Below are 115,343 nucleotides of genomic sequence, written 5' to 3'. Positions count from 1 at the left end.
ATTCCACCAGGCTCAACCTCAACGAGCGCTGCTGCGATTGTTTTGGAAATAGGGAAATTCGTAGAATCTACAATTCGAACGCTACCACCAGGTGTCTTAATCGGTTTTTGTTTTAACAGTTCATGTTTAAACGTTAAAGGAACTTCTCCTTCTGGCGACTGAACTTCCTGGCTCTCAAGCGAACCCGGCACCTCTCCTTGATAAATATAAACTTGATCTGAAGGAATGGAGTTAAAAGCACTCTCTGGTACTCCGAAGTTAGCCGATAAAACTTCTTTTGGAGTATGTGCAAACCAGTCGGAAATAGCTAAGGTAGATAAATCAGAAAAGTGTCCATTATCGAATGCGAGTAGAAATTCACAATGTTCCAATCCTTGAATGGAATGCGGAATTCCAGGTGGAAAATACCAAAGATCCCCCGGACCAACATCAGCAATAAAATTCCGTCCATTTTGATCAACTGCAGTTATTCGTGCCCGTCCTAAAAGCATATACGCCCATTCTGCCTCTTTATGCCAATGAAGTTCACGTACTCCCCCAGCCGTTAAGCTCATATTTACCCCAGCAATCGTAGTCGAAACCGGAAGTTCCCGAACAGTAATCTCCCGAGACCACCCACCTTGTTTTAAGATCATAGAAGTGTCTGAGAACGAAAATTTCAAGTTAGGAACTAATCCCGCATCCGTAATAGGCGGCACGAGCATATTCGGATTTTGAATATCCCGCATAACATTACGTGGCCCAGAATCAATCGCACCTGCTCCATCACTACGGATTGGTTGTGGTATACTCCCTCCCACTTCATTAACAGTACGTTTTTTCATCGTAACGCTCCTTTTTCATCCGATTATGAAGTAAAAAGCCTCCATCATAGTGTATGAGTTGGGCTTTGGATGGTTACTGTGACTATTGAGTTGAATCGGGAAAAGGCCTGTTTCTCCTTGTCTTTTTGCGCCAATAAATTGATATTCCATGTCGAATCGTTGATATATTTCCGGAAATAAAAAAGTGGATAACAAGATGTTATCCACTCTCCCATAATTATAATAATACCGAATCTTTATCGCTATCCTGATTACGTTTCTCTCGTTCTTCTTCTAAGCGCTTCATATATACTTCGCCTTCTTTTTCGATAAAATCGTTATCCATCTCTTGCTCTTTTTTCGAAGTATATAAAACCATGTAGCCACTCAATACAATCCCAATGATTACAAGATAAATCCACCATGGTAAAATTTCCACTTTCGTTCATCCCTTTCCTTAGACAAGCCTTATTAGTTTCACTCTATGAGGAAAGAAGTGGATTTATGCTTAAATTTTTCATTGTGGATTCTTCGCGAAGAACGCTTGTACATATTCCATAAACTCGATTGGCTCTTGACGGAACGGCGCGTGGTATCCTTTTTCAATAATATGAAACGTACTATTTGCAAATAACTGATGATACAGCTCACCATTTTTCCAAGAAACGCTCTTATCGTGCCTACCCCAAATAATTAAAGTGGGCACCTTAATTTTATCGGCTTCCATCGCAATGCGGCGCTCTCTCATTTTCGTAAGCTGATCATAATGCTCTTTATCATCACGACTATTTTTTACTTCATTTTTATTATAATCCGTAATCTCTGTTACAGTTTGTAAGTCCGTCGATAGTGGCGTCACTTCATAACTTTCTTTTTGCTGGAAAGATTCAATCCCTGTAGAATCCGCTAAAACAAGATGGGTAACCGCGTCTGGATATAGGTACGCTAAATTAAGGGACATCTCTCCCCCCATCGAATGACCAAGTACCGCAAATTGATCATATCCAAGTTTCTTCATTAACTTATAATATAAATTCACTTGCGCAGGAAACGAATACTGAAAATCAACCGGCTTAGAAGAACGCCCAAACCCTAAAATATCAACAGCGATAATCGTATGATCCTTTACGAGTTCCGGATAAATATCACTAAACCCATCTGAAGAACCACCAAATCCGTGAAGCATAAGTAAAGGCGGTTTCCCCTCACCAAGTTGCTTAAAATAAATCGTCTGCCCATCGATCTGCGCCATCTTCTCTTTCGTATTTATCTTCATCATAACAGTATCTTTCACTTCTTCAACCTTCGCAATCGGCTTATCAACGAAGTTACATACTATTAATAAAACAAGCACAATACCGCTAATCATATAAAACTTAAACCGTTTCAAAATTCCCGTCTCCTTTCTCATGTTGCTATTTAAAGTTTTTACATTTTTTGGTTGTTTTATGTTCTTTTTTAATTGTAACCATTATAGTTACAATTATATCAAAAAAATATTACTCACCGCTATTACCGATGGTTGTTATGTAACCATTATAGTTACACATTAAAAGTAAGTCAATTATTTTACTGATAAAAAAGCAAGCAATTCCAGCTATTCGCTAAAACTACTTGCTCTTCTACTTATTATCTCTATTTTTACTCTTTAATAAATTCCTTAGTACTTCTCACTGTATCAATCGGACGAACTAATTTTTCGATTTCTTCACGCTTTGGCTCTAAGAACGGAGGTAAAGATAATTTCTCTCCAAGCGTTTCATATGGCTCATCTCCCATAAAACCAGGGCCATCTGTTGCAAACTCGAATAAAATTTGCGGCGCAACTCTTGCGTATAATGACTCAAAGAAGTGACGATTTACATAACCAGATGAAGGGAGTCCAACTCGACTTAGTCGCTCAATCCACTCTTCTAATACAGCTCGATCCTCTACGCGGAATGCAGCATGGTGCACTGTACCAAAACCTTGTTGTGCTTCAGGAAGAACCGTATTATGTTCTACAATGACAGAGGCACCATTTCCACCTTCGTTTACTTCAAACAAGTAGAATTCTCCTTCTTGAGCAATCTCTTTAAATAATAGAACTTTTTCTAGTACTTCTTTGAAATAACTAAAGTTCGCGATACGAATAAATACAGGTCCTACTCCAGTAATTGCATATTCTAATGGAACTGGACCGTTTTGCCACGGTGTACCTGATTCTATCCCTTTATCCAATTCGTCAGAGATTAATTGATAGTGTTGATCATCAAAGTCAACGAAAGAAAGAGTTTTCTTACCAAATTGCTCTTTAATTCCTGTATGCTCCACTTCAAGGCGGTCAAAACGTTTCACCCAATATGCTAATGCCGCATCACTTGGAACTCGGAATGAAGTCTTTGAAATTTCATTTGTCCCGTGTACACCTTTCGGAACGCCCGGGAAGTCAAAGAATGTCATATCTGTTCCTGCACTACCTTTATCATCTGCAAAGAATAAATGGTACGTTTGAATATCATCTTGGTTTACTGTTTTTTTAACGAGACGCATTCCTAAAACATGAGTGAAAAATTCATAGTTCTTTTCTGCACTACTTGTAATCGCTGTAACGTGGTGTATTCCTTTTAATTGGTTCATTTTATATTCCTCCAATAGTTTTCATTTATATGTTAAAGTTGTATTTTTTCTTCTATTACTTCTCTTCAATCGGAGCTAAATTCGCTTCAATTTCTTCTCGCTTATCTTCTAAGAACGGCGGTAAATCAAGTTTTTCTCCTAGATGCTCCACATCTCCATCAACTGTAAATCCTGGTCCATCTGTCGCAATTTCAAAAAGGATTCCGTTTGATTCACGGAAATATAAGCTTTTAAAATAGAAACGGTCGATAATTCCTGAAGAATGGAAACCTCTTTGTTTCACCTGTTCTTCCCAATAGGCAAGCTCTGCACTGTTTTTCACACGAATTGCTAAATGGTGAATACTACCGCGGCCCGGTTTTTCAGAAGGACCGTCCAAATATTTCACAACTATTTCTCCAAAGGCCTCTCCTTTGATAGACTGAAAAATTGCTTCTTCGTCATCTCGGCTAACCTCTGTATAACCAAACATCTCTGTAAGTGTACTCGCCATTTTATCAAGTCTACGCACTGTCATTTCCACAGAACCCATTCCTTGAATTTGATGTTCAGCAGGAACTTCCGATTTCTCCCACGTTTCCCAATGCGTAACTTTTTCCCCATTTGAAACGAGTAGCACGAAACGAAGACCTTCAGCATCCTCAAATTTCAAAGCAGGACGATTTGCATATGTTGTCATTTCACTATGTTTCACATCAAATTCCTCAAATCGTGCTTTCCAGTAATGCAAACTGTCCTCTGAAGGAACGAGTAATCCAATTCGAGTAATTGCATTTGTACCACGATATGTTTTTCCTACTAAAGGAATTTCAAAAAATGATAATTCCGTACCTGGGCTTCCTGTTTTATCTCCGTAAAATAAGTGATACATTGAAGGATCATCTTGATTTACCGTCATTTTCACACGACGTAAACCAAGCACGTTTTTATAAAAGTGATTATTTTCATTTGCATTTTTCGTAACCATTGAAATGTGATGATGCCCTTTAATTTCATACATCGGTGATTCCTCCATTTCATTTTACTAGTCAAGTGATAACTAAAAAAATAATATACTTCTTAGCTTTTCAATTTATTCTCATTATGTTTTTATAGCTTAGTCATAGTTTTTTACTAAATAAGCTGCATTGATAGAATTCATTCATAAATTATTTTACTGTGTAAGACGAAAACAACTGAGTGTATGTTTTTCATATGACTCATTTGCTTTCGTTACCATCACTTTACATCTCAAGTGATTAAAAAGCAAGTATAAAATCTCAAATTCGAGATATTTTTTTAGTTAAATAACATTTAGGGTGTAAAATCATTAATTTTTATATGGGATAGCGTCACATCACTATCAAGCTAAAGACTCAAAGCTCCCCATGCCCCAAAACAAAAATTTTATCTCACCACAGTTGTTTGTTTATGAGAATTCAGTGTACTTTTGTCGTTTTGGAGAATAATGAAATTCTTAACCTGATGGCGATGAGGAGTTATATTCTTTTTCTTCCTACCACAAATGAGAGATAATAACTCAGAGAAGACCTTCTGGTGCAGAGCCCACTCGTTTTAAAATGTTTACAATTCTATCATCCAGTTTCATTTTTTGAAAGAATCTGACCTTCAACAAACGTTCCCTTAAAAATCTCTTCATTATTTACTGCGCTTTCTGACATTCCTGTGTCTTTCAAAAGATAGCTCCATACAGGTAAATTCGGAAGTTTACCAGGAGTAGGCATACTATTAACCGAAGAGTGATCTAACATACAGCGGCCAGCTGATAAAAAATACAGTTTTTTTATCAGTCATTATATATCCACCTTCTCCCCTCCGTTTGGATGACACAATATCGTAATACTTCCGCTAGTAACAAACTTTTTCCTTCTATCTCTTTTTTCATTATAAACTTTTCTTTACATTTTCATGTATCCATTTCCGCATCATCTGTAACTCCTCATTTGAAGCAGTTTCTTCTCCATATCTAACTTTCTCATAAATTGGAATAATATTACTGTTCTTATGAATACGTGAAAACCATTGTTGAACCGTCTCTTGTAGCCTTCTCTTTTCAAACTTTGATAATGTTAGCTCCCATTTTATTAGCATTGCTCTTACTTCTTCCGCTGGCAGTATTAAGCTATCTCGGTCTTCTTGTTCTGCATCTTCCCCAATTTTTCGTACTTCTTTTTGTTTCAAATGTATATGATGAATTGTCTGCTTCTTATTCCGCATACGGCGAAAGATAAAAAATACGATTACCATCACTACGAATAGGATGCCAATTTGTATAAATATATTTTCAGTGCTCCCCCCTATAAACCCTGCATCGTCATTTTGTCCCTTTGTATCTCGGGAAAATCTTTCAACCTCTGCCTTCTTAAAATATCCCTCTTTATCAGAATCAGGCGGATTATCAATTTCACCTAATGCCCCTCCTAAATCATCCCCTGGCTCCCGAGCTTCTTCCCTTTCGCTTCCTTCTAGGCCTCCCTTGCTTTTCCGTATCGTCTCTTCACTAAATACACCAACTTCTCCCTCCTGATAAAAAAAATCTAACACCTTCTCTTTTGCAAAAAATGCACCTTTCGTTATCCCAATTGCTAATACAAGACAAGCGCTAATGGCTAGAAAACAAAATATAACACGCAATCCCCATTTCAATTTATTCACCATTCCTCCCTTTACTTCACAATTTGTATCCACCCTTTTTGTTTTTCCGGTGGATATCCAATAATTAATGGAATACCCCCTGCTTCTTGTCTGCGAAATCCTGTTTGATAAAAGAAATGTGCATTCAATGGTATATCTTTTTCTGTTAACGAAGATAACAAATCCATTGCTTTATAAAGTTGTTTTCGGTGCTTTCCACCTTTTAAGTGAATGACGCCTTGTTCCCGTACGCCATTTATCCATAGTTCGAACGAGCAGTCTTGCGAGATTAATTCCCGACATACTCCAGCAGCGACTTGAATTAAATATTCCATATCTGTACGAAGCGTATATCCCGTTTTCCCTAATACATTTACATAAAGCGCATATCGATCACCTTGTGTATGTTCATATTTTTTCGCACTAATAACCCCAGTTTTCGCAGTCGCCCCCCAATGAATAGAGCGGAATGATTCCCCTTCATATTCTTTCACACCTACTATTTTCGTTTCATCATATAACGGAGAAACAGCCGCACTGCGAAATCCATGCTTCCATGTTTTTATTTCAGGTATCATTACTTTCAACATTTGCGGAAGAATATGAAATTCAGGGAGTTCCTTGTGTTCAATAGGCAAGTAATACGTTAAAAGGCCAAATGGATCTGATATTATAAGTTCTGCGGCTTGCCACCCTTGACTCCCTCTTTCATTTGCACTCCCCTCTATCATAATTGTTATCCTATCTCTTCCGTCTAATTGGAGAGGAATTTGATAAGAGTGATGCGAACGCTGCATCTTCTGATCCGTTTCCCACTCTATTTGTGCATCCGAACGAAACTGTAGAGTTGCTTTAAAGATTGGAAAACGTGCTTCATTTATAATTTGCACTACACACTCTCCTCTTTCATTCATAAATAATCTCTTTTGATTTTGGGAGATATCCCATTTCACTCTCATGACTACTTTCATATACAAATGTAAAAATCCAGCTAACAACAAATAAAACAAAAAGAGGATCACAATAAGAAATTGATTTGTAAAAACAAAGAGAATAAGACAAATAACGCCGATTCCACCTATAAAGAGAGGTTCCAACAACGGATTTTTCCTTTTTATAATCTCATTCATACACTTTCTACCGGCACTGCAATTTTTTCTAAAATTCCTTGCAGTACATCTACTTTAGTTGTTTTCATATCCCCTTCAATCGTTAACGTTAATCGATGAGCACAAACCGGAGTTGCCAAAGCTTTCAAATCATCAGGAGTTACATATTCCCGCTCCTTTAATAATGCCCTTGCTTGCGCCGCTCTCATAAAAGCTAAAGACCCACGCGGACTAACCCCGATTTCTATCAAATCATGATTTCGCGTTGCTTCTACAATATCAAGCAAGTATTCTTCCACCTCATCGTGTATATGGATTCTTTTAGATTGCTCTTGCAACTCTAATATGTCAGAAAGAGTTACAACACTTTGTAAATCGTTAAATGGATTATTTTCTTTAAATCGTTTTAGCATTTCTTTTTCATATGTACGATCTGGATACCCTTGCCGAATGGTTAATAGAAAGCGATCTAGCTGCGCATCTGGAAGTGTAAAAGTTCCTGCCGATTCTAATGGATTTTGTGTTGCTAATACAATAAATGGATTTGGTAATACATGCGTTACGCCCGCAATTGTTACGGTACGCTCCTCCATTACCTCTAACAACGCTGATTGTGTTCGCGGGACAGCCCTGTTAATTTCATCTACTAAAACTAAATTTGCAAAAATAGGTCCTTTTCTCGTTTTAAAATCACTTTCTTTCATATCAAAGTATTCTAATCCTACTACATCACCCGGCAACGTATCCGATGTGAATTGAACACGCTGAAAAGCCCCATCAATACTTTTCGCAAGAGTTTTGGCTAATGTTGTTTTCCCTGTTCCTGGTACGTCTTCTAATAAAACATGTCCATTTGCAACTAATGCAATCATCGCTAAATCAATTACTCCTTCCTTTCCTACAATAACCTTTGAAACGTTTTCTTTAATTTTTTCTAATATGTTCATATTCCTTATCCCCTTTATGTTATTTGATTTTTCTGATATTTTATCACAATAAACATTTTCTATAAACTGGAAAATACAGATTTTATTAGTGCTACCCCTTATTTAGAAAGAGCTGTTCTTTTAAGATTAAATAACTAACGTTCTTAAACTAAAACACGTGAAATTCTCGGTTTGGGGAATAACCAATTTCTTAGCTTGATGGGCATGGGATCCCACCAACATTTTAACGAAAATATACTCTAAACAAATTCCAACATAAAATTAGGCTCTTATTTTTAGACCAGTTGTAAAGGCTGAAGGGATTCTAACTTTGATATCTGTCATATTAAATCGGTACTCACCTAAAAAGTTAATCTGCTCCCATTCTAGTGGTGAGATATGTTTTAATCGTTCTTCGTTAAACCTATGCGTACTTCTTAACTATTTCATTTAATTTTTAATACAAAAACAGCCTCACTAAGCTTTTAACACTTAATGAGGCCCTTCTATTTACAATCTTAATTATGGAACGTCGGTTTATAGAACGAACGATTATCAAGAGCAAAGACACGTTCTGTGTATTCGCCTGGTTTTGTACGTCCTAATGCGCGGTCCATCATGTTCATTTTTGCATCTAAGTTATCGATGTAGTGCAGAATTTCTGCTTCTTTTACTAATGGTGGTTTTGGGCTACCCCATTCTGCTTTTCCGTGATGGGAAAGGACGATGTGCTGAAGGATTAATACTTCTTCTGCATCGATTTGTAGTTCCTCTGCTGCTTTACCAATTTCGTTCACCATGATAGAGATGTGGCCAAGTAAATTTCCTTCTAACGTATACGTCGTAGAAATCGGGCCAGATAGCTCAAATACTTTACCAAGATCGTGTAAAATAACGCCCGCATATAGTAAGTCTTTATCTAACGATGGGTATAGAGCCGAGATAGCTTTCGCTAAATCTAACATCGATACTACGTGATAAGCTAGTCCAGATACGAACTCGTGATGATTTTTCGTCGCTGCTGGATATTCTAAAAATTCGTTTTGGTGCTTATTTAACAAATGTCTTGTTAGACGCTGAATGTTCGGGTTTCTCATTTCAAATATGTATTGCGTAATTTTCTCGACCATATCTTCTTTTTTTATTGGAGCTTTTTCTACAAAGTCTGAAATGTCCGTTACTTCATTCTCATTCGCAACACGGATTTGTTTCACACGTAATTGAATACGTCCTTTATAGTTTAAAATATCTCCAGCTACTTTAACGATCGTTTCCGCTACATATTGCTTCTCAACTTCTGGTGATACATCCCATAGCTTCGCTTCAATATCTCCACTTGGATCTTGTAAGATTACTGTTAAAAACGGCTTACCATTACTTGCGAGACCTTTTGTCGCTGTTTTAATTAACAAGAAAACATCGACTTGTTCACCAACTTCATATTCTACAATTTTCTTTTTCATTCGAATTCCTCCACCAAATCAGTTACTTTTAGTATAGCATACTACAACTCATTTTCTTTACGCTTACGCGTTAATTTTATAATCTCATTTTCTGTAAAATACGTGAGTAGATGCGCATGGCACGTAAAGAAGATTACTTGTCTATCTTTCGCAATTTCCTTTATTAGTTCAATCGTTCGATTCGTCCTTACCGCGTCAAAATGCACGAAACTATCGTCAATAATAAATGGATAATCATGCTCAAACGTTTTCGCTAGTGCAAATCTTAACGATAAATATAACTGCTCCGCTGTCGCTTGGCTTAGTTCATGGCTGTAAAAACGCATACCATCGTTACGTTCGACAATGAACGGTTCCGCCTCTGACGGTGAGAATATTTTACTATATCGTCCGCCCGTTAAATACACGAAATACTCTTCAGATTTTTGTAAAATGCGCGGAAGATGCACTTCATGATAATATTGCTTCGTTTTCGTTAACACCGTCTTTGCGGCCGCATATGCAGCCCACTTCTTCACTTGTTCACGCACTTGTGATTTTTTCATTTCCCACTCATGTAGTAAATCACCATACGTACTGCCTTCTTCTAAATTCGCAATTTCTATTCGATGCTTCGCAATACGCTCTGTCAGTTCTTTCTCCCCTGCAAGACAGTTTTGCGCGGCTGTAATTTCTTGCTTTAATTTTTCATCATAACCGTCAGCCTCATAATGCTCAGCTAATGACAAACTCGTTAAGCGCTGTTCTAACAGATCAATTTGAGGTAATAAACGCCCCACTTGCTTATCCGCATCTTCACGTTTCTCTGCCAGTTTACCTGCTTCTAAAAACATCTCTTCATCTGTAGATTCTGCAATATGCCATAACCCATCTCGCTCTACTAGCAGTTGTTTTAATTGCTCTTGCATGAACTCATATTCTTCTTGCCATTCCGCCAGCTTCTCTTTCAGCTGCTTACAAGTTTGGCGCTTTTCTTTCTCATTTTGCATACGACTTTTCGCCTCATGCAAATTACTATACTCTTTACTACCGATAACAGTTTCTAGTTTATGCTCAAAGTGCGAAATCATTTCATACAATGAAGATTTCCGCGCACTTTGCTTCTCTAAATCACGATATAATTGCTGCATTTTTTCAATACGCTCAAACGCCGGCAATATGTGCGCATACGTATAAAATTCTGGGAACATATAGCGCGTTTTATACGCATCTACTTGTTCTCTCATACGGAAAGTTTCCCTCTCCCATTCTTCATACGATGAAACGACTTTATCATAAGCACGTTCCATTTGCTGTAACTTATACGCCTCGCGTTCAAATAGCTTACTAAGCTCTTCATCTTTTTCTAACTGATAGCGCACGGACATCGCTTCTTCACTTTGGCGCCCACCAGCACTTTGCTGAAGAGTAAGGAGCTCTTCTTGTAATCCACTTGACGAATCTTTATATAAAACGAGAGCAAGGACAATCCCTACAAAAACAATCACACTAATAAATAACAGCACGCGGTTATCTATAAATAGACTCGTGAATAAAACAAGCGTGTTAATAAGAAGTAACAGAAGACAAATTCTTTGCCACTGTTTTTTCTTTTGCATAGCCGCTCCTGCTTTTTCCTCATACTTGCGCTTCATTCTTTCTGCGCCCATACCTAAAAATGCAGCATCCTGAAATGATTTTTCTTTCTCAACTAACGTATTTCGTTCTTCATCAGCTAACATTTGTTTCTTAATCTGTCTTATATTTTCTTCTTGCTCTTCTAATTGCTCTTGAGCCGTTTTAAAACGATCATCTAGTTGTGCTTTTTGCGTTTCTAATTCGCGCGCCTTTTGCACAGTTTGCGTAATTAATTCTTTCGTCGCTAAACTTATATCAAATGAAAGAACAGTCTCTTGTTCAAAAGTAGCACCAATTTGTTGCTGTAGTTCTGCGATTTCTTCTTTTATATTCGCAATACTTCCTGTCATATCACGCATTTCTTGACGTGCATTTTCATACGACATATGCTGCATACGAAGTTCTTCTACATAACTTTCTTTTTGTAAAAATGCTTCATCTATTTTTGTGGAATCAATTTCTGATTGCACTGTTTCTATCTTTTTTTGAAGTGAATCTACTTGTACTTGCAGCGGTTCTATCTTTGCCTTTACCGCCTCATAGCGTGCCATCCCGTTTACAGGAAACTGCCCGTTTTCGTTTTCTAACACTTTCTCGTGCGCACTCTTTTCAATAACGAGAGGCTCCAGCGCTGCTAATATTTCATAGTCTTGCTTTCGTCTTTCGGCTGACTCTTTTTCCGCACGAACAGAAGCAAGTTTCTCTTCACTTTCTTTTAACTGCTCGACCTGTTTTTCATACGTGCCAATCTTCCCTTGCCACTCTTTCATCTTTTCCTCAATTTTCTTCATCTCTTGCAGTGACACGTTAATTTCAGGATTACGACCACTCGGCTTAAAACGCTGATTCATTTCTTTTTCTAACTTTTTATCTAACTGCAATAACGCATCACTTCCGACTGCGCTGGCCGAAAATAAATAATTACCGATATCCGCTTCGCCGAGCTGATGAATATTTTGAAGACCATGCATATCAAATGAAAAAACAGAATCAAATAAACTTTCATTCACACCGCTTAATATATCGTTTAAAATATCTTCGCCGCCAGTTTTCCCGTCTTCAAAATAAACGGTCACTTCACCAGATGCCGTCTTTGGCAATCGTTCAATTTTCAAACGGCCGTACTTCTCTGTTTGAACAGTCATCGCTCCGCCGTACTTCCCGCCTTCTTTCGGCTCATAACGGCGCTGTCCTCTCGTCGGAAAACCAAATAATATACTTTTCATAAACGAGCGAATTGTCGATTTCCCCGCTTCATTTTCACCGTACAACACCGTCAGCAATGAAAGATCCATTTCCACATTTTCTAGTTTTCCATACCCATAAATATGGAGTTTTTCAATTCTCATTTTTTATCCCTCTCTTGCTGGAACAATTGCTCTAAAATAATATTTTCCGCTTCCTTTTGAATCTCTCTCATCTCTTCTTCTGTAAAAGATTCAATACTATTACGCGCTACAGGAGATGTCCAAATACTGCGCAACACGCCGTCCATATTGGTGAAAGCTTCTAACTCTTTTAGCACACTACCGACGAAATGATTTTCTTCTTTCAAACGTTCAATTTCCGCAAAAGAAACCGTCTCATTTTTCCACTTCATCGCATATACGAAGTCTTTTCGCTCTTCGCCAGCTGCTAAAATATGAAAAATCTCTTCCACGCGCTTGTCTTCACGCAAATAAGGCGAAAGTGGCCCCTGCCCTGTAAATACGACAGTTAAAAGCGTGCCTTCCTCTTCTCTTCGGCATTCATTCATCGCACCTAACGCGCTCGTCATAAGATCATCAACAGTTTCAAGTCCATCGATACTCACTTCTATCTCATCCCATACAACATCCGCCGTATGGAAAAACGAACATTGCGATCCTTGTTTCGTGAGTTCAATAAGATATGCACCTTTCTCGCCGGTCTCCTTACGATGGCGTCCTTGTATATTACCTGGATAAATAATGCATGGCTCTTCTGATAGAATTTCACGTTTATGTATATGGCCAAGAGCCCAATAATCAAACTGCTTTTCTTTCAGCTCACGAATTTGAAACGGTGCATAGCGATTATGCTCTGCATCCCCTTCCACACTCCCGTGAAGCATCCCAATATGAAAAGGCGCATCACTCATTTTCGTATACTGCGCTGTCATATTATCCGTTACTGCTTGCTGCAAATAACTAAACCCGTAAATAGAAGCTAACAGTTCACCATTTTTATAAAATGATTTCTCTTCTACATAAGGCTCCGTAAACACATGAATATTTTCCGGAAACTCAATTGCTGCCCAGCTTCCCCCTAAATGATCGTGGTTACCGTGAATAATAAAAACGGGAATATCGTACTGCGAAAGTCTCTTCATTTGCTCGCGCACAAACACTTGCGCTCTCAAACTTCTCGTCTCCGCATCATACAAATCCCCAGCTAGTAATACGAAATCAACGCGCTCTTGAATCGCTTTATCAACAATACGCTCGAACGATTCAAACGTACTTTGCTTCATTCTTTCCCAAACAGACTGCGCAACATTCATTTCCATCCCTTTAAACGGACTATCCAAATGCAAATCAGCCGCATGTATAAACTTCACTTGTTTCACAAATAACGATCCTTTCTATAGTTCAAAAGTTTCATTTTATCAATATTAAAATAGCTAAAAACTAATAATTAGCGGAGTGAAAAGACTTCCCACTAATTAAAGTTTCACTTTATTTTACCACGCAATGTCATATATTTCTTTGCATATTCTAGTGATTTATGACAAAATAGTTATAAGATTCTGATTTTAATTATTGGAGGGAATTTTCATGGGAGTATACGTTCTAACAGTCTTTGAAAAAGATGGTTCAAAAGCATTAGATGAATCATTCGAGGCAGCAACTGAAAAAGAAGCGAAAGCAAAAGGCGAATCTATTTTACAAGAAAAAGGATTGCATGAAAAAACACATCGCTGCACATCTTCTGCAGGTAAGCTCGTTTTATTCCAGCGCTAAAAAAAGAAGCGTCATCCGCTTCTTTTTCACTCTACTATATCTTCGTCACACCACGTAAACGCCACATCTAGAATACGATTACCGATACGTATGCGCTTATTCCATTTTCCTGTTTGGATCTGATGTTGCAATTCCGCTTTCATCTTTTCCGTCCAGTCGTGAATCGTGTCACTACGGTCGTACGGATATACGCTCGGAAACTCTTCCTGCAGAAGATGAAGGCTCTCTGCATCAAAATGAAAATGGAAGAAGTAGTTTGCTGTAAGCGATGGTTCTTGCAATTGTAAAAAGTAATCGTCAACTTGCTTTCTATTTCTATAGAAAGTAAAGATATTCACTTTACCGCTCGTAATTTGGTCAATTTGAATTTCGTGCTTTTCTATAATCACGTCTTGCCCACCTCGTTATATACTACCCTTAGTATATATGTCTTTTGCAACAAAGTTAACCATTTTCGCGCGAAATTCATTTCCTTCATTATATTACCCGTACCTCCAAGTACAATCAGGACAAATAAACAAAGTTGAAGGGGAGCGATCAAATGTATTTCGGAAGCAAAGGTTGGTATGTAAAAGAACTTAAAAAATTAGGTATTCGTACTTACGAAGGTAAAAAACTAGAATCTTATCGTACGCATATTTTATCTAGTTTACTTGAGAGAATGAAGAAGGCTTCGGCTTAATAGGTAAATAGTTTATATCCTTTGTTAAAACATAACTAAAAACTATAATATATTACATGAAAGAAGCTGTATCATTTTTTTGATACAGCTTCTTTTTATTTATACAGAAGGGTCCTTCTTTTCACAATTCTAATTCTGCTTATCTTCCTTATCGATCGGCTTAATGTGATAATTAACGGGCTTTATAACCTCTAAATCCCAACGTCGATTAGATATATATAAAGTTGAATTATTTTCTATGTAATAATTTCCAACTAAAATTTTTTCTTTTCCTTTTCTTTCCCCTAGGGATCAATGTTAGCAATTCGAACAAATTGGTCATGCTCAATTATGACCGTAAGTTTTCAAAGTCTTTTTCAAGGTCTACGCCTTTAACTCGAATATATCTTCCCATAACATAGGAAACAGACTTCACTTTTAGATAGTAATCGTAGCCTTCATCAAAATAACAAAGATATACTATGATTTGATTTCATCATAAAAGAAATCATTTCCATTTATTAGAGGCGAAATTTTACATAGTTTCACCATTTTCCCAAAAGAAAACAAACACCCTCTTTTTTTGTTTTTATTCGACAAAATACGACATAACATAGACAGGTCATCTGATATGATAATCTCGGAAATCTTGCATTTTATCATTTGAAATGAGGTAATGAATTTGAAATCTAAAGGTGTTGCGTATTTACTACATATTTTCTTCGGATTCTTAGGAGCCGGACGTTTTTATGTTGGGGATATTGGAATGGGTATCTTAAATCTTCTAACTATGGGCGGATTTGGTGTTTTATGGATTGTTGACTTGTTCCTATTAAGTGGACGTGTTGATTATAGAAATGCTCTATTCGCTGCTCGTACTGCTGGGACTAATAACTTAAATACGGTAAATAACGTTAATACAGTTCAAGTTAATATTGATCCTAACATGCTTAAAAACATTCAAGCTGAATCAGCTGCTACAACACAAAAAAGTAATACTGATAATGTGGACTTATCTAAGAATTAATTACAAGAGCACTCGAAAGGGTGCTCTTATTTTTGTTAATCGCATCTAGAAAAAACAACAAGAATTGAGGACAAAAACGATCAAGTTACAGTAAGGATTCTACATGTAATATATCCCTCTATAAAAATCACATACATTAATACCATTTATTTTGATTATTAATAAATAACGACTTTCTGTTCCCTTCTATCTAGTACTAATGAAATAACCACCCAAACCAAAAATGCTATAATTAACCCAATCACACTAAGGGGGACCATTTATTTTGCGCGGAACATGCATTCAATTTCATGAGTTTGGCAATCCGAAAGATGTGTTACAGGTTGAATATAAAAATATAGAACCATTAAAAGATAATGAAGTTTTCGTTCGTATGCTAGTCAGACCGATTAATCCATCTGACTTAATTCCAGTAAGTGGAGCATACTCACATAGAATCCCTTTACCTAACGTACCTGGTTATGAAGGTGTTGGTATTGTAGAAGATGTAGGTGCCGGCGTTTCTAGAGACCTTATCGGTAAACGTGTTTTACCTTTACGCGGAGAAGGTACTTGGCAAGAATATGTGAAAACATCAGCTGACTTTGTAGTACCTATTCCTGATTCCATTGATGATTTCACAGCGGCACAAATGTATATTAATCCCCTTACAGCGTGGGTTACGTGTACAGAAACGCTAAACTTAAAACAGAATGATGTTTTATTAGTGAACGCTTGTGGATCCGCTATTGGACACCTTTTTGTTCAATTATCACAAATTTTAAACTTCCGATTAATTGCAGTAACTAGAAATAGTAAACATACAGAAGAATTACTTCAGCTTGGTGCCCATCATGTAATAGATACTTCCACTACCCCGCTTTATGAAACAGTTATGGAGTTAACAAATGGGCTAGGTGCAGATGCTGCGATTGATTCTATTGGAGGATCCGATGGAAATGAATTAGCTTTTTCTTTACGTCCAAACGGGCACTTTTTAACTATAGGCCTTCTATCAGGAATACAAGTAAACTGGGCAGAGATTGTCACTAAAGCAAAAGTGAAGGCGAATATATTTCATTTACGACATTGGAATAAAGACGTATCACCATATAAATGGCAGGAGACATTTCGTCATTTAATTCGCTTAGTAGAAAATAAGCAATTACGTTTTATGAAGGTACATTCTATGTATGACTTAGCAGATGTAAAAACTGCGGTTGATATCGTTCAATCTGCCAAGAAAACAAAAGGAAAAGTGTTTTTGACTAGTTATTAAAAAACCCCCTCAAAGCATAAGCTTCGAGGGGTGAGCCTGTTTTTTTATTTAATTATATACGTACAGCTGTACCACTTACAGCAACCATTAACATTCCATCACGAACAACTTCATAATCTACGTCAATACCAACGATAGCGTTCGCACCTTTTTGTTTTGCAAGTTCTTTCATTTCTCCCATTGCAATATCACGAGCTTCTTTTAACTTGCTTTCATAAGCACCAGCACGACCACCGACAACATCACGAACTGAAGCGAATAAATCGCGGACAATATTTGCACCCATAATAGCTTCACCATTTACAATATCAATATACTCTATAATTTCTTTACCTTGAATTCCAGATGTTGTTGTTACAATCATGACTGACACTCTCCTAATAAATTGTAGTTTTAATTAGCTTTCTTATGTCTTTATTATGACATGGAAAAAGTAACGAATCTATTGAATTACCTTACATGAATGTGACAATTTTGTAAGGATGAAATATTATTTTACCTTCCTTTTACAATAACTACCTAAACTAACAGAATATTATTATAATTAAATTGGAGGAGGGGATAAAATGAAAAAAATCACTTATATATGTGCTCTAAGTGTTCTATCTTTTACTTTAATTGGTTGTACAAGCACCTCGGCTACAGATAAGACGTCACAAGCTAAGCAGGAACATACACAAAATACATTTCAATTAAACTCCGCAAATATCACAGACATCGAGATATTTAGAACAACAAATAACACTACTTCCAAATCTCAAACAGACAATGAGGAAATGATAAAATCTATCATTTCGGCAGTTCAAAATGGAACACCTAAAACAATCACTTTAGATCAAAAAAAGAGAGCATCTGCACATTCTACTATAACCGTTACATATAAAGATGACTCAAAAGAAGAATTTCTTGTGTGGGTTGATAATAAGGAGCAAATTACGATCGCTAAAGATGAAAAGAAAGATAAAGTAGAAGGTGTGACATTGAACATTGAAGGCGCTAAAATGATGAAGGATTTCTTTAAAAGCTAAAAAAGATCCCCTTCAGCTTGATAGGTATGTGGCGAGACCCCCTATCATTAAACTTGAGATGGTTCAAATCGGAGAAAGACACCTTAAAAGGTGTCTTTTCTTTATTTTCAAAAGGACCTGCTCAATTCATGCGTAAATACATAAAGTAAATTGAATCCGTTAAAATACATGAGTGACCTCTTGTTTTCTCCTCTTATCTAAAGGAGGAACTGTTATGGGCTTTGGTGGTAGTTGTAGTAGTTGTGGCGGCGGCTTTGCTTTATTAGTTGTATTATTTATTTTATTAATCATAGTTGGAGCTTCTTGCTTCTGCTAAAAAACTATCGGAAAAGACACTCTTATATGAGTGTCTTTTCTTTATGAGGTAGCACGCACATTTTAACATTTTTTATGTCGAATTATGCTTAGCGTATATTTTCTTTAAAATATTGGCGAAACCCCGTATAAAGCATATCCTTATTGGTCGACTTAATCTCCATAAAAAGTCCCTCCAATAAATTTCTTAATAGAGGGATTCATCTAAGATAGTTAATTTCACCGGTGGTTAGCTCAACTTAATGACGACAGGACCTGTCCCCACCTAGTGATGAAACCCATTATCACATTTCGTATCATGTGGCATAGGCCCGTCCAGGGAATCCAGAAAGGCAACGGTCTGTTTGAGGTTCCTCAAAAATAAATGCGCGAGATCCATGGAAAATCCATTTCGAACCACAACGCGCATAATCGTCACCGCTTCCATATCTGGAGGCAATGGATAGGCGGGTACTTGCCAGCCGAACACACGCAATTGTCGAGATAAATCATAAAGATTCCAGTTTAATGTGTAACCATCTTTCAGTCGCCAAGCGAAAACCGGAATATCCGAACCATCGGACAAAAGTTCGAACGGTTCCATCTTCTGAATCGCCTCGCTAAGAAAAAGAGCGACTTTCTGAGAAGCCCTTTGGACATCATAGTACCCACTTTTCCCCAAACGCAGGTAATTGTAATATTGCAGGAGCACTTGTGCGCCAGGACGAGAGAAATTCAGGGCAAAAGTCGGCATGTTCCCGCCCAAATAGGAGACGCGGAAGATTAGATCCTCAGGGAGATCTTCAGCTTCCCGCCAAATTATCCAACCCAACCCAGGATAGACTAATCCATATTTATGTCCGGATACATTGATGGACTTCACCCTCGGTAATTGAAAATCCCAGACTAAATCTGGTTGAAGGAACGGTGCTATAAATCCCCCCGAAGCCGCATCCACATGCATGGGAATGTCGAGGCCCGTCCTCTCCTGTAAATCGTCCAACGCTTTCGCAATGGCGGACACCGGTTCGTAAAGCCCGGTATAAGTCTCACCGAGAATCGGTACTACACCAATCGTATTTTCATCCACGACAGCGAGGACCCCCTGAGGATCCAATCGGGGATGCTCTGGGCTAACCTTCACATAGCGTGGTTCAACCTCCCAATAGTTCGCGAATTTTTCCCAAACGACTTGAACAGCAGAACTAAACACAATATTGGGCCGATCCACCGGCTTCCCTTCGCTTTTGCGTGCATTTTGCCAGCGTCTCTTTAACGCAAGCCCCCCGAGCATACATGCTTCCGACGATCCAGTTGTTGAAACGCCCATAGTCGTAAGAGGGGTGGGCGAATGCCAGAGGTTGGCTAAAATGCGGACACACCGCTCCTCAATTTCGGCTGTCTGTGGATATTCATCCTTGTCAATCATGTTCTTGTCGAATGATTTGGCATATAAGTGCTCTGCGGCAGGCTCCATCCATGTGCTAACGAATGTTGCAAGATTCAAGCGGGCATTGCCATCAAGAGCAATTTCATCATGGACGATTTGATACGCTGTTTCTGGTAACATGCTTTCATCAGGCATGTGAAAGCGCGGAACGACTGATTCTCCTTCGCGGGCAAACAGAGGATTTACAGAAAATTCGTGAGGCAGCTCCATTTGCACGTGACGCGGTAGATATTGTGGATTATCTGGCATGATCTCTTTTCCTTCGTATGCATCGTTTTGAACTTCTGCTTTTCGATCCTGTGGCATACAAGTCCCCCTTAATTAATTTTTTAACAAACATATTATTTACAAAAAAGCAGTTGTTAAACCAAGGGGACAATTCTAATAAAAGGTGCTGCCACCATTCGAATTAAAGGAGAAGCCATGAATGGACTTGCAAGAACTATTTTCTTCGGTAAACAAGGTGAGCTTAGGGAACGAACCATACGACATCAATTGCAAAGGGCCAGTGCCTTAAACATAATTATCAATGCCATCAGTATCTGGAATACTTTACATCTAACAAAAGCAGTTAAATATCAAAAACGGATAGGTAGTTTTAATGAGAACTTATTGCATCATATATCACCTTTAGGTTGGGAACATATCAATTTACTAGGAGAATACCATTTTAATTCAGAGAAAGTGGTTCAAGTCAGAGGAAGGCACCTTAGGGTCTCTTTTCTTTATTTTCAAAAGGACCTGCTCAATTCATGCGTAAATACATAAAGTAAATTGAATCCGTTAAAATACATGAGTGAACTCTTGTTTTCTCCTCTTATCTAAAGGAGGAACTGTTATGGGCTTTGGTGGTAGTTGTAGTAGTTGTGGCGGTGGCTTTGCTTTATTAGTTGTATTATTTATTTTATTAATCATAGTTGGAGCTTCTTGCTTCTGCTAAAAAACTATCGGAAAAGACACTCATGTGAGTGTCTTTTCTTCATGAAAAAATCCCCGTGCTAAACAAAAAATAAAATAAGCTGCCCATATGGACAGCTTATTTACATAATTATCGTTATTGGAAGTTATAAGCACAATTTGTATTATGTTTAGGTAAATCTCATTCTTCATCAAGCATATAAAGTTAATGAAATAAATCAAGTATGATATCAGCTATGTAAGTTTCTAAGAATGCAGCAATGATCATTATAGGTAAAGTTAAAACAACATAAATTTTTATTACTTCTAAAATCTTCTTACTAAGAGACACTCTTTCTTTATCTTTTTTGAATATATTTTTTAATTTGATTCTAATAGATTGATTTAATTCAAAAAGAATAGCCGCAAATAAACAAAAAGCGAAAATTTCAAAAAAGTAATGAGGGATGGAAGAAATTATTATCCCAAAACCTTTTTGAAAATCAACTTGTAATCCAACTCCAAAAAGAATCCCAGGAAGTGAAACGGTTAAAATTATACTTATAACATATAGAAATTGTATTGGAACCAAGGCTAATATAAACATTTGTAAAGGTACTATAAAAGCATTATTAATAATAAATGACCATACCTTTTCTATACCTGTTGATTCCTTTATTTGATCTGGTAGTCTATTTCCTACCCCTTCCATTATTTCTTTTAGATTGGGATTGATTACAAAGGTTATTATGGTTGCAATAACTGTTAGTGCTACTCCTAATATGAAAAAGTTAGTAGCTCTTTTAAATACAACCTTATTAATTACATTCGAAATAATTTCCACCTCTTTTTTCTAAATTTTACCATCTTAATAATACGGTAGTAAAGAAATTTTTCTTGTATATTATATACATAAGAAGTTAACATAACGTCCTATTATCGGTAGCAAGAATAAGGAGGAACCCTAATCTCACAAGTAAATCTCCTTTTTTGTTCTATGGATCTATGCATTTTTTTATACATTCCTATCCTGGCGCGGTTTTAGGGTCCTCGTTTGTTATTGGATTAGCCGAAAAACTGTATAAAATCTTGCATGCTCTTAGCGGGGTACCGGCAACAAAACGCGATTTCGTACGCTAAGAAAACAGCCTTGCTACATAGGTAATGTAGCAAAGCTGTTTTAAGTTGTTTAATTCTCGCTCCACTATCGGCTTTGTTAACTAACACTTTAATTATTTTAACAGCCTTTTGTTTAATTCCCACAAAGCCGTTTTGTTACTATCCCATTTTAAAAGCGTTACGGCTTCCTCAAAGCACAGCCATTTATAATTGAAGTGTTCTTTAGATAATTTAATATTTTTTGTAGGAACTTTAACTCCAAAAGAAAATTCTTTTATTACATAAACATCTTCCCCCCAAAGAAATTCACCAACTACATCCTCTACTGGTAGTGAAGACACAGAATCTAGTTTTATATATGGACTTTCTCTTGTAATACCAGCCTCTTCAAACGCTTCCCGTTTTGCTGATTCAATAGGAGTCTCACCATCTTCTCCACCACCAGCTATTCCTTGCCAATAACCATAATCACTTCGATTAAAAATAGCATATTGAATGGAATCGTCAGTTTTTATATAAGGAAATATCAATACTTGATACGGTGCTCTCATTGCTTAACCTCCTTCCGAAAAAATATGAACAATTTATTCACTAACTTGCTATTTTAGTAAATAAAGTATTTGTATTTAAACTTTATAAAACTCAAATGTATTTTTTTCTAAACATATTGTTTCATTGGAATTTTTGATAATAATATTAAAACGTTGACTATACGGATGCATAAACACTTCATACTGAATCCGACGTTCTTCATGAGACTTCCTTAAGTAATTAATATCGGCTCCTCTTTCAATAATATCACGGCTAGACCTTCTCATTAATTCTGTGTCTCCATCTGTATAGAAGTAAATTTTCAAATCAAATAAATTTGGATTAATAAATGCGACACTCATTCCTTCTACAATCGTCACCTTATTTTTCGAAGAAATTAACTCACTTTTTATATAATGTGTATCCATTGTATAAAAATCTAAACCAGCTCTTACCATTTGAACATCTCTTTCTAACGCAGACAAATGATGGGCTGATGGATGACAAGCTGTCATTTTATCATAATGATTTTCATTCTGATATGTATAGTGGATATTTGTATACTTTCGTACATTTGAACTAACAATGTATGGATCTGTATTAATATAATTCACTTTATTTTGATTTAATTGGTTTATGAGCTTATTGGCGAACGTTGTTTTTCCGGCAGCACCGTGTCCTGAAATGCCAATAACAATCTGTTCATCGGTCATACTGATCCAATTTATAATTTCTTGTAATAACTTTTTCATTATTCTCCCCCTGTTACTAATATACCCCTTATTTACATTATCTAAATATAAAGGTATCCTACTGTAAAATCATAAATGAAGTGAAAAAATGGTATGATTATCCATCATATCATCTCTATTTTTAAAAAACTATATTAATTTTCGAAGGATTTTATTGTTATTTAGGGTAGTACCACATGCCCATCAAGCTAAACAAGTACACCATTTACAAATTCAAAAAAATCCCCTCAAAGCATCAGCTTTAAGGGGATTTCTCCTATCATTTTCTCTCTTCATACAATCGATTTGCTTTATATGAGAAAAAGAAAAACATACCAATCGCAGCTGGGATAAACAACCATGAAATGCCCCTCATTAATGCAAATGGTGTTTCAAATAAGAATGACCCTAAAAATGCTGTGCCTTGCTTATCCCATAGCCCTGGTGTAAAGTATAGTTCTTTCGGATTTACAAGTGCTCCTAAATTAATTGTACTATTAGACATAAATAGGATTAATATCGGCAAATAACATATTGCTAATTCTAAAAATGTCTTAGATAAACGTTTATACTTCCCTGCTCGTGACATTTGATCTGAAAAAATGTCGTCTTCACTTTCCTCATCTATCTTTTTAAAATATTGCGTGCCTGCCCACCATTTACCGGCTATATGCTTCCAGCCACTATCTTCAAATAACGTACAATAATTAATAAAGTCACTCCGTCTATTAAATACTCTATGGTCTATTTTAATTTTCGCATCTTCCGGTTCTGCGATTTTAAATCTATAACCGAATGTATTACTTTTTAGTTGATAGCCTTTCCAAGCCATCTCTTCTAACCATTTCTCCTCTTTCTCAAAGTCTAAAAAGAATTTCAATCTCCACATCATCGCTTCCCCCTAACTATACATTTAATAAGCTTTTTGTAACTCCAACAATGTGCTGCATTCTCATAAAGTCTAAATGTAATACTTCTTTCCCTCGTTCCGTAATGACATACACTTTTCTTCGTTTATCTTCACTTTTTACCGACTCTATTAATTGTTGCTTTAATAAATTTTCAACCGCCCCATACAATGTACCCGCTGCGATTTTCACTTGATGATCACTAAGTTCCTCCACCTTTTGCATAATTAAATATCCATGAGCTGGCTCTAATAAAGCTAAAAGAACGTAATACGTTGTTTCCGTTAATGGTAAATTTTTATCCCTATTCATAAAGACCTCCAATATAACGATTAATATATAGTCAAACTATACAGTTAAACTATATAGTTTCATTTTATACAGTCTAACTGTATATGTCAAATTAAGGTATAAAAAAACAACCTAGACCCCTTATATGGATCTAGGCTGTTTTTAATACGTAAACGTAATCGTCACTAAAGAGTATCCTTCTTTCGCATTATAAGACTCCGCTCTATACGAAACTCGATTTGCCCCTTGCGGATAATCGATTTCCCCAATTGCCTTTTTCACATCTTGCAGTGCACCATTCATTGATTGCTTATAAAGCACTTCAATTTTCTCTGGCTTTGCGCTATAGCGCTGCTGCATTTTATTTTTTAACTCAGCATAGTTATTCGCAACGTACTCGTTTGCTAAATAATTTAGTTTTGTATCTTTTAATATTTGCTCGTATGCAGTTGTTTTAGAGCTACCCGCTGCAATTTTATTTGTAAGTGTATCATAATAATTTGTTGTAGCCTGCGGATAGTCCCCGCGGTTCCACTCGTGATTTCTTGCAATTTGTTCATCTGATAAGTTGAAATAAGAATATGTTACTCGCCCTTGTTTATCAGGTATTGGATCATCGAATGTTGTATCAAGATGGTACCATTTGTTATCGATTTTAACTAAATTCCACGCATGAGGCTGACCGCCTCCAGTTCCTACTACAAAATGATTCTCAATTCCAGCTTCTTTTAATAATTGATAGGTTAATAGGGTGTAACCTTGGCAAACGGCAGAACGATTCGCGAGTGCCTCATATGCTGTATACGCTTTATAAGACGTATCGTAAGAAACATGTTTTACTACGTAATCATGAACCGCCTTCACTTTTTCATGATCATCCATACCGACTTGAATAATAGAAGAAACGATCGCTTTCGCTTCTTTCATCACATACTCGGTTTGTTCTTTCGTTTCGCGATATGTAATATGTAGCGTAAACGTATAATTCCCGGGCGATCCAGATAGTGAGTATGAAACATTCGATCTATTATAATTTGTATACTCATTTTTATTTGCGACTTCTTTATATGCGTTAAAAAGTGTATTCATAACTTCTTCTTTATTACTATTTCTCGTGTAATATGGAAGTGTAATATTCGTTTCGTATGTATTAATACGCTTTTGTACTTCATTTTTGAATGCTGTTAATAATGCCGCATCTCCTGTATCCTTTACATCAGTATTTTTATATTTCAAAGTTTTATATAAAAACTGTACATACTGTTCACGTGTTACTGTGGCATATGGTTCAAATTCCCCGTTGCCTGTACCATCTGCGATTCCGTTTGATTGCACCGCACTAATCGCATTTTCTGCCCAAAATGGACTTGGAACATCATTAAATGTATGTTTTTGTTTAGCAGCAAGATGAAAAGCATTTGTAAGAATTTGTGCCATTTCCGCACGACTCACAGAAGCTTTAGGTCTAAATCGGCCATTTTCATCACCTTTAAAAACCCCTAAATTCGTTAAAGTTAATACCTCTTCTGGAAACATTGTAGAATCTCGATTAATATCACCGTAAGGATTTTTAAACGTAGAGCCATCTTTTAATACGTAACGAGTTCCATCATTACTAAACGAACCGCCTTGCTTATTCGGCACTAGCACTCGATAAATTAAAGCTGCAACTTGCTCCCTCGTCGCAACATCTCCAAAACCAAATATCCCATTTCCATAACCTGAAATAATATTTTTGCCCGCTAAATCTTTAATCGCCGGATACGACCAATGCGATGTAGGTACATCAGAAAAAACGCCTGCTTCAGCAGCTTTCACATCACTGCCATTTGTATATAATAAAGCACCACCTATTAGTGATAATGATGTAATTGATTTTAATAGTTTTGTGTACATAATGCCTTCTCCCAATACGTCTTCTATTTTTTTTTATTTTTTGTCGAAAAATCTAAAAGAATATGACAAAACACATTATACAATCAAAAGTTTTCAGAGGATATACTGAATTTAAAAATATGCAAAAATTCATATTACTATAGGGATTCATACTGATATTATGCTATTTTACTTGCGAATATATAAAGTGAAACTTTAATCAGTGGGGGTTTTGTTCATCCCCCACTGATTATTAGCCCTCATCAATCGGGCTTTTACGGGCAGTTGATCCCCCACCTAACTTCTTTGTTCCAGCCGCATTTTAAGGTGGGAGTTTTACTGCCCGTTAATGCGGGATAAATAAAAAGAAAAACACGAATGTAACATTGTTAATATACATATCGCTTTTTGAGCTTTTATTTCGCCAAAATGTAGCCTAAAAAACAATACTATCTCCATTAAAATCGCAATATAATCCTGAGAACATACCTTTTAACATAATTCATTGTATGATTGCCAATTTCATATCCTTTATTTAAAACAGTTTTACAAATTGTAATTATTGGAATCCACTTCATACCTCCATGCAATATTCTTTGGAACTTTTGGATACATTAAATATGCATAGCATTGTAGTTTACATATATTTCACTTTTGTATTTTTGAACCAAGTATTAGGAGGGTATTTATGATGAAAAGCTGTACAGCATTCCTTATTATTGATGTACAGGTAGGTTCATTTGAGGAGAGAAAAGTCCTATATAATAGAACGGAATTATTAAGAGTTATTCAATTATTGATTTCTAAAGCACGTTCTGCTTCAGCCCCTATTTTTTATATGAAGTTTAACGGGAAGTCTGGTTCCTCGCTTAGACAAGGGACACCTGGATGGGAAATTCATAAATCAATTGCTCCAGCAACAGGAGATGTCGTTCTTGAAAAGAATCATCCGGATTCTTTTCATAAAACGAGTCTTCAACAAGAGCTGGAAATGAGAAATATAAACCGAGTTGTTATAGCAGGAATTCAATCTGAAATTTGCATAGATGCAACATGCCGGCGTGCATACAGCTTAGGATATGACGTTACTCTTGTAAAGAATGGACATAGTACATATAATTCTACAGTATTACCGGCGTCTCAAATTATTAAGCATCATAACGAGATAATAGGTCAATGGTTTGCCCGTGTAAAAAATTCCGAAAGTATAGAGTTTTAATTCCATTTCCATATTTGATAGTCTATATATTTTTTACTATAGTCTCTTTCACTTTCAACGAATTGCTTTCCAATGAACTGGTTCCTAAACTAAACTGCCCTGTTTCTACAATAAGAAGAGAGCTGTCCATAAGTCGGTTTCACCAACTTATGAGGCAGCTCCCTCTTAATTTCACCTTATTCTATCGATGAATCCAAACTGCACCTGCAGACTTGTCTTCAGCTTGACCTACTACTTCAAACTTCAATCCTAGTTTCGGCAACTTACGTCCTGCATCTGGAATCATGCTGTTGATGTACTGCTTAGAATCATCAAATTTTGCAACTCCTGGTAATCCTTTATAGTCAAAGATACCGCGAGTTGGCGAATTCACTTTCCATGCTGGCGCTTGATCAAATGAGAATGCCGCATCGGCAATTTGATAACGCGTACTGCTCTTCACAGTCGGTTGTCCGTTTAATGTTCCTACGATTGCCTCTGGATGAGAATCTACTACTCCTAAGAATCCTTCACCTGGATGAACGCCTACCCAGTTATCTGTAAAGCTTTGATCCGCATACCATACAACCATTCCTGTATTAAACACTGGGCCACGCGCATGTTGTAACGCCGTGTCAGAACCAGCGTAATTTCTCCACTCTACATAGTAGTTATTTTTTTTCTGTTCCAATCCGTTAGATACAGTAAATCCTTTTAATGTCATTGCTGGCTGGCCTTCTACATCATCAGAGAAAACAACTTTGCCATCTACAGTTAATGCTGCATTATCTAACGCAAATCCTTTATAAGCTACTGCAATATCTGTTAAATACTCAAATTGCAGTTTTACTTTTTTCCCTTTGAATTGGCTTAAATCGTAAGTTTTATCAACCCACTTACCATCAGTTGTATCCGCGCCGCCTTTTACATCTTTTTCGCCCATTCTATCAATACGTGTCTTCGTTCCATCTTCTGCAATCGCATATACATCAAGGAAATCATACTTCGCTTCAAGTTCGTAGAATGCCTTATAATCGAACTTAGCATTCGTTGCATTTGTTAAATCAAATACTGGTGTCTCAAGTGTTGTATGAATGTCATTTCCTTTTGTGCTGTAATAAAACTTCTTACCAAATGCCGATTCGATATTTTTGATATCTTTGTCTGGTAAGTTAACACGAACGATTCCTGGTCGTTTTGATTTTGTAACACTTTGATCTAAATATGTTGCAACACCGACTCCTGTGCGAAGTTTATCATAATCTACCTCAACGATATTCGCCCAGTTGCCCTTCATATTCTTTTGGAAAAACTCTTTATTTTGTGGTGAGAAACTTGTTGGCTCTGTTCCTGCAATTTTTCCAGCCCAGCTGCCGCCGCTCATAATAGACCATGACTCAACAGGTTCACCTTGTCCTGAATACTTTGTATCGTACTCATCTGGTAAGCCTAAATCATGACCATACTCATGCGCAAACACACCAACCGCTCCGTCTTCAGGCTCGATTGTATAATCGTATGCAGCCATCTTTCCGCCCCAATTTGAAACAGAAGATTTTGTGCCATCAATCGCATATGGTTTTGATCCAAGTTTTGAACGATGAGACCAAATCGCATCATCTTTCAATTTACCGCCGCCAGCTTCTTGACCCACGCCAGCATGTACAACCATTAAATGATCAATAATGCCATCTGGCTCGTTTTTATTTCCATCACCATTTTGATCATATTGATCGAATTGATCATAGTCTGCTAAATTAATTCCTTTTGCTACCGCTGCCTTTAATGCTTCTTTCACAAAATCACGTGGCCCTAAAGGACCCTTATTATCATGACCAGTACCCGCATCCGAACCGTAATCTGAAGCTTTCCCTGGAACAGTAAGCCATTCCGTTACAGTTCCATCAACTGTGTAGCTCCCGCCAGATTGTTCTTCATAAAATTGTTTAAATGTATTAATCTTCGATCCATCAAATAACGTAAATGGTTCATCACCAAATAACATTTTTTGATAATGTTCACGATTAAAGTCCTTAGAATACATGTATCCTGGCTCTTGATCAATATTGTTATGCTTAAAATCGCTAAATTCTACAAGTAAAACAAGTACTTTATCTTTTCGAACAGCACCGTTGTACTCTTCTTGCTTCGCTGGTGCAGTAGGTACTTTTCCATTTAATTTACTAGAATTCAATCCAGCACCTTGTCCAGCTGCTGGCCCTACTGTAGGCTGCTGCGCCTGTTCATTTTCCTTCATTTTTGCATCTTTTACTTTTTTCATAAAATCAGAAGCTTCTTGCGTAAGACTATCTCCTGTCAAGATTTCTTTACCAGGGTTTTCCCCTTTCTTTTTCTCAACATATTTTTCGACAGCCTTTGACGTCTCAGCTTGTGATGCAGATTGATCAATTACTCCCCTTTGTTTTAGCGCTTCTGCCAAACGCTCATCCGGTATTAAATGCTCATCTATTGGTAGAGATGATGTTGGTGGTGTCTCAGCATAAGCTGCATGACTTCCAAAAGCAAAACTACTACTTAGTACTGCCGCTGTTGCTAAAACTGATAAAGGTTTTAACTTCTTATTCTTTTTCAATGTATTTCCTCCCCAGTGTCTGCGAATTATCATTTTTTTTGCCGATAGCAACATAATATTCTCTTTATAGAGAATATTCAATCTTTTTCAACAAATAAAATGTTGAGAAATATTTTTTTGTGCAGGGTGAAATACGTAGGATAGCAAAATACAAAGGTTCTGCTGGTTTATGTTTTGCGCATAACTATAAAGTGGGATCACTCGTTCTTTTGTTTCGATGGCGATAGAGTAGTGCTAGGAAAGGAAATAACAAACAGCCCAAGTTTCTCATTGCAACTTGGACTGTTTGTTATTTGTATGAATACTTTTCATATGGATTCTTATAAGATTCTGAATCAGTTTATGCAGATTCACTTTACAAAAAAGCTGTTATTTATTTCAAGTGCAATAGTCATATTGGCTCGATTCACTTATTTTTTTGGCAGTAAATAAATGATTACCACCTAAGGAATCCTATTGAATTCCTTTTCTATTTATATTCTAATTACCCTTTGAATTATCAGAAGATTATTGAAAAAGTTTTTTCCTTTCAATCTATCACTCTATCACACTTAATTTAGTTCTGGTGCAAACACTCCAAACGCTTGTAAGTAACCTCCTAAACTTTGACATACTGATACTAGTACTCTAAAAAAGGATGTGATTGGTATGGAAAAGAAAAATCTATTCAAGTGGAAACATTATCAACCGGATATTATTTTATTAACCGTGAGATGGTACCTACGGTATAACCTCAGTTTTCGTGATTTAGTCGAAATGATGGAAGAACGCGGGCTATCCCTTGCTCATACAACTATCATGCGATGGGTTCATCAATATGGTCCCGAATTAGATAAGCGAGTACGACGTCATCTTAAGTCAACCAATGATTCTTGGCGAGTCGATGAGACGTATGTGAAAGTCAAAGGTCAATGGATGTACCTATATCGTGCTGTTGATTCGAAAGGAAATACAATTGATTTTCATTTAAGCAAAACAAGAGATCATAGGGCTGCAAAGCGTTTTTTCAAGAAAGCTTTGCAGTCTTTTCATGTTTCAAAGCCCCGTGTGATTACAGTGGACAAAAACCCGGCCTATCCTATAGCGATTGAAGAGTTGAAGACAGAGAAAAAGATGCCTGTAGGCATCCAAATAAGGCAGGTAAAATACCTTAATAACATTGTAGAGCAAGATCATCGTTTTATTAAAAAGAGAGTTCGTTCAATGCTAGGATTGAAATCTTTTCGTACAGCTAAATCTATTCTTTCAGGAATAGAAGCGATGCATATCATTAAAAAAGGCCAACTTATTTTACGGGACAAGTCTGTCCAAAATGAAGTGAAGTTTATTCATCAACTATTCGGAATGGCTGCATAAGAATAGATTCCATTAGGCATCTATATACCTCTTTCAAATAAATACAATCTTTGCACCCGAACCCCAAAAACTAAAAGTTTTGAAATCTTTTTATAAAAAATAAAAAAGGTGAAGGACCAATATGTTCCTTCACCTTTTCCTATAAATGCATTACTAATTTAAATTCAAGCCATATGCCCTTGAGCCAAGTTTATGTTTGTAAATCTTTGCGCCAGAGTCGTTTCCGTACCCCTATTGATTCACTTCTTTTGCTACAAGAGCAGCATATGCTTCTGCACCTGTTTTCGTTAAATGTACGCCATCTGGTTCAAAGTACGCCTTATTTCCAGCACTTGCTGAATACCAATCAACTAACACCACATTTTTGTAAGATGATGCTGCTTCTTTTAACTTCTCATTCACCAGCGATTCCCACGGACGTGGTACCCTCGTATTGATTAATATAATTTTACGTTCATTCCCGATTACTTCAATTAATGATGCTAATTGCTCCTTGGTAAAGGCTCCATTTGTACCTAATCCAATAATGACATGACTTCCTAAGTTCCCCTCATTCTTTAGCTGTTCCACAGCAGAGATTGCCTGTGACATTTGCCTTCCTATTTTCGCATCAATCCTAATATTAGGAAAAGCATTTTTTAAATACGGAGCAATATCAATCATGATTGAGTCTCCTACAGCTGTAACTGTTAGAGGATCTTTAGGCTGTGCGGGATTCTCTTCTTTTTGTTCTTCTTTATTTTGAGGTGGTTCATCGGCTGGTTTTTCCCAAACTGCAACTGGATGTTTAGCCTGTTCTTCTTGCACTGCTTCCACCTTTTCTTTTTGAGGATTCTCCTTTTCTTTACTAGCTGTTGTTAATCCAAAAGTAGCTATCGAAGAAATGCATACTGCACATATTAAAGCTAACTTACCACTTAAAGTTAAGTTTCTTATTTTCAAGTTCTTAATCCGAATATTCTTCAATGCGCCTTTTCGTATTGGATTTTCAATAAACTTCCACGAAATTTGTGCAACAATTATAATAAGAAGAAATTGAAGAATTGCTCTTGTAGACGAAAACTCCCCAGCATTTACCTTCGGAGTCGTCAATGTAATAATCGGATAATGCCAAAGATATATCCCATATGATCGTACCCCCATCCAACGCAGTGGTCTAAATCTCAAAAATTGTGCGATTCTGCTAGCCGGATGAGCGAGGTTAGCGACTAACAAGGCAGTAGCCAGTGATAAAAGAACCATTCCCCCACGGTATAGAAACGGCTCATATTGATTCGTCCTCCAAAACATAATGAGAATGATGATAAGAGCAAGTCCCCCAATGACATCAAGAATTAGACGTGCTTGCGGAATAATTTTATTCGCAAGCCTACTGCTTGGCCAAATTAAGGCAAGTGCCGCTCCAATTAGTAAAGAAAAAGCCCGTGTATCAGTACCGTAATAAATTCTACTCGGGTCAGAGCCTGGCTCATATAGGATTGCCATTGCTAAAGCGGAAGCAATCGCTCCTAGACAAATAAATAAGATCATGCGTGATTGTTTTTTTATGTAATAAAACCCCAAACTAATAACGAATGGCCAGACCACATAAAATTGTTCCTCAACAGCTAACGACCAAAAGTGATTTAGCGGGGAAAGCTGACTAAAGCTATCAAAATAAGATAATTTATGATAAATATACCACCAATTACTAAAATATAATAAAGCAGCTAGTGAGTCTCCTCGCATTTTTACAAGTAAAGAACTATGAAAAATTGTAATCCATGCTAAGGTGACGATGAGCATGATAAGCATTCCAGGAAGTAATCTCCTTGCCCTACTAAGCCAGAATTTCTTCAGGTCAATTCTCTTATTATTCTTCCATTCTATAGCCAGAATATCTGTAATTAAATAACCGGAAAGTACAAAGAATACAGTGACACCTAAAAATCCACCGGGCATCCAATTAAAATTGATATGATACAAAATGACACCTAGTATGGCTAGGCCCCTTAGACTGTCCAATCCAACCATATAGCGACTATTTTTCTTTAATGGTTCGGGCATTCACAGTCACCCCCTATATTCATCTGAAAATTACGCAAATACTTTTACTATAAAAACCTATTAATTTCATTCTCTCTAAAAAGTATGAACTATTTCCAAAATATAAAGATTACAAAACTCTTTAACAAAGAAACTTACTTTTTATGATTAGATACACAGCAACTAGAATTTTATCACGGTATCTAGTTTCATAAAATAGTTTTTGCACCAGAACCGCCAAGATACCTATCTAACCAAAAGCATTTTCAACAAACCAAGGTAAAAATGGCAGGGCTGAAGAAAATATAAATAGATTCAAAACTAGAAGAAATAATTGTATGAGAGATAATCTTATATGTAGTTGTTTCATTTTGTTACACCTCCAATATCATACAAATTTAATTATGTCTTATTTTTTAATGGTGGTCATTTTTGTACAGCAAAGAATTCTCAAGGCTTCATAGCATGATTTCAATTGAGTAAAAATATCTATGTTTTATTCAGTCTCAAAGAATCGAATTGGCAAGCAATAATAGGGAGTATACCTAAAAAAACTAAAACGGATCATAACATGGAAAATAAACTCAGTCCATGTCATGACCCATTTTTATACGTATAGGCTAACTTTTCAAACTATCATTATGTTATTACATTTTATGTCCCCACTGGTCAAAGTGATAATCTTTACCATCAATTTTAAACCAACCGTCTGAATAAAGGGAACCATCTTCTCTAGCACAATACCAAAGGTATCCGTATGCAAGAGGGAAAGGTCTATATCCACCACCAACTTGGAACCACCCTGTTTTAGCTGCCCCATTTTCATCGAAGTAATAATATTTATTATCGATCGTTTGCCAGCCCGTTTGTGCTACGCCGTTATTGTCAAAATGGTATAGCTTACCATCGATTTTTTCAAATCCTGCGCGATTAACTGATCCATCTTCATGAAAATAATATTTTTTTCCGTCAATGTTTTCATAAGCATTGAACGTGTAATTGCGACCATTTGTGAAATAGTATCTTTTACCGTCTATCATTTTCCAACCGGTATAGAAAATTCCATCTTCTAAACTATAATATTCCAGTAGTTGTTCACTTTTGTTGAGCCCTGTTTTATAAAGCGAACCGTCATGCTTAAATGATAATATTTTGTTGTCCAACTCAACATTAACAACGCTGTCTATAACTTTTCCATTTAGATCAGAAACTCTCTCAAGCACACCTTTGTCGGAAAAGTGAAGGATAACCCCTCGATCTTCTATACGTACTTCCTTTTTATTTACATTGTAATTTTGGAAGTAATAAATTTTACCATCTACTTCTTTTAGACCTTCTTTAACGAATGCTCCAGAAGCATCGGCATAGGAATCTCCCTCCCAGGTTGATCGTTGTAAAACACCATCATCATTAAAGTAGTAGTATTTATTCTCAATCTGTGAATCACTTCCATTTCCAGCAACCATGTAGCCATAAGGCGCTGAGAAATAATAAGTCTTCCCCTTAATTTCTTGCCAGCCTGTCAAAATGACTCCTTCAGCATCTGTAAAGGAATACCCATCACCTCGGTTTATCCAACTGTTCTTTATCACGTTTCCAGAGGAATCTTTTGCAATCCATTTAGTAGAATCTTTTTCATCAGCTATAGCCTGTACTTCATCATACTTCTGTCTCTCATTTTCTTTACCCGGATACCACTCTATTAACCAATTGTTAATTTCATTGTTGCTTTTATCATCGAAACGAATTTCAGATTTGAAACTCCAATCCGTAGCGAATCCAGAAATATACTGATTACCAGCTAAACTTACTCCATTCTTGTTATTCAAACGGAACTGAAATTTACCATCGTTAGAATTTCCTATCTGAACAAGTTCAAACACTTCATCATCGCCAAGCGAATCGGAATATTGAAGTCCGTTTCCTTCTTTTCCTGAAAGATATTTTGAACCTGTTTTTACGATTACTTTATTCGTTCCTTTTTTATAAGGGATAATTTGATAAGATTTACCGTCATTTAGTGTAATGAATGGCAGTGCCATAGATGTCTCTAGGACGTTAGTACGCTCCGCCAATATATCAGATAATCGATCATAAAAATCTGCACGAGCTTTAGGATCATTATTAACATAGTTGTTAAGGACATCTTTATCTACTGGCTTTGAAGTCAATGTTATCAATCGTTTTTGCTCATCTGATAATTTATTTGCTATCTGATCAAATAGGTAATCTGAATTTCTAGCAATCACCGTCCAATCGCCAAAGGAGTCGCCGGAATATTTTTTGTAAAGTGGACCAAGAAATCTTGGGTTTTTACCAGATGCTTTTTCTACAAATGCATGTTGGCCTTGATTTATCACAACTCCAGTCTTTCCTTCGTCTAATTGTGCTTGTGTAATGTAAAGAAGATCGTGTTCTGAGACATTAGCTGCATTAGGGTTTAAATCTATAATTGCACCTGCTTCAGTAATTTTAAGCTGTTGCCCAGATTTTAGTTGATGAGTTTCAATTCTTCCATTTGGATAGCGTACTTTAACTGGTTTAAGAAAATTCACATCACCTTGTGTATGATACATGGAAATATTAAATTCCCCAGATGTAAAAGTAGGAGCCTGGTAAGTTTCGTTTTCTGCATATACATCAATGTGAGTGCCTGGGTCTCGATCCCCAGGGGCTAGTCCAAGTGTTTCATAAGTATTTGCTACAGCACCTAATACAGTAATACCTATATCTACTACTGCACCTATCCCTGCGCTAGCCTTATTTTCTGCTACAGGAGCCATAGAAAAAAGAATACCTAGTGCTGCTGTTGCAGAGATTACCTTCTTTCCAATTCCTACAGGGAGGATCTTTTTTACCCTTTTTGTTGCTTTTCCATTCATAATGTCATTCCTCGCTTTTTATTTGTTTTTTATCTACATACTTCATCCGAATTTCATTTTCGGAAGTTCAGTTTAATTTAAATACCTTTCAAATCCCTTTCATAAATGTTACAAAAGTCTTTCATAACCTTATTTCTTTTCTGAGGTAACAGGAAGAGTAAACCAAAATTCACTTCCTTGTTTACCATCTGAACGATCTTGCACACCAATTTCACCTTTGTGCATTTCAATTAACGATTGTGCAATGGCTAATCCAAGTCCGGACCCTCCAGATTGTGAACTTCTTGATGGATCTGTTCTAAAAAAGCGTTCAAATATGCGCAGTTGATCACTATAAGCAATGCCTTTTCCTTCATCACGTAAAATGAATTGAACATGCTGCTTCTGCTTATTTTCCTCTATAATTAACTCGATTGCTCCACATACTGGAGAATATCGAATCGCATTATGTAACAAATTACTGATAACCCGTGCTATCTTACAAGGCATAATCCAGAGTTTAGGCAATGTATCAGAAACGCGTAATTGTAAATGGATCTGTTTTTCTTTTAATAAAATAGAATGCGAATCTAGCACTTCTAATAGAATACGATCCATATGTGTAAAACTTGGATAAAAATCTTCTTGTCCAAGTTCCAACTTAGAAAGATCAAATAAATCATTGATAAGTCCACTTAATCTTTGTATTTCTTTATGGATTGTCGTTAAGCACTGCGCCTTCATTTCGGGGTTCTCAATTACATCATCTTGTAATGATTCTATCATCAACTGTATGCTAGCTATAGGTGTTCGTAAATCATGTGAAATATTCGCAATAAGCTCTGTACGCGCTTTCTCTCCTTCTTCTAACTGAATAAACCCTTCCTCTAAATTTTTAGCCATTTGTTGAAAAGCAGTCGCTAATTCTTTAAACTCTTGTGGTCCATACCCAATCCTATACATCGTTCCAAATTGTCTATCACTATATTGTTTTGTTAATGCAATTAAATTTTGAATCGATTCCGTAATAGGGCGTGTTAATATCCAGTAAATCATCGTTGAAAACGCCATTGCTACGATTACAATTCCTATAAATAATTGCGTTTGTTCTGGTCTAAGTAACATTTTCATTTCGCTATACCAAATAGCAATTAGCATAATACTGGTGCTTAATATATTCATCAATAATAATTGATTTCGTAATTTCATATTGTAGTTCCCCCTTGTTGTAACATAAAACGAATATCAGTAAACCCATCTTATCTTAAACATCTTTCAATTTTCTTTCAAAACTGTAACAAAATTCTTTCAAGAGTATCACTAAAGATCAAAAGGCTGGATTGAAATTGCGAAGCTCACCTTAAACCAAAATTAAATTAATATTTTCATAGCATACCCACAGAAACCTTTTTAAAATTCATTGATTTAAACACAGAAGAAATAGGGTTCTGGTGCAAAAACTATAAGATTTATGTAACTAATCTCTGAAACTTGGACATACTGATACTAGTACTCTAAAAAAGGACCTGATCAGTATGGAAAAGCAAAACCTATTCAAGTGGAAACATTATCAGCCTGAACTAATCTTATTAACAGTAAGGTGGTACCTACGGTACAATTTGAGTTTCCGTAACTTGGTGGAAATGATGGAGGAAAGAGGATTATCCATTTCTCACACAACGATTATGCGCTGGGTTCATCAATATGGACCTCAATTAGAAGAGAAAGTACGACATCATCTAAAATCAACCAATGATTCATGGAGAGTCGATGAAACCTATATTAAAGTAAAAGGGCAATGGATGTATTTATATCGTGCCGTTGATTCAAAAGGGAATACCATTGATTTTCATCTAAGTAAATCAAGAGATAAACAAGCCGCCAAGTGCTTTTTCAAGAAAGCCCTGGCTTTTTCGTACGTTTCTAAACCTCGCGTGATAACAGTAGATAAGAACCCTGCCTATCCTGTAGCAATTCAAGCGTTGAAAGAAGAAAATCATATGCCTGAAGGCATTAAGCTAAGACAAGTTAGATATCTCAATAATATAGTGGAACAAAATCATCGTTTTATTAAGAAACGTGTGCGTTCTATGTTAGGGTTCAAGTCTTTTGGCACAGCTACATCCATTCTTGCAGGAGTAGAAGCTATGCATATGATTAAAAAAGAACAGATTGATTTACGGGATCAGTCTGTTCAAAATCAGAAAGAATTCATCCATCAATTGTTTGGGCTAACAGCATAAAATACAATTCTGCTCGAAATATATGCGCTATATTCTCTTTTATTTTATCTTTCCACCAGAACCTGGAATAATCTCTTTATCCCACTCAAACCACTTCAGAAGGTGGCCAACCATAATTTTGAAGCCCAAAATAATAAACACCACCTTTTGAAGTAATTTCTATCAATTGGTCAGTTTTTCAAAAACACAACTAAACAACCTGAATCCCATATTTAAATGAACTCACGTTGTTTCTTTTAAAATTCTTATCTTAATATTTATAAATATACATATTTTTGTAGAAAGAGCACCTAGAGAAGTTACCAATCAACTATACAGAAAGATCCCCTCCACCTTAAAGCAGAGGGAATCTTCTAATTTCTATCTCAAACTACCCGAAATCTCCGTAAAGATAACTCCAAGTGCATGCGCACCTGCATCAGGATAGCCTAAACTTCTTTCACCAACTGTACCTGCGCGGCCCATGCGAGCGACGATTTCTTTCGTATACTCTGCTCCTTTAACCGCTGCTTCTGCTCCTTTTTCAAAGGCAGTTTTTACGTCTACTTCGTTTGAAGCGCTATCTAACCAAGAGTCTACACATGGAGCAAGTGCATCAACAAGCGTTTTATCACCAACTACCGCTCCTCTTCCGAACGATCTTTCACCGATAGATTGTATACCTTGCAGTGCTGCTTGTAACATTTCAGCGAACTCTCCTACTGTTAGCTCACGTTTTTCGCCTGCTGCTTTACTAGCTGCGCGGAACGCACCGCCCCAAATCGGACCAGAAGCGCCGCCGCAATGTTCCATAATAATCATAGAACAACCGTCAAGGAACGATCCGATCGTTACATTCTCTTGTTCTACAATAGAATGCCATTCACGTTTTAATTGCTTAAATCCTTTTGCAACACTCATTCCGAAGTCGCCGTCACCTGCATGTGTATCTAACTCACAGAACGGTACTTCATTTTTAATAATGATGTCACTCATTTTATCAACGAGATAAACCATATTGTTTAATGTAATTACATTATCTTTCATAACAGCGTGCTCTTCCGCTGTTTCTATTTCAAAGGAAACTTCCTTCTCTTCTACATCTTCAAGCACATTAACATACTCTACACTTTCAACTGGTCCATCTACTTTAAACGCTGGTGTATTACACTCTTTCGATAGTAATGTTTTTAGCTCGTCATCTAATTTCATTACTGTTAAAGACATACCTGCCATATCAATACTCGTCATATAGTTACCGACGAATACTCTATTAATTTTAATGTTTCTTGCAGCTAGTTCTCTCGTAACTGCATTGTTAAATAGGTAAAGTTCTTGCAGTGGTGTTCCGCCAAAACCATTTACTAGAAGCGCGATTTCCTCGCCATCTTTTACTCCTAAATCTTTCATTAAATCATTTGTCATACGGTTAGCTAATTCATCAGCTGACAGCATTTTTTCACGCTTAATTCCTGGTTCACCGTGAATACCTACGCCGTATTCCATTTCGTCTTCCGCAAGTGTGAAAGTAGGTGATCCGCTCGCTGGAACTGTACAAGAAGTTAACGCTAAACCGATTGTACGCACGTTAGCAGCTGCCTTTTCAGCGATAGCTTTCACCGCTCCCAAATCCATACCTGCTTCCGCTGCTGCACCGGCAATTTTATGAACGAAAATAACTCCCGCAACACCGCGACGTCCTACTGTGTACAGACTATCTTCTACCGCAATATCATCGTCCACTTTTACGTAGTCGACTTCAATTCCATCTTCAGTCGCTAAATGCGCACCGTTTTTGAAATTCATAATATCGCCGCTATAATTTTTAATAATTAATAACGTACCTTTTTTACTTGCCGTCTCTTTAATCGCTTGATATACCTGAATTTGTGAAGGAGAAGCAAACACATCTCCGCACACTGCCGCATCTAACATTCCTTTTCCAACTAGTCCCGCATGTGCTGGCTCATGACCACTACCGCCGCCGCTAATTAATGTTACTTTATTTTCATTCATTTCTTTCTTCTTAATCACTTTATATTTTTTCAAAAACTCAAGCTCTGGATGAGCCATAACCATTCCGTTGCACATTTCCATTACTAATGTTTCTGGTTTGTTTATAATCTTTTTCATTGTGATTCTCCCTCAATTCCTTTAATATATTGTGATATATTTGAAATCTTCTTCTTACTACTCATGTTAAAATGAAAGCGTTTTATAGTAAACGGACAAAAAGGACAATCTGTCTAAAGACATCGCTCTCATTTATGGATAGGATTTTTATATTAGGCTATTTTCGTATAGATTGTTGCTCTCTTGAAAATACTGATTATGGTTGAATATAATGCATTTTCAGGAGGTGTTCAATAATGTGGAGATACGTATTATTTGGATAGTTACCTCTACTGGTATCGTTGGCTTGAGTTACATAAAAACTTAGCATTTGAAAATCGAGTAGAGCAAATGCTTATTTCAGCTTGTCAAAAATCTAACTATTTCACAGTTGAAGCATTAAGAAAAGATAAAAAGCATCATTAATCAGATGCTTTTTAGGTAGATTCAGTGGTTTATTGTTATGTAACTAACGGAGCAGTTTAGTTGAATAAGAAAAAAAGATTAATGCGTATTTGACTTAAAATGCGATACAAAATGACCTGTACAAGGATGACAATTCATTTAATAGGTAGGTATTATTTCACATTCTTTAGAGGGTAAATTACCTTGTTATAAAAAAATCTTTCCCATTTAGCTAACAAACCGTTCCCATTTTCACCACGTTGAATTTCAATTTCGTGGTTTTTATGACATTCTGCTATTCGTTTATTATGCTCTTTGTGCAAATGATGGAGAGCTACTTGTTTCATTATTATCCCTCCTTTCGATTAACCATAATTATATATCCTGGGTTGATTATAGCAAAGTATTCTACACGTTTTGTAGATTAAATCTGCCTTTTAGTTTTAACAGCAACAATCTTTGAGAAAACAGCCTTATATTACTAACATTCTAGGGATGATTAAGATGACCTCTTCTATAATTTCTAAAAAGATAATCGCGAATTCATTGAAACATTTAATGGAAACAGAGTCGTTTCATAAAATATCAGTGAGCGATATTATGTTACACTGTCAAATGCGTAGGCAAACTTTTTATTATCATTTTAAAGATAAATTTGAACTATTAAGCTGGATTTATAGAGAAGAAACGAAAGAAAACATTATCGACTTTCTCGACTATGAAACATGGGAAAATATTTTCGATTTATTATTTGATTACTTTTATGAAAATCAAAAGTTTTACCGAAATGCATTTAAAGTCATTGAACAAAACTCGTTTAATCACTATTTATTTGAGCATACGAAAAACTTATATATGAAGATTATTGATGAACTATCCATGAGCTGTAGACTCAGCCTTTCGAATGAGACAAAAAATACGATTGCCTCCTTTTATAGTCACGGCTTCGTTGGAACGATAAAAGATTGGATTGAAAGTAAATGTGAAGTAGATCCATCCATTATGTCTTCTCTCATGAAAAATATGATAAACAATCAATTACTACTTTTACTCGAGCAATCAGCAAAGTAATTAAAGGGTGGCAAAAGCAATGAAAAAGATTATGAATGATGTACAAAATATTGTTCAAGATATGCTGCATGGCTTTTATTTTGAACATAACGACAAAGTAAACTATGACGAAACACATAACATCATTTATGTAAAAGATATCGAAAAAATGAAGCAAAACGTTGTCCTTATAAGCGGCGGTGGTAGCGGACACGAACCTGCTGATATAGGTTATGTAGGAAAAGGAATGCTTACAGCGGCAGTAAACGGCAGTATCTTCACTCCACCTACAGTCGAACAAATTGCAGCGGCAACTCGCCTTATGCCAAAGGACAAAAGCATTTTATTCATCATTAAAAACTTTAAAGATGACGTAGAAAACTTTGTAGCGGCAGAACAAATCGCCAAAGAAGAAGGAAGACAAATTGACCACATCATCGTAAATGACGACGTTTCAATTGAAGATGATGCTTCTTTTAATAAAAGAAGACGTGGCGTTGCTGGCACTGTTTTCGTTCAAAAAATATTAGGTGCAGCCGCTCTTGAAGGTCACTCTTTAGAAGCACTAACAACACTTGGCCGTTCTGTCACCCGAAACTTACATACATTAGGCGTTGCCCTTTCCCCTGCAAATGATCCAGTACAAGGAAAAGCTTCATTCACATTAAATGATGATGAAGTGTTTTACGGCGTTGGTATCCACGGGGAAAAAGGTTACCGTAAAGAAGCACTATCTTCTTCTGAAATATTAGCGATCGAACTTATGAATAAACTAAAAAGCATTTATCGCTGGAGAAAAGGCGACAACTTCGCCATCCTCATTAATGGACTAGGTGCGACACCATTAATGGAACAATACATTTTCGCAAACGACATTCGCCGTTTATGTGAGCTGGAAGGCTTACAGATTACATTCGTAAAGGTCGGTACGCTGTTAACTTCTTTAGATATGAAAGGTGTTTCGCTCAGTTTGCTTAAGGTAGAAGATTTGGATTGGGTGAAGTGGTTGAAGGCGGATGTTGGAGTGAGTAGTTGGTAACAAATTTGCAATTTATCCACCAGTTCCCACACTCCAATACATGAAATGTCGTTATCCAGTCGGAGGAGGGCACCTTAGGATGTCTTTTCTTTATTTTCAAAAGGACCTGCTCCATTCTTGCGTAAAAAACATAAAGTAATTTGAATCCGTTAAAATACATGAGTGTACCCTTGTTTTCCCCTCTTAATTAAAGGAGGAACTATTATGGGATTTGGTGGTAGTTGCGGCGGAAGCTGCGGTTTTTCTGGAGGATTTGCTTTATTAGTAGTATTGTTTATTTTATTGATCATTGTTGGAGCTTCTTGCTTCTGCTAAAAAACTATCGGAAAAGACACTCTTATATGGGTGTCTTTTCTTTGTAATAAAAAAGCTCTCCATAAAGGAAAATTTTTAGGTTTATACATTCAAGTCATCCAAATTAGTTATTTACACAACACTTTATCACTTTCGGTCTTTAGTGTGGTGTGACATACACATAATCCTTCCGCTACACAAAGTTGCTCAACTAACTTTAATTCCTTAGATCCAAGACTTATATAATTAAAACACCCATCATCATTAAATTCATTTTCTTAAATCAATAGTTAGCTCATCTTTAATCTGCTCAAGATGGAAAAATCTTTTTATATAATGGATATCTGACCACTTTTCTTCCCCACCAATAACAAATAATTCTTGCGCATCATACATAAATGAAAAGCTTGGATAGAAACTATCAGCCTTTAATCCAATCTCCCCAGTATTATTGCTGATAATCTTACAGCCCGCTGAATAACTTAATACCGTATAGAGGGAATCTTGTGCTGATTGGAAGAAATACTTCATAAGTGTAGTTATATCATCACTATTAGTAATTAACACGTTAAAAAAGTTCGTATCCCTTTTCTTATTAGTAAAAACCAGCTCAAACGGGAATTTATTCTCTTCTAAAAACCCTTCAATAAAGTCCCTACACAAATAAGTTTCAAATAACATATACATAGGGAATTTGTTAATTACGCCTATAAATCCTTTAATGATTTCTTCAAATCCTTTATGCTGATTCCAATTCGTTCCCACACCCATCATAATAGGTTGATTTAAATAGATAGGATAAGGTGATAACCCTTCATCATTTAACATATACACTCGTTTTCCATCTGGATGAAGAGCAGATTGAGACTCTTTTAGTAAGTATTGAGATAATTGAACACGTAACACATTTACACCTACCTATCTTAATAGCTTTTAGAAGCACGCCCCATATTGAACTTTATACCCTTGCACAACACATAATGATGCCCTGTATCTTTACGGAAATGCCATACATTAAATGCACCATTATAACCTTTTCCAGTTGTTTTATGAACTAATTTGCTATATTTATATTATCTGACAGTATCTTAATCACCTCATTGGAGGATTACAGGTCTTCCAAATACAGCTGGATAATAAATTAACATCACACCTACAAGTGAGCAAACTACATAAAAAACAGCCTCGTAGTACTTTAACCGATGAAGCATATATAAAATCATAGTTATGATTGTCTCATAAGATTTGTCTCAAAACGAGGTGATATTTTGCGGAAAATCGGTTATATTCGTGTCAGTTCGACTAGGCAAAATCCTTCAAGGCAATTTCAGCAATTGAACGAAATCGGAAGGGAACAAATAATCATTCCTTATTCCTTAAAGGACCATTTAATGGAGTACAGGGCAGGAATATTTTGTGGGGAAGTCGAAGTTGTTTTATCGTATAGCAACTACGGTATCGAATTTTTGAAACTATTTGAACATGATGGCATTCACGAAATAAGGTTCGCGAATATTCCAATAGTAGAGGGTTTACGAAGTGTTGTTCGTTAACAAGATGCTATATGACATACCCGAAAACCCAATTTCACATTTTCCTATACTATGACTTCTCTTTGTTATCATGAATTGCGACAAAGTGTTTTTTGTTTGGAAGGAATTTGTACCAGAATAATTATGAAGTTGATCAGATAATAAATTTTTACACATAAGGAGATAAAACTATGGCAAAAAACAAATTACTAAGAATGGACAATGTCGGCATCGTTGTAGAATCCCTTGATGACGCAATCTCTTTCTTCGAGGAGATTGGCTTGAACCTCGAAGGGCGAGCCACTGTCGAAGGTGAATGGGCTGGCCATGTAACGGGACTCGGTTCTCAGTGCGTAGAGATTGCTGTGATGGTTACCCCAGATGGCCACAGCCGAATTGAACTTTCGCGATTTCTCACCCCACCTACTATAGCAGATCACCGGACTGCTCCTGTAAACGCCCTCGGTTATCTACGCGTCATGTTCACCGTTGAAGACATTGACGAAATGGTATCCAGACTTATTACTAAGTATGGTGCTCAGCTCGTTGGCGAAGTTGTTCAGTACGAGGACTCGTATCGTCTCTGCTACATTCGTGGAACCGAAGGACTTCTAATCGGTTTGGCGGAACAACTCGGTAACAAATAAGTAAGTGATGTTTTATAAAAAGCCTTTAATGAAATATACATTACTGAAGTGAAAATTGAAACAGAAAAGCAGTGTAAAGTAACTCGAAGAAATCGGGTACGTCATATAACACAGCATTCACGCTGCGATTTAAAGAAAATTCTTATTCAATAAAAGGGCGCCTTTCCGAAGTAACGAAAAAAGTCCAATTTCTTAATACCGAGAAATTGGACTTTTTAATATTGTAAACTCCTTAACGTTGTAAATCCGCATTTTCCTGACACTAAGGAAATGTCACTTATTAAAAAAGCCGATTTCCATCTCAAGGAATCGACTTCTTTAGCTATTCTTAATGAACTAACGCATGCGTTAGTTGCATAAGTAAGAGGTTTGAAAAAATAGCCTGTATATATTTGAACGATGAATAACTTACCTATTTTCTTGTGTTTGCACCATATACAGAAAATCGAGAAAAACGTAACATATTATTTATCTGTTTGTTTTTGCTTCTTTTTCAAATACTCCGCACGCAATTTTTCAAGTTGCTGCTTTTTATCAAATTTGGCAGGCGTCTGTTTTTCATGAAACTTTGCCACAGCTGCCTGACCTTTGTAATCCAATTGATATTTTCCCACTTTGTTCACCTACTTTTCTTGTCTTTAAAGAGAATCTATTCAACAAATATACTATACCTTATTTTACTGAAGTAAACCTTATTATTTTATTAGTCGCAAAGTCTTTTTACTACTTGTTTTAAAAAATCTACATCCCCAATATTTCCCTCCAAAAAATCACCCGTTAGTTTAATAAGGTAACTTCACAATCTCAATAGAGTAAAGCCTATTGGTACATAATCAAATCACCTTTAAATTAGACTTCATAAGGGTATAGATCCAGAGCACCTCCTTCCTATTTAAGGGGATCACATATACCTTCTTCCCTCAAAATCACCAAACCCCATTTACAAATCTATAAAAGTAGATATAATATCCTTATGGAACCTTTATTAATTTATAAAGCATTGTCAAATGAAACAAGATGTCAAATTTTATCATGGTTGAAAAATCCAGAAAACCATTTCGATGAAAAGCCTTATCTAGAACAAGGCCTTAACTTTCAAGTTGGAGTATGTGTAGGAGATATCCAGCTTAAAACTGGCTTAGCTCAATCGGTTATTTCTAGTTATTTATTAACTATGAAAAAGGCAGGACTACTAGAATCTGACCGAATTGGAAAATGGACATACTATCGCCGAAATGAAAAAACAATACGAGAGTTTTCTGAATACGTCCAAAACGAATTATAAAATGAAAGCTAATAATCAATTTGCATATCAATTGATTATTAGCTTTCACACATTCTGCTTTTTTACAGGTATCCAATTACTTTTTTATAAAATTGCACTACCTATAAAAGCAAGAAACATGGAAAGGAGAAAATTTTTTAACATATCATATCTAGTTATTTAGATATCTGTTATTGTATTTCAAATTACATAGTCCTGATAATATTGGCATCCAATCATACTTGTAATAATGCTTCTTTGTTAATGAATTTACTTTCAAAATACTGATACGAATGGAGAGTTTTATAAATGAAAAGAGTAAACCCTTTACTTATTCTGACACTCGCAGTAGGTGTGTTCGGAATTATTACTACCGAGATGGGTATTGTCGGCGTATTACCACAAATCACTCAAAAATTCGGAATTTCAACTACACAAGCTGGATTTTTAGTGAGTATATTTGCACTAGTTGTTGCTATTTCTGGTCCGTTTTTAATTCTGCTCGTCTCTAGTATTAATCGCAAAATAATTTTATTAACAGCAATTTTCATATTTGTTATTTCAAATATAATCTACGCTTATACAACACAATTTGAAATCATGCTTATTTTTCGTATTTTACCGGCAGCGCTTCATCCACTCTTCTTTTCAATCGCTCTTGTAACAGCTGCTAAACTTGTCCCTCCAGAAAAGAGCGGTCAAGCAGTTACAAAAGTTTTCATGGGAATTACTGTTGGCTTTGCTTTAGGTGTACCACTAACCTCTTACCTTGCAGACCAATTTTCACTCGAAATTGCTTTCTTATTTGGAGCGCTTGTTAACACACTTGCATTCATTGGAATACTAATCCTACTTCCTTCTATGCCTGTTAAAGAAAAAATGTCTTTCGGCAAACAAATTCGTATACTCGGCAAACCTGGATTATGGTTAAATATTTTAACCGTCACATTCCTTTTTGCAGCCATGTTTTCCGTATACAGCTACTTCGCCGAGTACCTTGCAAAAGTAACTTCCATGAATGGATCTCTCATCAGTATCATGCTATTCATATTTGGTATAGTTATGATTTTAGGTAATCATTTATTTGGTAGTCTCCTACAAAAAAGCATAATAAACACTGTAATATCATTCCCTATTCTATATTCTGTTGTTTACATATTGGTTTATTATTTAGGTTCCTACCTTGTTCCAATGATTTTTATCGTATTCATTTGGGGAATCGTACATGCTGGTGGATTAATTGTTGGCCAAACATGGTTAATAAGCGAAGCAAAAGAAGCACCTGAATTTGGTAATAGTCTATTCGTTTCGTTCTCAAATCTCGGAATTACTCTAGGAACAACTATTGGAGGCTGGTCCATTTCAAACCTAGGTATTCACCAGCTTATTTGGAGCGGATTTATATTCACACTACTTTCATTCCTATTAATTATAATAAAACTAAAATTTTTCAATTCTAATAGCCAGGCTTCATTATCAAGCTAGTACATTTTCAGTTTCAAATTTGATAAAAAAACATTATAAATTCTTCTCATAAGATTTTATAAAGTGACAAGTATAATGCTCAAAGCCTTTAGCCATAATTACGACTAAAGGCTTTTTTGTATATAAAAATAAATCTAAAAGGAGCTAATTTTATGGAACATAATCAAAATGGAGTACTTGCTTTAATTGTTTTGTTTTTAGGATTAGTGTTTTTTGTTAGTGGAATGGTTTATCATTTATGGGGTTCTTATTAATTTCAACTTTTAAACAAATAAATAATTCAAAAACTAAACCGTGTATTGTAATTATCGATATAGCATATTTCCAAAAACAACTTAACATGGTAAAATAATATTCGGACGGGAGTCCAATATTATTAAAATTAAGATGGTTCAAGTCGGAGAAAGGCACCTTAGGGTGTCTTTTCTTTATTTTCAAAAGGACCTGCTCAATTATTGCGTAAAAAACATAAAGTAATTTGAATCCGTTAAAATACATGAGTGTACCCTTGTTTTCCCCTCTTATTAAAGGAGGAGCTATTATGGGATTTGGTGGTAGTTGTAGTAGTTGTGGCGGCGGCTTTGCTTTATTAGTTGTATTGTTTATTTTATTGATCATTGTTGGAGCTTCTTGCTTCTGCTAAAAAACTATTGGAAAAGACACTCTTATATGGGTGTCTTTTCTTTGTAATAAAAAGCTCTCTATAAAGGAAAGTTTTTAGGTTTATACATTCAAGTCATCCAAATTAGTTATTTACACAGCACTTTATTTCTTCACATCTCTCATGCTTTAATATCCTAAATTAATAATAATCAAGAAGTACCCACCCATAATTCCAGCTGCAAATGTCCACATGAAATCATGGTGTTCAATTTCATACATAATAATCGCACCGAGTATCGCGGCTGCAAATCGATTCATCATTCCAAACATCGGTGCTTTTTTATATTTGTAATTTTGAATAACCAAACATAATCATCAAACAAATTCCATATAGACCCATTACTGGTTAAAATGTTATAATTAAATCACCCTACATAGTTACTCATGTTCAGGATGAGTAACTAACGTCTTATTAAGTAATGCGCATAACTTAAATAAAAAAGACACTTCACAGTGTCTTTTTTATTTACATCGAGTTTCCTTTTAATTCCAAAACTAATATAATAAGATGCACCATTTAATACATATAAAGAAAAATATAGATTTATCAAATCATTATGGCACCCATAAAAGTACTTCTATTTTAGAGGAACAAACTATGAACAAAAAGTTAGTAACATCATTATTATGTAGCACATTCTTATTTGGATTATCAGCTTGCAGTTCACATGATACATCTAGCAGGAACACGAAAAACGAACAGGAGACTTCTCAAGAAACAAAAAATGATGAACTTAGCAACAAGGAGCCTCAAAAAGAACTTCCCACCCATGAAGATTCTTCTGGTGTATACATATCAATAGGCTCTGTCGATTCATTAGATGTTATAGGTAATGGAGAAGTTAAAGCACAAGGTGTATTTAAAGTATTAGACGTCAGAGTACATAATGGTCACGAGGAACCCATTACACTAAATAGCAACAACTTTAAATTAATTGACGGTACCGGAAGAGAATATCACATTTCTAATGAATCTCAATTAGTACTTAAAGCTGCAAATACCGCTACATTTAAATTTGGTGTTCTTAATCCTAGTGAAAATTTGGAAGGGAACATTGTATTCGATGTACCGAAAAAGACGCAAGGATTAACTTTGAAAATTAATGGAGATATGTTGGATAAAGGGATCGAGTTAAAGGTGGAATAGTCAAAGAAAATACAAACCGCCTATCACACCTTATACTAACATAACAAAAAGTACAGCCTCTGTATTAACTACAGTAGACTGTACTTTTTCATTTGTGACTTTGTATAACTTACTATAACAGGATTCCTTAATTCTTTTGAGAAGATGCTCTCCAATCACGAAAAGATGTTGGAAACCCAGAATGTCCGCGTTGCTTTGTAACAGCTGGTTTTTCTTCAGGAGTAGTTGGTTTTTCTTCAAGAATACTCAAAGCTGTTTGCATTTTCTCCAACTGCTCTCTTAATGCTTGCTGTTCAATCTTTAAATCCGTAAGTAAACGTAATATCATCTCAGAATTAGCCATAACGATCTCCTTTCCCCCAATACACAGAATAAAATACCATATGTAATAAGCGTAATACTCGTGACAAAAATAAGGTCGTCAACTCTCTTAAAATACCGAGTACTTTTATTTTTCAAAAGGACCTGCTCAAGTTTATCCGTAAAAACATAAAGTGAAATAAATCCATTAATATATGGACTTTATGGAAGGAGGAGTTAATATGGGCTATGGTGGTAGTTGTGGTGGAGGCTGTGGTTTTGGCGGTGGATTCGCCTTACTTGTTGTGCTCTTTATTTTATTAATCATCGTTGGAGCTAGCTGTTGGGGCGGCGGAATCGGCTGCTAATAAGAGGCACTCTTGAGAGTGTCTTTTTTTTATTTCTCAATATAGGGCTAACATATATGAGACCGCCACATGCCCATCAAGCTAAGGTTTTAGATCAACCCCAAAACGAGAATTCTATTCATTTTTGACTATTGATAAGTGAGGGATGTTAACTACAAAACCTCTGACAGCCGTTTCATAATATCAGATATCTCATCTGTCATTTTATCTGTAAGAATGATAATTTTCGGTTCTTTATAAGATGGGTCAATCGACACTTCAAACTTCACTTCACCACTTCCCTTTCGCTCGCTCTAAATATAAAAGCTATTTAAGTTACTGTAAATGGATTTTCGATAATCGGTCGTTTTCACACGATAACTGGTCAAAATACGAATATAGCCATTCTCTTTAGACGCTCCAGGAACACATTCTCCTTATTCACAATAAAAAAGTACACGAAGACGGGCACTCTGTGTACTAATCCAATATATGTATTTCTTAATAAAAATCGTTTTTGAAAATTTCTCCATATAGGTAAATAGCCTGTATGAAGGGCCTTATAACATTCAAAAAAACTATATCTTTACGAAAAGCTTTACCCTATTAATCAAAAGAACTTTTTTCTATTTCTATTATACATAAAGTGAAACTTTAATCAGTGGGGGTTTTGTTCATCTCCCACCTACCGTTGGATTATCGTCCTTCACACATTTGAGGAAGGCGACTTCTTTCGGATAATGCGTTAATTTTTATTAGACAAGCATGGACAAGTATACAAGATAAGTGAATTGATTTGAATATAAATAATTATATTAATTTTCAAAAAAGGGGGTGAATCATTTTGAACTCATATTTTTCAAAATCGAAGGGATGCTGCTGTCATGGGATTTTGCCTGCTCTTCCACCTGCTGTTCCCCCGACTCTAGCTTTTTTACCAGCTTATCGTAACTTCTGGCAAAATACATTTGTTACGGTACCTAATGGAGAGAACATTCCATTTAACAATCAAAGTGTAGCTAGCGCAGGAGGAATTGTTCTACTTCTTCCTACTACGATATCCATTCCAGTAGCTGGAGATTATGAAATTAACTATGTAATTACAACCGCTAATATAACAAGCACAGGTTCAGAACAACAAGTAACTGCTATCCTGAACGGAGTGCCAGTTCCTAATTTCCAAACATCTTTTGGTACAATAACTAATACCGGAGAAGCATGTGACCAATTTTCAGGAACAGCTATTTTAAGAGTACCAGCTAACTCAACTTTTTCATTAAGAAATACAAGTCTTTTTGGACGTTCTCTAGCTCTTTGTAATCTAGTTGAAAGTGGCGCAGCACTAAATATTAAAAAATTAAGTTAAAATCTTTTAAAAAGGCTAGAAAAAACAGCTTTTCTATTGGTCATTGGAGTCTGTGTAGTAATAGAACATGAACTAAAAGCCCCTTCAAATCTGAAGAGATTTGAAGGGGCTTTAACAATACAGAGACACATCTTTTTAGTAGTTTGAATGTTGTTCTATAGTTTCTGATGATGTGTTGACATAAATTATACCCACTTAATACCCGAAATATATTTTATTTAAAGGCCTGAGGGTTATAGTTTATAGCTTTAGAAATCCCGTGATTCATATCAATTAGTAAGCTTTCGTACATTTCCTGATCGATTTGCCCCTTTTTTAATGCCAAATCCATTTGTTTTTGTTGTTGAATTGCGAAATAATGAATTAATTTCGATTCACTTATTCCTCTTCTAGATGCAAACGTGGCTAAAGTTACCCCTTTTTTCATAGCATTCGTATATTCTTGTGAAGTTACTTTTAAAAAATGCAAAAGTGCTGGTTAATCTACGATAAATGTAAACTCCTATCCTTCTTTAGCGTAAGTTACAGGACTTTTAAAAGTCAAACAGGCAATAAAAAAACAAAAACATAATAACCAAACTGTTTTCTTCATAAACTCATCTCGCCTTCCTTTAAGTTAAATGGATAATATAGTTTTATCCATTGTAGTAGAAAACACTCTATATTCTTACTTTATGGTTTACAATTATTTTGCATTTAACAAGCATACTGCTGCTGGTACATACTGCATGGATGGTCCCAAAGTTTGTGTCGCGAGAAACGTTGATTTTTTCCTAAATTCCAAAAATATTATCAAAACGCAATATAGTGGTTTACCAACTATGAAAGCCACTGTCACAAGAAAACAGTAGGCTTTTATTTTGTTATTTAACAAGATTAGAATAGGGATCACCATTTCTAATCAGTAACATTTGAATTGCACATTTTAAAATTGACATAGCACTTCATGCACCATATACTGTTAACAACAGTATACTGTCATTAACAGTATATATTCCAATTCACTCTAGGAGGTATATTCATGAAACATACAGGAAGACACACAGGTGCATTTCTTTTGTTATTTTTAGCAGAAGGTGATAACTATGGCGGGCAGCTACTTCAGAAATGTGAAGAAGAACTTCCGGTCAACCCAATTGATAGTGCCATCCTTTACCGCACGCTGAAGAAATTAGAAAACGAAGGTGCTATTGAATCTTATGTAAGTACATCCGTTCCAGATAAGCCGAGAAAGATGTACAAAATTACTACAGCCGGAAAAGAACAATTAGCAGATTTTCAAATGGATATTGAGGAAAAAATGAAAAACTTATCATTTTTCTTAGACAAATATAAAGACTTAAAGGAATCTTATCATGATTAATGGCGCTATCCTTTACACTTTGGCCATTGTTCTTACGGGGATTTCTTTTATGAAGGATCGGACTAAAACGAAAGCTGCCCTATTAAAATCATGGAAAATATTTAGAAACCTCCTCCCTGCCATGCTCTCCATTATGCTTTTCGTTGGACTATCGCTTTCTATATTAACACCGTCCTTCATCTCTTCCATCATTGGAGAACAGTCTGGATTTCTAGGTATTATTTATTCAGCATTACTCGGATCTGTGGCACTTATCCCAAGCTTTGTCGTGTTCCCACTTGGTAATACGTTAATACAGCACGGCGCAGGTCTTCCTCAAGTTGCGGCACTCATGTCTACATTAATGTCAGTAGGAATGACAACCTTGCCAATGGAACAAAAGATATTCGGACGAAGCTTTGCTTATGCTCGTAATGCATCTGCATTACTCATGTCACTCCTATTCTCATATATCATTTGGGTGGTGATGGTATGAAGGAACTAAAAAGATATCGCTTCTTTTTCATATTACTGTTTGGGCTCCTCTTATTAACTTTTATAAACCAATCTTTAGGATGGAGCGCATTACAATTAACGGGGAATAGCATTTTAGATATGTTGTTTCTACTCCCCCCTGTCCTAGTATTTGTAGGGTTACTTGATCAGTGGGTGAAGAAAGAAACGCTAATGAAATACATGGGAGAAAAGTCCGGCATATATGGCATCTTATTTTCTCTATTATTAGGCGGAATTGCAGCTGGTCCCCTCTATGTTGCCTTTCCGATTGCAGCACTACTATTAAAAAAAGGCGCAAGCATTAGGTACATCGTATTTTTCTTAGGCGTTTGGACAACTGCGAAATTACCAATTATGGTGTATGAATTTTCTTCATTCGGAGCTACCTTTACGCTCATTCACATTTGCTTTGGTCTATTGTTCTTCTACGTAATGGGTATTATTTTCGAAAAGTTTTATGATCAGCGGCAATTATTGCAGTATGATATTACGAAAGAAATGTAAAAAGACATCTCGTAAAGATGTCTTTTTACTATGAACCTTAATTTTCGTTCTGTAAAACCCCCGCTGCTTCTACTCCCTTTTTCTCTTCTTTTAAAAATAGCGATACGATAAAAGCAACAACAATAAAGATTAATCCAAGTGTAAATGCACCTTGGAATCCCGATGTTAAACCGTTTAACTTCTCTACTGGGTCCATTGGATTTGTGGAGCTTTCCATATACTTAGTTGTTCCTGAAGACATTTTCGAGAAATTTTACGTTTAGAGACAATTGTTACCGTATGACGTTACAAAAATATATATTTTTAAAAAATCTTACATTTCTTATTTTTTTCTATTGTATTTTCGAATATTAGAATGTAAAATATTTCAATGTACTACATAATATTGGGAAAAGGGAGAAATTCATGAAAAAATTATTAGTTTCAGCAACAGCGTTCACACTTTTAACTGTGGGGTACAGTTCTTCTGCATTTGCAGCAAAAAATCCAAACGATAAGAACTGCGGTCACTTCAACAACAAACAAGAAGTTATGGAGTTCTGGCATAGCAATGGATATAGCGCAACAAATGATCCTCATGATTTAGATCGTGACAACGATGGTTTACCTTGTGAAGTAAAAAAAGGGGATTATGACCAATTTATAGCTAGTAAACAAACTACTAAACAAGAAGAAAACAAACCACAAGAACAAACTAAACAAGAAAATACTAAGCAAGAACCTGCTAAACAAGAGAATACTAAACAGGAACCTGCTAAACAAGAAAACAAAAAGCAAGAACAAACTAAAACTCAAACAACTGCAAAAGAAACAAAGAAAGACACAAATACAGCTGTGAAACAAGAAAACAAAAAACAAGGCGAAAAATTGCCAAACACAGCTTCAAATGGTGTTACGATGATGTTAGCAAGCTTAGGTTTAGCTGCAATTGGATCTGTATTAATGTTCCGTCGTAAAAAAACAAACGCGTAAAATAATTCCTTTAAAGGACAGGATTCTCCTGTCCTTTTAAAATGGAGTGATGGAAATGAAAATAAACCAATGGATAGGCTTATGTTTATTTATAATTGGAATTTCGATTTTTTCTTATTGTTTTATAGAATGGTATAGTGCTAGAAGTTCAGCGGAATCTTTAGCATCTAGTGAAATAAAGAAATACGAAACTCAAACACCAATCACAGCACCTCCTGAAGACAATGACGCTAAAATAGAAACTCCTCAAAACCATGAAGAAATTGTGCAAATTCCGTCTTCAGAAGTAAATCATCAATTAGGGCAAAAAGTAGCATATTTAATCATTCCTAAAATACAAAAGAAATACTCCATATATTGGGGAGCTGACGATAAAGTACTAAAAAAAGGTGTGGGCATGTTTGTAAGTGAATTAACGACTGCACCATCTGGAAATGGCCATACCGTTTTAAGTGGCCATCGAGATACTGTATTTACCGACCTAGATCAGCTAAAAGAAAATGACCAACTGATTGTAGAATATGAAAATAAAACATACACATACAGTATTAACAAACATTGGATAACAGACGCGGAAGATCGGACTGTTATTGTAGAAACAAACGAACCTACATTAACCTTAACAACATGTTATCCTTTCAACTACATCGGCGATGCTCCAGATCGATACATCATTGAGGCATCTTTAGTTTCTAAAACTTAAAAGGAGCTGTCCCATAAGTCGATTTTTTTGACTAGGTGACGGCTCCTTTTTAAACACAGTACCAATAAAAATACATCTCCCACTCGTGAAGATGTATTTTTACATGAACCTACAACTTCTTAATTCTCTTTCTGTAAAACCCCCGCTGCCTTTACTCCCTCTTTCTCTTCTTTTAAGAACAACGATACGATAAAAGCAATAACGATAAAGATTAACCCTAGTGTAAATGCACCTTGGAAGCCGGATGTTAAACCGTTTAACTTCTCTACTGGGTCCATTGGATTTGCGGAGCTTTCCATATACTTAGTTGTTCCTGAAGACATTTTCGATATAAAGATAGCCGTACCAATTGCGCCAGCTACTTGCTGTAACGTATTAAACAGTGCTGTTCCGTGCGGATATAGATCTGGTGTTAATTGATTTAAACCGTATGTTTGTGCTGTCATTACGAACATGAGTCCAACCATTAATACGCTATGCATGACAATAATTTGTACCATTGATGTGTCAGGAGTAATGCCTTTAAATAAGAACATTGCAATCCCTACTAACACAATGCCGGGAACGATAACAACTTTCGGGCTAAATTTATCAAATAGTTTACCTGCGATTGGCCCCATTATGGCGCTAATAATACTTCCTGGAAGCATTATTAGTCCTGATTTAAAGGCTGTAACGAGTAAAACTGTTTGCAAAAACATCGGTAATAAAGTCATCGTTGAAAATAACGACATCATAACAATGACGATTAATCCAACTGATAATGTAAACATCGGAACTTTAAATGCACGTAGTTCTAAAATTGGATTATCGATTTTTAATTGTCGCACGATAAAAATACATAGTGATATAAGCCCAACAATTAAAGCACCATACACTTTCGCATCCGACCATCCTAAATCACCTGATGCGCTAAAGCTATACACAATTCCGCCAAATCCTAATGTTGATAAAAGAATTGATGGATAATCTACTTTTGGCCTTGTTAACTCTGAAACATTTTTAATGTATTTCATTCCAATCATAATTGAAATGATCACGATAGGAATAACAATGTAAAATAACCAGCGCCAATTTAGTGAATCAACGATTACTCCAGATAATGTAGGACCAATTGCTGGAGCTGACATCATCACAAGTGCGATTAACCCCATTGTCGCACCACGTTTTTCAGGCGGACAAATGATTAAAATCGTATTCATTAATAACGGTGAAATTAACCCAGTCGCTACTGCTTGGACGATACGCCCGACTAACAAAACGGCAAATGTCGGTGCGAATCCAGCAATTAATGTACCAACTAAAAACGTTACCATCGCGATCAAAAACATTTGTCTCGTTGTGATCCATTGCTGAAGTAACGCTGTAATCGGTACTAAAACACCAACAACTAACATGTATGCTGTAGAAAGCCATTGAATGGTTGAAGCCGTTACGTCAAATTCTTTCATTAATACCGTTAACGCATTACCAAGTAATGTTTCGTTTAATAATGCAACCATTGCCCCTAAAAGTAATGCAATTAAAATGGGGGTATGTTTCATATTAGAAGTATCAACTTTGCCACTTGCAGGGCTCTTAGTTGTCATATTCATGTATTGATTCTCCTCCTGTTTTTCACTTAAAATGCTTTATATAAACTGGAACACATGTAATATAATATACATATGTAGATTAAAAAGGGAGAATCAATTTTCAGCCATTGTATATTTAATCTACAAAAAAGGAGAATTGTAGATGAACGATAATGAAAAACAACTTGATTTACGTATTAGACGTACACATAAATTACTATGGAATTCCTTATTTGAATTAATGACGCAATCAAAGCAGAAATATAGTTCTATCACCATTAACCAAATATGCGATCGCGCGATGGTACACCGAACAACCTTTTATAAACATTTTGAAGACAAAGATGCTTTATTAGCATTTGGATTTAAACGCTATGGCGAAATAATTGCTGAAATACCGCTGTTAGATCGATTAAGTAAACCATTTCAAGTGATGGAACAATTCCTGCATCATGAAGAAATCTGTAAAATATTTGAGGCGCAAATGTCTGATGAACAATTCAATAGCCGCATGTATTATTTAAGCCACGAAACAAGAAAACAAGAAACAGAAGCGCTAAATCGCCTTTGTAAAAATCATACGATGCCAAATGATTTAATAACGGAATTTTATTCAGGAGTAATCACCTCATTAAGTGCGTGGTGGTTTCAAAACGAAAGAAAAGTTTCTGCGGCAGAAATGGATAGGCACTTCCATCAACTCATTAATCGGAATATTTTTCAGTTTGAAAAGGAATAACTTCATCAATAAAAAAAGCCCATATGAAAATGGGCTTTTTTGCATACTATTTATTCTCTTTTAACTTCTCTAACTCCCGCTGTACTTCTTCTTGCAAATTTTGATCTAACACTTCTTGTTGATTAGGAGACTTCAAATTATAAAAATAGTTACTAGCAGCTGTTTCTGCTTCTAACTTTTGCACATACGATTCAATGCGTGCAAAGCCTTTCGCTGTACTTTCTGTATGGAACGAATCAATCGCTCTGTTGCTCTCTTTTATCGCTTGTGCTGCATTTAACCGCGAAACAAGAACTAGTTCTTTATATTGCAACTCTCCATATTTCTTTTGCAATTTGTCAATTTGTTCATAAAGCGTCGCTGTTTGCTCTTTTGTTATTTCGTACTGCTTGCGATATAGCTCCGCTTTTTTCTCATTCACAATTTTTTCTTGTAGGGCTAACTGCGCCATTTGATCTTCTTCGCGTGATACTGCAAGCTCAGCTTGGCGAGTTCTCTTCGCAATAAGAGCATCCGTTTCTGAAATTAATGCTTCATATTTCTTTTCTAAATAATATTGGTGAGAAAGTGCTTTTTCAGCCTTCGTAATTTGCTGTTCTGTTTCACGAAGATATTGCTTTAACATGCTAACAGGTTTTTCTATCTTATCTAACGTTTGATGCACATCCGCCACTACAATATTTTTAATACGTTTTAAAATACCCATTACTACTTCTCCTCCTTACGAATATTGCGTTCCCATTGATCTAAAATATCTACTTGTTTTTGTACTTGAAAGTCGCTGTATACATCTATATCAGTTGCCATTCTTTTTTCTTTTAATTTTTTATATGCCCAAACAATCGTTGCAACAAATGCAATCATCGGAAGGACTGGTAATAAACCAATAACTAGGAGCAATATGCCTGTCCATTTTTTAACCGTATTCCCTTCAGACTTACGAATCATGAACCAGCCGAAAAGAACAAATCCAAACGCTAACAGGAATGGTATAAAGAATAAACCTTCAAACTCTTTTTCATGGTGTTTTTCATGATGCTGATTTCGCTCAAAGTTATTAAACTTTTCTTTTTGTGTAACGAAAGCTTCCCTTTCTTTATCGTGAGAAACAGTATACGCCGCTTGCTTATGCTTCTCATGGTCCCACCTTTCAAACTTCATACTATGTAATCCAAACAATAGTAATGCCAGAAGTAACGGAAGGATCAAAACCCATTTTAACCAACGCAATTTTTTACGCTTATTCTTTTTCATCTGTTCACCACCATCTATCATTCGTTTTGAGATAAGTAAAAAATGTATTACCTCCCTTTACCTTTGATACATATGAGTGTAAAACTTGGACGTGAGAAGAGCATGAAAGAAACATGATGAATATATGAGAAATATCTAAAAAATTTCTCATAATTATTCCAAAACGAAAAAACCCAACTTCTCCATATCAAATAGAGAAATTGGGTTCTTTTTTCATTATTTCTATTCACTTTAGAAACTCACATACCTATCTTCTTCAAATCCGAACTTTCAATAATTGAATGGAGAAAAAAGCGTCGATAAATTTTTGTTCCAAATATTCAGAATTAATATTAAAATAAACAATGGAGATAGGGATATTACAAATTATACATAATGAGGGAATAGAAATGAAAATTCAATTAAAAGCTGATTTAATGCTACTACTAGTTACATTTTTTTGGGGTGCATCCATCCTACTTACAAAGCTTGGACTTGATGGCATAGAAGAATATAATTTAATCGCATTACGATTTATTATTGCCTTTCTTTTATCAGGTTTAATATTTTACAAACACTTATTCAAAATTGATTTTAAAACTGTAAAATATTCTTTTATACTAGCTTCCGTTTTATTTATCGTCTATATTTTCGCGACTTTCGGTACAAAGTATACAAGCGTGTCTAATGCCGGTTTCTTACTGTGTCTCACAGTCATTTTCATTCCGATATTATCAGCTATATTTTTAAAACACATTCCTGAAAAGAAAGTTATATTAGGAATTGTGTTAACGATAATAGGAATCGGCTTATTAACATTAACTAGCGAATTCAAAATCGGTAACGGCGATATATTTTGCATACTGTCTGCCTTATTTTATGCGATTCACGTCATCATTACTGGAAACGTAACAAAACATGTAAATTCAATTGCACTTGGGGTAGTACAACTTGGTTTTGTCGGCCTATTTAGTCTTATTTTTTCATTAGTTATGGAAACCCCAAAACTTCCTGGCACTATCGACTCATGGCTAATCATCTTAGCCTTAAGCATATTTTGCACCGCAGTCGCATTCATTGTGCAAGTTATCGCCCAGCAATACACGACGCCCACACATACAGGTCTTATCTTTTCATTAGAACCTGTCTTTTCAGCAGGCTTTGCCTTCTTCTTCACAGGCGAAACGCTCACAGGTAAAGGGTACTTAGGGGCGACGCTTATACTGTTAAGCGTGTTGATTGCTGAGGTGGATTTTAAGAGTTTGTTGAGGCCTAATTATAAGAAGAATATAGAGTAAACATTTCACTATGATCAATAAACATACCCCAGAAAAATATGAGTTTATATTATTTTCATTCTCTTCACTTAGATTTTCTTTTAAATGAGACTTTTTTAGATGCTATCTTCGAATAAGGTAGCATCTAAAAAATGTTAAAAGAAATTTGCCCCTAGTATCTTCTTATATTTTATGTAGCCTTCATATTTGACCTTTTCTACGTTCTTTGAAGTGAAGATGTTCAAAATTACTTACTGAATATAGTCATACAGATTTTTCGCCAACAATAAACAAGTTACTGTAATGAAAAGAGCACGAACATACCCGCTTCCTTTTTTTATAGCAAATTTGGAGCCAACAATCCCTCCAGCAATTTGAGCAATCCCCATTATAAAACCATACACATAGTTTACTTGCCCTACATACATAAACATCAACAATGCACCAACATTACTTCCTAAATTAAGAAGCTTCGCATTACCTGCTGCTTTTAAAAAATCATACCCAATAAATAAAAGAGAAAACATTAAAAACGAACCTGTGCCAGGACCTAGAAATCCATCATAAAAACCAATAGAAAAAACAAAAAAAGTAAAGATAATGACGTGTCGACCAGACAATTTTTTATGAGTGGAAATACTACCCCAATCCTTTTTGAATATCGTATAAATAGCAACCGCACCAAGCATGATCAGCATCAATGGCTTCAGTACTTCTGGGTTCATTAAATGAACGATCCATGCCCCTATTATGGAACCTATGAAAGTGAGTGGAAATAATTTAAACGCCGATTTCAAATCAAGATTACCAGAACGATAAAACACAATATTACTAGTTGCACACCCCATTGTCGACGCTAGTTTATTCGTAGCTACTGCACTTGCTGGATTCAGTCCTGTAAATAATAAAGCGGGTAAGGCAATGAGTCCTCCACCACCTACAACTGAATCAATAAATGCAGCTAAAAATCCAAAAGCAAGCAAAATAATTAATACTGATGGGTCTAAATAAAAATCCATACTATTAACCTCCCCTTTAGTCACTATTCGAATAGTAACTAATAATTTGCTAAATGTAAACAGTTATTGTAACGTTGAAATATAAAAGCAAACATCGGAGGAAGAAAAAAGTGGACTACATAGTGCAACAGCTTAAAAAAATTGGTTTTAATGAATATGAAGCTAAATCTTATGTATCTCTTGTTAAACAGGGGCCTGTTACAGCCTACCAAGTAAGTAAGGATTCAGGTATCCCAAGAGCGCGAATTTATGAGATTTTGGGTAACCTTGTAGAAAAAGGAATTGTCATGAAAGAAGAAATAAATGACACCACTCGCTATTCACCTCTACCTGTTGAAATCTTTTTACAAAAGGCGCAATCAGAATGGCAGTCTACTTATGAAGGAATCAGTGATTCATTAAAAAAACTAGAAACTTTCGAGGAAAAAACAGATAATCGAGTGATTACTTTAAAAGACAATAAAACAATAATTAGCTACTGTCAGGCATTAATAAAAAAAGCCCAAAAACGTATTGTCATTTCAATGTGGGATGAGATGTATGAAGCGTTAAAAGAGGAACTATCTGAGGTAGCTGATAAAGTTACAGTACAAGGTATTACCCTGCATGTTGAAAATCCCATTAAAAATCTAGAAGCCCATCGTATAACACCTTATACAGAAACCCTGTCTACAGAACATTGGTTTATTTTATCGATAGATTCTAAAGAGATGATTTATGGACCATCACTTGAGGAGCGTAATATTGCTTTTTATACAGATGACCCCGTTCATATATACCTATTAGAGGATTATGTATGGCATGATGTGTTAGTGAATCGACTTGTCCAACGTAGCCAAGATAATTTGGAGCAATGGATTACTACAGAGCGAAAATCCTTCTTTATGGAAAAATAAGAAACATATTCAAAGGGTTCCGCCAGTTAATAAACATTTACAAGAGCAAATCAAAAATTCACGTATTAAACCTAATAACTTCTCCATATAAAAATAGCCGACTATTATATAGTAAACAGTCGGCTATTTTTAGTATATTGATTTATACAGACGCTACCATTTTCTCTTTGCGAAAAATCCCCATTAACCCACCGATTAATAGTAGAACTACAGGTAAAATATAAAAGAAAGAAATACAAATCAATCTGCCAACTGCAGCGATTGTCATCATAGCACCACCAAGCTTGGCTCTACTCTTCACTACAAAAGATTCACAAATTCCTAATATAGAGAGAAGAACACTTCCCCACCTAAACCGATAAGCGTATTCGCCCCATCAGCAGCTAAAACGGAACCAAGCCCACCAATAAATAACGCAATCAATGCGCATAAAATACCGAAAATCCCACCGATAAGTCCTAATCCAAATTCTGTTGTGCGTTTCATTATATATATCCTCCCTTTATCTCATTCCCATTTTCGCTTTACTCGTAGCAAACTTTCATCCATCTTTTTCAGCAAATGTAACGTTAAAAATTGCTCCAAGTTCACCACTATAGTAGATAATTTTCGAGTATTTCCCCATAAGCTCTTTATATTCTTTTTCTTGGTCTGCGTCACCGTCTAAAATACCTTTAACAAATTTGTACATTGATAAATTGCTATAATAAAAGGGCTAGTGAAAAACTAGCCCTTTTTATAGATTAAAATATCTGCTTAACTGCTTGTCCAGCCAAATATTTATACCATTCTCCTCCCAGAAAATTCCCATCAGTAATTATTATATATTTATTTTGAGGATCATTTTTATAATAAAATTCAATTTTATAAGAATGATCTGGTGATTGTTCTTTTAAATCTTTAGCATCTCGAAGAAAAGGTGCTACCATATCCTCTATAGCTTTTTTTCCCAGATCATTAGGATATTTCATTCTAAATAGATTTTCTACTTTAATTATTTTTGTATCTTTATCATACCTAACTTCAGAAGTTCCATCTAATTCGTTTTTCATTCTATTAATTACGAATTTAGCTTTATTTTCAGCATCATCTAACTCTTTATTTTTTTTATTAAGCTCTTCCTCTTCTTTTTTCTTTTTTTCTAGTTGAAGTTTTTCGTGAGCAACTTGATCTTGATGCTTTTTCCACATATCTATCATAGAGTACGTAAAGAGCAAAGCAATAATAGTTGCTACTATAAAAATCTGTTTCTTAAAACCCGGTATATCTTTATTAGATATAGTTATACTTTCATCCTTAATAGATTTAATATTTTCATTTTGGTTCAATACCTCTTGGTTATTTGGACCAAAAGCCTCACCACAATTACTACAAAACTTACTATTTTCATCATTAGCTTTACCACATTTAGAACAATATTTCATTAAGTATCCCCCTAAAATTAATATCTAAAAATATTAATTTTAGATATTGTAAATTGTTTTAAAATAATTTGACGAATACAATTATACATTATAAGGTATAAAAGGGGAATAAATAGAAAATGAGGGATATTTATGAAGAAAAGTATAGTTATATCACTTCTCGCTGCATCAGCACTACTTTTACAAGGTTGTAATAACACTTCAAGTAAAGCTAGTGAAAATAAACCTTCAGATGCTGAATTACAGTCTGTAAAAAAAGAGCGAGATTCATTAGAAAAAACGAATAACGAGTTAACAAAAAAGATTGCAGATTTAGAATCAAAAACAAATAAGGAACAAAAGACTTATAAACTGGATGAGAAATTAGCCAAGAAAATTTATAGCATTTATAAAGGATCTCCTTGGAATGATGATTTTTATAAAGGCGGTTGGACTTTTACTAAAGAATCCGATACAAAAGGTATAATTACTGCTGATCGTGGAGGTGGGCAACCTATCTATTTACTATCAAATTATGCTGTTATTTTTGAAACTGGGTTAGAAGATAGTATGGGCCAATTGAAAATAATCGATTTAAATACTGAAAAGATAATTGATCAATATCCAAAACAGGATAATACCGCTAGTAAAGAAAGTAATAAGGAAACCGTGCAAAAATCATCTTCAAAGGTTGATAAGGAGAAGTTAAAGAAGCAGCTAACCGATAAGACGTTTGTAGCTCCTTCATTTGAAGAAGGAGGGTATAAAGCTAAAGAACTTGATGCTGCAATGGAAGGTTATTTAATTTCTACTAAAGAAAAACCAGAAGATTACGAATTAGAACAGCTAGAAAATCCAAATAATGATGGAATGTCATTATTTGCATTAAGAAAAGATAATCATAATGGAAATATGTTTGTTGCTGGTCGTTATGCTGTAGATAAAAATGGTTATGTTTATGAATATGATTTCTTTGAACAGAAAGCGAAAGATACTCCTTTAACAAATTTATATATTGAAGAACTTCTCAACCAAAAAGACTAGTTTACTAGTCTTTTTGATTATCTCTAAACATTATTTACGTCTTTCTTTATAATACTCTTTGTTAAAGACTTTATCATATTTTGCTTGTCTTCTAGCATCTTTTTTAATCTCGCCTTCTTCTCTTGCTGCTCTCAGTCTAACATTTCCCCAAGCCCACATTCCGATACCAATTAGAACCAACAAAAAAGCAATTGATATGTAACCATCAAGTAAAAATACAAGTGCAAAGAAAAAAAAGACTACAGCAATAAGTTTGAATTTCATATGACCAAGCATCCCTATTCCCCTTCTTCCATTTTTTGATATATAAATATCATACCAAAAAATGACAATAAATAACAAATGTTGTTTTTAAACATACACAAATGATGGGTAGCCACGTAAGCACCTTACACAACTACCCATCATTTGTTTAATTACTACTTTCATACTGAGTTAGTCAACATCCGCATCATCCAAACGAATACGCACTACCTTCCCTTCCCCTAACCAAAATTCAATTGTTGTATGAAGTTTATGATCAGCATAGCCAATAATAGTAGTACCCTGTTCCGTCCGTTCATAATAATTCGAACCGTACGAATTAATAACATCCTGCTTCTTACTACCAAGCCCGATCCCTTTTGCCGTCTTAAGGTCTGTATTTTCTCCAATTATTAAACGAACAATCTTCCCCTTCTCTTTTCCTTTCATAATCGAAGCCGTCTCTACTCCGTTCTTCCAAGAGTAATAATCATATAATACGTTCTCTTTCTTGCCGATAGGCTCACCATATTGTTCTCTAAAAGAATCTTTAGAAATATTATCATGAAGCTTCATCTTTCCAATCGATTCATTTGAAAGATCTGTAAAAGCAGTATGGCTATAATAATAACTTCGCCCATCTATAAAAGGGCCTAGTAATCTATAACCAATTACGCCTATTCCGACAACCAAAACAAGTAATATAATGATTCGCAACTTTTTTCTCAGCACTTAATTCCCCCCTTCCACAAACCGCCCAAACTCCTTCAAAAACCTCAGCTTAAAACTCCCCACAGGTCCATTCCGATGCTTCGCCACATGGATCTCCGTCATCTCTTTCTTCATCGTTTCCTTATCATAATAATCCTCTCGATACATAAGCATAATGACATCCGCATCTTGCTCAATCTGTCCCGTCTCTCTTAAATCAGATAAAAGCGGGCGCTTATCTTGACGTGACTCTACGGAACGAGACAATTGCGACAATGCTACTATACAAACATTTAAATCACGCGCTAACAACTTAAGCTTACGAGAGATTTCACTAATCTCTTGAAATCGATTGCCCTTATGCTTCGGATCACCCGTAATAAGTTGCAAATAGTCTACAATAACTAAAAGTTTTTTATCACCGTGCTTCCTCTTTAACTTACGAGTCTGCATCCAAATATCTTGCACCGTAACGCCTGCATTATCGTAAATCTCAAGTGGTAGTTCCCCGATCTCTGCAAACGCCTTACTTACCTTTTCCCAATCTTCCATCGCAAAACGATGCTTCGGATTTTTCAGCCTACCTCCTGACACTTCACCCGCACAAGACGCCAGCCTTTTTAGCAATTGCTTACTACTCATCTCTAACGAAAACAATCCAACTGCCGCTCCAGACTTCGCCGCATGCAGTGCAATATTTAACGCAAACGCCGTTTTTCCCATAGAAGGACGCGCACCAAGAACGACAAAATCACCTTCCTGCAATCCGCACGTCATCTTATTTAACGATGTATAACCAGTCTCAATACCAGTATTCTCTTTCGTATCTTGATGAAGCTCCTCATACAAACCAACTAAAGCATCCTTCAAATCAAACTCACATACATAGTCCTTTTCCTCTAACTCACAAAGCGCCGTAATCGTCTCACCAATAATCTTCTCATTCTTCTCCGCAATAAGACGCTCTCCCATCTTGTGCCCGAGAACGCCAGCCTGATACATTTTCCATGCACCTCGAACAAGCCCCTCATAATAAGAAAAGTTGCTAGTCGTAGGCACACCCTCTATTAATGCTATAAAATACTCCATTCCCCCGATATTCTCCAAAAAATTTGGATTCATCCGAGAAACGAGCGTCACAAGATCAATTGGTTGCCCTTCATCTTCAATTTTTCGCATTAACCGAAATATAGACTTATGCACCGGCATAGAAAAATAATGCTCCGTCAAACGGCACTCCTTAATAAGCTCCCCATCAATTAATAGAGAACCTAACACCGTCTTTTCCGCCTCCACATTTTGAATACTCATGGCCGCCACCCGCGTTCCGCTAAAAAGCGCTGCAACTCTTCCTCTGACAGCGCATTCTTCTCCCACTCCTCGCACCTCGTCAAAAACTCCTCCGTCTCCCCAGTACTAACAGACGACTCCTTCTTCCTAAACTGAGCCGTATCTGCCTCAACCTCAGACACTTTCGTAAATCCTTTCCCGTGCCACCCCCTCAAAATCCCCTTCACATAAGCAACCGTTCGCTTATTATTCTCAAACGCAATTTGAAGAGCCTTCAGCACAAGCTCCTCTGACAAATCAACCATCCACGCACTCAGTTCCTCTACCGCAAACGGAGACAAACTACCAAAATGTTGCTCATAAAAAGAAAACACGCGACTTCCCGTCTCTTCCTCTATAACCTCTTCTTCCGCCTCTTCACAAACCGGATCAACATCATGAACGGCCAAATCACTCGGCATACCGAAATGAGCTAAAAGCATTGGAACATTCAGCTCCTCCTCTACGCACTTCTGAAGAAACATATGTACAAACTCCTTATTCTTCACACCCTTAAGCTCACGAAGCACACACTTCTCCACATTCGTATTCGTCACAGGATTATAACGAAGCCAATTCAAAACGAATAACTCCCTCGTATCCGCATCATAAAGAATCTTCCCATAATCAACAAAGCGCTGCACAAGCTTATCAACAGTCTCCCTGTTATAACCCGTCTCCATCTCAGCTAACCGCTTCGGAAACGGAAAAATCCCGCACTGCGTCGTCTTCGAACAAGTTAACAAATACACATAAAAATACCGCTCCTCCGGCGTCAAATCCAAAACAAAATCATCCTGCCAAAAATTCACCTGCACATTACGATACACCGCCATCCAAATTCCTCCCGTCCTCATTCAAAAGTAAAAAATTCTTCTTTGTACTATATATAGGGAGGAGGGGTGGGTTTTTGGCGTGTTATTTCAAAAAAATTTTTACAACTACTACGGTCTTTGTAGTTGTTTTTGTTTTGTTGTGTTTTTTATTAGTGATTTATTACTTGGTAGGGGCTTTGTAGGGGTATGGTAGGGGCTATACAAAACTATAAATTCTTATTCATACCTAATTACATCTTTCACTTTTAAAACTGTCCTACAACTAAGTCCTAATTCCTCTTCTTTTTTATTATTGCAAAACTCTATTTTAAATTTTATTAATTGATACCAATCTTATCTACTAGTATTGCTGGAATACTAATTTTGTCCCGTTATAATACATGTCGTAAAACTGCATTACTTATATTTTTAATCTCTTCTTTTAGAATTTGATCTATAAAATCGCCTCGACTCATATCTTAAACGGCGAAATAAAAGAGCCCCCCTAAATTATTTAGAGGCTCTTCCTAAAAGATTGAATTTCCTGAGGTTCACAAAAACTATAGAAGTATTAGTAAAACATAACTATTCAATTCTTTTTAACAAAATACGATTATCTAGACTTAAATTATCTTTTACTTAATCAAACTCAATATCAAATATCTTTTCATACTAATAGTTCAACTATCTCAATCCATTTGAACTATTAGTTAAGTTTACTTCTCTTCAATAGTACTACCTTTTATTATTCAATTTCTTATAACCTTGTCTATAGCATTTTCGTTCATAATTAGGATTACACGATATGATTACTACTAAGGGAATCAAACAGTACTTACGTGGCCCATGATTATTTTCACACGTTATAATAAACATTATATATCTACTAATAAAGGAGCGGTTTCAAATGAGCAACCATGTATTCGAAATGAACGTAGATGGTGAAAAAATTAAGTGGGAAGAAAAATCACATGCGCAAATCTTCCGTAACTTTTGGCAATATTTCTTGGAAAAAGATTTAAAAAAAACAATTAGAACAATTGAAATTATAGGCATCCGAACATCAAATCTTTCATTCTTTGAATCTAAAAATGGAAGTAAAAAGAAAAATATCTTTGTTACAGATGACTATTATATTTACACACATTTAACACCAGCAGCCATGCAAAAAGTATATATAAAATTCCTTTCTGGCTGGGAACAACAAAACGCTGAACCACTTAACAATGAGCTTGAAAAAACAACTGATCAACCACAGAAAGAAGAAAAACCAAAATTAAAAAACATCTATAAAAAAAGTCTCGCAATGGATTTAGTTCGAGCTGGTCACGACCTACACCACACAATGCGAAATCGCGAAAATAACAAATATCAAGTCTTTGTCTTCGAAGATACACCAAAGCTGATTGAAGACTTATTAAAATTAACAAAAGAGGATAGATGAAGAACTTATATTTGGGCGATACTCAATGAAAAAAGAATAAAATAGAAAGGCAGCTTCCCTATTTTATTACTAATGGGGAGCTGTCTGATTATGGACTACATCTTATTCATTGCTTCTTTTATCACCCCATTGTGTTTATATTACCTCATTAATAAAGCTGATTATCTATCATAAAGCAATTGGAATAAATACTGCATCCAAAATAACATACATGTAATAAATATCCCAAACACTACATTCTCATTAAACTTCTTAACAATAACATTCCATTTAACTACAATATATTGATTAGCGATACACCAATAAAGGAACAAAAGAATTGAGATACCGGTCAAATGAATCATAAAATACACATCTATTTCCCCCTTTCAATTTTATGATTCTCTTATTATATCCCTTACTAAATTAAAAGATCAACTATCCACACGCTCTTTAAATATCAAAATTTACCTAGTTGTGAATTTCTCCACCTCTTAATCGCTATGAAAATCACTTAAGAATTTTAAAAAACTTGACAAGGATGGCCTCCTACTATTTCGAGGTTTCAACATATTTTTAAAATACAAAAACCACCTCAAACAAATATACCGTCCAAGGTGGTTTTCTAAAACTTTCATATCACTATTAAATTATTACTTCAATCTATCCTGCAACGCACTAATATTAATAATTACGGGACTACCCGACTTCAACGTACCATCTTTCTGTAACATTGGTCCAGAAGTGATGCATTGACCTTTCTTCAATGTTGCAAGTCGTTTTTCCCACTCTTTACGTATAGCAGAATCTTGAGCAAGATTTGATGCAATGGCACTAATTTCATTTTCTGGTGGCATGAAATACACTTTTTGACTTGAATTCTGTAGTCGTGAAATTTCATCCGTTGTAAATTGGCCTTTTAATGATTGTGTTGCATACCAACCTGACCAGCCAAATTTTCTTCCTTCGGTTAAAATTTTGGCACTTGGTGATTTTTCTCTATGATCAAGATTTTGTGCTTCATCTAATATAACTGGGAATGGTTTATTTTTATCTCCATGGTGCAATTGATAATTCCAAATATCCCATAAGATAAACTCTGTAATCATGAGCTGTACATCTCTATTAAAGCCTGTTAATTGTACAATAAATACTTTACCTTTTTGGTTTAGTATTTCTCCCCAATCATATACAGCACTATGATTAAATGGATTTTTATCGATAAATGGTTTAATTAGTGATTTTGTTGTTTTTGCAGGGCCTGAAGTATCTTCTTCTAGTTCTGCTAATAAAAATTCCAAATTCATATTGTCACCATATTTAACTAAACCACGCATTACCGCCTCATATATAGTATTTTGTTGCTGACTACCTAATCCTCTATATACAGCTGCAAATACACTTTTGATTCTTTCAGCAATGTCTGTATTATCTTCATCAATATAAATTTCCTCATCCAATTCTTTTTGATTTCGTTTAAATGGGTTTATTGGAAATTTGTCTTTTGCTACTAAAAATTGTTCAATATTACCTTGAAGTTTCTCTTTAAATTCCGGTTCTAACTTAGAATTCTTGAATCCATCTGTATAGTCAAATATCATACTAGAAATTCCATTTTGTGCCAGTTCAAGAAGTAAACATTGAATGAAATAGCTTTTACCCTGCCCTGATTTACCCGAAATTAAAATATGTCTATTTGCTAGCTCTGGATTTCCAAATTCCCAATATATTTCTTGAGTCGATCCCTCTACTGTTCCTAACAAAACGCGGATGTCCTTTAATTCTTTTGTTTCTTTTGTTTCTTTTGTTTCTTTTTCTTCTTTTTCTTCTTTTTCTTCTTTTTCTTCTTTTTCTTCTTCAGAATGAGGTACAGTTGGAACGACTTTATTGCTAGGATTTTTCAACTCTTGATTAGAATCATGATTCTTATTCAATAATCTATCTGGATTAATATCAGTTCCACCAGAATGGATTTTCGTTTTGATTACCTCAATTTCTTCTACGACCCCTTCATATCCATCCTCTTCTGTTAATTCCACTAACAGAATATCTCCTTCTATTTTAACTGATCTCCATGCTTGTTCTTTTTTGAATGATAAAATCGCACCTTTTCCAATTTTACTATCCAAATGTCCATTCATTTCATAATCGTCATTTAATAATCTTTTCTTTAGTTCTTCAATTTTTTCATAAGATTTTTCTGGCCAAATGTTATTTGCAATAAACTTTTCGGCATTAGCTAGCAATAACTGCACAAAAAAGTTCCGGAAAAACTTATGTTTAAATACATGTAAACCATCTTCACTTACTTTAGAAAGTTGTGTGTCAAATAATTGCTTAGTTGCATTGATTTGCTCTTTCGCTTTTGCAATGGCACTTTCTTGATTTAAACCGATTTTTACTTCTACTGGATAATAATGCACTGATAAATTATTATCTTGCATTTCTATCCCAATTAACAGTAAATCGTCACTATGTGCACCTTTTCCACCAAGATTTTTTGCAGAAAATACCCCTTCACTCTTCGTTAATTTTACCGCTCCAGCAACACGCAATATTTCTTCTAATGAGATAGGAATCCATAAGATATTCTCATGATCTAAAGTACTTAATATATATTTCACAGCCGAAATGATGCTTAACTTTTCTCTTGAGAATTGTCCTTTACTTCCAATAATTCGTAGCAACCACTCACCATTTAAACTATTGAAAGCTCTAATAGCTGTATTAATTTTTTCAGGTGTCGAAACAATTTCTTTTTCTGCCAAATACTGTTCAATAACTGATCGGTATTGTCTTGCTTTATCCGTTACTGTAATTGCATCGTACTGACTTGATGAAGAATATTGATCACTATAATGAATGACCAATAAATTGCGTGATGAATCTTGGAAGAAATCCAAACCAACATTAGGCTCAATAAATGTTACCCAATAAGAAGACTCATATAAATGTTCAAGAACTTGTTCATCATAAGTAGAAGTTCTCGTAACAATTGTTTCATTCTTACGGTAAGGGTTTGTACCATCGTTATTTAAATTACTTCCCAGTTCATTCATACAGCTAGCAGTTTGAATCAACAAGTGTTCATCATTCAATACATTTTTCAATCCAAAACCTGTACGATAATCTACTTCTGTACTAATAGATGATAGAGAGGATAACATTCCATTTAATGATAAGCCCGTCTCAATATCCTCCATTGTACTTTTTGCATGCTTCTCATTTGAAATCATTTTATAGAACGAAATATGAGCATAACCATATTCTTTCGTACCTATAAGTTTATAATAAAAAACATTTTCTCGAATCAATCTTAATACATCTACAGCATCAAGATTCTTTGATGCTAACGATAATTCAAAGAACTCCTCGAACTTTTGAACATCATCATATATAGAAAACTTTTCAAAGGCACTTAATATATTATTTTCATGATATAAAGCAACCTCTACCGGTATAATTTTGGATGGTCCCTTTTTATCTATTTGCTTCTTAATAAAATGTACTAAACCTCTTACAACTTCTTTATCATTATTGATATTAATAACATTGATTCTTATCGGAGATTTAGATTCTTGTAAAAATAAGTATTGGAAATGCTCCACAAATTGTTGAAGCTTTTCCTCAACTACGTTAGCGAGAAATGCATTAGATTCACCTATCGCTACCTTATGAAGCGGTTCATAGACAATCCACTCGGGAGCTTCATTTTGAGCAATTGGACGATACAATTCCTCATTCTGTCCATATATATATGGCAATAGATTGTTAGGATGCAGACGATTTAAAATGTGCATCTCAATTACTTCATTTTTAATTTCATCGTTAATATTTAATTGGTAGGCAACATTAAGAGGATGTAACGGCGTTAATACAACCCTTTGTTCCTCCTCAATAACTCCCAATTTAAATAAATTTTTCTCTTCTTCTTTTAACATTACATTTTCTTGTATATTGGCAACACTTTCATTAAAAGCTTTCAAGTATCTTATAGACAACTCTCTTAATTGATCGTCCACAAAACAAAGACTAGGAACCGTATTATTAAATTTATAGTAATTTAATAGTTCTTGGTACGCATCTCTCAATGATGGATTAATTGATAATTCAACCTTATTTAGACCTGATACTCCTCTAATCGCAAAAGAGATTTCATTTTCAATCCATGCTCTTTCATCTTGTAAATAATTTCGAAATCCTTCTCGCGCTGAAAATTCTCTTGCACCCTGTTTTAATTTATTTGTATCACGGTTATACTCAAAGCTTTCTTGATTCTCTCTCTTTAATTTCCACACTCTTTCTCCTGAAACTGGAACAGTCTTTGCAATTTGCTCTCTAATAAGAATAGGAATTAGAGATGTTCCAACCTGAATAGAAAACGATAAGCTATCATCGTTCCATGCCGGAGAAGAATCTGAGACTTCAAAGCTTCCGCCTTGCCAATTTATAATCTGTGCATCTTCTTCAATAAATATTTCTTCTGGCTCACTAGAAATATCTCCAAAAACAATACTTTCTTCTGCTTTATTCATAACTACATTTTTCGTATTCACATTCACTTCATAAATTGTTTGGAGAGCTTGTAAAAATGCGGCTTCACATTCTACAACAGCAATATGAAACTCATACTTTGACTTAGATTGCATTTTATGTGTATATACAACTTTATGGAATGAGGTTCCATTTTGCTTATGCACTAAATTTACATATAGTTTTTTTCCAGATACCCCACAAAAATCCTGTGAATTTTTATGAATGTATTCCTTCTTCAATTTTTCTTCAAACTCAAAGTTTATGTTAATGTTTTCTATTTGTGTAGGATTAAAAACAACGATATGTCGTTTACGTCGTCCAGCCTTTGTATCAGCCTGTGCTTTCTCCCAGTACAACAGACCCTCTTTTGAATATTTCTTGGTTGATTCAATGTAATCTAACGGACGATCTGTTGCAATCAAATTGTCGTTAGACTCTTTAACAAAATTATAATCCGTTTGCTTCCAATCTTCTTTCTTCAGACGGGAAACACCTTTCTCATCGAATAATTTTTCTAATTGACTCTCTAAATGCTCATACTCTTGCATATGTTGTACTTTCTCAAAAAATGAAGCATTTTCTTCTAGCCTTTTTTTCATTTGAGCTGAAGTAAATTGATTTAAATTTTCATCATAGAAAATGCCTAAATTAGAATAATCTTCTCTCACAATTTCTTGCTTTGATAAAAATCCAAGAATTTCTTCATAATCCCAAAGAGATGGTCGCACAATTGTATCATCTAATTTTTTACGTAAATAAAATGATAGTACTTCCTTTTCTTCTTTGTTTAGATCAGAAGTTTCAATTTCTTCTTTTAATGTTTTCAAAATTGATTTTACATTAAATGGCATGCCTTCTTTTTGTAAATCACTGCTACCACCCTTAATACTGTCTAGTGTCTCATGACATATACTAAGTAAAGCTGTTTTTTCCCAAACATCCTTTTGTTCACCGACTTCATTACGAAGTGTTACTAAAAAGTCAGGAGTAACATTTTCTGATGTAGTCGCAACAACTACCTTCATTTCCTCTGAAATCCTAATAGCAATCGTTTCGTATGGAGCACCTTGCTTATGCTGATAATAAAACGCCTGCGATAAATCTTGTTCTTTTAATGTGTCATAAAACGCTTTCACTTGTTCATGATTATCAAATTGAAGATAAAATCGCTCTCCACCTCTAAGATTTTCCGCTTTTAAATAATTTATTAGTTTATCTGAAAGATAATTATAAAATTGGTTTAACATACTGTGCATCACCGCTATCACTTTTTTTGTCTATTAAATTCAGCTTATCAAATAACTGTACAATTTCTTCTTTTGAGTATCGATCAAAGAATAAACCTCTAGCCTCTAAATCTATAAATACTTGCTTCAAAGGTTTTCTTTCCTTTTTCAAACTTAATGCTGTTAGTAGCAATAACATATCTTGACTAATATTAAGCATATAACCAAGTGAACCTCGAGTTTTTAAGAAATATTTTTTTCCAATCTCTTCTATTGATAAAGAATATCTATGTCGAGGTCCTTGCATCGTATCTTTTTCATAAGCTTCTTCTATACTATGGAATAAAGATTGTACAAGCGTATCATATTCTAATTCTAAATTTTCTTCATACATCCCAAGACCTAAATGTCTTCTATATTCCATAACCCAATCACAAAGCATCTCTAAAAATACTTCTTTATCCTCATCGGATAATTGCTGATATGTTGCCTTCAATTCAGGATAGCAGCCTGCTTTTTCTACTCCCATTAAGAAATTTAAATGCTCTAAGCAATTAATATGAAGTAGTAAATGTCTACCTGTATCTTTAATCATTTGATAACCATGAGTATAACCTTTTCTATTCTTACTCGTAGACTCCCAGTCGAGTGTAAAATAAACTTCGTTGTTCTCACTAAAGTTCGCTTTCCCACCTTGTGAAAGTTTTAAAGTCAATTGAGTAATATATAAGAAGTAATAATAACTAAGAAACAAGTGATAATGGTTTCTAAAATAATCTTTATGCTCCGCTAAAAATTGAAAATCTTCTTTGAATATCTTCGAAATAAATGGAATTTGATTAACATAACGGATTTCTTTTTCATCTTTCTCTAAATGATCCAATCGCTTTAACACAAGACGTGACATTAAATCTGTTGAATCACTTTTTCCAAAAATCTCTTTTACTGTTTCTTTTTCACCTAATAAGACATCTAAAAGAAACCTAGCAATATCTTGTTCTCCTTTTTTATCTGCACTTTCACTTAACGGTAAATATTGAAATAAATGCAAATGAAAAATTTTAATTGTATTGTCACTATCTTGTAAAAAAGTACGTAATATTTGTTCAAAGTGCGACCTATCTTGCTGCGAGACATCAACAGATTCACTAATCTCTCCAATAAGTTCTTCTAGATTAACTTCCATTTTCAGTTTATTCCCGCTAACAAGACGTGTGAATTCTCCTAATACTCCCTGAAATCCTTTAACAAATTTTGCCCGCTCTGTTCCTCGTGTAGAGAAAGGTAACAGAGGCGTTTTTTTATTTATTGTATGTTTTAATCCTAATTTTTCTGGTTTAATACTTAAAGAACTTCTCAAATGCTCTAAATTCTCTCTTACAATCATTTTCTAATCCCTTCTAAACGTAAATTCTTCAAAATCTTCATCGTATGTTAGTTTAAACATTCCATTTTCATTAGATTGAACAAACAATAATTCTTTTTCTCTATTTCCTAATTTCATTATCTTATCCACAAATTCAACAAACTGAATACAATCTTCTTTATCCTTTTTATTCGGACGATAACCTTTTGAAAGTTTAACCATCATTTCATATAGCGGATAATCTATTTCTAAATATACGGGATTTACTTTATCTTCGTTAGAAAAGGCAAGTAATATATTTAATTTAAATCGATTTAATACCTCTAGTGCTGTTCCCTTCAAATGTCCTACAACCGGTTTAACCTTAAGTGATTGTGCAACCTGAGTAGTGTCATTTGAATAATCCATAAACACATAATCTGACTTCGGACTTCCATTCCATAAGAAAATCGATTTTCTCGCTAAATTATACATATCTCTTAAATCGGATCGATTTCCTTTATTAAAGGCATATAAATATTCCATATATTCCTTATAATTTTCATCCGCGAATATCTCATTTAAAGCTGGGGATAAAAAGAATGACATGCGTATTAACGTTTTATTGAATACCTGCCTAGATGAATCACTTAACTCAAAGAAAGGTCCCATCTCTTCTAGCCCATTTGCCCATTTATCAAGCCCTTCTAGAACTAAATGTTTTTGGAAAGTATTCTTCATATTTACTGAGTTGTTTAGCTCAATTAGCATCTGGTCTAAACTATTTGATCGAAGATGAATAGGATCCATTTTAGAAATCACTGCTAGTAGATTTGATTTTTCTTGACCATCAAATAATAAATTCGGCAATAAAGCTTCTGTTTTTTCCATCATACCTGCCCCAAGAAAATCTTCATCCCCATGAGAAGGTACTAAAATATCATAAATAAAATTAAGCATGGAGCGTGTCGAAATAATCATCTTATGCTTAACTATTGCTTCAATTAATATGCTTAAAACACCATCTCTTATCTGTTGCTGTTGCAATAACTCATAATTCACCATGAAGAATCCATTTATACCACGTTTCTTATCCTTCAAATAAGCTTGATAGAATGGATTTCTTTCTGAATCGACTACAATTCGCTTTAAAATAGATGAAAAGTAATCTGATTTTGGCCCCTCACTAGTTAATTCAAAAGGTTGATAATCACTAAAGCTAATTAAGTGAAAGTTACTGCTTTGTTGATTCGTAGCAACCTCATTCGCCTCGAATATTCCTGAGTCCTCAATAAATTTCGTTAAAGTTTGATAGTGCTCTTTTGCATAATCTGATTCAATAAAGTTATGCAGCACCCCTAAATTAATAGCTAAAATTAGCTTACATCCAGAACTATCAATCTCACTATCACTGTACGGCTTTAACACTTCCGCTAATGTATCAAGAGAACTCTTTTGCGGATCAAAACTTTCCGTAGCATCATTATGAACCGAAAATTCTTCCATCAATTCAGGATATTTATTTTTCACATACGATAATAAATGTGATTTCCCATCTCCAACGCTACCACACAAGAAAATCAATTGACTTGTATTTTCTCCTGCTGCTGTTGTTAGAGCCAACATCATATCGTTCTGTATCGTTCTTTCAACATGTAAATAATCCTTAAAAGAACTAAATTCATTAGGATTTTCGATTGCCTCTTGAGATGATTCTTTCAGCTTCGAGAGTTCTGCCAGTAAATAGCTCTCTCCTTCTCCAAAAATAAAATCATCATACCCAAAATGGTTGTCTGTTTCTTCCTCATTATCCACAGATTGTTTATCTTCAACTTCTAATCCTACTGCAATCTCAGGGTTATTTATCTCTATTAATTCCTCGGTTTGGTTTGGCGTATTTTGTTTGCTTGCAATCTCAATTAGCACTTTTAACTTTTCTTCTAAACTAGCAGATATCTTTTCTTCTAATTTCTCCACAATATGTACACTACTCTTCGGCTGTGGGTGTTTATATTTCGGAGCGACAAACTCATAACTCCCGTATACCTCCATAAACCACACTGCAATTTGGAATAGATTTTTATGCATTTTAAAAGCACTCTCTACTCCACTTTCAATATGTTCATGTGCCGCTTTATTTCCTAAATAGCGAACCGTATCAAATGAACGCGAAATTTCTTTTGATAAAATATCTTCTCTTTCTAGTTTTTGAATACGATCTACTTGTTTTAAATATTGTACGTCGTACAATTCATGCTCTTCCGCAATGCGTTTTGATAATAACTCTGAAAATATTCTTCCCTTAATTAAAACCGATTGGGGATCTTGATAAAAAATATTTTCAATATCCCTACCAATTTCCGCTAACTCAGGGAATATCTCTTGTAGAAAATCAAATGTATATTTCTCCAATGATGTAACACCTCTTAATATAAAAATACGTTTCGAATATATTCCATATTATACAATATCTATAGAGGAATTGTTGGTATTAAGTACAAAGGAAATTAGTGGATTGCTACTCCGCGATAAATTTGATTATTTCCCTATTAACTACTCCCTTCTCAATTAAAAACTTGCATAAAAAATAACCTGATTCTATAGCTAGCTATAGAATCAGGTTATTCCCATACTTTATTATTTTAAATATCTAATAAGCATGTGCCCTATTTATTTCTTAGAATAAACTCAACTGCACAATACTATCCATCTTCTCTTCTTCTTTGTTAATCTCTAAAATCCTTTGACCCATTCGCTCCACCAAATCAACCACTAAAGCATTTCCCATACAAAAGTATCTGTTTCTTTGTGGCATACCTGTGTTTGTCCAGTCCATTGGGAACCCATTTAACAACTCACATTCAGCTGGCGTTAAATATCTTAGCCTTTTTGTATAAGGATCTTCAATTACATGGGAACTTCTATTACATGTTCCTTCACTTGTTAACATTGTACGTCCAGGCTTATCTAAACCATCTGGGAAAGCCATTCCTCCCTCAGCATAGAAGTATTTATGACCCGTCGCCTTTGATACTCTTTCTTCCTTTTTAGGACCTTTAAGGTACTTAAGTTCCTCGAATTCTGTTCTTCCCTTTTTGTTCACCTTATCCATTTTCAAATAATACGATTCATCTGCGGGACCAAATTTATCATATACTTTCTGAACAACCTCACCTAAAGTCTCTGGATTTTCAGTTAGTGGGACTACTTCTTCAGTATATACTTGTCCCTCTATCATCACACCAGAATTATAGTATTCCGCTTTAAATGTATCAGAAACCTCAATAATATCGACCGGCAACTCAAATTGCCCTCTTTTTTTGTTTTCTTCCGGCGCTTCATGTACATTAAAAATCGGAGCGAAAAATCCATTTTCACACAATATCTCTAGAGACTTCATTTCATTTTGAACAGATGCGAAATGAGATTCTTTTAAGTACGCAAAAATAAATACTCTTCGTCTTCTTTGAGAATTCCCATAATCCGCAGCGTTAATAACTCGCCATTCTACTGCGTATCCTGCGTCTCTAAAACTCGCTAGCATAATAGAAAAATCACGACCTCTTTGTTTTGCTGGTGACTTCAATAATCTATCTACATTCTCTAACAAAACAAACCTTGGCTTGCGAGAATTAACTATGTTCATTATCTCCCAAAAAAGAACACCTTTTTTCCCTTGTATTCCTTTTTCATTTGATAAAGTACGTGCTACAGAATAATCTTGGCAAGGAAAGCCTCCTACTAATAAATCATGCTCAGGTATTTCCTGCCAAGCTTCAGCTATATCTTTATTTACATGTATTCCTTTATTTTCAAAGCGAGTTGCATAACAATTAAATGCATGTTGTGCTTTAGTTGAGGGTTCCCATTGGTTTCCCCAAAGAACGTCAAAGTTTTCGTTTGCTTCCAGTCCTAATCTAAAACCTCCTACTCCCGCAAAAAGTTCTACTACTTTCACCATAAATACACGAACATCCTTTCGGTATTTTATTTATCTATGCTTCATTATAATAAAAAGTGAGGAAAAGATCAACTATAACATTTCAGGAACCATACTTTTTTACAATTCCTTTTTTTGGCTCGTGGCAATTAAGAAAACAGTTCGCCGCAATATCAATATTATAAAGGAACCAACTTCACTTGAACAGATCCAATATAACAGTTATTTAATAGAACAAACTGCCTTTTCCTCCCTATAAATTTTACTTATATAAAATTGAAACAGCTTTTAATTATAGCATAACTTTATATGCAATGTTTTATAAACATATAACGCAGCAATAGATATGGAAAGGAGCTTATTATGGAATACACTACAATAGAAGAACTAATGAAAAAAGCACATGAAGCTGAAGGAAAAACATTTGGTGAAATCGATACAACTGACCGACTCGCAAACGCAAAATCAAAAGGCGGATTAGGTCAAGTAATTGAGGAGAGCTTTTTCGGATATGAAGTAAATTCAAATGCAGAAGCTGATTTTAAACACCTTGGTATTGAACTCAAAGTAACTGCATTTAAACAAAATAAAAACGGTTCATTATCAGCCAAAGAGCGCTTGGTTTTAAATATTATCAACTATATGGAAGAAGTTCATACACACTTTGAGACATCAAGCTTTTGGAAGAAAAACGAAAAGCTACTATTAATGTTCTATGAATGGGTACCTGAAGTAGATCGTAAAGATTTTCATATTACAAAAAGCTTTCTATTCACCTATCCTGAAGCTGATTTAGAAATAATTAAACAAGACTGGGAAATCATCGTAAATAAAATTCGTGCCGGCAAAGCACATGAATTATCTGAAGGTGATACAAACTATTTAGGAGCTTGCACAAAAGGATCCAATAAAAATTCACTTCGCTCACAACCGTGTTCTGAAATTCAAGCAATGCAAAGAGCTTTTTCATTAAAGTCTTCTTATATGACCGCACTAGTTCGTAGATATATCCTAAACGAAGAACTGGTAAGTTTCACAACAACAAATGAACTAAAAGGAAAATCTTTAGAAGAAATCCTTTACTCAAAATTTGAGAATTACATAGGCCTAACTGATCAAGAAATTGCTCAAAAATTATCTATCGATTACAAACCTACAACCAAAAGCTTTGTTCCATTATTAGTAAGCTCATTACTTGGTATTAAAGGAACTCGACTCGATAAAATTGAAGAATTTGCGAAAGCCAATATAGAATTTAAGACAATTCGTTTAGAGCTAAACAGAAAACCAGAACAAAGCATGTCATTTGAAACAATTGATTTTCATCAATGGACAAACGAATCATGGGAAGAAAGCGAAATTCGAGAACGCTTCTATCAAACCAAATTCTTATTTGTAATTTTTGAATTTAAACAAACAAAAATAGAAAATCCAAACCGTAAACTCTACTTTAAAGGTATCAAGCTTTGGAACATGCCCGCCCCTACAATAGAAAAAGAAATACGTGAACTATGGGAAGAAGTTAATAAAGTAATACATGAGGGTATTCAAATTGAATATAAAAAACGTGGTGACAAAGTCGTCGAAGCAAATAACCTACCAAAAATAAACTTCAACGGTGTCGCGCATATTAGACCAAAAGCTCGCAACGGTGCTGATAAAGTAACTTTACCTGATGGTCAGCATATTACAAAGCAGTGTTATTGGTTAAATAATTCGTACATAGCTGATATTATTACTGATAAAAAATAATACAGATTCAATTTAATTTATGAAGAATTCACCGTTCATATCAAAAAGCAGTTATCATTTTTACTTCTAAAGATATCTGCTTCTTCATCGTATAAATCTCTTCAGAACACTTAATGAGTAACAAGATAAAATACTGTATCATATATACATAGCATATAAAAAGGAGTCCTTTCTCATGGCATTACATAAATTCACACGAAAAAAATTAGATGATATTTTAAGAAATGCTGTAGGTAAAACGCTTGGAAAATGTGATGTTAACAATGTCTTTGCAAAGACTATTAATTCACCTAAAATCACCGGTATAGCCGGAGATGTTGTAGAACAATCTATATTGGGTTATCCACCTGATACAGATAAAAAACCTGATTTAATTGTGGACGGTATTGAAACAGAAGTAAAAACAACTGGCATTCGTAGACCTAAGAAGAATAGTAGAACTAAAAACAAGTCTAATATTATTTATGAAGCAAAAGAGCCTATGTCAATTACAGCTGTTTCACCTGAATCAATTACAGATGAAGAATTTGAAACCTCTAGCTTCTGGCATAAATTAGAGCACCTATTATTAGTATATTATCACTACGATTCTCTAGAAACTGTAACAGCTGCTGAATATGCTAAATTTTTCATTGAAGGTTACCATTTCCACACGTTTTCAGATGAAGATAAAAAAATTCTAAAAAATGATTGGCTCATTGTACGTAATTTTATTCAGCACTTAAAAGATACATATGGGGACCCTAAAGCTGAATATCCTCGAATTTCTTCTGAACTACGAAAAAGTTTGATGCTGATAGATACAGCGCCTAAGTGGCCTAACAGTCCTCGTTTCCGTCTAAAACGGACTACCGTATCAACTCTAGTACAAAAACATTTTGGAGATAAATTTGAAAAGCTGGATGATACATACTTAACCTTTAAAGAACTTGATAATAAATTACATAATCTTACTCAAAAATATAAAAATAAAACGGTTAGAGAGCTCATGAAAGAATTCGACATTCTACCAACTAAAAACGGCTCCGCGCCAAAAGCTATCTCGGAACAAATCATTGTAAAAATGTTCGGTGGATCAGTAAAAAAACTAAGTAAAATTGAGCTATTTAGTAAGATTGGAATTGTTCCAAAGTCCATAGCACAAACTACTAAAAGCCGCCGCACAGAAGATATGAAATTTTGCCAAATTGATTTTGAAGAATGGACTGATCAAAAAATACAATTTGATGAATCGTTTATCTATAATTACTTCCATGAGAAACAATTTTTATTTATTATTTTCGAAGAGCCTTCTATGAAAGCTCCATTACTAGATAATAAATTCCTTGGATTTAAGCGTCTTTCTATGAATGATAAAATTATAGAAAATGATATAAAACCTGTCTGGGAACAAGTTCGTTATTTAATTAATAATGACAAACTAGAAGAAACAATTTATTTAGATAAAAACAATGAACCTATTATCAATAAACGTTCCAATACTGTTAGAACATCAATTAATTTCCCTAAATCAACAAACAATTCATTTTTCATTCGTGGAACAGGCAGTAACGCATCAAAGAAACCACTTGTCATTAACGGTATCAGCATGTATTATCAACAACTATGGCTTCGTGGAGATGTTATTGTTTCTATGCTTAAAAATACCGATTTTATCTAAGCAATTTTTAAATTCAACCTATATATTTAATTAATTTAGTATTTATTTGACCAACTATAAATCATTTAATAGAGATATTAATTCTCACATCTCCACATCTTAATTATAACATTTTGCCATAAATAGATTGCCAATTACCACCTTCCATACCTGGCAATCTATTTAAACTATAAACCCTTTTCAGCAATATCCGTTAAAATATTGATACTCTTCATCACTAAATAACTCATTCATTGCACCTAGTACTCCATCTTCTTTTAATTTTTCACCATTCCCGCATACCACCCATAACTATCCTCCAAAAATATCATACTCTCCCCACTATCCTTATAAAACCCCTCCCACCCCCGCTCCCTCAAAATCCCCTTCCAAGTATCACTCTGGGCCATCCTCCTAATCACATCATCCCAATAAGCAACCTCTTCCTCAGTCATATCTTTCGGTCCCATAATCCCTTTCCAATGCTGAAATACAACGTCGATTCCTTGTTCTTTCCACGTCGGGATTTCTGGTAATCTGTCTAGCCGTTTTTCTGAGGATACGGCTAGTATTTTTATTTTGCCAGCTTTGTACTGTTTTTCGGCTTCGGATAGGGTCATTGTTGCGGCGTTGATTTGTTTGTTCGTTAGGGCATTTATGATTTTTTCTTTGTTTTCGTAGACGAAGAATTGTAGTTCGGCAGGGTTTATGCCGAATGCTTTGCTTACTTGTACGAAGGATAGGTGATCATCGTTTCCTAGGCCAGGGGCAACGCCGATTTTGAAGTTTTTCTCGTCTTGTTTTAGTTGTTCCATTAGTTCGTTTGCGTTTTCTATGTTTGAGTCTTTTGAGACGACAACGACTTCCCAGTCTGACGCGAGTGTTGCAAGCGGTGTGAAGTCTTTATATGTTAGTTTACTGTGGCCTAGTAGGTTGTTCGTTATGAGTAAGCTTGAGTTGATCGCAAGTACGTGACCACCTTTTTGTTTCGTATATTTCCATCCGACATCACCACTGCCGCCTACTTTGTTTGTGACAGTGATTGGTTTTGTGAAGATTTTCTCTTCTGTCAGTGTTTTCTGCATCGCCCGTGCTGTTAAGTCCCATCCAGCTCCTTGAACGTTCGGTGCAACGATTTCTACTTCTTCTATGTTCACTTTGTTCTTGTTCGTTTTTTCTACGGAACAACCAGTTATTACTCCTGTCATGACCCATATACATAGTAATAATCGTTTTTTCATAGTCCTCGTCCTATTCGATACTTTCGTTCTGGTCGCCCGATAATACCGTATGTATACTCTACTGTGCATTCATTTGTCGCTACTAAGTATTCTAAATATCTTCTTGCGGTTGTTCTAGAGGCTCCCATTTGTTCTCCCATTTCTTCTATTGTAATGCCCTCTTCGAATCCTTTTATAATGTCTTTCACTTTTTGTAGTGTTAACGGATCTACACCTGTCGGTAAGTTTTTCATGTCTTGTATTTGCGAAGTGCCGAAAAAATTATCGATTAGTGCTTGATTTACTTCATTGTTACTATGTAACAGTTGCTTCTTTCTTTTATAGTCTTCAATTGTTCGAACAAATTTATCTAACGTGACCGGTTTTATAAGGTAGTTGCTTACGCCGTTTCGAATTGCCTTTTCTAACATATGGTTTTCATTCGCCGCTGTAACCATAATTACGTCAACTTTCGGAAAATCAGCGTGGATTTTCGGCAACAAGTCTGTTCCAATTCCATCTGGTAAATAATTATCTAATAGAAGTAAATCGATTTCTTCTCTTTGTAGTAGTTCCATCGTTTCTTTCGCATTCAATGCTTTCCCAATAACTTTTACATCCTTTATTTTTGATAAAAACTCTTCTTGAATTTGTGCTACGCGGAAATCATCTTCTGCAATTGCAACCTTCAACATATGCCCATCCCCCTGTTTGTCATTTACTTTCTCTCAATGTTTTCGGAAGGTAAATTGTAAAAATAGCTCCCCCATTTTTCTCGTTTTGAATTTCAATTGTTCCTTGTAGTAGTTCTACCATTTCTTTCACGTTTGCTAGTCCGTAACCACGATCGTTTCCTTTCGTTGAAAATCCTTTTTGAAAAATAGTTGCGATTTTTTCCGCCGATATCCCTGCTCCACTATCTATCACTTCAAACACAATATCGTGTCCAATATCCGTAACAAAGAAGGAAACACTCTTTCCCTCTCGTTCACTCACCGCATCAAACGCATTGTCGATTATGTTTCCAAGGATCGTAATAAGGTGCGAAACTTTTATATGGTCTGGTAACAGTTGAAGCGCACTATCTCCTTCAATATGAAAATCAATTTTCTTCTCAGATGCTGTTCCGAGTTTTCCTAATAAAATAGCTTGTACTTTCGCATCGTGAATTTGATGGAATAAAATATGGTTTTGGCTTTGATGAATATTAGATTCTTGCTGGATAAATTCAATCGCTTCTTTGTAATGTCCTAACTGAAGTAATCCTGATAAGACGAAAAGCTTATTTGTAAATTCATGCGTTTGAGCACGTAAGTCCTCTGAATATTTTCTTACCTCAGATATTGTGTTCACAAGATTTTGCAATTCGGTTTTATCTCTAAAACTACATACAACACCTACCGTACTGTTATTTTCGAGTATCGGTGTCATGTTTAAAATAAACACTTTATCTTGAAACGCTATTTCTTGATCGTTTTCTAGCACTCTTTCCATATGAAAAGCCGGTAAAACTTTTGAAATGTGTTGCTGTACATAATCATCATTTACATGCAACATCTCTTCTGCCGAAGTGTTCATCATCGTAATAAAACCATTTTGATCAATGGCTATAATACCTTCTTTTATAGATAGTAGTATCGCGCTTCGTTCCCGGTATAGCGCTGCGATTTCATTCGGCTCTAAACCGAGTGTATCTTTACGAATACTACGTGCTAAAAGAATACCGCCAATGATTCCAACTAGTAATACCGCTAAAGAAAAGAGTATGATTTCTTTCGTTCTGCTCAATATGTTAGATTCAATACCTTTTATTAAAAACTCTACTGTCACAACGCCTACGACTTGATCATAGTCTCCGTTATGAATAATAATAGGTGCTTTCGCCATTAAAGCCGGACCACTTGCACCATTTCCTTCGAGCGTATAATAGCCACCAAAAGTGAGTGCTTCATAGTTATATGGATTATTACTCTTTGTACCAATCAACTCCGAATTAGAATGTGAATACATAACCCCATAGCGATCTTCTATAATGACATAATCTGCACCAGCTTGCTCACGAACTTGTTCCGCAATGGATTGAATGATACTTTTATGCTCGTTATATTGAAAAGCCTCTTTTATAGCTGGCATAAAAGAAAGTGACTTCGCCGTTTGCAGAGCTAACTGTTCAACTTGACGTTTCGTATCAACGGACTGAATGTAAACAAATATTCCTGCTAACAGAAGAACGACAAATAAAATTAACGTAATAATTAAGCTTACTATTTTCGTTTGTAATGACACTTTGCGTGATTTCTTCATACTCCATATCCTTTGATAAAATATTCAAAACTATCAATCTCCTTTTTCTATTATTATGACAAAACTAATAATGAAGCAACTATTAAAACTCTCCATGTACATAAAGTACAAAAAGAATAAAATTGTCATAATATTGAGATTTAAATTCAAGAACAGTACAATTCAACTATATTGAACGCGCTTTCATAATTATCATTTTATTTATAAGCAAGAGGAGGAATTATTATGGCTCAAGCAAAATCTAACCGAGTCGCCGGCAATATCTTCAAAGGTTCTGTCGGCAATTTAATTGAATGGTATGACTGGTACGTTTACTCTGCTTTCGCTGTTTACTTCTCAGCAGAGTTCTTTCCTAAAGGAGATCCAACGAGTCAATTACTGAACACAGCCGCTATTTTCGCAGTCGGATTTTTAATGCGCCCTATCGGCAGTTTGCTAATGGGACGATATGCAGATCGGCACGGACGCCGGGCAGCATTAACGCTTTCGATTACGGTTATGGCCGGTGGTTCTTTAATTATTGCCTGTACACCGAGTTACGAAAGCATCGGTATTATGGCACCAATTATTTTAGTTCTTGCCCGTTTACTGCAAGGATTATCACTTGGCGGAGAGTACGGAACTTCCGCAACGTATTTATCTGAAATGGCTAGTAGTGGTCGCCGTGGTTTTTATTCAAGTTTTCAATATGTAACGCTCGTTGCTGGACAGATGGTTGCGTTAGGCGTTCAAATTGTTCTTCAGCAATTACTAAGCGAACCAGATATGAAAGCTTGGGGATGGCGTATTCCATTCATTATTGGTGCGATGGGAGCAGTAGCTGTATTATGGCTTCGACGTACAATGGATGAATCAGAGCAGTTCTCAAATATGGAATCGAAAAACCGCGAAAGCGCAGGAACCGTTCGCGCTCTTATGAAACACCCGAAAGCAGTATTAACAGTAGTCGGCCTAACACTAGGAGGCACTGTTGCATTTTATACGTACACAACATATTTACAAAAATTCATGGTAAACACAGTCGGTCTTCCGAAAGAAGTTGTGAGCTGGATTAACTTTGTCGCACTACTTATTTTCGTTGTGCTTCAGCCGATTGCGGGGCTATTATCCGATAAAATTGGACGCCGCCCACTCTTAATGGCTTTCGGTATTCTCGGAACGTTACTAACAGCACCGATCTTCTTCTTTATGGAAAAAACGACAGAACCAATCGTAGCATTTTTACTCATGATGGTCGGCCTTATTATCGTTACTGGTTACACTTCCATTAACGCGATTGTAAAAGCAGAACTCTTCCCAACTGAAATTCGCGCACTAGGCGTAGGTTTACCTTATGCACTAACCGTTGCGATATTCGGCGGAACAGCGGAATTTATCGCATTATGGCTAAAGAGTATCGGAATGGAATCACTATTCTATTTCTACGTAGCTGGATGTATCGCGATAAGCTTTATTACGTATTGGCGTATGGATGAGTCATCGAAGACTTCGCAGATTGAGGCGGAGCTTAATGGTGGAGATAAACTAGCTAATAATAAATCTAGTTAAAATTACGTATTCCATGTTCTTCGTTTTACCTGAACTCGATTTTCTTTATCTAAAAAAGCATAATTCATTAATATATAATTTAAAAACCTCTACTTATATGTAGAGGTTTTTGTATGACGAAAAAACACGTAGTTCCATTGAATAAAAAAGTATCTTTAGCTTGTGTAAAAGTATTGCCTGTAATATTGGATTTTAAAGTAGTTCCACCAGCAAAAGCAAATTGGTCTTTCAATGGTATTTGATTCGAAACGGAAGAGATACCTTCTGAGAATTTTGCTAGATTCGCGCCTTCACCGAGTGTAGTTATTTTCCCTACTCTGCCTATCCCTTTATCCCCAATCCATCCTATCCCAACTTCCATAAAAATACTTGTTCCCCATTTTGCACGACTTTCTGCATCACCATGCCAAAAATCATTCACAAATGAATCAGAAAAAGTATTACACGCAGTAGATGCTGTCTCTAGGGGATTGCCTATAGCATACTTAATATTTTCTTTTGTTACTGTATCATCTAGTGAATTGAATCCTTCTACAATCCCTCCGATAACTTGCCCAGAACCAACATAAAGACCGCCTATTACGGGCGGTCGATTTTTTTATTAAGTGCTTTTTAATGCTTGTTTTAGCGTTTTAACTGTTTGTTCAAGCCATTCTAATGGTGTTATTTCTAATCCTTCAAAATATATCCCATCTGCAGAAAACTGTATGTACTCATTTTTTTCTTTATCACTATAATCACTTTGAATAAATTCAGTTAGAAAAATAATAGCGTCTTGTAAATATTCCGTACTTTCTTCTTCAAGTAACTCTTGGAGTGCTTCTTCGTAAAATGTATCTTGATGAAATGTTGCTGCTAAGAACTGATAAACCGGATCTTCTGGATTTTTTTTTAATAGCATATATTTCTTTCCTCCTATTAGTCAACTGGATAACCTGTTAAAATGAAATTTCCATTGCCGTCTTTTTTTAAGACAATTTTGGCATTTTTCATATCATGAGCTGTTGTAGCCCCTCTCCGTACTCCACGCCCAATAATATCATTATTATAATAATCCAACGCTATCGTAGAACGGCTTCGGGGATTATTTAACCAATCTCTAATAATTCGTTGGTTATTAGGGTCACTGAGGGTAGCATTAGCTACTTTCTCAGCGGTAGCCCTATCAGTAAAAGTTGATGACCCTGTTATTCTAGAATCATTCTGTAATCTTTGCAACAACTCTTCATCTGTTTTTCCTACGTGCCTTTTGATTAAATGTCCACCTCTAGCTTTATGCGCTTTTAGTCCGCCTCCTGGAGCAAGTAGACTGCTATCACCAGGTTTTACATTAAGAATATTTTCATCTCTAGCAAATTGATAGGTCGATAGCTTTTCCTCAACTGCTCTAAAATCTGGCGTATCAAATCTAGACCGCAAACTGCCTCCGCCAGCAAAAGCAAATTGGTCTTTCAATGGTATTTGATTCGAAACGGAAGAGATACCTTCTGAGAATTTTGCTAGATTCGCGCCTTCACTGAGTGTAGTTATTTTCCCTACTCTGCCTATCCCTTTATCTCCAATCCATCCTATCCCAACTTCCATAAAAGTACTTGTTCCCCATTTTGCGCGACTTTCTGCATCACCATGCCAAAAATCATTCACAAATGAATCAGAAAAAGTATTATAAGCAGTAGATGCTGTCTCTAGGGGATGACCTATAGCATACTTAATATTTTCTTTTGTTACTGTATCATCTAGTGAATTGAATCCTTCTACAATCCCTCCGATAACTTGTCCAGAACCAACGTATATACCGTCCCAAACTTTTCGAAGCATAGATTTTTCAGGGGGGGTATCATACATTGTACCTTCTTCGATATTATCATCTGATAAATTATTATTTACAAAATTGTCCGCTTCGCGTGCCTTAGCTTCTGTCATTTTTTGAATGGAAGTCGTCCAGTTCATATTCAACCCCTGTGTACTAAATGTACCACTTACGGGACTAAAACCTTTTCCACTTTGGACTTCCGCTAAACCCATCGCAATGTTAGCGGCTAGTTGGAGGGCCGTATCATAATTACTACTAGAAGTATAATTAAATTCATATAGATGTTCTAGTTTTTCTTGCAGTTTTTGCCTCATGACATTAAAAAGATCCGCCAGAGCGTCCATACCCGGTATTGGCATAGTTTGAGTAATGGATTCCATACTTGCTTTCATTCGGTCAATTTCTCGAATTTGTTCTAATATTTCTTGTTCGATTACATCTGCCTGAGCTACTCGCGATTGAAAATCGTTTGGAAAGGCATTATTTTGATGGATTAGTTCTTCACATAAATAAATAATACCTTGCGCTAAAGGACGAAAGGTTTGTACAAAAAATGATTTTGCACTACTATATGTTTGTCCCTGTAAAACAGTATCAACTGCAAAAGCGTCAATCGACTGAATCGCTTGTTCCATACCTTGAATGGTAGCAGTACATACAGCATTCATGCTTTGAGTTTGGCTTTGTACTTCCCCCAAATACATATTTAAACTCATGCATTGACCTCCCTTGCTAATTGTTGTTGTTGATAGGAAAGGTCGTTTTCTAAATCACTAAGATCTCGTTTCTCTTTAAACAATGTTTCTTTTTTGTTTTCCAATTCAAATGTGACTTTTCGTTCAATATGTTGTGCATCTTGATACGTATTCATAAAAAACTGAGACATTTCTCTATCACCATGCCAAGTTCCTAAAATTCGATCAAACAAACGACGATTTCGACTTCTACATTCATAAAAATCTGCTTCCGCTTGTTCCTGAGCTTGAATCGCGAATTGATTTCGGTCCTGTTCTTCAAATACATTTCGTAACTTTAGATTTAACTCTTTAATTTGGTTTTCAATATCTCGATCCATCTTTTTCCTCCTACTATTTTACTTTACGTAGGTTGTCACATTAGCGAAAGGTATTATGAAGTTCATTATCCATTCTCTCAAACTCGTTAGCTACCGAGTGAATATTATCAATCGATTGTTGAAAGGCAGCAAGAAATTGTCTCGTCAAATCTAAGACTTGTTGATTCGCTTCTTGTGCTTTGAAATTAACAGATAATGTTGTACGCGTCGCCTTTGTTATAGAACGACTGGTTGCACTTTGAATCCTATCAGAGGCTGATCCCATTTTCGTAGCAATTTGCGTTGCTTTTTGTAAATTACTTTGAAATTGTCCCATTCTTTCAAATCCTTTCTATACGTTTTCCAAATGTATTAAAGAAATCTCATTATATATCCTTATCAATATCACTCGCTGGGCATGCAATCAAATAAGCCATACAATATAAGCTGTATGGCTCATTTGAAATGCTTGTTATATAGTGTAAAACAATTTTTATTTCAAACCGAAATTACGTGATAATTCTTCATCATGAGAAGCAACAGCCTCTGCAGTTTTATTCAGCTGCACATTAATTTCTTGTAATAGCTGTGCGAAGTTTTGTACTTTTGGCTTTAATTCATTGAACTGTTGGTCAAAACCTTCAAAAGCACGACCTTCCCATTCTCCTCTTAATTCATTTTGTAAGTTTTGTAGTTGACTTAAAATGTCCTCAATTTGATTTGCACCTTGTCCATATCGAGTCGCTTTCGATTTAAGCTCCTCTGGTGACATACGAATTTGTCCAGCCATTTTCATTTCCCCTTTAATACATAATAAGCAAAATATATTTTGGTTAATTTTACTAAACACATTATAATGTATTATTTTGAACTTTTAAACACTTTATCTTTCTATTGAATATTAGAATATTATCAATTTTAATCATTAAATATTCTACTTTTTCTTGCTTTACAAGATTTTATGCAAAAAAGACCACCAAAAGGCAGTCTCAAAACTCAATCCTATTCCCCATCCCGCACTCCACCGCTTTCTCATACAAATACTTCGCAGCGATAATATCTACTACTGCCAAACCAACTGATTTGAAAATAGTAATCTCTTCATCATTTTCGCGTCCGGTTTTTTCCCCGCTTATGATTTGTCCAAGTTCGGCGTGGAGATTGCTAGTTTTATCGGAATTTGAAGGTCATCTGTTTCTAGATCATATTCAATTAAGAAATCCTACAAATGCCTCTTCTTCCTCATCTATAAAACCTACAAATATAATTTCTTCAATATCCTCATGATTAAATACAAATGTATACTCAGGATTAATGTAGCCTTCTGGATAAAAACAGCCAATATAGTCATACATCACAGGTTCTTTAACCATAAGTTTTTGTTTTCTTCCATAAATCACAATTTTCTTCGTCCCACCTTTTAATAGAACAATAGAACCATTTGGTAAAAACTTTTCTTTAGAAAATTGCATAATTCCCCATCCTTCCTTTATCTAAATGTAATTCTATATTCATGATGTTGCTTCTCCCTTTTCTTTTCCGCAGTCTTTACTGACTATAGGAGAACCACGATTATATACTTAAAATTCAATACAGACTCTTTAAATGGTTTCATGTGTTCTACCTCCACCTTCTATATGCTTCCTTAAATAATAATACCTATGGAGTTCCATAATGAAATGAAACAACATAAACGAAAGCATGGAGTATACACACATTAATACAATTGCTACCATCTTTTGTGTTGCAAAACCAAGACTGATATTAGCAATGAGTTGACCCAATCCTACAAAAGCCAATACTCCGAAGCCAGAATTTTTTTTCGATGACTTTGATTTTTTGATTGGTCCCTGAAGTTTTTTAATATGGTTTTTATAATAATGATTCAAAGCAAAAATATACAAACCAACTGAAAAAACAAAATAGATTGGAGTTTGTAATCCTAACATTCCATATGCAAACTTTTGGGTTATAACTAATAATCCTACTGAACATACGATGCCAAATACCCCACGAAATAGAGTGTATTGTAATTGCCGTTTCCGAGGATTTATAACAATCCATATTGTCCATAAATTTAAAAAAACAACTGGTGGAACTATTATGTACATATATATCGGTTGAAAAGGATTCGCAAAAGCAGGCAAAAGCACAAATATATCTGCTATCCCAATCACAAGAGTAATTATAGTCGATCTTATATCATTTACAGCATAAAGAGCCATATAATATTCAAAAGCTTTTTTATTAAAATCTGTATTTTTTTTCATGTTAATTAAACCACCCTGCTACTGTTGACCAAGTTTTTTTCGCACCCGTTTTCACCATATCCTTAATACTATCATCTTCACCATCACCATCTAAATCAACATCCCATTTTACACCTTCTGTGAAATATTATTCCCTTCTCGAAAAGAAGATCACCCCATTAATAAGATCTAGGCTTATCAAAAATTTCAAAAAGCCGGAGATTTTGCCGGTATCGAATCTATTAGGACTCACACCATGCGCAAAACCTTCGGCTATTGGTTCTATAAATAAACAAAAGATGTCGCTATGTTGTAAGAAATACTCAATCATAGCACCTCACAAATTACACTTAAATATATTGGCATCAATAAGGAAGAAAAAGATAGTGTACTAGATACATTTTGTATTTAATTCAATTGTAATAAAAAACTATATTTTTAACAATTTCTCACGTAATATCAATTCATTTTCAGTCATGTAACCTCTGTGTAATTTTTCTACAATCTTATCGCGATTAAAACATAATACTTTTTCATCACCTAAATAACCGACTGGATAAGGAACACCTACATAGTCAAAATCACGTTTATCTGCTGAAATAACCATTCTTCCGATAATCATAATGATTGGTTCTACACCTTCTAGTTTAACAACTGATCCAATAGGTAATAGTTTCATTTATTTACTCTCCTTTTTCTTTTTGTATCTGAATATAAATTCTAAAATGATTATAGAAGCAAATCCAATAGATAATTGAATAACTGTAAAAAGGAGTTTTTCTTTTGAAGAAGCTTCAGGTAAATTCCATATTACTACAAGAGGAATAAGTACCCCAACACTGGTAATAATCCTTAATGATTTATTCATATTTTGAATTCCCCTATCACATAAGTAATATCATTTCTTATTAAATTTACTGTGTACCAGTTCAAAGAATTTATTTGCACTAAGTGAAATTGCGCCAATAATAAGAACACCAATAATAAAATAAATCTTTTTAAATAAGTTGTAAGGAGATAAAATAGCAACTACAAGAAGTATTATAATTGCAACGAATGTGACTAATTTTCCAACTTTAAATGCTTGCATATCAGCTTTCCTCCTTCTTTGGTTTTTCAAATTTAATAAACCCTCCAAGACCAAACTCTTCCCCAAAGTATCCACCAGTTTCAGCTCCAAGCTTTGCTTTAAAACCGAATGTACCTAATCCTACTTCTCCTTTTGCTATCACGTCGCAATCCCCTATAAATGGAACAAAATCTGGGATGTGAAAAAGATTTAACTCTGCTTCATATTTGTTAGCAGTAAGTTCCGCTGCAAGTTTTAATGTATATTTCTCCACACCTGTTGTAAAGTTCGCTTCGCCAAACTTTTGAGTAATCGTTATCTCTTTCGGAGTAAACCTAATAGGTCCAATAGGCCCAATAAAAGTAGTAATTGGAACCTTTATTTTTGTTGTTTTAAAGGAGTTTTCTAAGGCAGATCCCTCTATTTTTGCTCCAATAATATTTCCAGCCATTAAATCCTCTTTAGCAGCATCAAAAGCAAAAGGCAAAGGCACATTTACATCTATTTTTCCAGATAAAGCTTTCATGTTCCACTCGCTGTTATTGCCAAGAGGCTCCTTACCATCAATCACAGAACCTTCTAAAACTGCTCCAACACGCTCTCCATCTTTCCATTCTGCTTTACCTGTAAAATATTTAATTTTATCCTTATCATCTTTTTGAGTTCGTGCCTGTGCTATTTTATCAGCTTCACGAGTTTTCTTTTCTGTAATTTTTTGAATAGATGTTGTCCATCCCATGTTCAACACTTGCGTATTAAATGTACCGCTAGCGGCATTAAACCCTTTCCCACTTTGAACTTCCGCAAGACCCGTAGCAATACTAGTTGCTAATTGAAGTGCTGTACTATAATTATTACTAGAGGTCTGATTGAATTGATACAAATGATCCAGCTTTTCTTGCAGTTTTTGCCTCATAACAATAAAAAGATTTACCATAGCATCCATACCCGGCATTGGCATAGCTTGATTGACAGCTTCCATACTTGTTTTCATCCGGTCAATTTCTCGAATTTGTTCTAATATCTCGTGTTCAATTACATCTGTTGAAGCTACCTGTGATTGAAATTGACTTGGAAAGGCATTGTTTTGTCGGATTAGCTCTTCACATAAGTAAATAATTCCTTGCGCTAAAGGACGAAAGGTTTGTACAAAAAATGATTTTGCACTGCTATATGTTTGCCCTTGTAACACAGTATCAGTTGCAAAAGAGTCAATTGACTGAATGGCTTGTTCCATGCCTTGAATGGTAGCGGTACATACAGCATTCATGCTTTGAGTTTGGCTTTGTACTTCTCCTAAATACATATTTAAACTCATGCATTGACCTCCCTTGCTAATTGTTGTTGTTGATAGGAAAGGTCGTTTTCTAAATCACTAAGGTCTCGTCTTTCTTTAAGCAACGTTTCTTTTTTGTTTTCCAATTCAAATGTGACTTTTCGTTCAATATGTTGTGCCTCTTGATATGTATTCATAAAAAACTGAGACATTTCTCTATCACCATGCCAAGTTCCTAAAATTCGATCAAACAAACGATGGCTTCTACCTCTCCATTCATAAAAATCTGCTTCCGCTTGCTCCTGAATGTGAATCGCGGATTGATTTCGGTCTTGTTCTTCAAATACACTTCTTAACTTTTGATTTACTTCATTGATTTGTTTTTCAATATCTTGACTCATCATATTCCTCCTACCATTTTACCCTTATGTAGGTTGTCACATTAGCGAAAAGTGTTGTGAAGTTCGTTATCCATTCTCTCAAACTCTTGGGCTACTGAATGAATATTATCCACCGCTTGTTGAAAGGCAGCGGAAAATTGTTTCGTCAAGTCTAAAACTTGCTGATTCGCTTCTTGTGATTTGAAGTTAACAGACAACGTTGTACGCGTCGCCTTTGTTATAGAACGACTGGTTGCACTTTGAATCCTATCAGAGGCTGATTCCATTTTCGTAGCAATTTGCGTTGCTGTTTGTAAATTACTTTGAAATTGTCCCATTCTTTCAAACCCTTTCTATAAGTTTTCCAAACGCATCAAAGAAATCTCATTAAATATATATCCCTATCAATATCACTCGCTAGGCATGCAATCAAATGAGCCATACAATATAAGCTGTATGGCTCATTTGAAATGCTTGTTATATAGAGTATGACAATTTTTATTTCAAACCGAAATTACGTGATAATTCTTCATCATGAGAAGCAACAGCCTCTGCAGTTTTATTCAGCTGCATATTAATTTCTTGTAATAGCTGTGCGAAGTTTTGTACTTTTGGCTTTAATTCATTGAACTGTTGGTCAAAACCTTCGAAAGCACGACCTTCCCATTCTCCTCTTAATTCATTTTGTAAGTTTTGTAATTGACGTAAAATATCCTCAATTTGATTTGCACCTTGTCCATATCGAGTCGCTTTTGATTTAAGCTCCTCTGGTGACATACGAATTTGTCCAGCCATTTTCATTTCCCCTTTAATACATAATAAGCAAAATATATTTTGGTTAATTTTACTAAATATATTATAAAATATTATTCTGAACTTTTAAACGTTTTATCTTTCTGTTGAATATTAGAATATTAATATTCAATTCTAATCATTACATATTCTACTTTTTCTTGCTTTACAAGATTTTATGCAAAAAAGACCACCAAAAGGCAGCCTCAAAACTCAATCCTATTCCCCATCCCGCACTCCACCGCTTTCTCATACAAATACTTCGCAACGGTAATATCTACTACAACCAAACCAACTGATTTGAAAATAGTAATCTCTTCATCGTTTTCGCGTCCAGCTTTTTCCCCGCTTATAATTTGTCCAAGTTCGGCGTGGAGATTGCTAGTTTTATCGGAATTTGAAGGTCACCTGTTTCTAGATCATATTCAATTAAGCAATCCTACAAATGCCTCTTCTTCCTCATCTACAAAACCTACAAATATAATTTCTTCAATAGCATCATGATTAAATACAAATGTATAATCAGGATCAATATATCCTTTTGGATAAAAACAGCCAATGTAGTCATACATAACAGGTTCTTCAACCATAAGTAGTTGTTTTCTTCCGTAATTTTCTATCCTTTAACCAACTATAAGAAGAATGCGATTATATACTTGAAATGCAACAAATTCTCTTTAAAAGCCTATACGTATTTTCCCCCCATCTTCTATATGCTTCCGTAAATAATAATACTTATGGAGTTCTATAATCATATAAAACAAAGCAAACGAAAACACTGTGCATGCACACATAAATACAATTGCCCCCATCTGTTGTGTTGCAATGCTAAGAATTATATTAGCAATTAACTGCCCCGATCCCGCTGCAATAGCTGCTACTTTTACACCACCAGTTCCTTTCGATGATTTTGATTTTTTTCTTGGTTCCTGAAGTTTTTCAATATGGTTTTTATAAAAATGATACAAAGCAAAACCATACAAACCAAATGAAAGAATAAAATAGATGGGAGTTTGTAATTGTAACACTTCATAAGCATATTTTTGAGTTATAACCAATAATCCCACTGAACATATGGTGCCATATACTCCTCGAAATAGAGTGTATTGTAATTGTCGTTTCCGAGGATTGATAGCAATCCATATCGCCCACAAATTTAAAAAAATAACTGGAGGAGTTACTATATATACATAGAGTAATCGAAAAGGATTCGCAAAAGCAGGCAAAAGAACAAACACGTCTGCCCCCAAAAGGACCAGACCAATTACATGGACTCTTATTTCATTTACAGGATAAAGAGCCATATAATGTGCAAAAGCTTTCTTATTAAAATCTATACTTTTTTTCATGTTAATTAAACCACCCTGCTACTGTTGACCAAGTTTTTTTCGCACCCGTTTTCACCATATCCTTAATACTATCATCTTCACCATCCCCATCTAAATCAACATCCCATTTTACACCTTCTGTGAAATATTATTCCCTTCTCGAAAAGAAGATCAACCCATTAATAATATCTAGGCTTATCAAAAATTTCAAAAAGCCAAAGATTTTGCTGGTATCGAATCTATTGGGACTCACACCATGCGCAAAACCTTCGGCTATTGGTTCTATAAATAAACAAAAGATTTCGCTATGTTGTAAGAAATACTCAATCATAGCACCTCATAAATTACACTTAAATATATTGGCATCAATAAGGAAGAAAAAGATAATATACTAGATAATTTCTATATCTAATCATATATGATCAACATAAAGAAAAATTTGATATACAATCAGATTTAAAAACATTACTTAATAATTCTTTGAATTAAATTGGAGCTGATTCTCACTCGATTTTCTACTTAAAAAACATGATTACTATATATTTCACCAGAATACAGATTCAAAACTATTTAATTAAAGACTAAAAAAACTATTTTTCTTTTTTCCATGATATTCGAAATTCCCCACCATGTTCTTCCGTTTTAATTTTAACCTTATATGTATCATCCTTAGGCACTTTAATATTTTTTTCGCCTTCGCCACTATTAAACTCTAGTATTGTATTATCATTTGAATCCACAACATAAGCAATTATAGTTCCTTGTTTAGTTTTATCATCAAAAGAAAAAATCCAATTCTCACCTTTTTTAACTTTCCTATCTTGAGTTGCAGATCCAGTAAATTTTCTATAATCTCCAGATATACTACCTGATACACTATCTGAAGAACCATGAACTTTACCACCAACAATAGTTCCCTCTCTTGTAAAACAACCACTAAGAATTACTAAACACAAAACAAATAAAATCGTATTTTTAAAAATTTTCACCATCATTACCCCTTCTATTCCCAATAAAATTTTCACCATTAAACTTATAAAAATAACTATAATAAAAAATTATATCCATTGATAGATATTTAATTAATTTTACACTTCAGCTAAGGCTTACAAGTATCTCGTATGACTTATCTCAAAATCCTTATCAATGTTAAAGTTATTCATTTTTAAGACTAGAAACAAATTAATATTGTAAATTCAAATTTTAGGGGTACTACCCCATCACCATCAAGCTAAGCTCATGTAACGTCAACGATAAGCGAGATTATTTCTTTTTTTCGAAATCCTATATGTAGGTGCTTTAAAGATTTGCATACGAAATAAACCCTAACGGGTTTCCTTTTTTCAATTAAGCCGCTTGATTATCAGACATGGTACAATTGTAAACAACACCTAATATATCAAAGACTGTTTTCTTCTCATATCGATGAGATTTTCGCCCGTTTTGCTGTAGGAGGTTGAATAGGCGAAATAGAACCTTTGATAGCTCTTGGGTGTCTTTCTGTATAGCTTGGAAAAGAAGAAGAAAATAATCTTTAATCATATATATGGCCTTATACTCACTCAGTTCTCGTTTCTTTTTCATAATAAGTAATTGCCGCATTTGAAACATGATAGAAGAACAGAGTAGAATGGCAATCAACTGTCCATACAAATGGCACTCCCATCTTTCTGGTTTTATCTTTTTACACTGATGAATTTGAAAGAATGACTTCCACGTTTTAAATAAAATTTCGATTTGCCAACGTAAAGAATACCAATCATGTACTTGTCCCATCGGGACAATGTCTGTAGGGGTGTTTGTCATATATACATTGATGCCACTGAGTCGTTTACTACGAGGAGAATACTTCATTCCTTTCTTTTTTTCTCTTACAGTTTGATCTTGTAATCGTTTTTTTTGTTGTTCTTTTGTTAGCTGATGAACAATCACACGAGTTGGTACTTTATCAGTCATTCCTACATAAGCGTCGGATATTTCACATGTTTGTCCTGGGTGAAGAGAGTTCATTAAGACCTCCATATCTATCTGTATATACTCTGTACCTTTCTTGATTCTTCCATCTTGAAAATAATCAGGGGTGGGATTTTTTTGATAAATACGTGTATTTGATTTAATACGAGAGATATAGTAAGCCTTTTTATCTTGTATATGTTGAAGATCTTTCAAATGAAAATAACCTAAATCACGGATACATAAATCATTCGCTGTCACAGTTGGGGCACATAGAGAACCATAAGTTCGATCATGTTGTTTACCTGGACCTGTATGAATATGTAGGAACTGTCCACTTAATAGATCATACTCAAGCTGAATCTTCACCCCCGCTGTATGGCTGCATCCTCCTGCACCCGGATAAACAGATGAAAATACATCAGGAAGTTGAAATGCAGTTGAATCTAGGATACGAATGCGCTTGAAAATAGAAGCGTATGGAGAAGTGAGCAGCTTAGTTGAAGATAACTTTTGGTTGAGAAGTTCAGCTAACACTTGTTGTAGAAATTGCACGGCTGTGGCATTAAACCGTTGATGCTTCTAAACAGCTACATAACTGAGTTAAAGAGGTTTTAGCGACATTTTGACTAATCCATACACATAAAGCGACTAAATCTTTTGCTTGGTACTTACTGGTTCGTTGTACAAAACCAACATCTCTAGCAAGATCTCGTAAGAAATTCGGAGATAAGAAGCTTTGAATTTCTTGAGCAAATAGTTGTAATTCATCAGATACAGAAATAGACATACAAAAACGCCATCCTTTCCTATGATTCTACAGATGTGGATTTAAAATAAAGTTACGACGTTTATAAAAAAGACGCGATGTTTTAAATAAAGTCACGATGTTTATAAAAAAGTTGTGATATTTTGTCTCTTTCAATTTAGGAATTCAAAGTGACCGGAATTACTTACACTTCGTTTTTCTTAGTGAACCAACAACGCAGATTAGTTACACATCAATAATTAAAATATCAAAACTTTAGGAAGAAGGGGGGATTATGATGAATAAAGAAATTCAAGAATTGTTTGATGATCTCAATTTATTTGCCAGACAAATTGCAAATGTAAGATTGTCAAAATTATCATTTGATGTATATGAATTTAGAGATGAATATGCAATGCAAGTAGACTTAACATTCGCCAGAAAAGGTCAATTTGATAATATTCAAGAGGCATTTTCTGCACTATTTAAAAAGGAATTGTTCGATGGAGAAGAATGGGATATTAGTGATGAGCCAGACCCTTCAGACGAACAATGGCTAACGGCACTAAAAGATGGTTGGATTAATACATACTATTCAAGAGTATGTATTAGCATAGAGTCAGTAAACAAAGATGACTTTATAAGTAGATTTAAAAGGGATTTAGCTGATGTGAATGCACCAGAACAAGTTATTAAAGAACTCTTAATTAGATTAAGTCATATTGAAACAATACAAGTACAAAAGGGGTATGTTTATGATTGTATATTCGGACAATCTGATAGCTATTATTTTTTGTATGAATGGGGAATATATGATTAAAATCATTATAACGACTAAGATTGTGACGAAACGTACTTAAAGTAACGGGGGCGTTGGTGAAATAACGGATAACAAAACAATCAAACTTTTTTATAAAATTTTTATACTAATTAGCAAAAAAGGACTCCATTTTAACCAATCTTTTTTCAAAATGGAGTCTTTGGGTTTCGCGTAAAATCAAGGTGCATACAATATTTCTAATCAAACGTTAATTCAAACTTACATCTGTAAAAATCATTTTACAGAGTTTTTTGCTAATTATTTATTGTTTTACATAACAAATTGTTACTTGTTCGTCTATGTGGAATAGTTGTAATGTTTTGCCATCGTAGTTTTCAATTTTATAAGATGTATAAACAGGATTCGGTATCTTCGTCTCTTGACCGTCTTTCTTTACTTTATCCATTACTAGTGTTAACTGCTTTGAAGCAAGGTCTACAGTATATGTTCCTGTTAAAATGTTATCTTCACTTGGATAAGAACCATTTACATATGTAACAAATGTCTTATCTCCTTTTAGTACTAAAGTAGTTTTTACCCCTTGTCCTAAATCAATAGCCCAGTTACCGATAACCTCAGTACCGTCTTTGAGGTTATTTTGTACATTCTTATATTTACTTGAACTTGAGTCTGGTGTGTCAATTTGTCCTTTGAATATTCCAGTTGTAGCTTGGTTATCATATGTCTTAGCTTGATTATTACTAGCTAGTTTTGGTTTATCAGTACTACTTGAAGAATTGCTTGTTGAAGAAGTATCTGTACCACCTTTTGCTTCTCCTTTTAACTTATTGAAGATAGGAGTCCAAATACGTTTTGCTTCATCTAATTTGTTGTTTGCTTTATCTACGATTACATCATCAGTATCTTTAGGCGTTTTTGAGTAGTCAAATAACTGTTCTATTTCCTTGAAAGTCTCTCTTAACTTTTGAACAGCTTTTACTATTTCTTTGTGGTCTTCCTTATATTTACCAGGTGCATCTATACGTTCTAGTTTATCAAATACTTTATCTAAGTCTTTAATACTATCTCTTACCTCAGCATTTGTTTTACTACCTTTTCTCCAATCTCTTACAGAAGCATCATAATAATCTAATCGTCTTAATAAATCTTGTTCAATGTCTACCATAAGTTGTGGATAATCCTCAGGTAAAACCATAATCATCTTAACATCTTTACTTTCTTCTTTCGAGTTAGTTGATTTTTCCTTTGTTTCAGATGATTTACTTTCTGACTTAGCTGAACTTGTTCCTTCTGTCTTAGTTTCCTTACTTTCTTGTTTACTAGATTCAGCATTTGTTTTTTCTTTGTCTCCAAATAAACTAGTTACACTACAAGCTGACATAGAAACTACTAATCCAGATGCTAGTAAAATTTTACCTGTGCTTTTTTTAAAATTCTTCATATGATTTTCCAATTCTCCCTCTCAAAACATAAAAAAGATGCGCTTTAGCCCCTTTAAAACTAAAAAACATACCACTTCTATATTTATCCTAAAATACCTTTCTATGTATAACATTTTACAAGTAATTACAGATGTGGTCAAAATTTATTCTAAATTAACGATGTTCATAAAAAAGATGCGATGCCTTATTCCTTCAAGTAAAAGATTCTAAGTGAGTTTTGATTAAACTTTTTTATAAAAATCTCATACTTAGTTAAAAAGAGTAACTCCATTTTGATCAATCTTTTTTTCAAAATGGAGTTTTTGTTGTTGCTGTTAAATAAAGGTTTGTAACTTCATTTTTATCAAACTTTATTCCAAAGCAACAACAGAAAGGATAGCGTATTTTTTCATTTTAGGGGGGATTTTGTTTTGTTAGCTTGATAGTGATGGGGTACTACCCCCATCTTCAAATAAAGAATATATATATGTTTAAAACTAATTATATTTTTTTACCTTTAAAGGAATAGATATAAAATACAAATCTATAGCATAAATAGTAATCAAAATACCTTTACCTTCATCAGCAAACTTTGATTGATGAAACTGTTCTGAAACTTTTCTTTTTCCCCATTTTTTAGGAAACCATTGAAATCCTGAAAACATATAATTAATCTACCTTTTCATTAAAATTTTGCTAGTTTATTTCTTAACTCTAACTCTTCAACTGTTTCAAAACCTTTAAAAAACAAACTAGCAATTTGATTATGATTAAAAAATACATTGTATTCTTTAGACAATTTTCCTTGAGGATATGGATAAGACACGTAATCCCACATTTTATTTTCATTCACTTGTCCCTGTTTTCTACCGTAAACCATAAGAGGTTGATTAATTCCTTCAACAAGAACCACAGCTATTACATTTCCATTCTTATCAATAACTACTCTCAAATTGTTAATACGCCTTCAATTAGCTGTAGCACCAATAGATTCTTTGAAAGTTTGTTCGTAACAAATAGTATGATTATAAATTTTAAAAATAAATGTTATAGTCACCCAAAATAAAAAGCGTGAGCTATTGGACCCACGCTTAAGAAGCATTTTAGTTTAAGTGTTTTTATAAAAGTTAATTTTTTAGTTATTATTTTTATACATTTTTTGTTCTTGTCCCCAAACTTCAATTAAAGTTCTAAGTTCATAAGAAGCAAATAAATTATTACAGGGTTATAACCCCTACTATAAGAAATACTATTATTACCAAAGGAAGAATGATAATCATAAAGGACACTATTATTGTTAATAATGCTTTCCATGCTGAAAATTGGTGTGCTTCTCCTAAACATTTTAAGGAAATAATGATTGTCCAAATTCCAATAACTACATCAATTATGGCAAAAATAAGAAACAAAATCGTTAAAGTTATGCTACTATCCATTTTCGGTGTCTCACTCGTAAAGTTTTCAATCCCAAACAAGAAAAATGAAGGCATCCAAACTAATATAAGAGAATAAACGTAAGGGATATAAGAATAGGCAACTGAGTAACGTGTTTTTTCAAAGGTACCTTGTCCACCAAGTTTTTTTGCCACCCAATTAAATAACGCTGGTAGCAAAAAATAATAAGTTAAGAAAACAATGAAGGTACCGAATATAACTATTGAGATTATTGAAAATGGACTACTTATTGAATCCGCCACATTTTTAGAAGATGCTCGATCTAAAGTCTGTACGAATGAGCCTAATAAAATGAGTAAAAACACATTCTTAGGTTTGGATATAAAAATTTCTTTCATTGTATCACGTGGTTTTGTCCAAATGGAGAACCAAGGATTAAGTGCACGTTTAAATTGATTTTCTGGAGTTTCCATAAAAAAAACATTCCCCTTTCTTAAAACATATTAAATATAAATTCCTAATTATCCCAGTTATGTACATAGAAATATTAAAGCATAAATAGTCGATTATTTAAATATAAATATTCAATCATTTAATTTCATCTGAAACTTAGGGGGAGTGCTTCTTGGCAATTACCTCTATATTGTCTTGCATTTTTAACTATGGGCTGAGTAGTTACTTTCATTTTTGAGTACCTCACATTCCTTAATAAATTGGATAAACAGTTATAATCTTATCATTAATAAGAACAAACCTAATTTCCATTCCTTCAGATGTTTTACTAGAATATAATCTTCCACTTATACATCTTTTATTGCTATAAGTCTCGTGAATGGCTTCCATAAGAAGAATGCGATTATATACTTGAAATGCAACAAATTCTCTTTAAAAGCCTATACGTATTTTCCCCCCATCTTCTATATGCTTCCGTAAATAATAATACTTATGGAGTTCTATAATCATATAAAACAAAGCAAACGAAAACACTGTGCATGCACACATAAATACAATTGCCCCCATCTGTTGTGTTGCAATGCTAAGAATTATATTAGCAATTAACTGCCCCGATCCCGCTGCAATAGCTGCTACTTTTACACCACCAGTTCCTTTCGATGATTTTGATTTTTTTCTTGGTTCCTGAAGTTTTTCAATATGGTTTTTATAAAAATGATACAAAGCAAAACCATACAAACCAAATGAAAGAATAAAATAGATGGGAGTTTGTAATTGTAACACTTCATAAGCATATTTTTGAGTTATAACCAATAATCCCACTGAACATATGGTGCCATATACTCCTCGAAATAGAGTGTATTGTAATTGTCGTTTCCGAGGATTGATAGCAATCCATATCGCCCACAAATTTAAAAAAATAACTGGAGGAGTTACTATATATACATAGAGTAATCGAAAAGGATTCGCAAAAGCAGGCAAAAGAACAAACACGTCTGCCCCCAAAAGGACCAGACCAATTACATGGACTCTTATTTCATTTACAGGATAAAGAGCCATATAATGTGCAAAAGCTTTCTTATTAAAATCTATACTTTTTTTCATGTTAATTAAACCACCCTGCTACTGTTGACCAAGTTTTTTTCGCACCCGTTTTCACCATATCCTTAATACTATCATCTTCACCATCCCCATCTAAATCAACATCCCATTTTACACCTTCTGTGAAATATTATTCCCTTCTCGAAAAGAAGATCAACCCATTAATAATATCTAGACTTATCAAAAATTTCAAAAAGCCAAAGATTTTGCTGGTATCGAATCTATTGGGACTCACACCATGAGCAACATCTTCGGCTATTGGTTCTATAAACAAACTAAAGATGTAGCCATGTTGCAAGACATACTCAATCACATAAGCTAGAAAACAATTCTTAAAATAATGAACTAATAATGCCCGACTCTACAAAGTAGAATTGATATCCATTAAATATAATAGTCAGGATTTTCTTCCATTTTTATTAAAAATTCTTCTAAAGAATCTGCTATTTTCGTTGAACCATAATATATAGGACATTGACCTAATTCATTTTCCTGCTTAAATTTAATTGTTAAAAAGCTAATCTCTGATACTTCAAAAAATACTAGTGATTCTTCATCATCGACATCGTCCAAATTAGGATTGTATTCATAAATATCTTGTCTTAAACGATAATCTGCAACAGAAAATGGGTCCATGAATCTGTTAATAAGAGTCTTATTAGTCTTTAAAAATCCATAGCCAATTTCCTCATAGAAACGTTTTAGTTCTTTTGAGAACTGCATTTTCAACAAATCTTCTGCTTCTGCTATCTCTTCTTTTGGTAAAGGATAAAAAATAGGTGTTTGATTAGATTTAACACTCTCGTCTGCTACAATATGTTTTTTCAAAAAATTAAACATGTTTTAATTACCTCCGTTATTTATTTTTAAAGATTTCTCTTGAAATTTTATCTTTCCCGTGTATTCCACCTTGATGTTCATTAGGATATTTAGCGGGGTGCATATTCCACCATTCGTGTTCTCCACCATATGCATTTTCTACCAGCTGATGTGCATCATAAGGTCTATCAACTTTTCTTAATACTCTACCTCTTATTGAAGGAATTTCTTCTTCATAGGTAGGCCATTTTTGTCCAGTCTTAAGTTCCCATTCTTTAATTAAATCTTCTCTTAGGCTGTTAAACTCCTCTCTTCTTGCCGCTACTTCTTCTTTACTTAATCGTTCATAACCATTATTTTCTAAGTGTTCTTGCAGTAATTCCCTTTGGTTTTCTGGAATTTCCCTTTTTGTAATTTCTTCTACTTGGCTAAGGTATTCTTGGAATCTAGGTGTATTTAAATTACCAGAGTCAGCAAACATAAATGTATCACGGGCTTCTTGTAAAGAATTAAAAGAAGTTTTTGGAATATCTTTAAACTCACCAACGCCAGCATATGCAAAGCGGTCTCCTATTTGCAATTTATTTGTAAAATGCGAAATACTCTGTTCGGCTTTTGCCCCTAGTGTAGTTACTTTACTCACTTGACCTAATTTACTTGCTTTACTTAATCCTTTATCACCAATGAGACCTAGCCCAACTTGAGTTAAAGCATAACTTCCCCACTTTGCTCGACTTTCTGCGTCTCCATTTATTACATCATTAATAAATGAATCCGACAATGTATTATACATGGTACTAAGGGTATCAATAGGGTGCAAAGCAGCGTTCCCCATGTTTTCCCACGTTTCCCAATCTCCTAAAGCTTTTATTCCGTCTATTGTATCGCTAACTGCTTGTCCCGTAACATCTACAATACCGTCCCAAATTTTTTCGCCAGTAGATTTTTCAGGTAGCTTACCACACATTTCACCTTCTTCAATTGAATTGGCAGCTTGTCGTGCCCTCTCTTCTGTAATCGCTTGAATTGAAGTTGTCCATTCCTTATTCAACCCTTGTGTACTAAATGTACCACTTGCAGGACTAAAACCTTTTCCACTTTATACCTCTGCTAAACCTTGTGCGATACTAGCAGCTAGTTGAAGTGCTGTATCATAATTACTACTAGAAGTATAATTAAATTCATATAGATGTTCTAATTTTTCTTGCAGTTTTTTCCTCATGACAGTAAAAAGATTTGCCATAGCTTCCATACCTGGGATTGGCATAGCTTGACTGACGGCTTCCATACTTGCTTTCATTCGGTCAATTTCTCGAATTTGTTCTAATATTTCTTGTTCAATTATATCTGTGGAAGCGACTTGTGATTGAAATTGACTTGGAAAAGCATCGTTCTGACGAATTAACTCTTCACACAGATAAATGATTCCTTTTGCTAAAGGACGAAAGGTTTGTACAAAAAATGATTTTGCACTGCTATAAGTTTGTCCTTGTAGAACAGTATCAATTGCAAAAGCGTCAATCGACTGAATGGCTTGTTCCATACCTTGAATGGTAGCAGTACATACAGCATTCATGCTTTGAGTTTGGCTTCGTACTTCTCCCAAATACATATTTAAACTCATGCATTGACCTCCCTTGCTAATTGTTGTTGTTGATAGGAAAGGTCGTTTTCTAAATTACTAAGGTCTCGTCTTTCTTTAAGCAATGTTTCTTTTTTGTTTTCCAATTCAAATGTAACTTTTCGTTCAATATGTTGTGCATCTTGATACGTATTCATAAAAAACTGAGACATTTCTCTATCATCATGCCAAGTTCCTAAAATTCAATCAAACAAACGATAGCTTCCACCTCTCCATTCATAATAATCTGCTTCCGCTCGCTCCTGAATGTGAATCGCGGATTGATTTCGGTCTTGTTCTTCAAATACACTTCTTAACTTTTGGTTTACTTGATCAATTTGTTTTTCAATATCTTGACTCATCATATTCCTCCTACCATTTTACCTTTACGTAGGTTGTCACATTAGCGAAAAGTATTGTGAAGTTCGTTATCCATTCTCTCAAACTCGTTAGCTACCGAATGAATATTATCAACCGCTTTTTGAAAGGCAGCGGAAAATTGTTTCGTCAAGTCTAAAACTTGCTGATTCGCTTCTTGTGCTTTGAAGTTAACAGACAACGTTGTACGCGTCGCCTTTGTTATAGAACGACTGGTTGCACTTTGAATCCTATCAGAGGCTGATCCCATTTTCGTAGCAATTTGCGTTGCTGTTTGTAAATTACTTTGAAATTGTCCCATTCTTTCAAACCCTTTCTATAAGTTTTCCAAATGCATCAAAGAAATCTCATTAAATATATATCCCTATCAATATCACTCGCTCTAGGCATGCAATCAAATGAGCCATACAATATAAGCTGTATGGCTCATTTAAAATGCTTGTTATATAGAGTATGAGAATTTTTATTTCAAACCGAAATTACGTGATAATTCTTCATCATGAGAAGCAACAGCCTCTGCAGTTTTATTAAGCTGCGTATTAATTTCTTGTAATAGCTGTGCGAAGTTTTGTACTTTTGGCTTTAATTGATTGAACTGTTGATCAAAACCTTCGAAAGCACGACCTTCCCATTCTCCTCTTAATTCATTTTGTAAGTTTTGTAGTTGACTTAAAATGTCCTCAATTTGATTTGCACCTTGTCCATATCGAGCCGCTTTCGATTTAAGCTCCTCTGGTGACATACGAATTTGTCCAGCCATTTTCATTTCCCCTTTAATGCATAATGAGCAAAATATATATTGGTTAATTTTACTAAATGTATTATAATATTTTATTATGAATTTTTAAATATTTAATCTTTCTATTGAATATTAGCATATAATCAATTCTAATCATGAAACATTCTACTTTTTCTCGCTTTGATTATTTCTAAAATACTGAAAATAACCCCTTAATCAAATATTTTTCAGCGTTAGAGATATTATTCCCGAATTTAATAATAGGTGCATTTAATCCAAATCTTTCATTCCATTAATTAATCTTAATACCCAATCACCCTTTAAATATATTAAGAACGGAATATACAATCTAACATGTCATTAAAATTATATTTGAAAATAAGGGGAATTATATGATGAGCCCTGCAAATATAGACAGTCGCTGACCATTATTCTACAAACAATCCCACTCTCTACAAAAATATATCAACGTTTCAGCACAACATATCGATTTACTGACAAATTCCGCAAAATTCAGCGCCAAAACGAAAAAACTGCCGACTTTTCAAAGTAACTAACTCTAGAGAAAGAAAATTTTCATTTTGGGGGTACTTCAAAATTTTATCTCGATGGCATTTGGCGATACCCCAGTTAGCAATACGTATGTGAATGTAAATTAAGAAGAAGAAAAGACCGCCTACTATAAGCGGTCGATTTTCACTAAGTATTTTTTAATGCTTGTTTTAATGTTTCACCTGTTTGTTCAAGCCATTCTAGGGGAGCTAGTTTTAAAGCAGGAAAATAAATATCTGTATAATATTCAATGAATTCTTCTTTTTTTTCCGTGGATAGATCACTGTTTAAAAATGCAGTTATGTAATTTATAGTATTTTCTATACAAATTTTGTGAGCTTCTTCTATAAATTCGTGTAAGGCTTTTTCTGGTGTTCCCATATCTTGATGGAATGTTCCATCTAAAAAATCACTTAATTCTTCATAAATATAATCTTTATCATTCATAAATAGCCTCCTAAATTTCTATCTTATGGGGAATCCTGTTCTAATATAACTTCCTTCTCCATCTTTTTTTAAGACAATTTTAGCATTCGTTACCTCTAAAACATCTTCAGATGTTCTTAATATAGATCGACCAATAATTTCATCACCTCTATACCTTAACGCTAAAGTTGGTGGGCTGTAGGGATCAGCTAGCCACCTTTCTATTTTACGTATATTTTGAGGATTAGTTAATACTGCATCAGCAACTTTTTGGGCTTTTTCTAAATCATTAAAAGATGAAGACCCAGTGATGTTCTGATCATCTATTAATCGTTGAGCCAATGCCTCATCAGGTATTTCAACATGTCTTTCTATTGAATATTAGAATATGAATATTCAATTCTAATCATTAAATATTCTACTTTTTCTTGCTTTACAAGATTTTATGCAAACAAGGCCACCAAAAGGCAGTCCCTCAAAACTCAATCCTATTCCCCATCCCGCACTCCACCGCTTTCTCATACAAATAATTCGCAACGATAATATCTACTACAGCCAAACCAACTGATTTGAAAATAGTAATCTCTTCATCTAGGGGTAGCGTCCTATCTCCATCAACTTAAAAATTTAATAGTGTCCTCAGAATGAAATTTCGTGTTAACTTGTAACAAAAAAAAGAGGAGCCATCTCCTCTTAATAAATAAACACTATTTAATTTGTTCCTTATACTCATGGTTAACAAGTACATACCATTTTCCTGTATCAAATTTTTCTTTATTAATCACGTAAACTTTACTTTCTCTCCTTACCTCCCCTGGTTTTAATTCCTTAGTAATAGTAGAGGTCTCGCCTTTTTCAACCCCATAACTACTAGCTGCCCACACATCACTTTGGTAAGCATTATCATTTTCATCCACTAAATCCACTGATGGTAAAACGGCTAATTTCATCGGTTCGTTTGTGATGTTTTTCCCTTCTGCTTCTACAACAATAAAGACATGTCCATCTTCAGGTTTTTGGAATCCTATACTTTCTTTACCAACCTTATCTCTTTCTACAACTCTTTTTACAGTTACATCAAATTTAGGTGTATGAAAATCCTTGTTTACAGCATACTCTTTTTCTTTTACCTTTGATTTCTCTTTTGTTTGTTCTGTATTTTTCTGCTTTGTATTCTCTTTCGTTTTCGCCTCATCAGTTGTTTGCACTTTCTTTTCTTCTTGTTTAGAATTGGTTTCTTTAGATTCTGAAGAAGTTTTGTCGGATGTATTGCCGCAACCAGATAAATTGAATACTAAAGCGCCACCTAAAATACATGTAGTAAATTTTTTCAACATCTCTTTTTATCCCCCAATAACACGATATATAAATTCCTTACTTATCATAGCAAAAAATACGATCTTAAATTGTTGTATTTTGTCGAATGATTAAGAATAATCAATCGTTTTTATTGCATATAAAAAACATGATCTTGATGTAGTACCAAGATCATGTTTTACGTTGATGTTATTTATAAAATACTTTATCCACCTTATACTTCGCTTGAAATTCGTTAATCATATATGTTTCGTAAATTTCTCTTTCCATCGGATCTTCTACAATACATACATCAATACGATACACTTCATCACGATGATTTTTAATTGGTGATACATTATCTTCAAAATGCTTTTTAATACGTTGTCTTACTTTACGTGCTTTCCCAACAAAAAGAAGTTCATCATTAAAGTTATAGTTAAAAAATAAGGAGAATTATATGATAGGAGATGCAAATATAAACAGTCGCTGACCATTAGTCCACAAGTAATCCCACGCCCAACAAAAAAGACCACCAAAAGGCAGCCTCAAAACTCAATCTTATTCCCCATCCCGCGCTCCACCGCTTTTTCATACAAATACTTCGCAACGATAATATCCACTACCGCCAAACCAACCGATTTGAAAATAGTAATCTCTTCATCATTCTCCCTACCAGCTTTTTCCCCGCTTATAATTTGACCAAGTTCCGCGTGAAGATTGCTAGCTTCGAATAGACCTTCTTTTATCGGAACTTGAAGATCACCTGTTTCTTCTAGTGCCGCTTCTTTTGATTCGACTACTACTTTAGTTGCGTTAGCAATAGCGTGAGATGGTAGTTCTTGCATGCTCGGTCTAAATGAGCCGACGGCGTTTACGTGGACGCCTTTTTGCAATGTTTCTGTGAAGACTGGTGTGGATGCGTTTGTTGTTGTGACGATGATGTCTGCTTCGCTTATTGCTTCATCTGGACTTGCATAGACGTAAGCTGGTTTGTTAAATGTCTCTTGTATATATTGCGCAAATGCATACGCTTTTTCTTCCGTTCGATTGTATAAAATGACTTTTTCGATGTCCCTAACGGCGAATACAGCTTCAGCAATTCCTTTCGCCTGTTCACCCGTGCCAATAATACATAAAGTTTTTGCGTTATGACGAGCTAAATATTTTGTCGCTACTCCTGATAAGGCGCCTGTTCGGATCATCGTTAAATAGGAACCTTCTAAAAGTGCGAGTGGTTCTCCTGTTTGAAAGTCTGATAGCATCACAATTCCGTTTATCGTTTTCTTTCCTATCTTTTTATTCTGCGGGACTACCGTTACTATTTTTACTCCGAGTGCTTCAAGTCCTTCCGCGACTGAAGGCATAATTAACGCTGTATTTTGTTCGCTCGCAAATGGTAATGAGCCTCGTATTGGTGTAATCGTTCTTTCTGCGGAAAACTCTTTTAAGGCAAGCGCTGCGTATTCAATGACTTCGTTCATATTTACTAAGTTTCTTTGTTCGTTCGCGCTTATAACTAGCATATTTGTTCACCGATACGATAAACTTAACTAAATCTATACAATTCAATCAAATTTACACAAGTTAGTGCTTCTTCGTGTTCTCGCAGCCCCGAAGGGAGGAGGGGTATAACACTCCACACGAGGCAGTATCGTTACCTCCTATTATCAAGCATTTATTTTACCCATCTTGATAAATTTATCGCAGCATTTAAATCTCTATCGTGATGGATATTGCACCCAACACAACGCCACTCACGTATTTTTAAACTCCACTGTCCTTCTGGTTGAACTGAATGGTCGTATTTTACTCCGCAACATGAGCAAATCTTGCTTGAAGCGAACCATTTATCAGCTTTTACATAATCAATGCCATACTTCTCGCACTTGTATGATAAACATTGAAAGAAGAAGTGTAATTTTTGAAATGAAAATGCTTTCGATAGTTTTTTGTTTTTTAACAGGTTTGAGATAGGCAAGTCTTCCACAACAATCCTCATTGGTTTGGTTTTCACCAATTTAGCTGTTGCTTGATGGATATGGTTATTTCGGATATTAATAATTTTCCTAGATAACCGCAGGTGCTCAGTTTTCGCTTTTTCATATCCGGCAGATTGAATTTTCACACCTTTTTTAAATCTCCTAGACATATCTCTTTGTGCTGACTTTTTCCTTTTCAAAATTTTTTTAACCTTGGCATCTTTGTTTATATTTCGTTCTTTCATACCATTAGAAGCTACAAACAGCTCTTTTAAACCAACATCCACACCAATCGAATCATTGGTTAGTTCTTGTGATTCAAAGTCTTCTTGGAAT

General features: G+C 34.9%; 111 protein-coding genes and 20 pseudogenes (1 of these 131 running past the window's edge). 40 read left to right on the top strand and 91 right to left on the bottom strand.

Annotated features, from left to right (window positions below; translation table 11 throughout):
- The 12 genes and pseudogenes from JTF23_RS13085 to JTF23_RS13030 all read right to left on the bottom strand — a co-directional run.
- Window positions 1-824, bottom strand: the 5' portion of a protein-coding gene (locus tag JTF23_RS13085; RefSeq protein ID WP_204208925.1) for an oxalate decarboxylase family bicupin. Its footprint begins 373 nt before the window's first position; the window shows 824 of its 1,197 coding nt (coding positions 1-824); its start codon is at window positions 822-824; its stop codon lies off the left edge, out of view.
- A gap of 217 nt (window positions 825-1,041) precedes the next feature.
- Window positions 1,042-1,242, bottom strand: a complete 201-nt coding sequence (locus tag JTF23_RS13080; RefSeq protein WP_002064098.1) for a sporulation YhaL family protein — start codon at window positions 1,240-1,242, stop codon at window positions 1,042-1,044.
- 78 nt (window positions 1,243-1,320) lie between these two features.
- Window positions 1,321-2,193: an alpha/beta fold hydrolase gene (locus JTF23_RS13075; protein ID WP_204208924.1), complete on the bottom strand. Its 873-nt coding sequence runs from the start codon at window positions 2,191-2,193 to the stop codon at window positions 1,321-1,323.
- A gap of 251 nt (window positions 2,194-2,444) precedes the next feature.
- Window positions 2,445-3,422, bottom strand: a complete 978-nt coding sequence (locus JTF23_RS13070) for a ring-cleaving dioxygenase (RefSeq protein ID WP_204208923.1) — start codon at window positions 3,420-3,422, stop codon at window positions 2,445-2,447.
- A gap of 55 nt (window positions 3,423-3,477) precedes the next feature.
- Entirely contained in the window at window positions 3,478-4,422 is a 945-nt protein-coding gene (locus JTF23_RS13065) for a ring-cleaving dioxygenase (protein WP_204208922.1), read from the bottom strand.
- A 522-nt stretch (window positions 4,423-4,944) separates the two neighbouring features.
- Window positions 4,945-5,173, bottom strand: a pseudogene (locus tag JTF23_RS13060) (quorum-quenching N-acyl homoserine lactonase AiiA); the annotation flags it as partial.
- A gap of 133 nt (window positions 5,174-5,306) precedes the next feature.
- Window positions 5,307-6,077 carry a hypothetical protein gene (locus JTF23_RS13055; protein ID WP_204208921.1) on the bottom strand — a complete coding sequence of 257 codons (771 nt, stop codon included), beginning with the start codon at window positions 6,075-6,077 and terminating at the stop codon, window positions 5,307-5,309.
- 11 nt (window positions 6,078-6,088) lie between these two features.
- A complete protein-coding gene (locus tag JTF23_RS13050) occupies window positions 6,089-7,186 on the bottom strand; it encodes a DUF58 domain-containing protein (protein ID WP_204208920.1) in 1,098 nt (365 codons plus the stop codon).
- Window positions 7,183-8,112 carry an AAA family ATPase gene (locus tag JTF23_RS13045; RefSeq protein ID WP_002202898.1) on the bottom strand — a complete coding sequence of 310 codons (930 nt, stop codon included), beginning with the start codon at window positions 8,110-8,112 and terminating at the stop codon, window positions 7,183-7,185. Before JTF23_RS13045 ends, JTF23_RS13050 begins: the two co-directional genes overlap by 4 nt.
- Window positions 8,113-8,609: 497 nt before the next feature.
- Complete coding sequence (gene yhaM, locus JTF23_RS13040) at window positions 8,610-9,554, bottom strand: 3'-5' exoribonuclease YhaM (protein WP_002030183.1); 945 nt, start codon at window positions 9,552-9,554, stop codon at window positions 8,610-8,612.
- 41 nt (window positions 9,555-9,595) lie between these two features.
- Complete coding sequence (locus JTF23_RS13035; protein ID WP_204208919.1) at window positions 9,596-12,520, bottom strand: ATP-binding protein; 2,925 nt, start codon at window positions 12,518-12,520, stop codon at window positions 9,596-9,598.
- Window positions 12,517-13,758, bottom strand: a complete 1,242-nt coding sequence (locus JTF23_RS13030; RefSeq protein WP_204208918.1) for a metallophosphoesterase family protein — start codon at window positions 13,756-13,758, stop codon at window positions 12,517-12,519. The genes JTF23_RS13035 and JTF23_RS13030 overlap by 4 nt, the downstream gene beginning before the upstream one ends.
- A 208-nt stretch (window positions 13,759-13,966) precedes the next feature.
- On the opposite strand from JTF23_RS13030, the gene JTF23_RS13025 reads away from it, so the two are divergent.
- Complete coding sequence (locus JTF23_RS13025) at window positions 13,967-14,152, top strand: YhzD family protein (RefSeq protein WP_000539550.1); 186 nt, start codon at window positions 13,967-13,969, stop codon at window positions 14,150-14,152.
- 26 nt (window positions 14,153-14,178) lie between these two features.
- Here JTF23_RS13025 and JTF23_RS13020 read toward each other — a convergent pair whose 3' ends face one another.
- Entirely contained in the window at window positions 14,179-14,541 is a 363-nt protein-coding gene (locus JTF23_RS13020) for a hypothetical protein (RefSeq protein WP_078174812.1), read from the bottom strand.
- A 152-nt stretch (window positions 14,542-14,693) separates the two neighbouring features.
- Between JTF23_RS13020 and JTF23_RS13015 the strand changes: the two genes are divergently transcribed.
- From JTF23_RS13015 to JTF23_RS13005, 3 genes are all read left to right on the top strand, one after another.
- Window positions 14,694-14,834 carry a YflJ family protein gene (locus JTF23_RS13015; protein WP_000273535.1) on the top strand — a complete coding sequence of 47 codons (141 nt, stop codon included), beginning with the start codon at window positions 14,694-14,696 and terminating at the stop codon, window positions 14,832-14,834.
- Between the two features lie 661 nt (window positions 14,835-15,495).
- Complete coding sequence (locus JTF23_RS13010) at window positions 15,496-15,840, top strand: TM2 domain-containing protein (protein WP_204208917.1); 345 nt, start codon at window positions 15,496-15,498, stop codon at window positions 15,838-15,840.
- Window positions 15,841-16,105: 265 nt separating this feature from the next.
- Window positions 16,106-17,098 (top strand): zinc-dependent alcohol dehydrogenase family protein, encoded by a 993-nt coding sequence (locus JTF23_RS13005; RefSeq protein ID WP_204208916.1) that lies wholly within the window; start codon window positions 16,106-16,108, stop codon window positions 17,096-17,098.
- Window positions 17,099-17,150: 52 nt separating this feature from the next.
- Here JTF23_RS13005 and JTF23_RS13000 read toward each other — a convergent pair whose 3' ends face one another.
- Window positions 17,151-17,462 (bottom strand): heavy metal-binding domain-containing protein, encoded by a 312-nt coding sequence (locus JTF23_RS13000; RefSeq protein ID WP_000637508.1) that lies wholly within the window; start codon window positions 17,460-17,462, stop codon window positions 17,151-17,153.
- A 202-nt stretch (window positions 17,463-17,664) separates the two neighbouring features.
- Here JTF23_RS13000 and JTF23_RS12995 point away from each other — a divergent pair, with 202 nt between their 5' ends.
- Window positions 17,665-18,126 carry a hypothetical protein gene (locus JTF23_RS12995; RefSeq protein ID WP_204208915.1) on the top strand — a complete coding sequence of 154 codons (462 nt, stop codon included), beginning with the start codon at window positions 17,665-17,667 and terminating at the stop codon, window positions 18,124-18,126.
- Window positions 18,127-18,340: 214 nt separating this feature from the next.
- Window positions 18,341-18,442 carry a YjcZ family sporulation protein gene (locus tag JTF23_RS12990; protein WP_000505688.1) on the top strand — a complete coding sequence of 34 codons (102 nt, stop codon included), beginning with the start codon at window positions 18,341-18,343 and terminating at the stop codon, window positions 18,440-18,442.
- A 264-nt stretch (window positions 18,443-18,706) separates the two neighbouring features.
- Here JTF23_RS12990 and gad read toward each other — a convergent pair whose 3' ends face one another.
- Window positions 18,707-20,176: a glutamate decarboxylase gene (gene gad, locus JTF23_RS12985; protein ID WP_204208914.1), complete on the bottom strand. Its 1,470-nt coding sequence runs from the start codon at window positions 20,174-20,176 to the stop codon at window positions 18,707-18,709.
- Window positions 20,177-20,281: 105 nt separating this feature from the next.
- On the opposite strand from gad, the pseudogene JTF23_RS12980 reads away from it, so the two are divergent.
- Window positions 20,282-20,638 (top strand): annotated as a pseudogene (locus JTF23_RS12980) (Tn3 family transposase); the annotation flags it as partial.
- Between the two features lie 70 nt (window positions 20,639-20,708).
- A complete protein-coding gene (locus tag JTF23_RS12975) occupies window positions 20,709-20,810 on the top strand; it encodes a YjcZ family sporulation protein (RefSeq protein ID WP_000505688.1) in 102 nt (33 codons plus the stop codon).
- Between the two features lie 183 nt (window positions 20,811-20,993).
- Here the strand turns inward: JTF23_RS12975 and JTF23_RS12970 are convergent, their stop codons facing one another.
- From JTF23_RS12970 to JTF23_RS12945, 6 genes are all read right to left on the bottom strand, one after another.
- Window positions 20,994-21,611 carry a stage II sporulation protein M gene (locus JTF23_RS12970; RefSeq protein WP_204208913.1) on the bottom strand — a complete coding sequence of 206 codons (618 nt, stop codon included), beginning with the start codon at window positions 21,609-21,611 and terminating at the stop codon, window positions 20,994-20,996.
- Between the two features lie 388 nt (window positions 21,612-21,999).
- Window positions 22,000-22,437, bottom strand: a complete 438-nt coding sequence (locus tag JTF23_RS12965; RefSeq protein WP_001202613.1) for an NUDIX hydrolase — start codon at window positions 22,435-22,437, stop codon at window positions 22,000-22,002.
- Window positions 22,438-22,512: 75 nt separating this feature from the next.
- Window positions 22,513-23,169 carry a uridine kinase family protein gene (locus JTF23_RS12960; RefSeq protein ID WP_070128056.1) on the bottom strand — a complete coding sequence of 219 codons (657 nt, stop codon included), beginning with the start codon at window positions 23,167-23,169 and terminating at the stop codon, window positions 22,513-22,515.
- Between the two features lie 259 nt (window positions 23,170-23,428).
- Window positions 23,429-24,037: a DUF2812 domain-containing protein gene (locus JTF23_RS12955; protein ID WP_199662044.1), complete on the bottom strand. Its 609-nt coding sequence runs from the start codon at window positions 24,035-24,037 to the stop codon at window positions 23,429-23,431.
- Between the two features lie 16 nt (window positions 24,038-24,053).
- A complete protein-coding gene (locus JTF23_RS12950; RefSeq protein ID WP_002150150.1) occupies window positions 24,054-24,368 on the bottom strand; it encodes a PadR family transcriptional regulator in 315 nt (104 codons plus the stop codon).
- A 141-nt stretch (window positions 24,369-24,509) separates the two neighbouring features.
- Window positions 24,510-26,243, bottom strand: coding sequence for an S-layer homology domain-containing protein (locus JTF23_RS12945; RefSeq protein ID WP_204208912.1), 1,734 nt, complete (start codon window positions 26,241-26,243; stop codon window positions 24,510-24,512).
- A 667-nt stretch (window positions 26,244-26,910) separates the two neighbouring features.
- On the opposite strand from JTF23_RS12945, the gene JTF23_RS12940 reads away from it, so the two are divergent.
- Window positions 26,911-27,441 (top strand): cysteine hydrolase family protein, encoded by a 531-nt coding sequence (locus JTF23_RS12940; protein WP_204208911.1) that lies wholly within the window; start codon window positions 26,911-26,913, stop codon window positions 27,439-27,441.
- Between the two features lie 181 nt (window positions 27,442-27,622).
- Here the strand turns inward: JTF23_RS12940 and JTF23_RS12935 are convergent, their stop codons facing one another.
- Window positions 27,623-30,013 (bottom strand): immune inhibitor A domain-containing protein, encoded by a 2,391-nt coding sequence (locus JTF23_RS12935; protein WP_204208910.1) that lies wholly within the window; start codon window positions 30,011-30,013, stop codon window positions 27,623-27,625.
- A gap of 648 nt (window positions 30,014-30,661) precedes the next feature.
- Between JTF23_RS12935 and JTF23_RS12930 the strand changes: the two genes are divergently transcribed.
- Window positions 30,662-31,369, top strand: coding sequence for an IS6 family transposase (locus JTF23_RS12930; RefSeq protein WP_002201522.1), 708 nt, complete (start codon window positions 30,662-30,664; stop codon window positions 31,367-31,369).
- A 231-nt stretch (window positions 31,370-31,600) separates the two neighbouring features.
- On the opposite strand, the gene JTF23_RS12925 is transcribed toward JTF23_RS12930, so the two are convergent.
- From JTF23_RS12925 to JTF23_RS12915, 3 genes are all read right to left on the bottom strand, one after another.
- The gene (locus JTF23_RS12925; RefSeq protein ID WP_070138836.1) at window positions 31,601-33,415 is read right to left on the bottom strand and encodes an acyltransferase family protein; all 1,815 of its coding nucleotides are present in this window, start codon (window positions 33,413-33,415) and stop codon (window positions 31,601-31,603) included.
- A gap of 626 nt (window positions 33,416-34,041) precedes the next feature.
- Complete coding sequence (locus JTF23_RS12920) at window positions 34,042-36,276, bottom strand: N-acetylmuramoyl-L-alanine amidase family protein (RefSeq protein ID WP_204208909.1); 2,235 nt, start codon at window positions 36,274-36,276, stop codon at window positions 34,042-34,044.
- Window positions 36,277-36,405: 129 nt separating this feature from the next.
- The gene (locus JTF23_RS12915) at window positions 36,406-37,464 is read right to left on the bottom strand and encodes a sensor histidine kinase (RefSeq protein ID WP_002201526.1); all 1,059 of its coding nucleotides are present in this window, start codon (window positions 37,462-37,464) and stop codon (window positions 36,406-36,408) included.
- Window positions 37,465-37,790: 326 nt separating this feature from the next.
- Here JTF23_RS12915 and JTF23_RS12910 point away from each other — a divergent pair, with 326 nt between their 5' ends.
- Window positions 37,791-38,498, top strand: a complete 708-nt coding sequence (locus tag JTF23_RS12910; protein WP_002166227.1) for an IS6-like element ISBwe3 family transposase — start codon at window positions 37,791-37,793, stop codon at window positions 38,496-38,498.
- A 360-nt stretch (window positions 38,499-38,858) separates the two neighbouring features.
- Here the strand turns inward: JTF23_RS12910 and dhaK are convergent, their stop codons facing one another.
- Window positions 38,859-40,610 carry a dihydroxyacetone kinase subunit DhaK gene (gene dhaK, locus JTF23_RS12905; RefSeq protein ID WP_204208908.1) on the bottom strand — a complete coding sequence of 584 codons (1,752 nt, stop codon included), beginning with the start codon at window positions 40,608-40,610 and terminating at the stop codon, window positions 38,859-38,861.
- A 246-nt stretch (window positions 40,611-40,856) separates the two neighbouring features.
- On the opposite strand from dhaK, the pseudogene JTF23_RS12900 reads away from it, so the two are divergent.
- Window positions 40,857-41,015: pseudogene (locus tag JTF23_RS12900) on the top strand (IS1595 family transposase); the annotation flags it as partial.
- Between the two features lie 152 nt (window positions 41,016-41,167).
- Here the strand turns inward: JTF23_RS12900 and JTF23_RS12895 are convergent.
- Window positions 41,168-41,341, bottom strand: coding sequence for a hypothetical protein (locus JTF23_RS12895; RefSeq protein ID WP_165762884.1), 174 nt, complete (start codon window positions 41,339-41,341; stop codon window positions 41,168-41,170).
- Window positions 41,342-41,498: 157 nt separating this feature from the next.
- Here JTF23_RS12895 and dhaS point away from each other — a divergent pair, with 157 nt between their 5' ends.
- The 3 genes from dhaS to JTF23_RS12880 all read left to right on the top strand — a co-directional run bounded on the left by dhaS (window position 41,499) and on the right by JTF23_RS12880 (window position 43,398).
- Window positions 41,499-42,065, top strand: a complete 567-nt coding sequence (gene dhaS / locus JTF23_RS12890; protein WP_016103923.1) for a dihydroxyacetone kinase transcriptional activator DhaS — start codon at window positions 41,499-41,501, stop codon at window positions 42,063-42,065.
- Window positions 42,066-42,084: 19 nt separating this feature from the next.
- Entirely contained in the window at window positions 42,085-43,083 is a 999-nt protein-coding gene (gene dhaQ, locus JTF23_RS12885; protein ID WP_204208907.1) for a DhaKLM operon coactivator DhaQ, read from the top strand.
- A gap of 204 nt (window positions 43,084-43,287) precedes the next feature.
- Window positions 43,288-43,398, top strand: coding sequence for a YjcZ family sporulation protein (locus JTF23_RS12880; RefSeq protein ID WP_000505686.1), 111 nt, complete (start codon window positions 43,288-43,290; stop codon window positions 43,396-43,398).
- Between the two features lie 249 nt (window positions 43,399-43,647).
- Here the strand turns inward: JTF23_RS12880 and JTF23_RS12875 are convergent, their stop codons facing one another.
- Entirely contained in the window at window positions 43,648-44,283 is a 636-nt protein-coding gene (locus JTF23_RS12875; protein WP_204208906.1) for a hypothetical protein, read from the bottom strand.
- 191 nt (window positions 44,284-44,474) lie between these two features.
- A pseudogene (locus JTF23_RS27785) lies at window positions 44,475-44,567 on the bottom strand (VanZ family protein); the annotation flags it as partial.
- A 78-nt stretch (window positions 44,568-44,645) separates the two neighbouring features.
- Between JTF23_RS27785 and JTF23_RS27780 the strand changes: the two are divergent.
- Window positions 44,646-44,738 (top strand): annotated as a pseudogene (locus JTF23_RS27780) (resolvase); the annotation flags it as partial.
- Window positions 44,739-45,100: 362 nt separating this feature from the next.
- On the top strand, window positions 45,101-45,556 hold the full coding sequence (locus JTF23_RS12865; protein ID WP_002159053.1) for a VOC family protein: 456 nt from the start codon (window positions 45,101-45,103) through the stop codon (window positions 45,554-45,556).
- 464 nt (window positions 45,557-46,020) lie between these two features.
- Here JTF23_RS12865 and JTF23_RS12860 read toward each other — a convergent pair whose 3' ends face one another.
- Window positions 46,021-46,170: a hypothetical protein gene (locus tag JTF23_RS12860; protein WP_002069316.1), complete on the bottom strand. Its 150-nt coding sequence runs from the start codon at window positions 46,168-46,170 to the stop codon at window positions 46,021-46,023.
- A gap of 359 nt (window positions 46,171-46,529) precedes the next feature.
- On the opposite strand from JTF23_RS12860, the gene JTF23_RS12855 reads away from it, so the two are divergent.
- The 3 genes from JTF23_RS12855 to JTF23_RS12845 all read left to right on the top strand — a co-directional run bounded on the left by JTF23_RS12855 (window position 46,530) and on the right by JTF23_RS12845 (window position 48,948).
- Complete coding sequence (locus JTF23_RS12855) at window positions 46,530-46,841, top strand: ArsR/SmtB family transcription factor (protein ID WP_002159054.1); 312 nt, start codon at window positions 46,530-46,532, stop codon at window positions 46,839-46,841.
- 288 nt (window positions 46,842-47,129) lie between these two features.
- A complete protein-coding gene (locus JTF23_RS12850) occupies window positions 47,130-48,305 on the top strand; it encodes an MFS transporter (RefSeq protein ID WP_204208905.1) in 1,176 nt (391 codons plus the stop codon).
- Window positions 48,306-48,846: 541 nt separating this feature from the next.
- A complete protein-coding gene (locus JTF23_RS12845; protein ID WP_000505688.1) occupies window positions 48,847-48,948 on the top strand; it encodes a YjcZ family sporulation protein in 102 nt (33 codons plus the stop codon).
- Between the two features lie 146 nt (window positions 48,949-49,094).
- On the opposite strand, the pseudogene JTF23_RS12840 reads toward JTF23_RS12845, so the two are convergent.
- Window positions 49,095-49,256: pseudogene (locus JTF23_RS12840) on the bottom strand (ATP synthase subunit I); the annotation flags it as partial.
- A 310-nt stretch (window positions 49,257-49,566) separates the two neighbouring features.
- Between JTF23_RS12840 and JTF23_RS12835 the strand changes: the two are divergent.
- On the top strand, window positions 49,567-50,115 hold the full coding sequence (locus tag JTF23_RS12835) for a DUF4352 domain-containing protein (RefSeq protein ID WP_204208904.1): 549 nt from the start codon (window positions 49,567-49,569) through the stop codon (window positions 50,113-50,115).
- Between the two features lie 127 nt (window positions 50,116-50,242).
- Here the strand turns inward: JTF23_RS12835 and JTF23_RS12830 are convergent, their stop codons facing one another.
- Window positions 50,243-50,458, bottom strand: a complete 216-nt coding sequence (locus tag JTF23_RS12830) for a preprotein translocase (protein WP_204208903.1) — start codon at window positions 50,456-50,458, stop codon at window positions 50,243-50,245.
- Between the two features lie 199 nt (window positions 50,459-50,657).
- Between JTF23_RS12830 and JTF23_RS12825 the strand changes: the two genes are divergently transcribed.
- Together JTF23_RS12825 and JTF23_RS12815 are read left to right on the top strand one after the other, a co-directional pair.
- Complete coding sequence (locus JTF23_RS12825) at window positions 50,658-50,783, top strand: YjcZ family sporulation protein (RefSeq protein WP_000540378.1); 126 nt, start codon at window positions 50,658-50,660, stop codon at window positions 50,781-50,783.
- 823 nt (window positions 50,784-51,606) lie between these two features.
- The gene (locus tag JTF23_RS12815; protein WP_204208902.1) at window positions 51,607-52,128 is read left to right on the top strand and encodes a BclA C-terminal domain-containing protein; all 522 of its coding nucleotides are present in this window, start codon (window positions 51,607-51,609) and stop codon (window positions 52,126-52,128) included.
- Window positions 52,129-52,342: 214 nt separating this feature from the next.
- Here the strand turns inward: JTF23_RS12815 and JTF23_RS27775 are convergent, their stop codons facing one another.
- The gene (locus JTF23_RS27775; RefSeq protein WP_252188014.1) at window positions 52,343-52,555 is read right to left on the bottom strand and encodes a hypothetical protein; all 213 of its coding nucleotides are present in this window, start codon (window positions 52,553-52,555) and stop codon (window positions 52,343-52,345) included.
- 594 nt (window positions 52,556-53,149) lie between these two features.
- On the opposite strand from JTF23_RS27775, the gene JTF23_RS12805 reads away from it, so the two are divergent.
- Genes JTF23_RS12805 through JTF23_RS12795 form a run of 3 tightly spaced genes read left to right on the top strand, consistent with a single transcriptional unit; the run spans window position 53,150 to window position 54,490 of the window.
- Window positions 53,150-53,491, top strand: coding sequence for a PadR family transcriptional regulator (locus JTF23_RS12805; protein WP_002202937.1), 342 nt, complete (start codon window positions 53,150-53,152; stop codon window positions 53,489-53,491).
- Window positions 53,484-53,966, top strand: a complete 483-nt coding sequence (locus JTF23_RS12800; protein ID WP_002202938.1) for a hypothetical protein — start codon at window positions 53,484-53,486, stop codon at window positions 53,964-53,966. Before JTF23_RS12805 ends, JTF23_RS12800 begins: the two co-directional genes overlap by 8 nt.
- On the top strand, window positions 53,963-54,490 hold the full coding sequence (locus JTF23_RS12795; RefSeq protein ID WP_002201551.1) for a permease: 528 nt from the start codon (window positions 53,963-53,965) through the stop codon (window positions 54,488-54,490). Before JTF23_RS12800 ends, JTF23_RS12795 begins: the two co-directional genes overlap by 4 nt.
- Before the next feature lie 37 nt (window positions 54,491-54,527).
- Here the strand turns inward: JTF23_RS12795 and JTF23_RS12790 are convergent.
- Window positions 54,528-54,737: pseudogene (locus tag JTF23_RS12790) on the bottom strand (MFS transporter); the annotation flags it as partial.
- A gap of 158 nt (window positions 54,738-54,895) precedes the next feature.
- Here JTF23_RS12790 and JTF23_RS12785 point away from each other — a divergent pair.
- A complete protein-coding gene (locus JTF23_RS12785) occupies window positions 54,896-55,462 on the top strand; it encodes an excalibur calcium-binding domain-containing protein (protein WP_204208901.1) in 567 nt (188 codons plus the stop codon).
- Window positions 55,463-55,517: 55 nt separating this feature from the next.
- Complete coding sequence (locus JTF23_RS12780) at window positions 55,518-56,165, top strand: class D sortase (RefSeq protein ID WP_204208900.1); 648 nt, start codon at window positions 55,518-55,520, stop codon at window positions 56,163-56,165.
- Window positions 56,166-56,284: 119 nt separating this feature from the next.
- Here the strand turns inward: JTF23_RS12780 and JTF23_RS12775 are convergent, their stop codons facing one another.
- Window positions 56,285-57,760 carry an MDR family MFS transporter gene (locus JTF23_RS12775; protein ID WP_204208899.1) on the bottom strand — a complete coding sequence of 492 codons (1,476 nt, stop codon included), beginning with the start codon at window positions 57,758-57,760 and terminating at the stop codon, window positions 56,285-56,287.
- Window positions 57,761-57,902: 142 nt separating this feature from the next.
- On the opposite strand from JTF23_RS12775, the gene JTF23_RS12770 reads away from it, so the two are divergent.
- Window positions 57,903-58,478 carry a TetR/AcrR family transcriptional regulator gene (locus tag JTF23_RS12770; protein ID WP_204208898.1) on the top strand — a complete coding sequence of 192 codons (576 nt, stop codon included), beginning with the start codon at window positions 57,903-57,905 and terminating at the stop codon, window positions 58,476-58,478.
- Between the two features lie 46 nt (window positions 58,479-58,524).
- On the opposite strand, the gene JTF23_RS12765 is transcribed toward JTF23_RS12770, so the two are convergent.
- Together JTF23_RS12765 and JTF23_RS12760 are read right to left on the bottom strand one after the other, a co-directional pair.
- The gene (locus tag JTF23_RS12765) at window positions 58,525-59,184 is read right to left on the bottom strand and encodes a PspA/IM30 family protein (protein ID WP_204208897.1); all 660 of its coding nucleotides are present in this window, start codon (window positions 59,182-59,184) and stop codon (window positions 58,525-58,527) included.
- Window positions 59,185-59,186: 2 nt separating this feature from the next.
- Window positions 59,187-59,732, bottom strand: coding sequence for a hypothetical protein (locus JTF23_RS12760; protein WP_088098747.1), 546 nt, complete (start codon window positions 59,730-59,732; stop codon window positions 59,187-59,189).
- Between the two features lie 389 nt (window positions 59,733-60,121).
- Here JTF23_RS12760 and JTF23_RS12755 point away from each other — a divergent pair, with 389 nt between their 5' ends.
- Window positions 60,122-61,009, top strand: a complete 888-nt coding sequence (locus tag JTF23_RS12755) for a DMT family transporter (RefSeq protein ID WP_204208896.1) — start codon at window positions 60,122-60,124, stop codon at window positions 61,007-61,009.
- Window positions 61,010-61,239: 230 nt separating this feature from the next.
- Here the strand turns inward: JTF23_RS12755 and JTF23_RS12750 are convergent, their stop codons facing one another.
- Window positions 61,240-62,007 carry a TSUP family transporter gene (locus JTF23_RS12750; protein WP_204208895.1) on the bottom strand — a complete coding sequence of 256 codons (768 nt, stop codon included), beginning with the start codon at window positions 62,005-62,007 and terminating at the stop codon, window positions 61,240-61,242.
- A gap of 110 nt (window positions 62,008-62,117) precedes the next feature.
- On the opposite strand from JTF23_RS12750, the gene JTF23_RS12745 reads away from it, so the two are divergent.
- The gene (locus tag JTF23_RS12745) at window positions 62,118-62,903 is read left to right on the top strand and encodes a TrmB family transcriptional regulator (protein WP_088098741.1); all 786 of its coding nucleotides are present in this window, start codon (window positions 62,118-62,120) and stop codon (window positions 62,901-62,903) included.
- Between the two features lie 142 nt (window positions 62,904-63,045).
- On the opposite strand, the pseudogene JTF23_RS12740 reads toward JTF23_RS12745, so the two are convergent.
- From JTF23_RS12740 to JTF23_RS12730, 3 genes and pseudogenes are all read right to left on the bottom strand, one after another.
- Window positions 63,046-63,389, bottom strand: a pseudogene (locus JTF23_RS12740) (DUF4064 domain-containing protein).
- A 55-nt stretch (window positions 63,390-63,444) separates the two neighbouring features.
- On the bottom strand, window positions 63,445-63,594 hold the full coding sequence (locus JTF23_RS12735) for a hypothetical protein (RefSeq protein ID WP_204208894.1): 150 nt from the start codon (window positions 63,592-63,594) through the stop codon (window positions 63,445-63,447).
- A 52-nt stretch (window positions 63,595-63,646) separates the two neighbouring features.
- Complete coding sequence (locus JTF23_RS12730) at window positions 63,647-64,327, bottom strand: zinc ribbon domain-containing protein (RefSeq protein WP_078179764.1); 681 nt, start codon at window positions 64,325-64,327, stop codon at window positions 63,647-63,649.
- Between the two features lie 132 nt (window positions 64,328-64,459).
- On the opposite strand from JTF23_RS12730, the gene JTF23_RS12725 reads away from it, so the two are divergent.
- The gene (locus tag JTF23_RS12725; RefSeq protein ID WP_204208893.1) at window positions 64,460-65,350 is read left to right on the top strand and encodes a hypothetical protein; all 891 of its coding nucleotides are present in this window, start codon (window positions 64,460-64,462) and stop codon (window positions 65,348-65,350) included.
- A gap of 30 nt (window positions 65,351-65,380) precedes the next feature.
- Here JTF23_RS12725 and JTF23_RS12720 read toward each other — a convergent pair whose 3' ends face one another.
- The 4 genes from JTF23_RS12720 to JTF23_RS12705 all read right to left on the bottom strand — a co-directional run bounded on the left by JTF23_RS12720 (window position 65,381) and on the right by JTF23_RS12705 (window position 68,469).
- The gene (locus tag JTF23_RS12720) at window positions 65,381-65,626 is read right to left on the bottom strand and encodes a hypothetical protein (RefSeq protein WP_088077800.1); all 246 of its coding nucleotides are present in this window, start codon (window positions 65,624-65,626) and stop codon (window positions 65,381-65,383) included.
- A gap of 159 nt (window positions 65,627-65,785) precedes the next feature.
- Entirely contained in the window at window positions 65,786-66,325 is a 540-nt protein-coding gene (locus JTF23_RS12715; protein WP_204208892.1) for a hypothetical protein, read from the bottom strand.
- Window positions 66,326-67,615, bottom strand: a complete 1,290-nt coding sequence (gene dnaB, locus JTF23_RS12710) for a replicative DNA helicase (protein WP_204208891.1) — start codon at window positions 67,613-67,615, stop codon at window positions 66,326-66,328.
- On the bottom strand, window positions 67,612-68,469 hold the full coding sequence (locus JTF23_RS12705) for a DnaD domain-containing protein (RefSeq protein ID WP_204208890.1): 858 nt from the start codon (window positions 68,467-68,469) through the stop codon (window positions 67,612-67,614). The genes dnaB and JTF23_RS12705 overlap by 4 nt, the downstream gene beginning before the upstream one ends.
- 886 nt (window positions 68,470-69,355) lie before the next feature.
- On the opposite strand from JTF23_RS12705, the gene JTF23_RS12700 reads away from it, so the two are divergent.
- A complete protein-coding gene (locus tag JTF23_RS12700; protein ID WP_204208889.1) occupies window positions 69,356-69,892 on the top strand; it encodes a hypothetical protein in 537 nt (178 codons plus the stop codon).
- Window positions 69,893-70,524: 632 nt separating this feature from the next.
- Here the strand turns inward: JTF23_RS12700 and dptH are convergent.
- The 4 genes from dptH to dcm all read right to left on the bottom strand — a co-directional run bounded on the left by dptH (window position 70,525) and on the right by dcm (window position 80,939).
- A complete protein-coding gene (gene dptH, locus JTF23_RS12695; RefSeq protein WP_204208888.1) occupies window positions 70,525-75,654 on the bottom strand; it encodes a DNA phosphorothioation-dependent restriction protein DptH in 5,130 nt (1,709 codons plus the stop codon).
- The gene (dptG, locus tag JTF23_RS12690; RefSeq protein WP_204208887.1) at window positions 75,635-77,020 is read right to left on the bottom strand and encodes a DNA phosphorothioation-dependent restriction protein DptG; all 1,386 of its coding nucleotides are present in this window, start codon (window positions 77,018-77,020) and stop codon (window positions 75,635-75,637) included. The genes dptH and dptG overlap by 20 nt, the downstream gene beginning before the upstream one ends.
- A 3-nt stretch (window positions 77,021-77,023) precedes the next feature.
- Window positions 77,024-79,390, bottom strand: coding sequence for a DNA phosphorothioation-dependent restriction protein DptF (gene dptF / locus JTF23_RS12685; protein ID WP_002030095.1), 2,367 nt, complete (start codon window positions 79,388-79,390; stop codon window positions 77,024-77,026).
- Between the two features lie 265 nt (window positions 79,391-79,655).
- A complete protein-coding gene (gene dcm, locus JTF23_RS12680; protein WP_002030096.1) occupies window positions 79,656-80,939 on the bottom strand; it encodes a DNA (cytosine-5-)-methyltransferase in 1,284 nt (427 codons plus the stop codon).
- A 342-nt stretch (window positions 80,940-81,281) separates the two neighbouring features.
- Between dcm and JTF23_RS12675 the strand changes: the two genes are divergently transcribed.
- The gene (locus JTF23_RS12675) at window positions 81,282-82,670 is read left to right on the top strand and encodes a Sau3AI family type II restriction endonuclease (RefSeq protein ID WP_204208886.1); all 1,389 of its coding nucleotides are present in this window, start codon (window positions 81,282-81,284) and stop codon (window positions 82,668-82,670) included.
- Window positions 82,671-82,845: 175 nt separating this feature from the next.
- Complete coding sequence (locus JTF23_RS12670) at window positions 82,846-84,330, top strand: MutH/Sau3AI family endonuclease (RefSeq protein ID WP_204208885.1); 1,485 nt, start codon at window positions 82,846-82,848, stop codon at window positions 84,328-84,330.
- A 257-nt stretch (window positions 84,331-84,587) separates the two neighbouring features.
- On the opposite strand, the gene JTF23_RS12665 is transcribed toward JTF23_RS12670, so the two are convergent.
- From JTF23_RS12665 to JTF23_RS12655, 3 genes are read right to left on the bottom strand one after another with little or no spacing between them, the layout of a single operon-like run.
- A complete protein-coding gene (locus tag JTF23_RS12665; RefSeq protein WP_204208884.1) occupies window positions 84,588-85,550 on the bottom strand; it encodes a tripartite tricarboxylate transporter substrate binding protein in 963 nt (320 codons plus the stop codon).
- Entirely contained in the window at window positions 85,547-86,224 is a 678-nt protein-coding gene (locus tag JTF23_RS12660; RefSeq protein ID WP_002150219.1) for a response regulator, read from the bottom strand. The genes JTF23_RS12665 and JTF23_RS12660 overlap by 4 nt, the downstream gene beginning before the upstream one ends.
- A 19-nt stretch (window positions 86,225-86,243) precedes the next feature.
- Entirely contained in the window at window positions 86,244-87,833 is a 1,590-nt protein-coding gene (locus tag JTF23_RS12655; protein ID WP_204208883.1) for an ATP-binding protein, read from the bottom strand.
- A 225-nt stretch (window positions 87,834-88,058) separates the two neighbouring features.
- Here JTF23_RS12655 and JTF23_RS12650 point away from each other — a divergent pair, with 225 nt between their 5' ends.
- Entirely contained in the window at window positions 88,059-89,381 is a 1,323-nt protein-coding gene (locus JTF23_RS12650) for an MFS transporter (protein ID WP_016103884.1), read from the top strand.
- A gap of 139 nt (window positions 89,382-89,520) precedes the next feature.
- On the opposite strand, the pseudogene JTF23_RS12645 reads toward JTF23_RS12650, so the two are convergent.
- The 9 genes and pseudogenes from JTF23_RS12645 to JTF23_RS12605 all read right to left on the bottom strand — a co-directional run.
- Window positions 89,521-89,955: pseudogene (locus tag JTF23_RS12645) on the bottom strand (cytosolic protein); the annotation flags it as partial.
- Between the two features lie 27 nt (window positions 89,956-89,982).
- Window positions 89,983-90,282, bottom strand: a complete 300-nt coding sequence (locus JTF23_RS12640; RefSeq protein ID WP_016103879.1) for a contact-dependent growth inhibition system immunity protein — start codon at window positions 90,280-90,282, stop codon at window positions 89,983-89,985.
- Between the two features lie 17 nt (window positions 90,283-90,299).
- Window positions 90,300-91,910 (bottom strand): RNase A-like domain-containing protein, encoded by a 1,611-nt coding sequence (locus JTF23_RS12635; RefSeq protein ID WP_016103878.1) that lies wholly within the window; start codon window positions 91,908-91,910, stop codon window positions 90,300-90,302.
- Complete coding sequence (locus JTF23_RS12630; RefSeq protein ID WP_204208882.1) at window positions 91,907-92,269, bottom strand: DUF3958 family protein; 363 nt, start codon at window positions 92,267-92,269, stop codon at window positions 91,907-91,909. Before JTF23_RS12630 ends, JTF23_RS12635 begins: the two co-directional genes overlap by 4 nt.
- A gap of 40 nt (window positions 92,270-92,309) precedes the next feature.
- Window positions 92,310-92,585, bottom strand: coding sequence for a TIGR04197 family type VII secretion effector (locus tag JTF23_RS12625; protein ID WP_016103876.1), 276 nt, complete (start codon window positions 92,583-92,585; stop codon window positions 92,310-92,312).
- Between the two features lie 156 nt (window positions 92,586-92,741).
- Window positions 92,742-93,038: a WXG100 family type VII secretion target gene (locus JTF23_RS12620; protein ID WP_204208881.1), complete on the bottom strand. Its 297-nt coding sequence runs from the start codon at window positions 93,036-93,038 to the stop codon at window positions 92,742-92,744.
- A gap of 199 nt (window positions 93,039-93,237) precedes the next feature.
- Window positions 93,238-93,446 (bottom strand): annotated as a pseudogene (locus tag JTF23_RS12615) (ornithine cyclodeaminase family protein); the annotation flags it as partial.
- Between the two features lie 10 nt (window positions 93,447-93,456).
- Window positions 93,457-93,720 (bottom strand): DUF4176 domain-containing protein, encoded by a 264-nt coding sequence (locus JTF23_RS12610; protein WP_070146215.1) that lies wholly within the window; start codon window positions 93,718-93,720, stop codon window positions 93,457-93,459.
- 129 nt (window positions 93,721-93,849) lie between these two features.
- Window positions 93,850-94,518, bottom strand: coding sequence for a hypothetical protein (locus tag JTF23_RS12605; RefSeq protein ID WP_070138822.1), 669 nt, complete (start codon window positions 94,516-94,518; stop codon window positions 93,850-93,852).
- A gap of 127 nt (window positions 94,519-94,645) precedes the next feature.
- Between JTF23_RS12605 and JTF23_RS27770 the strand changes: the two are divergent.
- A pseudogene (locus tag JTF23_RS27770) lies at window positions 94,646-94,909 on the top strand (tyrosine-type recombinase/integrase); the annotation flags it as partial.
- Window positions 94,910-94,927: 18 nt separating this feature from the next.
- Here JTF23_RS27770 and JTF23_RS12595 read toward each other — a convergent pair.
- The 10 genes and pseudogenes from JTF23_RS12595 to JTF23_RS12550 all read right to left on the bottom strand — a co-directional run bounded on the left by JTF23_RS12595 (window position 94,928) and on the right by JTF23_RS12550 (window position 99,363).
- Window positions 94,928-95,176 carry a DUF4176 domain-containing protein gene (locus JTF23_RS12595; RefSeq protein WP_070146214.1) on the bottom strand — a complete coding sequence of 83 codons (249 nt, stop codon included), beginning with the start codon at window positions 95,174-95,176 and terminating at the stop codon, window positions 94,928-94,930.
- Window positions 95,177-95,365, bottom strand: a complete 189-nt coding sequence (locus tag JTF23_RS12590; RefSeq protein ID WP_070146213.1) for a hypothetical protein — start codon at window positions 95,363-95,365, stop codon at window positions 95,177-95,179. It lies immediately after the preceding gene.
- 30 nt (window positions 95,366-95,395) lie between these two features.
- The gene (locus tag JTF23_RS12585; protein WP_070146212.1) at window positions 95,396-95,587 is read right to left on the bottom strand and encodes a hypothetical protein; all 192 of its coding nucleotides are present in this window, start codon (window positions 95,585-95,587) and stop codon (window positions 95,396-95,398) included.
- A 1-nt stretch (window position 95,588) separates the two neighbouring features.
- Entirely contained in the window at window positions 95,589-96,884 is a 1,296-nt protein-coding gene (locus JTF23_RS12580; protein ID WP_204208880.1) for a T7SS effector LXG polymorphic toxin, read from the bottom strand.
- Complete coding sequence (locus tag JTF23_RS12575; RefSeq protein ID WP_016101711.1) at window positions 96,881-97,243, bottom strand: DUF3958 family protein; 363 nt, start codon at window positions 97,241-97,243, stop codon at window positions 96,881-96,883. The genes JTF23_RS12580 and JTF23_RS12575 overlap by 4 nt, the downstream gene beginning before the upstream one ends.
- A gap of 41 nt (window positions 97,244-97,284) precedes the next feature.
- Window positions 97,285-97,560 (bottom strand): TIGR04197 family type VII secretion effector, encoded by a 276-nt coding sequence (locus JTF23_RS12570; RefSeq protein ID WP_204208879.1) that lies wholly within the window; start codon window positions 97,558-97,560, stop codon window positions 97,285-97,287.
- A gap of 160 nt (window positions 97,561-97,720) precedes the next feature.
- Window positions 97,721-98,017 carry a WXG100 family type VII secretion target gene (locus tag JTF23_RS12565; RefSeq protein WP_000918596.1) on the bottom strand — a complete coding sequence of 99 codons (297 nt, stop codon included), beginning with the start codon at window positions 98,015-98,017 and terminating at the stop codon, window positions 97,721-97,723.
- A gap of 203 nt (window positions 98,018-98,220) precedes the next feature.
- Window positions 98,221-98,429 (bottom strand): annotated as a pseudogene (locus tag JTF23_RS12560) (ornithine cyclodeaminase family protein); the annotation flags it as partial.
- Window positions 98,430-98,439: 10 nt separating this feature from the next.
- Window positions 98,440-98,637: pseudogene (locus JTF23_RS12555) on the bottom strand (DUF4176 domain-containing protein); the annotation flags it as partial.
- 54 nt (window positions 98,638-98,691) lie between these two features.
- A complete protein-coding gene (locus JTF23_RS12550) occupies window positions 98,692-99,363 on the bottom strand; it encodes a hypothetical protein (protein WP_002114720.1) in 672 nt (223 codons plus the stop codon).
- A gap of 127 nt (window positions 99,364-99,490) precedes the next feature.
- On the opposite strand from JTF23_RS12550, the pseudogene JTF23_RS27765 reads away from it, so the two are divergent.
- A pseudogene (locus tag JTF23_RS27765) lies at window positions 99,491-99,754 on the top strand (tyrosine-type recombinase/integrase); the annotation flags it as partial.
- Between the two features lie 178 nt (window positions 99,755-99,932).
- On the opposite strand, the gene JTF23_RS12545 reads toward JTF23_RS27765, so the two are convergent.
- Both JTF23_RS12545 and JTF23_RS12540 read right to left on the bottom strand, forming a co-directional pair.
- Window positions 99,933-100,334 (bottom strand): hypothetical protein, encoded by a 402-nt coding sequence (locus JTF23_RS12545; protein WP_002202960.1) that lies wholly within the window; start codon window positions 100,332-100,334, stop codon window positions 99,933-99,935.
- A 355-nt stretch (window positions 100,335-100,689) separates the two neighbouring features.
- A pseudogene (locus JTF23_RS12540) lies at window positions 100,690-102,085 on the bottom strand (IS4 family transposase).
- A gap of 253 nt (window positions 102,086-102,338) precedes the next feature.
- Between JTF23_RS12540 and JTF23_RS12535 the strand changes: the two are divergent.
- Window positions 102,339-102,863, top strand: coding sequence for a hypothetical protein (locus tag JTF23_RS12535; protein WP_002201533.1), 525 nt, complete (start codon window positions 102,339-102,341; stop codon window positions 102,861-102,863).
- Between the two features lie 262 nt (window positions 102,864-103,125).
- Here JTF23_RS12535 and JTF23_RS12530 read toward each other — a convergent pair whose 3' ends face one another.
- From JTF23_RS12530 to JTF23_RS12510, 5 genes are all read right to left on the bottom strand, one after another.
- Window positions 103,126-104,277 carry a DUF3994 domain-containing protein gene (locus JTF23_RS12530; protein ID WP_100246367.1) on the bottom strand — a complete coding sequence of 384 codons (1,152 nt, stop codon included), beginning with the start codon at window positions 104,275-104,277 and terminating at the stop codon, window positions 103,126-103,128.
- Between the two features lie 465 nt (window positions 104,278-104,742).
- Entirely contained in the window at window positions 104,743-104,910 is a 168-nt protein-coding gene (locus JTF23_RS12525) for a hypothetical protein (RefSeq protein WP_000490950.1), read from the bottom strand.
- Between the two features lie 20 nt (window positions 104,911-104,930).
- Window positions 104,931-105,197 (bottom strand): DUF4176 domain-containing protein, encoded by a 267-nt coding sequence (locus JTF23_RS12520; protein ID WP_002114713.1) that lies wholly within the window; start codon window positions 105,195-105,197, stop codon window positions 104,931-104,933.
- A 265-nt stretch (window positions 105,198-105,462) separates the two neighbouring features.
- Window positions 105,463-106,113 (bottom strand): Yip1 family protein, encoded by a 651-nt coding sequence (locus JTF23_RS12515; protein WP_002114719.1) that lies wholly within the window; start codon window positions 106,111-106,113, stop codon window positions 105,463-105,465.
- A 412-nt stretch (window positions 106,114-106,525) separates the two neighbouring features.
- The gene (locus JTF23_RS12510; protein WP_002114720.1) at window positions 106,526-107,197 is read right to left on the bottom strand and encodes a hypothetical protein; all 672 of its coding nucleotides are present in this window, start codon (window positions 107,195-107,197) and stop codon (window positions 106,526-106,528) included.
- Window positions 107,198-107,324: 127 nt separating this feature from the next.
- On the opposite strand from JTF23_RS12510, the pseudogene JTF23_RS28325 reads away from it, so the two are divergent.
- Window positions 107,325-107,507 (top strand): annotated as a pseudogene (locus JTF23_RS28325) (integrase); the annotation flags it as partial.
- 71 nt (window positions 107,508-107,578) lie between these two features.
- Here JTF23_RS28325 and JTF23_RS12505 read toward each other — a convergent pair.
- The 13 genes and pseudogenes from JTF23_RS12505 to JTF23_RS12450 form a co-directional block, all read right to left on the bottom strand.
- Window positions 107,579-108,034 carry an SMI1/KNR4 family protein gene (locus JTF23_RS12505; RefSeq protein WP_204208878.1) on the bottom strand — a complete coding sequence of 152 codons (456 nt, stop codon included), beginning with the start codon at window positions 108,032-108,034 and terminating at the stop codon, window positions 107,579-107,581.
- 16 nt (window positions 108,035-108,050) lie between these two features.
- A complete protein-coding gene (locus JTF23_RS27760) occupies window positions 108,051-109,040 on the bottom strand; it encodes an ADP-ribosylating-like toxin (RefSeq protein ID WP_374100895.1) in 990 nt (329 codons plus the stop codon).
- A 72-nt stretch (window positions 109,041-109,112) separates the two neighbouring features.
- Window positions 109,113-109,637 carry a T7SS effector LXG polymorphic toxin gene (locus tag JTF23_RS27755; RefSeq protein WP_252188012.1) on the bottom strand — a complete coding sequence of 175 codons (525 nt, stop codon included), beginning with the start codon at window positions 109,635-109,637 and terminating at the stop codon, window positions 109,113-109,115.
- Window positions 109,634-109,996: pseudogene (locus tag JTF23_RS12495) on the bottom strand (DUF3958 family protein). The gene JTF23_RS27755 and the pseudogene JTF23_RS12495 overlap by 4 nt, the downstream one beginning before the upstream one ends.
- 41 nt (window positions 109,997-110,037) lie before the next feature.
- Complete coding sequence (locus tag JTF23_RS12490) at window positions 110,038-110,313, bottom strand: TIGR04197 family type VII secretion effector (protein ID WP_204208877.1); 276 nt, start codon at window positions 110,311-110,313, stop codon at window positions 110,038-110,040.
- 162 nt (window positions 110,314-110,475) lie between these two features.
- Window positions 110,476-110,772 (bottom strand): WXG100 family type VII secretion target, encoded by a 297-nt coding sequence (locus tag JTF23_RS12485; RefSeq protein ID WP_000918593.1) that lies wholly within the window; start codon window positions 110,770-110,772, stop codon window positions 110,476-110,478.
- Between the two features lie 678 nt (window positions 110,773-111,450).
- The gene (locus tag JTF23_RS12480; protein WP_016101713.1) at window positions 111,451-111,750 is read right to left on the bottom strand and encodes a contact-dependent growth inhibition system immunity protein; all 300 of its coding nucleotides are present in this window, start codon (window positions 111,748-111,750) and stop codon (window positions 111,451-111,453) included.
- A gap of 18 nt (window positions 111,751-111,768) precedes the next feature.
- Window positions 111,769-112,104 (bottom strand): annotated as a pseudogene (locus JTF23_RS12475) (RNase A-like domain-containing protein); the annotation flags it as partial.
- A gap of 100 nt (window positions 112,105-112,204) precedes the next feature.
- A pseudogene (locus JTF23_RS12470) lies at window positions 112,205-112,321 on the bottom strand (ornithine cyclodeaminase family protein); the annotation flags it as partial.
- A 115-nt stretch (window positions 112,322-112,436) separates the two neighbouring features.
- Complete coding sequence (locus tag JTF23_RS12465; protein WP_033730875.1) at window positions 112,437-113,066, bottom strand: hypothetical protein; 630 nt, start codon at window positions 113,064-113,066, stop codon at window positions 112,437-112,439.
- A 169-nt stretch (window positions 113,067-113,235) separates the two neighbouring features.
- A pseudogene (locus JTF23_RS12460) lies at window positions 113,236-113,475 on the bottom strand (nucleotide excision repair endonuclease); the annotation flags it as partial.
- Window positions 113,476-113,573: 98 nt separating this feature from the next.
- Window positions 113,574-114,551 carry an ornithine cyclodeaminase family protein gene (locus JTF23_RS12455; RefSeq protein ID WP_204208876.1) on the bottom strand — a complete coding sequence of 326 codons (978 nt, stop codon included), beginning with the start codon at window positions 114,549-114,551 and terminating at the stop codon, window positions 113,574-113,576.
- A gap of 152 nt (window positions 114,552-114,703) precedes the next feature.
- Window positions 114,704-115,343, bottom strand: a 640-nt coding sequence (locus JTF23_RS12450) for an RNA-guided endonuclease InsQ/TnpB family protein (protein ID WP_204208875.1), incomplete at its 5' end; no start/stop codon positions are given.

It is taken from the genome of Bacillus sp. RIT 809 (genome assembly GCF_016892495.1).
Taxonomy (GTDB): Bacteria; Bacillota; Bacilli; order Bacillales; family Bacillaceae_G; genus Bacillus_A; species Bacillus_A cereus_U.
Note: the sequence above shows the minus strand (reverse complement) of the source record. Positions and strands in the feature narration are given on the sequence as shown.

Bases quoted from the DNA above. Each gene is read 5' to 3' on its own strand.
- dnaB (WP_204208891.1), bottom strand. From the start codon at position 67,615: ATGAGTATTCAAAATGTGGAGGCGGAAAAGACGGTGTTAGGTTCTCTA.
- JTF23_RS12765 (WP_204208897.1), bottom strand. From the start codon at position 59,184: ATGGGTATTTTAAAACGTATTAAAAATATTGTAGTGGCGGATGTGCAT.
- JTF23_RS12760 (WP_088098747.1), bottom strand. From the start codon at position 59,732: ATGAAAAAGAATAAGCGTAAAAAATTGCGTTGGTTAAAATGGGTTTTG.
- JTF23_RS12850 (WP_204208905.1), top strand. From the start codon at position 47,130: ATGAAAAGAGTAAACCCTTTACTTATTCTGACACTCGCAGTAGGTGTG.
- JTF23_RS12665 (WP_204208884.1), bottom strand. From the start codon at position 85,550: ATGAAAAAACGATTATTACTATGTATATGGGTCATGACAGGAGTAATA.
- JTF23_RS12675 (WP_204208886.1), top strand. From the start codon at position 81,282: ATGGAATACACTACAATAGAAGAACTAATGAAAAAAGCACATGAAGCT.
- JTF23_RS12595 (WP_070146214.1), bottom strand. From the start codon at position 95,176: ATGAAACTATTACCTATTGGATCAGTTGTTAAACTAGAAGGTGTAGAA.
- yhaM (WP_002030183.1), bottom strand. From the start codon at position 9,554: ATGAAAAAGAAAATTGTAGAATATGAAGTTGGTGAACAAGTCGATGTT.
- JTF23_RS12635 (WP_016103878.1), bottom strand. From the start codon at position 91,910: ATGAGTTTAAATATGTATTTGGGGGAAGTACAAAGCCAAACTCAAAGC.
- JTF23_RS12830 (WP_204208903.1), bottom strand. From the start codon at position 50,458: ATGGCTAATTCTGAGATGATATTACGTTTACTTACGGATTTAAAGATT.
- JTF23_RS12525 (WP_000490950.1), bottom strand. From the start codon at position 104,910: ATGTTTTCAGGATTTCAATGGTTTCCTAAAAAATGGGGAAAAAGAAAA.
- JTF23_RS13050 (WP_204208920.1), bottom strand. From the start codon at position 7,186: ATGAATGAGATTATAAAAAGGAAAAATCCGTTGTTGGAACCTCTCTTT.
- JTF23_RS12755 (WP_204208896.1), top strand. From the start codon at position 60,122: ATGAAAATTCAATTAAAAGCTGATTTAATGCTACTACTAGTTACATTT.
- JTF23_RS12920 (WP_204208909.1), bottom strand. From the start codon at position 36,276: ATGAATGGAAAAGCAACAAAAAGGGTAAAAAAGATCCTCCCTGTAGGA.
- JTF23_RS12660 (WP_002150219.1), bottom strand. From the start codon at position 86,224: ATGTTGAAGGTTGCAATTGCAGAAGATGATTTCCGCGTAGCACAAATT.
- JTF23_RS12930 (WP_002201522.1), top strand. From the start codon at position 30,662: ATGGAAAAGAAAAATCTATTCAAGTGGAAACATTATCAACCGGATATT.
- JTF23_RS12700 (WP_204208889.1), top strand. From the start codon at position 69,356: ATGAGCAACCATGTATTCGAAATGAACGTAGATGGTGAAAAAATTAAG.
- JTF23_RS12490 (WP_204208877.1), bottom strand. From the start codon at position 110,313: ATGGGACAATTTCAAAGTAATTTACAAACAGCAACGCAAATTGCTACG.
- JTF23_RS12580 (WP_204208880.1), bottom strand. From the start codon at position 96,884: ATGAGTTTAAATATGTATTTAGGAGAAGTACAAAGCCAAACTCAAAGC.
- JTF23_RS12855 (WP_002159054.1), top strand. From the start codon at position 46,530: ATGGAACCTTTATTAATTTATAAAGCATTGTCAAATGAAACAAGATGT.
- JTF23_RS12895 (WP_165762884.1), bottom strand. From the start codon at position 41,341: ATGAAACAAGTAGCTCTCCATCATTTGCACAAAGAGCATAATAAACGA.
- JTF23_RS12805 (WP_002202937.1), top strand. From the start codon at position 53,150: ATGAAACATACAGGAAGACACACAGGTGCATTTCTTTTGTTATTTTTA.
- dhaQ (WP_204208907.1), top strand. From the start codon at position 42,085: ATGAAAAAGATTATGAATGATGTACAAAATATTGTTCAAGATATGCTG.
- JTF23_RS12505 (WP_204208878.1), bottom strand. From the start codon at position 108,034: ATGTTTAATTTTTTGAAAAAACATATTGTAGCAGACGAGAGTGTTAAA.
- JTF23_RS12950 (WP_002150150.1), bottom strand. From the start codon at position 24,368: ATGAATAGGGATAAAAATTTACCATTAACGGAAACAACGTATTACGTT.
- JTF23_RS12730 (WP_078179764.1), bottom strand. From the start codon at position 64,327: ATGAAATATTGTTCTAAATGTGGTAAAGCTAATGATGAAAATAGTAAG.
- JTF23_RS12455 (WP_204208876.1), bottom strand. From the start codon at position 114,551: ATGCTAGTTATAAGCGCGAACGAACAAAGAAACTTAGTAAATATGAAC.
- JTF23_RS12825 (WP_000540378.1), top strand. From the start codon at position 50,658: ATGGGCTATGGTGGTAGTTGTGGTGGAGGCTGTGGTTTTGGCGGTGGA.
- JTF23_RS12550 (WP_002114720.1), bottom strand. From the start codon at position 99,363: ATGAAAAAAAGTATAGATTTTAATAAGAAAGCTTTTGCACATTATATG.
- JTF23_RS12640 (WP_016103879.1), bottom strand. From the start codon at position 90,282: ATGCTATTAAAAAAAAATCCAGAAGATCCGGTTTATCAGTTCTTAGCA.
- JTF23_RS27755 (WP_252188012.1), bottom strand. From the start codon at position 109,637: ATGAGTTTAAATATGTATTTGGGAGAAGTACGAAGCCAAACTCAAAGC.
- dhaK (WP_204208908.1), bottom strand. From the start codon at position 40,610: ATGAAAAAGATTATAAACAAACCAGAAACATTAGTAATGGAAATGTGC.
- JTF23_RS12940 (WP_204208911.1), top strand. From the start codon at position 26,911: ATGATGAAAAGCTGTACAGCATTCCTTATTATTGATGTACAGGTAGGT.
- JTF23_RS12705 (WP_204208890.1), bottom strand. From the start codon at position 68,469: ATGGCGGTGTATCGTAATGTGCAGGTGAATTTTTGGCAGGATGATTTT.
- JTF23_RS13025 (WP_000539550.1), top strand. From the start codon at position 13,967: ATGGGAGTATACGTTCTAACAGTCTTTGAAAAAGATGGTTCAAAAGCA.
- JTF23_RS12955 (WP_199662044.1), bottom strand. From the start codon at position 24,037: ATGTGGAGATTGAAATTCTTTTTAGACTTTGAGAAAGAGGAGAAATGG.
- JTF23_RS12915 (WP_002201526.1), bottom strand. From the start codon at position 37,464: ATGAAATTACGAAATCAATTATTATTGATGAATATATTAAGCACCAGT.
- JTF23_RS13045 (WP_002202898.1), bottom strand. From the start codon at position 8,112: ATGAACATATTAGAAAAAATTAAAGAAAACGTTTCAAAGGTTATTGTA.
- JTF23_RS12575 (WP_016101711.1), bottom strand. From the start codon at position 97,243: ATGAGTCAAGATATTGAAAAACAAATCAATGAAGTAAATCAAAAGTTA.
- dhaS (WP_016103923.1), top strand. From the start codon at position 41,499: ATGACCTCTTCTATAATTTCTAAAAAGATAATCGCGAATTCATTGAAA.
- JTF23_RS12775 (WP_204208899.1), bottom strand. From the start codon at position 57,760: ATGAATATGACAACTAAGAGCCCTGCAAGTGGCAAAGTTGATACTTCT.
- JTF23_RS12625 (WP_016103876.1), bottom strand. From the start codon at position 92,585: ATGGGACAATTTCAAAGTAATTTACAAAAAGCAACGCAAATTGCTACG.
- JTF23_RS27775 (WP_252188014.1), bottom strand. From the start codon at position 52,555: ATGAAAAAAGGGGTAACTTTAGCCACGTTTGCATCTAGAAGAGGAATA.
- JTF23_RS12535 (WP_002201533.1), top strand. From the start codon at position 102,339: ATGATGAATAAAGAAATTCAAGAATTGTTTGATGATCTCAATTTATTT.
- JTF23_RS12965 (WP_001202613.1), bottom strand. From the start codon at position 22,437: ATGAGAGCACCGTATCAAGTATTGATATTTCCTTATATAAAAACTGAC.
- JTF23_RS13070 (WP_204208923.1), bottom strand. From the start codon at position 3,422: ATGAACCAATTAAAAGGAATACACCACGTTACAGCGATTACAAGTAGT.
- JTF23_RS12750 (WP_204208895.1), bottom strand. From the start codon at position 62,007: ATGGATTTTTATTTAGACCCATCAGTATTAATTATTTTGCTTGCTTTT.
- JTF23_RS12795 (WP_002201551.1), top strand. From the start codon at position 53,963: ATGAAGGAACTAAAAAGATATCGCTTCTTTTTCATATTACTGTTTGGG.
- JTF23_RS13035 (WP_204208919.1), bottom strand. From the start codon at position 12,520: ATGAGAATTGAAAAACTCCATATTTATGGGTATGGAAAACTAGAAAAT.
- JTF23_RS12590 (WP_070146213.1), bottom strand. From the start codon at position 95,365: ATGAATAAATCATTAAGGATTATTACCAGTGTTGGGGTACTTATTCCT.
- JTF23_RS12845 (WP_000505688.1), top strand. From the start codon at position 48,847: ATGGGATTTGGTGGTAGTTGTAGTAGTTGTGGCGGCGGCTTTGCTTTA.
- JTF23_RS12655 (WP_204208883.1), bottom strand. From the start codon at position 87,833: ATGAAGAAATCACGCAAAGTGTCATTACAAACGAAAATAGTAAGCTTA.
- JTF23_RS12545 (WP_002202960.1), bottom strand. From the start codon at position 100,334: ATGGTGAAAATTTTTAAAAATACGATTTTATTTGTTTTGTGTTTAGTA.
- JTF23_RS12485 (WP_000918593.1), bottom strand. From the start codon at position 110,772: ATGGCTGGACAAATTCGTATGTCACCAGAGGAGCTTAAATCGAAAGCG.
- JTF23_RS12835 (WP_204208904.1), top strand. From the start codon at position 49,567: ATGAACAAAAAGTTAGTAACATCATTATTATGTAGCACATTCTTATTT.
- dptH (WP_204208888.1), bottom strand. From the start codon at position 75,654: ATGTTAAACCAATTTTATAATTATCTTTCAGATAAACTAATAAATTAT.
- JTF23_RS12605 (WP_070138822.1), bottom strand. From the start codon at position 94,518: ATGAAAAAAAATACAGATTTTAATAAAAAAGCTTTTGAATATTATATG.
- JTF23_RS12725 (WP_204208893.1), top strand. From the start codon at position 64,460: ATGAAGAAAAGTATAGTTATATCACTTCTCGCTGCATCAGCACTACTT.
- JTF23_RS12910 (WP_002166227.1), top strand. From the start codon at position 37,791: ATGGAAAAGCAAAACCTATTCAAGTGGAAACATTATCAGCCTGAACTA.
- dptG (WP_204208887.1), bottom strand. From the start codon at position 77,020: ATGATTGTAAGAGAGAATTTAGAGCATTTGAGAAGTTCTTTAAGTATT.
- JTF23_RS12865 (WP_002159053.1), top strand. From the start codon at position 45,101: ATGGCAAAAAACAAATTACTAAGAATGGACAATGTCGGCATCGTTGTA.
- JTF23_RS12880 (WP_000505686.1), top strand. From the start codon at position 43,288: ATGGGATTTGGTGGTAGTTGCGGCGGAAGCTGCGGTTTTTCTGGAGGA.
- JTF23_RS12770 (WP_204208898.1), top strand. From the start codon at position 57,903: ATGAACGATAATGAAAAACAACTTGATTTACGTATTAGACGTACACAT.
- JTF23_RS12610 (WP_070146215.1), bottom strand. From the start codon at position 93,720: ATGCAATTTTCTAAAGAAAAGTTTTTACCAAATGGTTCTATTGTTCTA.
- dcm (WP_002030096.1), bottom strand. From the start codon at position 80,939: ATGGTGAAAGTAGTAGAACTTTTTGCGGGAGTAGGAGGTTTTAGATTA.
- JTF23_RS12630 (WP_204208882.1), bottom strand. From the start codon at position 92,269: ATGGATCGAGATATTGAAAACCAAATTAAAGAGTTAAATCTAAAGTTA.
- JTF23_RS12960 (WP_070128056.1), bottom strand. From the start codon at position 23,169: ATGAAAAAGTTATTACAAGAAATTATAAATTGGATCAGTATGACCGAT.
- JTF23_RS12620 (WP_204208881.1), bottom strand. From the start codon at position 93,038: ATGGCTGGACAAATTCGTATGTCACCAGAGGAGCTTAAATCGAAAGCG.
- JTF23_RS12995 (WP_204208915.1), top strand. From the start codon at position 17,665: ATGAAAAAAATCACTTATATATGTGCTCTAAGTGTTCTATCTTTTACT.
- JTF23_RS12565 (WP_000918596.1), bottom strand. From the start codon at position 98,017: ATGGCTGGACAAATTCGTATGTCACCAGAGGAGCTTAAATCAAAAGCG.
- JTF23_RS12570 (WP_204208879.1), bottom strand. From the start codon at position 97,560: ATGGGACAATTTCAAAGTAATTTACAAACAGCAACGCAAATTGCTACG.
- JTF23_RS12720 (WP_088077800.1), bottom strand. From the start codon at position 65,626: ATGCTTGGTCATATGAAATTCAAACTTATTGCTGTAGTCTTTTTTTTC.
- JTF23_RS13015 (WP_000273535.1), top strand. From the start codon at position 14,694: ATGTATTTCGGAAGCAAAGGTTGGTATGTAAAAGAACTTAAAAAATTA.
- JTF23_RS12465 (WP_033730875.1), bottom strand. From the start codon at position 113,066: ATGTTGAAAAAATTTACTACATGTATTTTAGGTGGCGCTTTAGTATTC.
- JTF23_RS12780 (WP_204208900.1), top strand. From the start codon at position 55,518: ATGAAAATAAACCAATGGATAGGCTTATGTTTATTTATAATTGGAATT.
- JTF23_RS12585 (WP_070146212.1), bottom strand. From the start codon at position 95,587: ATGCAAGCATTTAAAGTTGGAAAATTAGTCACATTCGTTGCAATTATA.
- JTF23_RS13065 (WP_204208922.1), bottom strand. From the start codon at position 4,422: ATGTATGAAATTAAAGGGCATCATCACATTTCAATGGTTACGAAAAAT.
- JTF23_RS12510 (WP_002114720.1), bottom strand. From the start codon at position 107,197: ATGAAAAAAAGTATAGATTTTAATAAGAAAGCTTTTGCACATTATATG.
- JTF23_RS12735 (WP_204208894.1), bottom strand. From the start codon at position 63,594: ATGTACAAATTTGTTAAAGGTATTTTAGACGGTGACGCAGACCAAGAA.
- JTF23_RS12670 (WP_204208885.1), top strand. From the start codon at position 82,846: ATGGCATTACATAAATTCACACGAAAAAAATTAGATGATATTTTAAGA.
- JTF23_RS12925 (WP_070138836.1), bottom strand. From the start codon at position 33,415: ATGCCCGAACCATTAAAGAAAAATAGTCGCTATATGGTTGGATTGGAC.
- JTF23_RS13000 (WP_000637508.1), bottom strand. From the start codon at position 17,462: ATGATTGTAACAACAACATCTGGAATTCAAGGTAAAGAAATTATAGAG.
- JTF23_RS12650 (WP_016103884.1), top strand. From the start codon at position 88,059: ATGGCTCAAGCAAAATCTAACCGAGTCGCCGGCAATATCTTCAAAGGT.
- JTF23_RS12800 (WP_002202938.1), top strand. From the start codon at position 53,484: ATGATTAATGGCGCTATCCTTTACACTTTGGCCATTGTTCTTACGGGG.
- gad (WP_204208914.1), bottom strand. From the start codon at position 20,176: ATGCCACAGGATCGAAAAGCAGAAGTTCAAAACGATGCATACGAAGGA.
- JTF23_RS12480 (WP_016101713.1), bottom strand. From the start codon at position 111,750: ATGAATGATAAAGATTATATTTATGAAGAATTAAGTGATTTTTTAGAT.
- JTF23_RS12945 (WP_204208912.1), bottom strand. From the start codon at position 26,243: ATGTACACAAAACTATTAAAATCAATTACATCATTATCACTAATAGGT.
- JTF23_RS12785 (WP_204208901.1), top strand. From the start codon at position 54,896: ATGAAAAAATTATTAGTTTCAGCAACAGCGTTCACACTTTTAACTGTG.
- JTF23_RS12515 (WP_002114719.1), bottom strand. From the start codon at position 106,113: ATGGAAACTCCAGAAAATCAATTTAAACGTGCACTTAATCCTTGGTTC.
- JTF23_RS12975 (WP_000505688.1), top strand. From the start codon at position 20,709: ATGGGCTTTGGTGGTAGTTGTAGTAGTTGTGGCGGTGGCTTTGCTTTA.
- JTF23_RS12990 (WP_000505688.1), top strand. From the start codon at position 18,341: ATGGGCTTTGGTGGTAGTTGTAGTAGTTGTGGCGGCGGCTTTGCTTTA.